Origin of the sequence: Primorskyibacter flagellatus, assembly GCF_014638275.1 — a bacterium.
Lineage (GTDB): Bacteria > Pseudomonadota > Alphaproteobacteria > Rhodobacterales > Rhodobacteraceae > Pseudooceanicola > Pseudooceanicola flagellatus_A.
Window position 1 is genome coordinate 558,159 of the sequence record NZ_BMFJ01000002.1, and the last position, 109,982, is coordinate 668,140.

The 109,982-nt window shown below is 66.2% G+C and carries 116 protein-coding genes (2 of these 116 cut by a window edge); 45 read left to right on the forward strand and 71 right to left on the reverse strand.

Annotated elements, in window-relative coordinates:
• A protein-coding gene (locus tag IEV87_RS17005; RefSeq protein WP_188479008.1) for a Pr6Pr family membrane protein crosses the window boundary here: on the forward strand, positions 1-349 show its 3' portion. Its footprint begins 266 nt before the window's first position; 349 of the gene's 615 nt are visible here — the last part of the coding sequence; its start codon lies off the left edge, out of view; it ends in the stop codon at positions 347-349.
• On the opposite strand, the gene IEV87_RS17010 is transcribed toward IEV87_RS17005, so the two are convergent.
• The 6 genes from IEV87_RS17010 to IEV87_RS17035 form a co-directional block, all read right to left on the reverse strand.
• Entirely contained in the window at positions 346-675 is a 330-nt protein-coding gene (locus IEV87_RS17010; protein ID WP_188479009.1) for a DUF1491 family protein, read from the reverse strand. The two genes, IEV87_RS17005 and IEV87_RS17010, sit on opposite strands and share 4 nt — an antisense overlap.
• Before the next feature lie 3 nt (positions 676-678).
• Positions 679-1,584 (reverse strand): GTPase Era, encoded by a 906-nt coding sequence (era, locus tag IEV87_RS17015; protein ID WP_188479507.1) that lies wholly within the window; start codon positions 1,582-1,584, stop codon positions 679-681.
• A gap of 58 nt (positions 1,585-1,642) precedes the next feature.
• Positions 1,643-2,443, reverse strand: a complete 801-nt coding sequence (locus tag IEV87_RS17020; RefSeq protein ID WP_188479010.1) for an endonuclease/exonuclease/phosphatase family protein — start codon at positions 2,441-2,443, stop codon at positions 1,643-1,645.
• Complete coding sequence (gene rnc / locus IEV87_RS17025) at positions 2,440-3,120, reverse strand: ribonuclease III (RefSeq protein ID WP_188479011.1); 681 nt, start codon at positions 3,118-3,120, stop codon at positions 2,440-2,442. The genes IEV87_RS17020 and rnc overlap by 4 nt, the downstream gene beginning before the upstream one ends.
• A gap of 6 nt (positions 3,121-3,126) precedes the next feature.
• Complete coding sequence (gene lepB, locus IEV87_RS17030; RefSeq protein WP_188479012.1) at positions 3,127-3,969, reverse strand: signal peptidase I; 843 nt, start codon at positions 3,967-3,969, stop codon at positions 3,127-3,129.
• Between the two features lie 93 nt (positions 3,970-4,062).
• On the reverse strand, positions 4,063-4,734 hold the full coding sequence (locus IEV87_RS17035) for a helix-turn-helix transcriptional regulator (RefSeq protein ID WP_188479013.1): 672 nt from the start codon (positions 4,732-4,734) through the stop codon (positions 4,063-4,065).
• Between the two features lie 118 nt (positions 4,735-4,852).
• Between IEV87_RS17035 and IEV87_RS17040 the strand changes: the two genes are divergently transcribed.
• Positions 4,853-5,473: a LysE family translocator gene (locus IEV87_RS17040; RefSeq protein ID WP_188479014.1), complete on the forward strand. Its 621-nt coding sequence runs from the start codon at positions 4,853-4,855 to the stop codon at positions 5,471-5,473.
• Here the strand turns inward: IEV87_RS17040 and IEV87_RS17045 are convergent.
• Together IEV87_RS17045 and acpS are read right to left on the reverse strand one after the other, a co-directional pair.
• Positions 5,465-5,917, reverse strand: coding sequence for a GFA family protein (locus tag IEV87_RS17045; RefSeq protein WP_188479015.1), 453 nt, complete (start codon positions 5,915-5,917; stop codon positions 5,465-5,467). The genes IEV87_RS17040 and IEV87_RS17045 overlap by 9 nt on opposite strands.
• Positions 5,917-6,318, reverse strand: coding sequence for a holo-ACP synthase (acpS, locus tag IEV87_RS17050; RefSeq protein ID WP_188479016.1), 402 nt, complete (start codon positions 6,316-6,318; stop codon positions 5,917-5,919). The genes IEV87_RS17045 and acpS overlap by 1 nt, the downstream gene beginning before the upstream one ends.
• 355 nt (positions 6,319-6,673) lie before the next feature.
• Between acpS and IEV87_RS17055 the strand changes: the two genes are divergently transcribed.
• Positions 6,674-7,585, forward strand: coding sequence for a LysR substrate-binding domain-containing protein (locus tag IEV87_RS17055; protein ID WP_188479017.1), 912 nt, complete (start codon positions 6,674-6,676; stop codon positions 7,583-7,585).
• On the opposite strand, the gene IEV87_RS17060 is transcribed toward IEV87_RS17055, so the two are convergent.
• From IEV87_RS17060 to folK, 6 genes are all read right to left on the reverse strand, one after another.
• Positions 7,575-8,015, reverse strand: a complete 441-nt coding sequence (locus IEV87_RS17060) for a hypothetical protein (protein ID WP_188479018.1) — start codon at positions 8,013-8,015, stop codon at positions 7,575-7,577. The two genes, IEV87_RS17055 and IEV87_RS17060, sit on opposite strands and share 11 nt — an antisense overlap.
• 242 nt (positions 8,016-8,257) lie before the next feature.
• Positions 8,258-9,004 (reverse strand): pyridoxine 5'-phosphate synthase, encoded by a 747-nt coding sequence (locus IEV87_RS17065; protein ID WP_188479019.1) that lies wholly within the window; start codon positions 9,002-9,004, stop codon positions 8,258-8,260.
• Positions 9,001-9,645: a DUF2062 domain-containing protein gene (locus tag IEV87_RS17070; protein WP_229737680.1), complete on the reverse strand. Its 645-nt coding sequence runs from the start codon at positions 9,643-9,645 to the stop codon at positions 9,001-9,003. Before IEV87_RS17070 ends, IEV87_RS17065 begins: the two co-directional genes overlap by 4 nt.
• A 16-nt stretch (positions 9,646-9,661) precedes the next feature.
• Positions 9,662-11,839, reverse strand: a complete 2,178-nt coding sequence (locus IEV87_RS17075) for a RelA/SpoT family protein (RefSeq protein WP_188479508.1) — start codon at positions 11,837-11,839, stop codon at positions 9,662-9,664.
• A gap of 42 nt (positions 11,840-11,881) precedes the next feature.
• Positions 11,882-12,238 (reverse strand): DNA-directed RNA polymerase subunit omega, encoded by a 357-nt coding sequence (rpoZ, locus tag IEV87_RS17080; protein ID WP_188479021.1) that lies wholly within the window; start codon positions 12,236-12,238, stop codon positions 11,882-11,884.
• Positions 12,239-12,290: 52 nt separating this feature from the next.
• Complete coding sequence (gene folK, locus IEV87_RS17085; protein ID WP_188479022.1) at positions 12,291-12,863, reverse strand: 2-amino-4-hydroxy-6-hydroxymethyldihydropteridine diphosphokinase; 573 nt, start codon at positions 12,861-12,863, stop codon at positions 12,291-12,293.
• Between the two features lie 144 nt (positions 12,864-13,007).
• On the opposite strand from folK, the gene IEV87_RS17090 reads away from it, so the two are divergent.
• The 4 genes from IEV87_RS17090 to rnhA all read left to right on the forward strand — a co-directional run bounded on the left by IEV87_RS17090 (position 13,008) and on the right by rnhA (position 15,886).
• The gene (locus IEV87_RS17090; RefSeq protein WP_188479023.1) at positions 13,008-13,589 is read left to right on the forward strand and encodes a LabA-like NYN domain-containing protein; all 582 of its coding nucleotides are present in this window, start codon (positions 13,008-13,010) and stop codon (positions 13,587-13,589) included.
• A 117-nt stretch (positions 13,590-13,706) separates the two neighbouring features.
• Complete coding sequence (gene ispH / locus IEV87_RS17095; protein ID WP_188479024.1) at positions 13,707-14,657, forward strand: 4-hydroxy-3-methylbut-2-enyl diphosphate reductase; 951 nt, start codon at positions 13,707-13,709, stop codon at positions 14,655-14,657.
• A 136-nt stretch (positions 14,658-14,793) separates the two neighbouring features.
• Complete coding sequence (locus IEV87_RS17100; RefSeq protein WP_188479025.1) at positions 14,794-15,405, forward strand: LysE family translocator; 612 nt, start codon at positions 14,794-14,796, stop codon at positions 15,403-15,405.
• Between the two features lie 31 nt (positions 15,406-15,436).
• Positions 15,437-15,886 carry a ribonuclease HI gene (gene rnhA, locus IEV87_RS17105; RefSeq protein WP_188479026.1) on the forward strand — a complete coding sequence of 150 codons (450 nt, stop codon included), beginning with the start codon at positions 15,437-15,439 and terminating at the stop codon, positions 15,884-15,886.
• On the opposite strand, the gene IEV87_RS17110 is transcribed toward rnhA, so the two are convergent.
• The 6 genes from IEV87_RS17110 to def (IEV87_RS17135) all read right to left on the reverse strand — a co-directional run bounded on the left by IEV87_RS17110 (position 15,887) and on the right by def (IEV87_RS17135) (position 19,144).
• Positions 15,887-16,690 carry a DUF6635 family protein gene (locus tag IEV87_RS17110; RefSeq protein WP_188479027.1) on the reverse strand — a complete coding sequence of 268 codons (804 nt, stop codon included), beginning with the start codon at positions 16,688-16,690 and terminating at the stop codon, positions 15,887-15,889.
• A complete protein-coding gene (locus tag IEV87_RS17115) occupies positions 16,666-16,902 on the reverse strand; it encodes a GlsB/YeaQ/YmgE family stress response membrane protein (protein ID WP_188479028.1) in 237 nt (78 codons plus the stop codon). The genes IEV87_RS17110 and IEV87_RS17115 overlap by 25 nt, the downstream gene beginning before the upstream one ends.
• Positions 16,903-16,910: 8 nt before the next feature.
• Positions 16,911-17,150: a hypothetical protein gene (locus IEV87_RS17120; protein WP_188479029.1), complete on the reverse strand. Its 240-nt coding sequence runs from the start codon at positions 17,148-17,150 to the stop codon at positions 16,911-16,913.
• A gap of 9 nt (positions 17,151-17,159) precedes the next feature.
• Positions 17,160-18,065 carry a methionyl-tRNA formyltransferase gene (gene fmt / locus IEV87_RS17125; RefSeq protein WP_188479030.1) on the reverse strand — a complete coding sequence of 302 codons (906 nt, stop codon included), beginning with the start codon at positions 18,063-18,065 and terminating at the stop codon, positions 17,160-17,162.
• Positions 18,066-18,137: 72 nt separating this feature from the next.
• The gene (def, locus tag IEV87_RS17130) at positions 18,138-18,626 is read right to left on the reverse strand and encodes a peptide deformylase (RefSeq protein WP_188479031.1); all 489 of its coding nucleotides are present in this window, start codon (positions 18,624-18,626) and stop codon (positions 18,138-18,140) included.
• The gene (def, locus tag IEV87_RS17135) at positions 18,626-19,144 is read right to left on the reverse strand and encodes a peptide deformylase (protein ID WP_188479032.1); all 519 of its coding nucleotides are present in this window, start codon (positions 19,142-19,144) and stop codon (positions 18,626-18,628) included. Before def (IEV87_RS17135) ends, def (IEV87_RS17130) begins: the two co-directional genes overlap by 1 nt.
• A 147-nt stretch (positions 19,145-19,291) precedes the next feature.
• On the opposite strand from def (IEV87_RS17135), the gene IEV87_RS17140 reads away from it, so the two are divergent.
• Positions 19,292-20,470, forward strand: coding sequence for a MalY/PatB family protein (locus IEV87_RS17140; protein WP_188479033.1), 1,179 nt, complete (start codon positions 19,292-19,294; stop codon positions 20,468-20,470).
• Here IEV87_RS17140 and IEV87_RS17145 read toward each other — a convergent pair whose 3' ends face one another.
• Together IEV87_RS17145 and IEV87_RS17150 are read right to left on the reverse strand one after the other, a co-directional pair.
• Complete coding sequence (locus IEV87_RS17145; protein WP_188479034.1) at positions 20,471-21,334, reverse strand: DMT family transporter; 864 nt, start codon at positions 21,332-21,334, stop codon at positions 20,471-20,473.
• Positions 21,335-21,624: 290 nt separating this feature from the next.
• On the reverse strand, positions 21,625-22,311 hold the full coding sequence (locus IEV87_RS17150) for a response regulator transcription factor (RefSeq protein ID WP_188479035.1): 687 nt from the start codon (positions 22,309-22,311) through the stop codon (positions 21,625-21,627).
• A 172-nt stretch (positions 22,312-22,483) separates the two neighbouring features.
• Here IEV87_RS17150 and ribA point away from each other — a divergent pair, with 172 nt between their 5' ends.
• Positions 22,484-23,560, forward strand: coding sequence for a GTP cyclohydrolase II (gene ribA, locus IEV87_RS17155; protein ID WP_188479036.1), 1,077 nt, complete (start codon positions 22,484-22,486; stop codon positions 23,558-23,560).
• Positions 23,560-24,036: a L,D-transpeptidase family protein gene (locus IEV87_RS17160; RefSeq protein WP_188479037.1), complete on the forward strand. Its 477-nt coding sequence runs from the start codon at positions 23,560-23,562 to the stop codon at positions 24,034-24,036. Before ribA ends, IEV87_RS17160 begins: the two co-directional genes overlap by 1 nt.
• Positions 24,037-24,039: 3 nt before the next feature.
• Here IEV87_RS17160 and IEV87_RS17165 read toward each other — a convergent pair whose 3' ends face one another.
• The 3 genes from IEV87_RS17165 to IEV87_RS17175 all read right to left on the reverse strand — a co-directional run bounded on the left by IEV87_RS17165 (position 24,040) and on the right by IEV87_RS17175 (position 26,124).
• Positions 24,040-24,432 (reverse strand): YbhB/YbcL family Raf kinase inhibitor-like protein, encoded by a 393-nt coding sequence (locus tag IEV87_RS17165; RefSeq protein WP_229737681.1) that lies wholly within the window; start codon positions 24,430-24,432, stop codon positions 24,040-24,042.
• Positions 24,433-24,493: 61 nt separating this feature from the next.
• Positions 24,494-25,141: a YggS family pyridoxal phosphate-dependent enzyme gene (locus IEV87_RS17170; RefSeq protein ID WP_188479038.1), complete on the reverse strand. Its 648-nt coding sequence runs from the start codon at positions 25,139-25,141 to the stop codon at positions 24,494-24,496.
• 92 nt (positions 25,142-25,233) lie between these two features.
• Positions 25,234-26,124: a porin gene (locus tag IEV87_RS17175; protein ID WP_188479039.1), complete on the reverse strand. Its 891-nt coding sequence runs from the start codon at positions 26,122-26,124 to the stop codon at positions 25,234-25,236.
• A gap of 287 nt (positions 26,125-26,411) precedes the next feature.
• Here IEV87_RS17175 and IEV87_RS17180 point away from each other — a divergent pair, with 287 nt between their 5' ends.
• The gene (locus IEV87_RS17180) at positions 26,412-26,930 is read left to right on the forward strand and encodes a DUF3576 domain-containing protein (protein ID WP_188479040.1); all 519 of its coding nucleotides are present in this window, start codon (positions 26,412-26,414) and stop codon (positions 26,928-26,930) included.
• Between the two features lie 4 nt (positions 26,931-26,934).
• On the opposite strand, the gene IEV87_RS17185 is transcribed toward IEV87_RS17180, so the two are convergent.
• Positions 26,935-28,179, reverse strand: coding sequence for a glycosyltransferase (locus IEV87_RS17185; protein ID WP_188479041.1), 1,245 nt, complete (start codon positions 28,177-28,179; stop codon positions 26,935-26,937).
• Positions 28,180-28,343: 164 nt separating this feature from the next.
• Between IEV87_RS17185 and leuS the strand changes: the two genes are divergently transcribed.
• The 5 genes from leuS to IEV87_RS17210 are packed head-to-tail and all read left to right on the forward strand — an operon-like array spanning position 28,344 to position 33,816.
• Positions 28,344-30,896: a leucine--tRNA ligase gene (gene leuS / locus IEV87_RS17190; RefSeq protein ID WP_188479042.1), complete on the forward strand. Its 2,553-nt coding sequence runs from the start codon at positions 28,344-28,346 to the stop codon at positions 30,894-30,896.
• On the forward strand, positions 30,886-31,368 hold the full coding sequence (gene lptE, locus IEV87_RS17195; RefSeq protein ID WP_188479043.1) for an LPS assembly lipoprotein LptE: 483 nt from the start codon (positions 30,886-30,888) through the stop codon (positions 31,366-31,368). Before leuS ends, lptE begins: the two co-directional genes overlap by 11 nt.
• Positions 31,365-32,369: a DNA polymerase III subunit delta gene (gene holA / locus IEV87_RS17200; RefSeq protein ID WP_188479044.1), complete on the forward strand. Its 1,005-nt coding sequence runs from the start codon at positions 31,365-31,367 to the stop codon at positions 32,367-32,369. The genes lptE and holA overlap by 4 nt, the downstream gene beginning before the upstream one ends.
• The gene (locus IEV87_RS17205) at positions 32,366-33,193 is read left to right on the forward strand and encodes a hypothetical protein (RefSeq protein WP_188479045.1); all 828 of its coding nucleotides are present in this window, start codon (positions 32,366-32,368) and stop codon (positions 33,191-33,193) included. Before holA ends, IEV87_RS17205 begins: the two co-directional genes overlap by 4 nt.
• 29 nt (positions 33,194-33,222) lie before the next feature.
• Positions 33,223-33,816: a glutathione S-transferase family protein gene (locus IEV87_RS17210; RefSeq protein WP_188479046.1), complete on the forward strand. Its 594-nt coding sequence runs from the start codon at positions 33,223-33,225 to the stop codon at positions 33,814-33,816.
• Here IEV87_RS17210 and IEV87_RS17215 read toward each other — a convergent pair.
• The gene (locus IEV87_RS17215) at positions 33,783-34,955 is read right to left on the reverse strand and encodes a TIGR03862 family flavoprotein (RefSeq protein WP_188479047.1); all 1,173 of its coding nucleotides are present in this window, start codon (positions 34,953-34,955) and stop codon (positions 33,783-33,785) included. The two genes, IEV87_RS17210 and IEV87_RS17215, sit on opposite strands and share 34 nt — an antisense overlap.
• 177 nt (positions 34,956-35,132) lie before the next feature.
• Between IEV87_RS17215 and IEV87_RS17220 the strand changes: the two genes are divergently transcribed.
• Positions 35,133-35,426: an HNH endonuclease gene (locus IEV87_RS17220; RefSeq protein ID WP_188479048.1), complete on the forward strand. Its 294-nt coding sequence runs from the start codon at positions 35,133-35,135 to the stop codon at positions 35,424-35,426.
• Here IEV87_RS17220 and IEV87_RS17225 read toward each other — a convergent pair.
• Positions 35,423-36,031 (reverse strand): enoyl-CoA hydratase/isomerase family protein, encoded by a 609-nt coding sequence (locus IEV87_RS17225; RefSeq protein WP_188479049.1) that lies wholly within the window; start codon positions 36,029-36,031, stop codon positions 35,423-35,425. The two genes, IEV87_RS17220 and IEV87_RS17225, sit on opposite strands and share 4 nt — an antisense overlap.
• Positions 36,028-36,783, reverse strand: coding sequence for an SDR family oxidoreductase (locus IEV87_RS17230; protein ID WP_188479050.1), 756 nt, complete (start codon positions 36,781-36,783; stop codon positions 36,028-36,030). Before IEV87_RS17230 ends, IEV87_RS17225 begins: the two co-directional genes overlap by 4 nt.
• A 133-nt stretch (positions 36,784-36,916) precedes the next feature.
• On the opposite strand from IEV87_RS17230, the gene IEV87_RS17235 reads away from it, so the two are divergent.
• The 9 genes from IEV87_RS17235 to IEV87_RS17275 all read left to right on the forward strand — a co-directional run bounded on the left by IEV87_RS17235 (position 36,917) and on the right by IEV87_RS17275 (position 45,933).
• On the forward strand, positions 36,917-38,485 hold the full coding sequence (locus tag IEV87_RS17235) for a hypothetical protein (RefSeq protein ID WP_188479051.1): 1,569 nt from the start codon (positions 36,917-36,919) through the stop codon (positions 38,483-38,485).
• A gap of 84 nt (positions 38,486-38,569) precedes the next feature.
• Complete coding sequence (locus IEV87_RS17240) at positions 38,570-39,916, forward strand: TldD/PmbA family protein (RefSeq protein ID WP_188479052.1); 1,347 nt, start codon at positions 38,570-38,572, stop codon at positions 39,914-39,916.
• Complete coding sequence (locus IEV87_RS17245; RefSeq protein WP_188479053.1) at positions 39,903-40,736, forward strand: inositol monophosphatase family protein; 834 nt, start codon at positions 39,903-39,905, stop codon at positions 40,734-40,736. The genes IEV87_RS17240 and IEV87_RS17245 overlap by 14 nt, the downstream gene beginning before the upstream one ends.
• Positions 40,737-40,809: 73 nt before the next feature.
• Positions 40,810-41,055 (forward strand): DUF4170 domain-containing protein, encoded by a 246-nt coding sequence (locus tag IEV87_RS17250; protein WP_188479054.1) that lies wholly within the window; start codon positions 40,810-40,812, stop codon positions 41,053-41,055.
• Positions 41,056-41,058: 3 nt separating this feature from the next.
• Positions 41,059-42,273: a 3-deoxy-D-manno-octulosonic acid transferase gene (locus IEV87_RS17255; RefSeq protein ID WP_188479055.1), complete on the forward strand. Its 1,215-nt coding sequence runs from the start codon at positions 41,059-41,061 to the stop codon at positions 42,271-42,273.
• Positions 42,260-43,252: a tetraacyldisaccharide 4'-kinase gene (lpxK, locus tag IEV87_RS17260; protein WP_188479056.1), complete on the forward strand. Its 993-nt coding sequence runs from the start codon at positions 42,260-42,262 to the stop codon at positions 43,250-43,252. Before IEV87_RS17255 ends, lpxK begins: the two co-directional genes overlap by 14 nt.
• A 30-nt stretch (positions 43,253-43,282) precedes the next feature.
• Positions 43,283-44,140, forward strand: coding sequence for an SDR family oxidoreductase (locus IEV87_RS17265; protein WP_188479057.1), 858 nt, complete (start codon positions 43,283-43,285; stop codon positions 44,138-44,140).
• Between the two features lie 62 nt (positions 44,141-44,202).
• The gene (locus tag IEV87_RS17270) at positions 44,203-44,817 is read left to right on the forward strand and encodes an exopolysaccharide biosynthesis protein (RefSeq protein WP_188479058.1); all 615 of its coding nucleotides are present in this window, start codon (positions 44,203-44,205) and stop codon (positions 44,815-44,817) included.
• Positions 44,818-45,009: 192 nt separating this feature from the next.
• On the forward strand, positions 45,010-45,933 hold the full coding sequence (locus tag IEV87_RS17275) for an HNH endonuclease (RefSeq protein WP_188479059.1): 924 nt from the start codon (positions 45,010-45,012) through the stop codon (positions 45,931-45,933).
• A gap of 163 nt (positions 45,934-46,096) precedes the next feature.
• Here the strand turns inward: IEV87_RS17275 and dxs are convergent, their stop codons facing one another.
• The 6 genes from dxs to IEV87_RS17305 all read right to left on the reverse strand — a co-directional run bounded on the left by dxs (position 46,097) and on the right by IEV87_RS17305 (position 51,358).
• On the reverse strand, positions 46,097-48,022 hold the full coding sequence (gene dxs / locus IEV87_RS17280) for a 1-deoxy-D-xylulose-5-phosphate synthase (protein ID WP_188479060.1): 1,926 nt from the start codon (positions 48,020-48,022) through the stop codon (positions 46,097-46,099).
• A 19-nt stretch (positions 48,023-48,041) separates the two neighbouring features.
• Positions 48,042-48,902 (reverse strand): polyprenyl synthetase family protein, encoded by an 861-nt coding sequence (locus IEV87_RS17285; protein WP_188479061.1) that lies wholly within the window; start codon positions 48,900-48,902, stop codon positions 48,042-48,044.
• A gap of 1 nt (position 48,903) precedes the next feature.
• The gene (locus IEV87_RS17290; protein ID WP_188479062.1) at positions 48,904-49,149 is read right to left on the reverse strand and encodes an exodeoxyribonuclease VII small subunit; all 246 of its coding nucleotides are present in this window, start codon (positions 49,147-49,149) and stop codon (positions 48,904-48,906) included.
• 67 nt (positions 49,150-49,216) lie between these two features.
• Positions 49,217-50,146: a histone deacetylase family protein gene (locus IEV87_RS17295; RefSeq protein WP_188479063.1), complete on the reverse strand. Its 930-nt coding sequence runs from the start codon at positions 50,144-50,146 to the stop codon at positions 49,217-49,219.
• A 12-nt stretch (positions 50,147-50,158) separates the two neighbouring features.
• Entirely contained in the window at positions 50,159-50,863 is a 705-nt protein-coding gene (locus tag IEV87_RS17300) for a response regulator (RefSeq protein ID WP_188479064.1), read from the reverse strand.
• 3 nt (positions 50,864-50,866) lie between these two features.
• Complete coding sequence (locus IEV87_RS17305; RefSeq protein ID WP_188479065.1) at positions 50,867-51,358, reverse strand: MarR family winged helix-turn-helix transcriptional regulator; 492 nt, start codon at positions 51,356-51,358, stop codon at positions 50,867-50,869.
• Positions 51,359-51,511: 153 nt separating this feature from the next.
• Between IEV87_RS17305 and IEV87_RS17310 the strand changes: the two genes are divergently transcribed.
• The gene (locus tag IEV87_RS17310) at positions 51,512-52,381 is read left to right on the forward strand and encodes a branched-chain amino acid aminotransferase (RefSeq protein WP_188479510.1); all 870 of its coding nucleotides are present in this window, start codon (positions 51,512-51,514) and stop codon (positions 52,379-52,381) included.
• 111 nt (positions 52,382-52,492) lie between these two features.
• On the opposite strand, the gene IEV87_RS17315 is transcribed toward IEV87_RS17310, so the two are convergent.
• From IEV87_RS17315 to IEV87_RS17340, 6 genes are all read right to left on the reverse strand, one after another.
• Positions 52,493-53,707, reverse strand: a complete 1,215-nt coding sequence (locus IEV87_RS17315; RefSeq protein ID WP_373284065.1) for an ABC transporter permease — start codon at positions 53,705-53,707, stop codon at positions 52,493-52,495.
• 5 nt (positions 53,708-53,712) lie between these two features.
• A complete protein-coding gene (locus IEV87_RS17320) occupies positions 53,713-55,317 on the reverse strand; it encodes an ABC transporter permease (RefSeq protein ID WP_188479066.1) in 1,605 nt (534 codons plus the stop codon).
• A gap of 1 nt (position 55,318) precedes the next feature.
• The gene (locus IEV87_RS17325; RefSeq protein WP_188479067.1) at positions 55,319-55,606 is read right to left on the reverse strand and encodes a DUF1330 domain-containing protein; all 288 of its coding nucleotides are present in this window, start codon (positions 55,604-55,606) and stop codon (positions 55,319-55,321) included.
• A gap of 114 nt (positions 55,607-55,720) precedes the next feature.
• Positions 55,721-56,818, reverse strand: a complete 1,098-nt coding sequence (locus IEV87_RS17330; RefSeq protein ID WP_188479068.1) for an extracellular solute-binding protein — start codon at positions 56,816-56,818, stop codon at positions 55,721-55,723.
• 66 nt (positions 56,819-56,884) lie between these two features.
• Entirely contained in the window at positions 56,885-57,991 is a 1,107-nt protein-coding gene (locus IEV87_RS17335) for an extracellular solute-binding protein (protein ID WP_188479069.1), read from the reverse strand.
• A gap of 129 nt (positions 57,992-58,120) precedes the next feature.
• Positions 58,121-59,221, reverse strand: coding sequence for an ABC transporter ATP-binding protein (locus IEV87_RS17340; protein ID WP_188479070.1), 1,101 nt, complete (start codon positions 59,219-59,221; stop codon positions 58,121-58,123).
• A gap of 407 nt (positions 59,222-59,628) precedes the next feature.
• On the opposite strand from IEV87_RS17340, the gene IEV87_RS17345 reads away from it, so the two are divergent.
• The 3 genes from IEV87_RS17345 to IEV87_RS17355 are packed head-to-tail and all read left to right on the forward strand — an operon-like array spanning position 59,629 to position 62,633.
• A complete protein-coding gene (locus tag IEV87_RS17345; protein ID WP_188479071.1) occupies positions 59,629-60,813 on the forward strand; it encodes a M24 family metallopeptidase in 1,185 nt (394 codons plus the stop codon).
• The gene (gene argE / locus IEV87_RS17350; protein WP_188479072.1) at positions 60,810-61,970 is read left to right on the forward strand and encodes an acetylornithine deacetylase; all 1,161 of its coding nucleotides are present in this window, start codon (positions 60,810-60,812) and stop codon (positions 61,968-61,970) included. The genes IEV87_RS17345 and argE overlap by 4 nt, the downstream gene beginning before the upstream one ends.
• Positions 61,971-62,633 carry a GntR family transcriptional regulator gene (locus tag IEV87_RS17355; protein WP_188479073.1) on the forward strand — a complete coding sequence of 221 codons (663 nt, stop codon included), beginning with the start codon at positions 61,971-61,973 and terminating at the stop codon, positions 62,631-62,633. It abuts the gene before it with no gap.
• Positions 62,634-62,647: 14 nt separating this feature from the next.
• On the opposite strand, the gene IEV87_RS17360 is transcribed toward IEV87_RS17355, so the two are convergent.
• From IEV87_RS17360 to IEV87_RS17380, 5 genes are read right to left on the reverse strand one after another with little or no spacing between them, the layout of a single operon-like run.
• Entirely contained in the window at positions 62,648-63,976 is a 1,329-nt protein-coding gene (locus tag IEV87_RS17360; protein ID WP_188479074.1) for an NAD(P)/FAD-dependent oxidoreductase, read from the reverse strand.
• Positions 63,973-64,788 carry an ABC transporter permease gene (locus IEV87_RS17365; RefSeq protein ID WP_188479075.1) on the reverse strand — a complete coding sequence of 272 codons (816 nt, stop codon included), beginning with the start codon at positions 64,786-64,788 and terminating at the stop codon, positions 63,973-63,975. Before IEV87_RS17365 ends, IEV87_RS17360 begins: the two co-directional genes overlap by 4 nt.
• On the reverse strand, positions 64,785-65,675 hold the full coding sequence (locus IEV87_RS17370) for an ABC transporter permease subunit (RefSeq protein WP_188479076.1): 891 nt from the start codon (positions 65,673-65,675) through the stop codon (positions 64,785-64,787). Before IEV87_RS17370 ends, IEV87_RS17365 begins: the two co-directional genes overlap by 4 nt.
• A 15-nt stretch (positions 65,676-65,690) precedes the next feature.
• Complete coding sequence (locus IEV87_RS17375) at positions 65,691-66,812, reverse strand: ABC transporter ATP-binding protein (protein ID WP_188479077.1); 1,122 nt, start codon at positions 66,810-66,812, stop codon at positions 65,691-65,693.
• Positions 66,813-66,868: 56 nt separating this feature from the next.
• Positions 66,869-67,957, reverse strand: a complete 1,089-nt coding sequence (locus IEV87_RS17380; RefSeq protein ID WP_188479078.1) for a polyamine ABC transporter substrate-binding protein — start codon at positions 67,955-67,957, stop codon at positions 66,869-66,871.
• Between the two features lie 136 nt (positions 67,958-68,093).
• Between IEV87_RS17380 and IEV87_RS17385 the strand changes: the two genes are divergently transcribed.
• Both IEV87_RS17385 and IEV87_RS17390 read left to right on the forward strand, forming a co-directional pair.
• Entirely contained in the window at positions 68,094-69,488 is a 1,395-nt protein-coding gene (locus IEV87_RS17385; RefSeq protein ID WP_188479079.1) for an aspartate aminotransferase family protein, read from the forward strand.
• A gap of 148 nt (positions 69,489-69,636) precedes the next feature.
• Positions 69,637-70,560 carry a DMT family transporter gene (locus tag IEV87_RS17390; protein WP_188479080.1) on the forward strand — a complete coding sequence of 308 codons (924 nt, stop codon included), beginning with the start codon at positions 69,637-69,639 and terminating at the stop codon, positions 70,558-70,560.
• Between the two features lie 69 nt (positions 70,561-70,629).
• Here IEV87_RS17390 and radC read toward each other — a convergent pair whose 3' ends face one another.
• From radC to IEV87_RS17410, 4 genes are all read right to left on the reverse strand, one after another.
• On the reverse strand, positions 70,630-71,379 hold the full coding sequence (radC, locus tag IEV87_RS17395; protein ID WP_188479081.1) for a RadC family protein: 750 nt from the start codon (positions 71,377-71,379) through the stop codon (positions 70,630-70,632).
• 283 nt (positions 71,380-71,662) lie between these two features.
• Positions 71,663-72,808: a molecular chaperone DnaJ gene (dnaJ, locus tag IEV87_RS17400; RefSeq protein ID WP_188479082.1), complete on the reverse strand. Its 1,146-nt coding sequence runs from the start codon at positions 72,806-72,808 to the stop codon at positions 71,663-71,665.
• A 76-nt stretch (positions 72,809-72,884) separates the two neighbouring features.
• A complete protein-coding gene (gene dnaK / locus IEV87_RS17405) occupies positions 72,885-74,792 on the reverse strand; it encodes a molecular chaperone DnaK (RefSeq protein WP_188479083.1) in 1,908 nt (635 codons plus the stop codon).
• Positions 74,793-75,372: 580 nt separating this feature from the next.
• Positions 75,373-76,359 (reverse strand): SDR family NAD(P)-dependent oxidoreductase, encoded by a 987-nt coding sequence (locus IEV87_RS17410; RefSeq protein WP_188479084.1) that lies wholly within the window; start codon positions 76,357-76,359, stop codon positions 75,373-75,375.
• Between the two features lie 102 nt (positions 76,360-76,461).
• Here IEV87_RS17410 and IEV87_RS17415 point away from each other — a divergent pair, with 102 nt between their 5' ends.
• Positions 76,462-77,025 (forward strand): TetR/AcrR family transcriptional regulator, encoded by a 564-nt coding sequence (locus tag IEV87_RS17415; RefSeq protein ID WP_188479085.1) that lies wholly within the window; start codon positions 76,462-76,464, stop codon positions 77,023-77,025.
• A 12-nt stretch (positions 77,026-77,037) separates the two neighbouring features.
• A complete protein-coding gene (locus IEV87_RS17420) occupies positions 77,038-77,649 on the forward strand; it encodes an alpha-ketoglutarate-dependent dioxygenase AlkB family protein (protein WP_188479086.1) in 612 nt (203 codons plus the stop codon).
• Here the strand turns inward: IEV87_RS17420 and IEV87_RS17425 are convergent.
• A complete protein-coding gene (locus IEV87_RS17425) occupies positions 77,646-78,260 on the reverse strand; it encodes an SH3 domain-containing protein (RefSeq protein WP_188479087.1) in 615 nt (204 codons plus the stop codon). The two genes, IEV87_RS17420 and IEV87_RS17425, sit on opposite strands and share 4 nt — an antisense overlap.
• On the reverse strand, positions 78,257-79,078 hold the full coding sequence (locus IEV87_RS17430) for an ABC transporter permease (protein ID WP_188479512.1): 822 nt from the start codon (positions 79,076-79,078) through the stop codon (positions 78,257-78,259). Before IEV87_RS17430 ends, IEV87_RS17425 begins: the two co-directional genes overlap by 4 nt.
• Before the next feature lie 159 nt (positions 79,079-79,237).
• Here IEV87_RS17430 and cysQ point away from each other — a divergent pair, with 159 nt between their 5' ends.
• The 8 genes from cysQ to IEV87_RS17470 all read left to right on the forward strand — a co-directional run bounded on the left by cysQ (position 79,238) and on the right by IEV87_RS17470 (position 88,726).
• The gene (gene cysQ, locus IEV87_RS17435; protein WP_188479513.1) at positions 79,238-80,008 is read left to right on the forward strand and encodes a 3'(2'),5'-bisphosphate nucleotidase CysQ; all 771 of its coding nucleotides are present in this window, start codon (positions 79,238-79,240) and stop codon (positions 80,006-80,008) included.
• An 8-nt stretch (positions 80,009-80,016) separates the two neighbouring features.
• Positions 80,017-81,255 (forward strand): glycosyltransferase family 2 protein, encoded by a 1,239-nt coding sequence (locus IEV87_RS17440; protein ID WP_188479088.1) that lies wholly within the window; start codon positions 80,017-80,019, stop codon positions 81,253-81,255.
• A 145-nt stretch (positions 81,256-81,400) separates the two neighbouring features.
• The gene (gene galU, locus IEV87_RS17445; protein WP_188479089.1) at positions 81,401-82,294 is read left to right on the forward strand and encodes a UTP--glucose-1-phosphate uridylyltransferase GalU; all 894 of its coding nucleotides are present in this window, start codon (positions 81,401-81,403) and stop codon (positions 82,292-82,294) included.
• 12 nt (positions 82,295-82,306) lie between these two features.
• A complete protein-coding gene (gene galE, locus IEV87_RS17450) occupies positions 82,307-83,290 on the forward strand; it encodes a UDP-glucose 4-epimerase GalE (RefSeq protein ID WP_188479090.1) in 984 nt (327 codons plus the stop codon).
• The gene (locus IEV87_RS17455) at positions 83,250-84,533 is read left to right on the forward strand and encodes a glycosyltransferase family 4 protein (protein WP_188479091.1); all 1,284 of its coding nucleotides are present in this window, start codon (positions 83,250-83,252) and stop codon (positions 84,531-84,533) included. Before galE ends, IEV87_RS17455 begins: the two co-directional genes overlap by 41 nt.
• A 51-nt stretch (positions 84,534-84,584) precedes the next feature.
• The gene (locus tag IEV87_RS17460) at positions 84,585-85,595 is read left to right on the forward strand and encodes a glycosyltransferase family 2 protein (protein WP_188479092.1); all 1,011 of its coding nucleotides are present in this window, start codon (positions 84,585-84,587) and stop codon (positions 85,593-85,595) included.
• Complete coding sequence (locus IEV87_RS17465; RefSeq protein WP_188479093.1) at positions 85,592-87,298, forward strand: DUF5927 domain-containing protein; 1,707 nt, start codon at positions 85,592-85,594, stop codon at positions 87,296-87,298. Before IEV87_RS17460 ends, IEV87_RS17465 begins: the two co-directional genes overlap by 4 nt.
• Positions 87,299-88,726: a sulfotransferase family 2 domain-containing protein gene (locus tag IEV87_RS17470; RefSeq protein ID WP_188479094.1), complete on the forward strand. Its 1,428-nt coding sequence runs from the start codon at positions 87,299-87,301 to the stop codon at positions 88,724-88,726.
• A 42-nt stretch (positions 88,727-88,768) separates the two neighbouring features.
• On the opposite strand, the gene IEV87_RS17475 is transcribed toward IEV87_RS17470, so the two are convergent.
• From IEV87_RS17475 to IEV87_RS17500, 6 genes are all read right to left on the reverse strand, one after another.
• Complete coding sequence (locus IEV87_RS17475) at positions 88,769-89,233, reverse strand: PTS sugar transporter subunit IIA (RefSeq protein WP_188479095.1); 465 nt, start codon at positions 89,231-89,233, stop codon at positions 88,769-88,771.
• Between the two features lie 36 nt (positions 89,234-89,269).
• Positions 89,270-89,839: a ribosome hibernation-promoting factor, HPF/YfiA family gene (hpf, locus tag IEV87_RS17480; RefSeq protein WP_188479096.1), complete on the reverse strand. Its 570-nt coding sequence runs from the start codon at positions 89,837-89,839 to the stop codon at positions 89,270-89,272.
• A 244-nt stretch (positions 89,840-90,083) separates the two neighbouring features.
• Positions 90,084-90,851 carry an LPS export ABC transporter ATP-binding protein gene (gene lptB / locus IEV87_RS17485; RefSeq protein WP_188479097.1) on the reverse strand — a complete coding sequence of 256 codons (768 nt, stop codon included), beginning with the start codon at positions 90,849-90,851 and terminating at the stop codon, positions 90,084-90,086.
• 3 nt (positions 90,852-90,854) lie between these two features.
• Positions 90,855-91,337, reverse strand: coding sequence for a lipopolysaccharide transport periplasmic protein LptA (lptA, locus tag IEV87_RS17490; RefSeq protein ID WP_188479098.1), 483 nt, complete (start codon positions 91,335-91,337; stop codon positions 90,855-90,857).
• A 10-nt stretch (positions 91,338-91,347) separates the two neighbouring features.
• The gene (locus tag IEV87_RS17495) at positions 91,348-91,956 is read right to left on the reverse strand and encodes a hypothetical protein (RefSeq protein ID WP_188479099.1); all 609 of its coding nucleotides are present in this window, start codon (positions 91,954-91,956) and stop codon (positions 91,348-91,350) included.
• 39 nt (positions 91,957-91,995) lie between these two features.
• The gene (locus tag IEV87_RS17500) at positions 91,996-92,610 is read right to left on the reverse strand and encodes a ribonuclease D (RefSeq protein ID WP_188479100.1); all 615 of its coding nucleotides are present in this window, start codon (positions 92,608-92,610) and stop codon (positions 91,996-91,998) included.
• A gap of 221 nt (positions 92,611-92,831) precedes the next feature.
• Here IEV87_RS17500 and katG point away from each other — a divergent pair, with 221 nt between their 5' ends.
• Together katG and IEV87_RS17510 are read left to right on the forward strand one after the other, a co-directional pair.
• The gene (gene katG, locus IEV87_RS17505; protein ID WP_188479101.1) at positions 92,832-95,021 is read left to right on the forward strand and encodes a catalase/peroxidase HPI; all 2,190 of its coding nucleotides are present in this window, start codon (positions 92,832-92,834) and stop codon (positions 95,019-95,021) included.
• A 146-nt stretch (positions 95,022-95,167) separates the two neighbouring features.
• Entirely contained in the window at positions 95,168-96,826 is a 1,659-nt protein-coding gene (locus tag IEV87_RS17510; protein ID WP_188479102.1) for an ATP-binding protein, read from the forward strand.
• A 45-nt stretch (positions 96,827-96,871) separates the two neighbouring features.
• On the opposite strand, the gene IEV87_RS17515 is transcribed toward IEV87_RS17510, so the two are convergent.
• The 7 genes from IEV87_RS17515 to IEV87_RS17545 are packed head-to-tail and all read right to left on the reverse strand — an operon-like array spanning position 96,872 to position 103,496.
• A complete protein-coding gene (locus IEV87_RS17515) occupies positions 96,872-97,891 on the reverse strand; it encodes a TRAP transporter substrate-binding protein (RefSeq protein WP_188479103.1) in 1,020 nt (339 codons plus the stop codon).
• Between the two features lie 34 nt (positions 97,892-97,925).
• Positions 97,926-99,212 (reverse strand): TRAP transporter large permease, encoded by a 1,287-nt coding sequence (locus tag IEV87_RS17520; RefSeq protein WP_188479104.1) that lies wholly within the window; start codon positions 99,210-99,212, stop codon positions 97,926-97,928.
• Positions 99,209-99,796, reverse strand: coding sequence for a TRAP transporter small permease (locus tag IEV87_RS17525; RefSeq protein ID WP_188479105.1), 588 nt, complete (start codon positions 99,794-99,796; stop codon positions 99,209-99,211). The genes IEV87_RS17520 and IEV87_RS17525 overlap by 4 nt, the downstream gene beginning before the upstream one ends.
• Position 99,797: 1 nt before the next feature.
• Positions 99,798-100,655 carry an HpcH/HpaI aldolase/citrate lyase family protein gene (locus IEV87_RS17530; RefSeq protein ID WP_188479106.1) on the reverse strand — a complete coding sequence of 286 codons (858 nt, stop codon included), beginning with the start codon at positions 100,653-100,655 and terminating at the stop codon, positions 99,798-99,800.
• Complete coding sequence (locus IEV87_RS17535) at positions 100,655-101,113, reverse strand: MaoC family dehydratase (protein ID WP_188479107.1); 459 nt, start codon at positions 101,111-101,113, stop codon at positions 100,655-100,657. Before IEV87_RS17535 ends, IEV87_RS17530 begins: the two co-directional genes overlap by 1 nt.
• Before the next feature lie 10 nt (positions 101,114-101,123).
• Entirely contained in the window at positions 101,124-102,290 is a 1,167-nt protein-coding gene (locus IEV87_RS17540; protein WP_188479108.1) for an acyl-CoA dehydrogenase family protein, read from the reverse strand.
• 3 nt (positions 102,291-102,293) lie between these two features.
• Entirely contained in the window at positions 102,294-103,496 is a 1,203-nt protein-coding gene (locus IEV87_RS17545) for a CaiB/BaiF CoA transferase family protein (RefSeq protein ID WP_188479109.1), read from the reverse strand.
• Positions 103,497-103,625: 129 nt separating this feature from the next.
• On the opposite strand from IEV87_RS17545, the gene IEV87_RS17550 reads away from it, so the two are divergent.
• Entirely contained in the window at positions 103,626-104,405 is a 780-nt protein-coding gene (locus IEV87_RS17550; protein WP_188479110.1) for an IclR family transcriptional regulator, read from the forward strand.
• On the opposite strand, the gene IEV87_RS17555 is transcribed toward IEV87_RS17550, so the two are convergent.
• From IEV87_RS17555 to IEV87_RS17580, 6 genes are all read right to left on the reverse strand, one after another.
• Positions 104,402-104,944, reverse strand: a complete 543-nt coding sequence (locus IEV87_RS17555) for a helix-turn-helix transcriptional regulator (protein WP_188479111.1) — start codon at positions 104,942-104,944, stop codon at positions 104,402-104,404. The genes IEV87_RS17550 and IEV87_RS17555 overlap by 4 nt on opposite strands.
• 106 nt (positions 104,945-105,050) lie before the next feature.
• Entirely contained in the window at positions 105,051-106,190 is a 1,140-nt protein-coding gene (locus tag IEV87_RS17560) for an FAS1-like dehydratase domain-containing protein (protein ID WP_188479112.1), read from the reverse strand.
• 27 nt (positions 106,191-106,217) lie between these two features.
• Positions 106,218-107,768, reverse strand: a complete 1,551-nt coding sequence (locus IEV87_RS17565) for an acyl-CoA synthetase (RefSeq protein WP_188479113.1) — start codon at positions 107,766-107,768, stop codon at positions 106,218-106,220.
• 231 nt (positions 107,769-107,999) lie between these two features.
• Positions 108,000-108,782, reverse strand: a complete 783-nt coding sequence (locus IEV87_RS17570; RefSeq protein WP_188479114.1) for an IclR family transcriptional regulator — start codon at positions 108,780-108,782, stop codon at positions 108,000-108,002.
• A gap of 68 nt (positions 108,783-108,850) precedes the next feature.
• The gene (locus IEV87_RS17575; RefSeq protein WP_188479115.1) at positions 108,851-109,639 is read right to left on the reverse strand and encodes a citryl-CoA lyase; all 789 of its coding nucleotides are present in this window, start codon (positions 109,637-109,639) and stop codon (positions 108,851-108,853) included.
• On the reverse strand, positions 109,639-109,982 hold the end of the coding sequence (locus IEV87_RS17580; protein ID WP_188479116.1) for an SDR family NAD(P)-dependent oxidoreductase. Its footprint extends 571 nt past the window's final position; the window shows 344 of its 915 coding nt (coding positions 572-915); its start codon lies beyond the right edge, outside the window; the stop codon is at positions 109,639-109,641. The genes IEV87_RS17575 and IEV87_RS17580 overlap by 1 nt, the downstream gene beginning before the upstream one ends.

The following is a 109,982-nucleotide window of genomic DNA, read 5'->3' on the forward strand; positions in this document are numbered from 1 at the left end:
TCACCTGCTGCTGGCCGGGACAGACGGGCCGAAGACCGGGCTGGACTGGTGGGCCGATTTCGGCGTGCACAGCGCCACTCCTGTTGCCGTCACGCTCTGGTGGCTGGCCTTTGGGCCGCGCGCGGAGCTGCGGGCGGGGGCGGCGGTGCTGTGGATGCTCTGGCCGCTGATCTACGTGGGATACGCGCTGACACGGGGGCATTTTGACGGCACCTACCCCTATTTCTTCACCAACCCGGACCGGATCGGCTGGACCGGGGTGGCGGAATGGACCGTGATCCTTGCCGTGGCCTTCCTGATCGCCGGTCTGCTGCTGATCGCCCTGGCCCGGCTGATCCGCAACCGCTAGTCGGCCAGTCCCGGTTCGTCGAGCAAATGCCGGCCCTGCCGGTCCTCGACCTCGACCACCCAGAGATCGGGGTCGAAGCCGCGCTGGCGGGAAATGGACTGGTCGACCTGCGATTCCGGCCCCTCCGATAGGACCATCCACTTGCGCGCGCCCGTCACGATGTCGAAGCTGCGCTGAAACGCGACCGCCTGCCCGTCGAGCGTGTTGAGCTTCACCAGAACGGCCCCGCCCGTGTCATCGCCATGCGCCACCACGAACCCCGGTATGTCCGCCAGCCGCAACCGCGTGAGGTAAGCGTCGATCCAGGTCCGTGCGGTCAGCCGCATCCCCTAGTTCCCGTCGCGGAAGTCGAGCCCCATCTCGCGATAGCGCGCCGCCTCTTCCAGCCAGTTTTCGCGCACCTTCACCTGCAGGAAGAGGTGCACCTTCCGGCCAAGGAACTCTTCCAGTTCCTCCCGCGCGGCCTTGCTGACGGCCTTGATCGTCTCGCCCTTGTTGCCCAGCACGATCCCCTTGTGACCGTCCCGCATGACATAGACGATCTGGTCGATCCGCGCCGTGCCATCGTCGCGCTCCACCCAGCTCTCCGTCTCTACCGTCAGCTGGTAGGGCAGTTCCTGATGCAGGCGCAGGGTCAGCTTTTCCCGCGTCATCTCGGCCGCGATCATGCGCATCGGCAGGTCGGCGATCTGGTCTTCGGGGTAGAGCCAGGGCCCCTCCGGCATCTGCTCCGCCAGCCACTTGCGCAGCGCCTCGACCCCGTGCCCCCGCTCGGCCGAGATCATGAAGGTCTGCTCGAAATCATAGCGCGCATTCAGCGCCTCGGTCAGCGCAAGCAGGTCCGGCGCCTCCACCCGGTCGATCTTGTTGATGGCCAGCGCCACGCGCCGCCCCTTCGCCGTCTCGGCCAGCCCGTCGAGGATGGCCGAGACCCCGTCCGTGATCCCGCGATGCGCCTCCACCAGCAGGACGGTGAGATCCGCATCCGCCACCCCGCCCCAGGCCGCCGCGACCATCGCCCGGTCAAGCCTGCGACGCGGCTTGAACAGCCCCGGCGTGTCCACCAGCACGATCTGGCTCTCGCCCTCGATGGTCACCCCCCGGATCCGCGCCCGCGTGGTCTGCACCTTGTGCGTGACGATCGACACCTTCGCCCCCACCATCCGGTTGGTGAGCGTGGACTTGCCCGCATTGGGCTCTCCGATCAGGGCGACGAAACCGGCGCGGGTGGTCATGATGTCTCTTTCCATGGTTGGCGCCTGTCCCTCATAGCACGGGACAGGCATCCGCGCCTCATGCCGTGTAAAGCACCAGAGGGCAATGGTCCGAGAGCTCGGGCTCCCGTACCACGTCGAAACGGGCGTCGCGCAGGGGGCCGTTGACCAGCATGTAGTCGGCGAATTTCTCGGGCTTCTCGTAGAAGGACGTGCGCGTCCCCGGATGGCCCCGTGTCGTCACGAGGTTATAAGGCGCAACGCGGGCAAGGACGCGGAAGGTTTCGGACACCGGCAACACGTTGAAATCGCCGCAGACCACCACCGGATCGCCCGGCATCAGAACGCTCTGCACCAGCGTTGCGAATTTGCGGGCCTGTTCGCCGCGCACAGGCGTGTCCATCTTTCCGTTCGGATCGCGCAGCCCGTGCATGTGGGCGACGGTGACGCCGCCCTCTTCCGGATGCCAGACCCGCACCGCGTGTCCGGTGCGCGCGCGGGGATGCGCGCCGAACCCGCCGGGCGAGAATTCCCCATGCACGAACCCCTGCGCTTGCCCGACCAGCGTCAGGTCGGGCGAGAGGTAGGTCGCGATCCCCCAGAGCGTCGGCACCGGACGGTCGCCAAGCCAGAGATTGCCAAGCGCCGCAGGACAGAAGGTCAGCCCGTGGTTCGGCAGCGCGCGCGACACGTCGCGCAGCACATCCGCCCGCTGCGGCAGGGCCATGCCGTCGTCGCGATATTCCAGCCAGGCCGAGGGGCTGCCGGGCGCATAGACGACCTCCTGCAGGCAAAGCACGTCGGGCTGTTCCTGCGCCAGCCAGTCGGTCATTTCCTCGAACAGACGTCCGCCCCAGGCGTTGAGACTGACGACCTTCATGACGACACCCTGTCCAGCAGCGCCCGCGCCGCCGCCTGTTCCGCCGCGCGCTTGGACCCGGCCACCGCTTCGGCCGTTTCGCCATTGCCGAGCCGCGCCTCGATCCGGAACTGCGGGGCGTGATCCGGTCCCTCGCGTCCTGTCTCCACATAGGCGGGCGGGGTGAGGCCGCGCGCCTGCGCCCATTCCTGCAGCGCGGTCTTTGCGTCGGTCGCGTCCTCCGCCACCTTCGCCACCCGGTCGCCCCAGAGCCGCAGCACCACATCGCGCGCCGCAGGGAACCCGGCGTCGAGATAGATCGCGCCGATCACCGCCTCCATCGCATCGCCCAGTAGGGTCATCTTGCGCCGCCCGCCGGTGCGCTGTTCAGAGCGGCCGAGCTTCAGCACCGCGCCAAGGTCGATCCCGGCGGCCACCTCGGCGCAGGTTTCCTTGCGGATCAGGGCGTTGTAGCGCGGCGCAAGCTGGCCTTCGCTGGCATCCTGATCCTCCTCGTACAGCGCCTCGGCAATCACCAGGTTCAGCACCCGGTCGCCGAGGAATTCCAATCGCTGGTTGTGCTGCCGGGTCGGAGAGGACACGGAGGGATGCGTCACGGCCCGAACCAGCAGGTCGGGCCGGGCGAAGTCATGGCCGATGCGGGTGGCGAAGGATTGGAGCTCTCCGGACAGCTTCATGCCACCTCAGTCGATTGCCTTGAAGAAGCGGTCGCCCCGCCACGTCCAGAAGAACAGCATGGACCGCCCGGCAGAGGAGAACATGATCCGGTCCGCGCGGCCGATCAGGTTTTCGAACGGCACCATCCCGACCCCGAATGAGGTCTGCGAAACGCGGCTGTCGGTGGAATTGTCGCGGTTGTCGCCCATGAAGAAGAAATGTCCCTCGGGCACGGTAAAGACCTTGGTATCGTCGAGGTCCAGCCCGTCCTGGATGTTCAGCATGGAATGGCGAACACCACCGGGCAGCGTTTCGATCAGGCGCTCTTTCTCGCAGACCCCGCCTTCGCCGACCGGATCGTTGGAACAGCGTGGATAGCGTCCCTCGGGTCCCTGCGGTTCCTTGGTTTCGGAGAACACGCCGCCATCTTCGACCTGCACCGGTTCCCCGTTGATGTGAAGCAACCCGGCCTTCATCTGAACCGTGTCGCCCGGCAGGCCGATCAGCCGCTTGATATAGTCCTGATGGCTGACGGGATGGCGGAAAACCACGACATCGCCCCGCTCCGGCTGATCGCCGATAAGGCGGCTGTTGTCCCCGTCGAGAAACCCGCAGATGTCCGCCGCGTCGATGTCGATGCCGAACTGTCCCAGCTTGATCGACGGGCACGAGGCGTAGGAATAGCCGTAGGCCATCTTGTTCACGAACAGGAAATCCCCGACCAGCAGAGTGTCCTTCATGGAAGACGACGGAATCCAGAAGGGCTGGAACAGCAGCGTCCGGAACACCCCGGCGATGATCAGCGCCCAGAAGATCGTCTTGATCGTTTCCCAGATCGCCCCGAGGAAGCCCTGGTTCTCGTCTGCCATGGAATTCGTCCTTCTGCCCGGCGCACCGTGGCTACATGAGCCGCAGGGGTTTGGGTGTCAAGGTTGCCGGGGCCGGCCGTCACGCAGGCGCGATCACCAGCCTTCGGTCCAGAGCCGGCGGAGCCGGTCGCCCTCTCCGCGGAAATGCCCGCCCTCAAAGCCTGCGCGCACCACACGGTCGGGGCGGAAATGCCGGATATCGCCGCGCAGCTCGCACCAGCCGACGATATTGGCAGTTTCCGAATAGTAGATCAGGGCGATCGGGCGGATGATCCGCTCCGACTCCTCTCCCTGCGCGTCGCGGTAGAACAGGGCGAGTTTCCGCTCCTCCCGGATCGCCTGCCGCACCAGGGCCAGGTCCAACCCCTCCGCCATCGCCGGACCGCCCCAGACCCTGAGCGCGCCATTGCCGATCCGGTCCCGCAGCGGCGGCGGCAGGCTCGCCGTCACCTTCTCTCCGACCCGCCGGGCTGCATTGCGCAGCGCAGCGTCGCCCCGCCGGTCCAGCAGGCCAAGCGCGACGACCAGCGACTCGATCTCCTCAAGCGTGAACATCAGCGGCGGCAGGGTGAACCCGTCGCGCAAGACGTAGCCGATGCCGCGCTCCCCCTCCACCGGGACGCGCATCGCCTGCAGGGCGGCGATGTCGCGATAGATCGTACGCGGCGCGACCTCCAGCCTCTCCGCCAGATCCGCGCCGGTCAACGGGGCGCGGGCGGCACCTAGCATCTGAACGATCTCGAAAAGGCGGGACATCTTGCGCATGGGACTCTCGCAACTGACAGGGCGGTGGCAGTTCGGTGCGGGTATCTGGTCAGCCGGACCGCACTGATTCAAGGGGGAATCGGAGGACGGCACCGATCTGAGCGCAAAGGCTACTGACATGACATACCTGCAATCCCTCGGCATCTTCTGGGTCCTGATCTTCGGCATCATCGTCATTCCCGGCATGGACATGCTGCTGGTGCTGTCGAACACGATGGCGCGCGGGTTGAAATCAGGTTTCGCCGCGCTCTCCGGCATCATTGCGGGCGGCGCGGTGCACACGATCTGGGGCCTGCTGTCGGTCGCACTGATCCTCCGCCTGCCACCCATGCTGATTCCGGTCATGCTTACAGCCGGGGCGCTCTACCTCGCCTGGATCGGGTGGACCCTGCTCAACAGTGCGATCACGGTTGGCGAAGACGCGCCAGACCCCTCCCGCCGCGCTTTCCGGCAGGGGCTGGTCACCTGCCTGCTGAACCCGAAAGCCTGGGTCTTTGTCGTGTCCGTCTTTCCGCAGTTTGTCCGGCCGGAATTCGGCCCGCTCTGGCGGCAGGGCCTGATCGTCGGCCTGTTGGTCGCCCTGACCCAGCTGGCGGTCTATGGCGGAATCGCACTGGCTGCAGGCCGGGTGCGCCGCTGGCTGATCCGTTCCCCGAAAGCGACGATCTGGACGGGGCGGATAACCGGTGCGGCCTTCCTCATCGCGGCGGCTCTGACGCTCTGGGCCGCGCTAGGGTAGAATCGGCAGTTCCGGCCAGTCGATCAGGCGCGCGGGCATCCATCCGGCCCGCCGCCGCGCCAGCCGCTCCGCGACGGTCTCCGCGTCATAATCGCTCGGGTTGCCCGGATGGGTGAAGGCGGAGCGGTCGGCGAGGGTCGAGATATTCATCACCGACAGCAGCCCCGCACCGTCGCGCATCAGCATGGCCACATAGACCCCGCAGCGCCCGCAGATCACCTGCGTCGACACGCCGAGGCCGAAGCTGTAGTGCCGCACCTGCTCCGGCTCATGTGCCGTGAGCGTCAGGTGCGACGCCGGATCCCGGAAGGCCCGCGCATTGTGCGACCGGCAGAACCCGCACTGGCAAAGGCCGATCACCTGATGGTCCGGCGCGCGCGGCGTTTCCAGCAGCACCCCGATGGCCCCGCAGTGGCATCCGCCCTCGTGCCGGTACGCGCTCATCACGTCACCGGACGCGCCTCGATCACCACGAAAGCCTGCGCCCAGGGGTGATCGTCGGTCAGCGTCACATGGATGATGGCCTCATGACCGGGAGGGGTCATCTGCGCCAGCCGCTCCGCCGCCCAGCCCGTGACATGCATGACCGGCTGGCCCGTGCGCAGGTTGCTGACGGCCATGTCCTTCCAGGAAATTCCCATGCGCAGCCCGGTGCCAAGCGCCTTGGAACAGGCCTCTTTCGCCGCCCATCTCTTGGCATAGGTCCCGGCGGTGTCGGCGCGGCGTTCGGCCTTGCGCTGTTCAACCTCCGTGAAGACACGGTTGCGGAACCGATCGCCAAAGCGGTCGAGCGTGCCCTGGATCCGGTCGATATTCGCCAGATCGGTGCCGATGCCGAGGATCATGTGGCCGTCCGTCACTGCGTCAGGCCAGAGGTCTAGCCGGTTTGCACAGGGAAGTCAGCGCCCTTCAGACAGACGCGCAGGGCGCAGGCCGGAACGCGACCGCCCTGTCGCGCCGGGCAGCGGGCGCCGGCGGCGGGACGAGTGGCAGGTCCGCAAGTTCGCGCGGGGACATCCGGGCGACATCGGGATGCGCAAAGGGGTCGCCCGGCGCCGGGTTGACAGGGGCCCGGGCGGCGAAAAGGGTTTTGAACCAGTTTGTCATGGTTTTCTCCTTGGTTTCAGATATCGGGAATATGGGATCGGCCCCGCGCTTTTTGAATTGCACGCTTTCTGCACCTGCCTTTAGAATTTCTGAATGGACAACCTCAGCCGCATCCCCCTGAACGGCCTGCGCGCCGCCGAAGCCGTGCACCGGCTCGGCTCCCTCTCCGCCGCGGGGAAGGAACTGGGCGTATCCCCCGGTGCCGTCAGCCAGCAGGTTGCACGGCTTGAAGAGACGCTTGGCCTGCGCCTCTTCCTCCGCCGCCCCGGCGGCATGATCGCGGCAGAGGGGACCGCGGACCTCTTCCGCCTGCTCGGTCAGGGGTTCGACCGGCTGTCCGCCGCTGTCGATCTGACCCGCAAAGACCGGCAGAGCATGCTCACCGTCTCCTGCGCGCCGATCTTCGCAGCCCGCTGGTTGATCTGGCGGCTGCGCGGCTTCACCCGCGCCAACCCCGACATCCGCATCCGCATCGACAGCGACACCGCCCTGATCGACCCGAACGACGGCACCGCCGACTTCGCCATCCGCATCGGCAACGGCCCTTACGAGGGGGTCGAGGTCGAACGACTGTTCCCGCAGCGCATCGTTCCGGTCTGCCACGCCGACATCGCCGCCACGCTGCACAGCCCGGCGGACTTGCTGAATGTGCCGATCATCCGCGACACCCGGTCGAACTATGGCTGGCAGCACTGGCTTCGCCCCGGCGACCCGCCTGCCGACCGCCTGCCCGAGGGGCCCGAGTTCAGCGAGGGCACGCTCTGCCTCGATTCCGCGATGACCGGGGCCGGGGTCTTCCTGTCCTTTGAAACCCTCTGCGTCGATTCGCTGAAACGCGGCCAGATCGTCGCCCCCTTCCCGGTCTGGCGGAATACCGGCGCGTCCTACTGGCTGATTTCGGCACAGGACCGGTCGCTGACCCTGCCGCAGCGCAGGTTCCGCCAGTGGCTGAAAGCGGCGATCGAGGAAGAGGGGATGGGCGTCGCCCCGGTTCCTACGGGCTGAGCGCTGGACCGATCTCGCCCGAGGACTGGTTGAGCGTGAAAGTCAGCGTCCGGTCCAGCATGGCGCCGGTCGGTTCATCCACGACTCTGACCGGCAGACGGAACCGGAGGCCCTGCGCCGGGTCGTAATCAGCAGTGAGGTCTTTGAAAGTGACGCGGCCGAACCCGTAGCTCTTGTAGCTCACGATCCGGCACTGCCGGTCGCCCAGTTCCCCGCGCGGCGGTGAGAGGACGAGAATGTAGTAACCCCCGATCGCGGGCTCACCCGCATCCAGCAGCGCAAGGCGGACGTCACCGTTGGCAAAGCTGCGGGAGTTGTTTTCCCACGGTTCGGCGATGACGCCGGCAGAAGCGCGCCAGTCGCAGTCCTCCACCTGTTGCGCAACGGCCGGCGTTGCGAGGAGGAGGAGGGAGAGGAGATAGCGGATCATGGAAGTGGAACGCGGGGGACTGGGGTGTGGTTCAAACGTGCGGCGCAGGGCGGCGGACGTCCGCGGACTGCGGGGTGGCGGCATGGTGAAAGCCCGAAGTCGTTCCGAAGAATCTTGCCACCATCGCAACCGTCATCCTCGGACTTGATCCGAGGATCTCCCTGTCTACGGGCGCGCGAAACATGAAGAGATCCTCGAATCGAGTCCGAGGATGACCCCTTCCCTTCGACCGAAGCGGCGCCCTACGCCCGCGCCTCGTCCATCAGCCGCCGCATCTCGCGGATCGCGGGGTCGAGCCCAAGGAAGATCGACTCCCCGATCAGGAAGTGCCCGATGTTCAGCTCCCGCACCTCCGGCAGGGCGGCGACCGGCTGCACCGTGTCATAGGTCAGCCCGTGGCCCGCGTGCACTTCCAGCCCGAGAGAATGGCCGAACGTCGCCATCTCCGTCAGCCGGGCAAGTTCCGCGTCGCGGGCGTCGAAATGCCCCTCCGCATGGGCGTCGCAATAGGCGCCGGTGTGCAACTCGATAACCTCCGCCCCGATCCGGTGCGCCGCCTCGATCTGACGCTTGTCGGCGGCGATGAAGATCGACACCCGGCACCCCGCATCGCGCAGCGGCGCGATGAAATGGGCCAGCTTGTTTTCTTCCCGCGCGACCTCCAGCCCGCCTTCGGTCGTCCGTTCTTCCCGCTTCTCGGGGACGATGCAGACGGCGTGCGGCTTGTGACGCAGGGCAATCGCCTGCATTTCGTCCGTCGCGGCCATCTCGAAGTTCAGCGGAACCGTCAGCACCTCCATCAGCCCCTCGATATCCGCGTCCGAGATATGCCGGCGGTCCTCCCGCAGATGCGCGGTGATGCCGTCTGCCCCGGCAGCCTCGGCGATCCGGGCAGCACGCAGCGGATCCGGGTAGGCCCCGCCCCGCGCGTTCCGCACCGTCGCCACGTGGTCGATGTTCACCCCAAGTCGCAATGCCTGCCCGCTCATGTCCTTGTCTCCTTCGCCTGTTCGGCCTTCTCCGCCTTGGCGCGCTTCGCCACCTCGGCCTTGGCCCGGATCGCCGCCAGCTTCGCCTTCAGTGCCCCGCGCCGCCGCGCCTGATAGGCCCGGATCACCGGAACCGAGACATAGTAGGCCACCAGCCCGAACAGCACGCCCGGAATGATCCCGCCGATCATGTAGGGGTAGAAAATGTCATGGTAAAAGATCCGGAGGGAGGTCCAGTTCGCATCCATATCGGTGAACAGCGCGACGACATTCTCCCGCAGGTCGTTGGCGGCATAGAAGAACTTCTGCGCGAAATTCTCTCCGTTCCCGGCCTCGTCCGGATGCCGGCCCGTCAGGAAAAGCCCGACCTGCACCGACAGAAGCGCGATCGGCACGTAGGTCAGCGGGTTGCCGACAAAGGTGGCAAGGATCGCCGCGAGGATGTTTCCGCGCACGACGAAGGCGATCAGCGCGGCGGTGAAGAAATGCAGTCCGTAGAACGGGGTGAAACAGGTCACGATCCCGGCAAAGATCCCGCGGGCGATCTTTTCCGGCGTGTCGGGCAGCCGCCGCATGCGGTGCTTGACGTAGTGAAAGGCCCGGCCCCAACCGCCACGGGGCCAGAAGAATTCGAAAACCATCAGCCAGAGAGGACGTCTATCCCGACGTTTGAAGACCAACGGTCTCTCCCATCTCTGCCGGCGCGGGCGCGGGGGGGCGCGCCGCCGACGGGTTGCGATTGCGCGACAGGGCCGCCACGTCCGACTCGGCCTCGAGCGCCGATGTCACGTTGTGAAGATGCTCCGCGTCGCGCAGTTCCAGATCGACCAGCAGGTTGTAGAAATCGGGCTTCCGGTCGACAAATCTGAGGTCCGAGATATTGGCCTTCTGCTCTCCGATCAATGTGCAAATTCGTCCCAGCACCCCCGCGTCGTTGCCGACGGTCAGAAGGAAGGAGACCGGGTTGACCGCCGCATGCTTGCCAGAATGCCAGTGCAAGTCCAGCCAGCGCGCAGGCTGGTCTTCGTAATCGCCGAGCACCGGGCAGTCGATGGCATGCACCACCACCCCGCGCCCCTTCCAGGTGATGCCGACGATGCGTTCGCCCGGCAGGGGCTGACAGCAGGCCGCGCGTTCGAACTTCTGCCCCGGGGACAGACCGATCACCGCCCGGTCCTGCCGAATCCCCTCCCCGTCATCGGGCACCAGCGCGGGATAGAGCACCTGAACCACCTGCGTCGCGCTCAGTTCAGCCGAGCCGAGCCGCGCCAGCAGCGAATCCCGCCCGTTCAGCCGCAGCTTCTCTGCCGCCGTCTCAAGCGCCTTGTCGGTTGCCTTCTTGCCCACATGTTCGAAGGCCGACCGCGCCAGTTCCCAGCCAAGCCGGATGAACCGTTCCCGGTCCACCTCGCGCAGGGCCCGCCGGATCGCCGTTTTCGCCTTGCCGGTCGTCGCGATGTCGAGCCAGGTCGCCTGCGGCTCCTGCCCCTCCGCCGTGATGATCTCAATGCTCTGCCCGTTCTTCACCCGGGTCCAGAGCGGCACGCGCATCCCGTCAATCTTGGCCCCGACGCAGGCCGACCCGATCCGGGTGTGGATCGCATAGGCAAAATCGATCGGCGTGGCCCCCTTGGGCAGCTTCACCACGTCGCCCTTGGGCGTGAAACAGAAGACCTTGTCCGAATACATCTCCAGCTTCACGGCCTCGAGGAAATCCTCGTGATCATCCTCGTTCTGGAACTGTTCGGACAGCGTCATGATCCAGCGCGCGGGATCGACGGCAAAGGGATTCTCCGCCGGAACCCCGTCGCGATAGGACCAGTGCGCGGCCACCCCGGCCTCTGCCACCTCGTCCATTTCCTGCGTGCGGATCTGCACCTCTACCCGCTTGCCGTCGCGCCCCGACACGGTGGTGTGGATCGACCGGTAGCCGTTCGACTTGGGCTGGCTGATGTAGTCCTTGAACCGCCCCGGAACCGACCTCCAGCGGCGGTGTATCACGCCGAGGATGCGATAACAGTCGTCTTCCGTCCCCGTGATGATCCGGAACCCGTAGATGTCCGACAGGCGCGAAAAGCTCTGGTCCTTCTCCTCCATCTTCCGCCAGATAGAATAGGGCCGCTTGGCCCGGCCGGAGACCTTGCCTTCGATCCCCGCCTTCTTCAGCTCAGACCGCATGTCGCCGGTGATCCGTTCGATCACGTCGCCGGTTTCCGACTGCAGCACCACATAGCGCCGCATGATCGATGCCCGCGCATCCGGGTTCAGCACCTTGAAGGACAGGTCCTCAAGCTCCTCCCGCATCCACTGCATGCCCATGCGACCGGCCAGCGGGGCGAAGATGTCCATCGTCTCCCGCGCCTTCTGCACCTGCTTTTCCATGCGCATCGACTTGATCGTGCGCATGTTGTGCAGCCGGTCCGCCAGCTTCACCAGCAGCACGCGCAGGTCGCGCGACATGGCCATGAACAGCTTGCGGAAATTCTCCGCCTGCTTGGTCTCGGTCGAGGTCAGTTGCAGGTTGGTCAGCTTGGTGACGCCGTTGACCAGTTCGGCGATCTCAGGCCCGAAGCGGTCCGACACGATCTTGTAAGAGGCCTTGGTGTCCTCGATCGTGTCATGCAGCAGGGCGGTGACGATGGTGGCGTCGTCCAGGTGCTGCTGCGCGAGGATCGAAGCGACCTCGATCGGATGTGAGAAATAGGGCTCCCCGGATTTCCGGAACTGCCCTTCATGCATCTCGCGCCCGAAGTCGTAGGCGTCGCGGATAAGCGCTTCGTTTGTCCGGGGGTTGTAGGCGCGGACCAGCGTGACAAGATCGTCGGCAGGCTTCAGGTCCACAGTGTCGCGCCTTTCCGGGCTCCCGTCAGCCCCGACTTAACCCTGGCCCTGCGCCTCCATCAGCGCGCGGAGGAGTTTCTCTTCGCTCATGTCATCCTCGACCGGTTTGTCGGCCGTTTCCGAACCCATGAGCAGTGCCATGCTGTCTTCTTCCGGCTCGTCGACCTCGATCTGGGACTGGTTCGCCTCGATCAGGCGCTCGCGCAGTTCGTCGGCGGACTGGGTCTCTTCCGCGATTTCGCGCAGGGACACGACCGGGTTCTTGTCGTTGTCGCGATCCACGGTGATCGCCGCCCCGGCCGAGATTTCGCGCGCACGATGCGCGGCGAGCATGACCAGCTCGAAACGGTTCGGGACTTTGTCAACGCAATCTTCAACGGTCACACGGGCCATGGGGCACTCCGGCTTTCTCGGGGATGAAACGCCCTCATACGCTCCACGCGGCCTATTGACAACCCGGATCGCCCAACAAAACCACGGATCGGCGGTCCTCCTCGGTCAAATCCGCGTGCATCTCCGCCACGGTCCGGCCAAGGACCGGGTGCCGCCACTCCGGCGCGATCTCCATCAAGGGCACAAGAACGAAGCTCCGGTCCTGCAAACGCGGGTGTGGCAAAATCAGGCTTTCGGGCCGCTCGGCGGTTTGCCGCTCAGGCGGCAGCTCATACCAGCGGATCCAGGTGGCGCGGTCCGGCGTCACGATTGACCCTGCCGCGATCAGGTCCAGGTCCACCGAACGTGCGCCCCATCTTTCGCGACGGACACGACCGTGTGAAGCCTCTGTTTTGTGCATCTCTGCCAAGAGATCGGCGGCATCCAGGCTGGAATCCAGCATCAACGCACCATTCCGGTAGTCCGGCCCCGCCCCCGGGGGAAAGGCCGGCGACCGGTATACTCCCGAGCGGGCGATGATTCTCCCGGCATTTCTCTCCAGCTCAGCAACCGCAGATTGCAGATTTCCGCCGACACTCTTCCCCAAAACAGGAAGATTTCCACCGAAGGCAATCAGGTAACGCATCGTCACTTCCCCCTGAACCTACCCTTATGGACAGGCGCAACTGCTTGATACACAGACGGTTTGCACGTATCTTCCGCAAACATTGCGTCCCATGCATTACACTCACTCACGGACCGGGTCGCAAAGATTTTGGAAAGGTATTGGATGTTTTACAAAGACGAACGGCTGGCGCTGTTCATCGACGGCTCCAATCTGTACGCGGCGGCCAAGGCACTCGGTTTCGACATCGACTACAAGCTGCTGAGGCAGGAGTTCATGCGTCGTGGCAAGCTGCTGCGCGCGTTCTACTACACTGCGCTGCTTGAGAATGACGAGTATTCGCCGATCCGCCCGCTGGTCGACTGGCTGCATTACAACGGTTTCTCCATGGTGACCAAACCCGCCAAGGAATACACCGACAGTCAGGGCCGCCGGAAGGTCAAGGGGAACATGGACATCGAACTCACCGTCGATGCCATGGAACTTGCGCCGCGCGTCGACCATATCGTGCTCTTCTCCGGTGACGGGGATTTCCGGCCGCTGGTGGAAAGCCTTCAGCGCCAGGGGGTCCGGGTGTCGGTCGTCTCGACGATCCGCAGCCAGCCGCCGATGATTGCCGACGAACTGCGCCGCCAGGCCGACAACTTCATCGAACTGGACGACCTGCGCGATGTGATCGGTCGTCCGCCGCGCGACAATTCCGACGAAGGCGCGGCGCGTACCCGCGCCATGGCGTCGGAAGACTGACAAGCACGGGCGCCGGTTTCCGGCGCCCGCGCCCCTCCTGCGCATTGCAGCCGGGGGAACGCCCCGGACTGGACGCCGCGCCCCTGCCCCGCTAGATCGGGCCGGAAGGAGACGCCAATGTCCAAGCCCCCCCTCACGCTCTACCTCGCCGCCCCGCGCGGCTTCTGCGCAGGTGTCGACCGCGCAATCAAGATCGTGGAAATGGCACTGCAGAAATGGGGCGCCCCGGTCTACGTCCGCCACGAGATCGTGCACAACAAGTTCGTCGTGGATGCCCTGCGCGACCAGGGCGCCGTCTTTGTTGAGGAACTGGACGACTGCCCGGAAGACCGCCCCGTCATCTTCTCCGCCCATGGCGTCCCCAAGGCCGTCCCGGCCGAAGCCGCGCGCCGCGAAATGGTCTATGTCGATGCCACCTGCCCGCTGGTCTCCAAGGTCCATATCGAGGCGGAGCGGCATCATGAGAACGGCCTCCAGATCGTCATGATCGGCCACGCAGGCCACCCCGAGACGATCGGCACCATGGGTCAGCTCCCCGACGGAGAGGTCCTGCTCGTCGAAACCGAGGCCGACGTCGCCACCCTTTCGGTCCGCGATCCCGCGCGGCTTGCCTTCGTCACCCAGACCACCCTTTCGGTCGATGACACGAAGGGCATTGTCGCCGCGCTGCAGGCGCGCTTCCCCGCCATCATCGGCCCCCACAAGGAAGACATCTGCTACGCCACCACCAACCGGCAGGAAGCCGTGAAGGCCATGGCCGGAAAGATCGACGCCATGCTGGTCGTCGGTGCGCCCAACTCCTCCAACTCCCGCCGTCTGGTCGAGGTCGCGGCCAAGAACGGCTGTGCCTATGCCCAGCTTGTCCAGCGTGCCACCGATATCGACTGGCGCGCGCTGGAAGGCATCCGCGCCATCGGCATCACCGCCGGCGCCTCCGCCCCGGAGGTGCTGGTGAACGAGGTCATCGATGCCCTGAAAGCCCGCTACGACGTCACGGTTGAACAGGTCGAAACCGCCACCGAAAACGTCGAATTCAAGGTGCCCCGCATCCTTCGCGTCCCGGCCTGACATTCACGTTGCCGCAAATATCCTCGGGGGAATTGGCCGTAAGGCCAAGGGGGGCGGACAGCCCCCGCGCCCGCTCCGCCCTTGGCGAACGCCCGAACTCGTGCCACTCTCCGCCCGACCCTGACGGAGCATGTCCATGTCCCCCGAATTCCTCATCGCCAACCTGATCGTCTGCCTCGCCCCCGGTCTCGGGGTGATCTATACCCTGTCGGTCTCGCTCGGGTCCGGCCTGCGCGCGGGGGCCTGGGCCGCGCTTGGCTGCACCCTTGCGACCGTCTTCCACCTTGGCGTGGCGCTGGCGGGGCTGGCGGCGATCCTGCACACCTCCGCCCTGCTCTTCCAGGCGATCAAGCTCGCCGGGGCCGTCTACCTCCTCTGGATGGCCTGGACCACGCTCAAGGGCACCGGAGCGCTCGCGATCTCCCCCGATACCTGCGCCGCATCACCTCTCCGCATCGTCCGGCGAGGCGTCCTGCTGAACCTGCTGAACCCCAAACTGCCGCTCTTCTTCCTCGCCTTCCTGCCGCAGTTCCTGCCCGCCGCCTCCGCCACGCCGAACCGTGACCTCTTCGCGCTTGGCCTCGTCTTCGTCGCCACCACCGGCGCGGTCATGCTGACCTACGCGCTCGCCGCCGGGACCATGCGCCGCTATCTGGTGGAATCCGAACGCGCCATGGCCTGGCTCCGCCGCATCTTCGCCGCCGGGTTCGCGGCGCTTGGCCTGCGCCTCGCCCTCGAACGGGCTTGACCCCGCGGGCCGGGCATGGTCCATCGCGCCCATGCCCGACTACTACGCCTTCACCGACGGAGCCTGCTCCGGCAACCCCGGCCCGGGAGGCTGGGGCGTCCTGCTTCAGGCCAGGGAGGGCGACACAGTCCTCAAGGAACGCGACCTGTCAGGCGGGGAGGCCGACACCACCAACAACCGCATGGAGCTGCTGGCCGCGATCAACGCGCTGGAAAGCCTCGGCCGCGCGACCGCGATCACGGTCGTGACCGACAGCGCCTACGTCAAGAACGGCGTGACCAGCTGGATCCACGGCTGGAAGCGCAACGGCTGGAAGACCGCCGACCGGAAGCCGGTCAAGAACGCCGACCTCTGGCAGCGCCTCGACGAGGCCCAGAAACGCCACACGGTCACCTGGAAATGGGTCAAGGGCCACGCCGGTCATCCGGAAAACGAACGCGCCGACGAACTCGCCCGTGCGGGCATGGCGCCCTTCAAGTAATCAGCCCCGCAGCATCCGCCACAGGCTCAGCGCCATGTCCGACAGGTCCCCGGCGCGCGCGATCACATGTTCCCGCGCCAGCCCCTCGCCGGCCCCCGCCTGCACCCGCGCGATCAACCGCATCAGCCGCCGCCGGTGAACGCCTGTCGCCACCTGCACCGGGTCCGCGATGACCCCGGCAAAGGTCGTCACCACCGATCCCGCCATCGCCAGCCCCACCCCCGTCAGCGCCACCTGCCAGACCGGCAGATGCACCGGGAACACCCCGTAGTAGAGCCGCCCGGCCCCCTGCCCCAGCCAGAACCCCTCTGCCGCGCGCCGCGCCGCCTGCGCCTCTGCCAGAGGCCCGGCGAGGGAGATCACCCCCGGCGTCACCGCATGGAACAGAACCACCCCGGCCAGCAGCACCACCAGCGTCGTGACGATTTCCGCCACAGCATTGCGCGTCGCCGCATACTCGCCGACGGCCCGCGCCACCCGGTCTTCCGGTGCATCCGTTACGCCAAGGACGAACGCCGTCACCTCTGCCCGAACCGCACGCGACACCGCCGTTGTCAGGAACACCTCGCGCCGCGCCAGCCAGCCCGCCATGCGGGGCAACTGGACCAGCCGCGCGACCCGGGCCAGGACCTTCACCAACAGGAACACCGGCGCCAGAACCACGTTGACCGGCGCCCGCAGCAGGTCCGCCCCGATTGCCGCGCGGTGCAGCCTCAGCGTCCCCCGCAGCCCGAACCGTCGCCGGACGAAGGCCCGCACCTGCCGCTCCATGCCAGAGGTTATTTCGGCCCGTAGGTCTGCCATAGCCAGATCAGCAGAAGCGCGCCCAGAACCGCACCGACCAGCCCCGCGAACAGGCCCATCACCGACAGCAGCGCGCGCACGATCAGCCCGCCGATCACCGCACCGCCCATGCCGATCGCGACGGTGACGGGAACCGAGGCCTCGACCCGCATGATCCGCGTGGCGAAGAACCCCGCCGCGGCCCCCACGATCAGCAACCAGATGACACCCATGCCGCCCCCTATTTCCGCCGGTAATGAGTCGGCACGATCACCAGCGCCCCGACCGAGGCCAGTATCGCATCGATCCCCGGCGAAAACAGCCGGAGCCCGAACATGATCGCGACGAAATAGAACAGGAAGGCCCCGCCGATGCAGATGATGACCGACGGCACGACGCCGTTGCGCGTGAACCCGCTGCGTTCGGAAACATAGCCGACGATGCCCGCGATCACGACGGTGCCGATCAGGGTCGGAAACATCCGGTCCTCCTACAGACGGCTGCCGGCGGGCACAGGCCGGCCGCGCAGGAACTCCGCCGCATCCTGCGGGCCCTTGCCCGCCCGTTGCAACCGCAAAAGCCGCACCGCCCCCTCCCCGCAGGCCACGGTCAGCGCATCGTCCAGCGCCTCGCCCGGCGCCCCTGCCCCGGTGGCGATACGGGACCCGAGCAGCTTCACCCGCTCCCCCCCGATCTCGCACCAGGCGCCGGGAAAGACCGACAGCCCGCGGATCAGCCGGTCAACTTCTTCCACGGGCTTGCTCCAGTCCACCCGCGCCTCTGCCTTGTCGATCTTGGCGGCATAGGTCACGCCCTCGTCCGGCTGCACCTCGGCCACCAGCCCGTCCAACTCCGCCAGTGCTTCCACGATCAGCCGCGCGCCCAGCACGGACAGCCGGTCATGCAGCTCCGCCGTGGTCTCCTCCGCCCCGATCTCCAGCGCCTCGCGCAGCAGCACCGGCCCGGTGTCGAGCCCGGCCTCCATCTGCATGATGCAGACCCCGCTCTCCGCGTCGCCCGCCATAATAGCACGATGGATCGGCGCCGCCCCCCGCCAGCGCGGCAGAAGCGAGGCATGGATGTTCAGGCACCCTCGTTCCGGCGCGTCCAGCACAGCCTGCGGCAGGATCAGACCATAGGCCACGACAACCGCAACCTCCGCCCCGAGCGCGGCAAACTCCGCCTGCGCCTCCGCCCCCTTCAGCGACACCGGATGCCGCACCATGAGCCCAAGCGCCTCAGCCCGCGCCTGCACGGGCGATGGCCTGTCCTTCTTCCCCCGCCCCGCAGGCCGCGGCGGCTGGCAGTACACGCAGGCAATCTCATGCCCGGCATCGACCAGCGCCTCCAGCACCGGTACCGAAAATTCCGGCGTTCCCATGAAGACGATCCGCATGTCCTGCTCCTTCATCTTGCCCAAAATACTCCGGGGAGCCCGAGGGGCAGCGCTCCTCGGCCCCGCACTCTCCTACCGGCGCGCCTTGCGCAGCAGCATGTCCCGTTTCACCCTGCTCAGCCGGTCGAAATACATCCGCCCCGCCAGATGGTCGATCTGGTGCTGCACCGATGTCGCCCAGAGCCCGACGAAATCCCGCTCCTCCACTGCGCCCTCCGCGTTGAGAAACCGCACCGTCACCGCCCGCGGCCGTACGACCTTTGCCGACACGCCGGGCAGACAGGGCGAGGCCTCCTCGTGCTCGCGCGGCTCCACGCTCGCATGCAGCACCTCCGGATTGGCCATGCGCACCGCCTGCCCCCGGTCCGAGGACGCATCGACCACCGCCAGCCGCAGCATCACCCCGATCTGTACCGCCGCGAGACCGACGCCCGGCATCGCCTCCATCGTCGCGACCATGTCGTCCCAGTGGGCGCGGACGTCTTCCGTCACCTCCGGCACATCCGCCGCGACGGTCTTCAGACGCCGGTCGGGCCAACGCAGGATCGGGCGGATGGCCATCAGGCGCGGGCCCGGTCGCGCTTCAGCTTCTGCATCTTCCGGGTGATGATCTGCCGCTTGATCGGGCTGATGTAGTCGATGAAGAGCTTGCCATCGAGATGGTCGATCTCGTGCTGCACGCAGGTCGCCCAGAGCTTGTCGAAGGTCTCTTCCTGCGCCTTGCCGTCCCGGTCCATCCAGCGCACCGTCACCTCCGCCGGGCGCTCCACCTCGGCATATTGTTCGGGGATCGACAGGCAGCCTTCCTCGTAAACCGATTTTTCATCCGAGGAAGCGATGATCTCCGGGTTGAACATGATCAGCGGACGGGGCGCGGCGGCTTCGTCCTTTTCGCAGTCCAGCACGATCAGACGGGCCATCAGCCCGATCTGCGGCCCGGCCAGCCCGATGCCTGGCGCGTCATACATGGTGGCCAGCATGTCGTCGGCCGTCCGACGCAGGTCGTCGGTGATGTCGGCAACCGGATCGACGACCTTTTTCAGGCGCGGATCCGGGTGGATGAGGATGGGTCTGATCATGCGCCTCATGTAAGCGAAGGGACCGCGCCGCGCAATCCGTCCCCGGTCCTGCGTTGTGGCGCACAGCGCCGGGGGGCGCACCCCCTTGCCGCCACCTGTCAAAGGAGTAGTTTTCCCGGAAATTCCGAAAGTTGTGAAAGGCCTCACGTGACCGCCCCCGATTTCGACGAACTGATCGAACGCCGCAACACCCACTCCGCCAAATGGGACAAGATGGAGACGTTTTCGGGCGTGTCCCCCGACGACGGCATTCCGATGTGGGTCGCTGACATGGACTTCCGCCCCCCGCACAGCGTCACCGACGCCCTGCGCGCCTATCTCGATCACGGTGTCTTCGGCTATTTCGGCGATGACGAGGCCTATCTGAACGCGATTTGCTGGTGGATGCAGACCCGCCACGACTGGACCGTCGACCCCGGCCACGTCTTCTCCACCCACGGCCTCGTCAACGGCACCGGCCTCTGCGTGGAGGGCTTCACGAAACCCGGCGATGCGGTGGTCATGTTCACTCCGATCTACCATGCCTTCTTCCGCGTGATCCGCGCCGCCGGCCGCACCGTCACCGAATGCCCGATGGCACTGACGGATGGCCGCTACACGCTCGACTTCGACGCCTACGACGCGCAGATGACCGGGAAAGAGAAGATGATCGTCTTCTGCTCCCCCCACAACCCCGGCGGCCGCGTCTGGACTCGGGCGGAACTCGAAGGCCTGCTGGCGTTCGCACAGCGCCACGACCTCCTCATCGTGTCCGATGAAATCCACCACGACCTCATCATGCCCGGCGAAAAGCACATCCCGCTGGCCCTGATACCGGGCGCGGCGGAGCGGCTGGTCATGATGTCCGCGACGACCAAGACCTTCAACCTCGCCGGGATGCACACCGGCAACGTCATCATCTCCGACCCCGATCTGCGGCAGAAATTCGATGCGGTGATGACCGCCTTCGGCATTTCCCCGAACGCCTTCGGCAAGCACATGGTGCCCGCCGCCTATTCACCGGAAGGGGCGGACTGGGTCGATGCGCTGATGACCTATCTCGACGGCAACCGCCGCATCTTCGACGACGGCATGGCGGCGATCCCCGGCCTGCACAGCATGCCGCTCGAAGGCACCTACCTCGCCTGGGTCGACTTCTCCGGCACGGGGATGGAGTCGACGGAGGTGCAGCGCCGCATCCAGAAGGACGCGAAGATCGCCGTGAACCTTGGCGAGACCTTCGGCGCGGGCGGCGCGCCCTTCCAGCGGTTCAATCTCGCGACGCCCCGCACCCGCGTGGTGGAGGCGGTGGAACGCATGCAACACGCCTTCCGCGACCTCCAGTAATCAGCCGAGGATCACCGCGACCACCCCCGCCACCGACACGGCAGAGCCGATGAAGCCGCGCGCGCCCATGCTGCGGTCGCGGTGGATCAACCGGTTGAACAGGATGGTGAACAGCGGATAGGTCGCCACCACCGGCGACACCTGCACCACCTCTCCCCGCCCGAGGGCGGAGTAGAGGAACACCACCGCCAGCCCGTTGCAAAGCCCGATGACCATGAACCACAGGATGCCCGCGCGCGCGCCTTCGGGCCGGTGCTGCCCGGCGGTCATGCAGGCCCCCCAGACCACGAGGCTCGACATCAGGTAGGCGATCAGTCCGGCGGCGAAGGGCGCGTGCCAGTAGTCGTAGCCCAGCTTCACGACCGGCTGCACCGCGCCGCGCAGGAACGCACCGAGCAGCGGCAGGGCCAGCACCATCAGCCGCACCGATGGATGGCTGCGCACCTTGTCCAGCGCCAGCAGCACCAGCCCGGCGCAGACCCCGAGTATCCCCAGCCCCTGCACCGCAGAGGGCACCTCGCCAAGCAGGAGGATCGCCAACCCGATGGCGAAGATCGGCGATGTGTTGCCCAGCCCCCCGGTCAGGTTCGGCCCGATCGCCCGGTTCGACACGAAGTTCACCAGCGACACCACCGCCGGGTAGAACACCCCCGCCCCGGCAAAGATCGCAACTGCCCGCCAGTCCGCCCCGCTCCAGTCGATGGTAAGCGGTGCAAGGCAGAGGAACAGCACCAGCGATGTCGGCACCGAATAGGTCGCCCCGACCAGCGGCGACAGGGTCCGCAGCCCGAAGGTGGTGAACACCAGCCCGAGCGCCAGGCAGACCGAGGCCGCCAGCGAGAGCAGAAAAATCCAATGGTCCAAGAAATCCCCCCGGAATCCACCGGTGAGAGTACCGATTCTTCCCGGAACGGCGAGGGGGAAAGCGCGGTCGCAACGCCGCCGGTGCCAGGATAAGAGACCCTGCACGCCCTTGATATCAGACAAAAAGAAACCCGGGCACTAGGCCCGGGCAAGTCCAACAGGGAGGTACATATCAAACCCGGATATGTGCGGGTTGGTTCCCGAAGGTTCCGAAAAACATGTTATCATCATTCAACGGGCAAGAATAAGGCTGGTATTCCTTACCTCGATTCTCCCGCAGGTTGTGGCTTTTATGCCACCAGACGGTACCCGCCGCTCTCCGTCACCAGAAGCCGCGCATTCGACGGATCGGGTTCGATCTTCTGCCGCAGTCGGTAGATATGGGTTTCCAGCGTGTGGGTCGTCACGCCCGCGTTGTAGCCCCACACCTCGTGCAGCAGCACGTCGCGCGCCACCACGCCGTCGGTCGAACGGTAGAGGAACTTGAGGATGTTCGTCTCCTTCTCCGTCAGGCGGATCTTCTTCTCGTCCTCGGTCAGCAGCATCTTCATGCTGGGACGGAAGGTATACGGCCCAAGCTGGAACACCGCATCCTCGGACTGTTCGTGCTGGCGCAGCTGCGCGCGGATGCGGGCCAGCAGGACCGGAAACTTGAACGGCTTTGTGATGTAGTCATTCGCCCCGGCGTCAAGCCCGAGGATCGTGTCCGCGTCACTGTCATGCCCGGTGAGCATCAGGATCGGGGCCTTCACGCCCTGCTTGCGCATCAGCCGGCAAAGCTCCCGTCCGTCCGTGTCGGGCAGACCGACGTCCAGGATCACCAGGTCGAACAGCGATTCCTTCACCTTCTGCATCGCGCAGGCGCCGTTGTCGGCCTCGAGGACATCGAAATCCTCGGTCATCACAAGCTGTTCGCTAAGGGCTTCGCGCAGGTCGTCCTCGTCATCGACCAGCAGGATACGTTTCAACTGTGCCATATCGGGCCTCCGTCATTCGGCAGGGATATGCCGTTGCGCACCAGATGCGCGCGGCTCACGGGTCCGGCAAGATTTGCTACTGTGCTCTCACGCCGACGTGTCCCTGCGCAGGGATTTGTTTCAACTTTGCAATTTACCGGTTTAAACAGGATCAAGTTTCGAAAGCATCCGCATGTCCTTGATCCCCGACGCCACCGAACAGCTTGCCCGCGCCCGCGCCGACCTGCGCATGGGCCTGCCGATCGTGCTGCGCGACGGGTCCCGTCGGATGCTGGTGCTGGCGGTCGAAACGCTGTCCGCCGACCGCCTGGCGGCGCTGGCCGCGCTTGGCGGCACGCCGCATCTGGCGATCACGGCGCGCCGGGCCGAAACCCTGAAGGCCCGCGCCTATGATGGCGATCTGGCCCGGCTGACCCTGCCGAAGGACGCCGACCTTACGTGGCTGAACGCCGTCGCGGACCCGGCCGACGACCTCCGATCCCCCATGAAGGGGCCCTTCGTCGCCCTGCGGGAAGGTCCCGCCGACCTCGACCGGCTGGCGCTGCGCATCCTGAAATCCGCCCGCATCCTGCCCGCCGCGCTCAACCTCTCCGTCCCCACCGCGCCCGAGGGGCTGACGACGCTCGACGCGACCGCGACGCGCCACCTTCTCGACACTGCCAGCCCGCTGCACCCGGTGATCCACGCCCGCGTCCCGCTCGCCGCCGCTGAAAACTCCCGTCTGCATGTCTTCCGCCCCGAGGACGGCGGAGAGGAGCATTACGCCATAGAGATCGGCCGCCCCCCGCGCGACACCCCAGTGCTCGCCCGCCTGCATTCCGCCTGCTTCACCGGCGACCTGCTCGGTTCGCTCAAATGCGACTGCGGCCCGCAGCTGCACGGCGCCCTGACCCAGATGGGCGACGAAGGGGCGGGTATCCTGCTCTATCTCAACCAGGAGGGGCGCGGGATCGGGCTGGCCAACAAGATGCGCGCCTATTCGCTGCAGGATCAGGGTTTCGACACGGTGGAGGCCAACCACCGGCTTGGCTTCGAGGATGACGAGCGCGACTTCCGCATCGGCGCGGCCCTGCTGAAACAGATGGGATTCGCCTCTGTCCGGTTGCTGACCAACAATCCCGCCAAGATCGCGATGATGGAGAAGAACGGCATTGCCGTGACCGAACGGGTGCCGCTGAAGGTCGGGGAAAATCCGCACAACACGAAATACCTCGCCACCAAGGCGAAGAAATCGGGGCACCTCCTGTGATGCGCCTGTCGCCTGCGGGCCTGCACTTCGCCGGGCGCACCCTGCCCTGTACCATCGGGCGCGGCGGCCTGTCCGACGCCAAACGCGAAGGCGACGGGGCCACGCCACGCGGGCTGCACCGGATCGTCGGGTGTCTCTACCGCCCCGACCGCGTGCCGGCCCCCGCCCCCTGGGCCCTGCCGATCCTGCCCGGGATGCTCTGGTCCGACGCGCCGAAGGATGCCGCCTACAACCAGCTGGTCCGCGCCCCCTATGGGCCAAGCCACGAAAAGCTCCGCCGCGCCGACCCGCTCTACGACATCGTGCTGCTCACCGACTGGAACTGGCCAGAGGCCGTGCCCGGTGCCGGGTCCGCCATCTTCCTGCACCAGCAGCGCCGTCCCGGCTACCCGACCGAGGGCTGTCTGGCCTTCCGCCGCGACCACATCCGCTGGATCGCCGAACGGGCCGTGCCGGGCACGCGGCTGCTGGTCTAGGCGTCAGGGATAGTTCCGCATCGCCGTCGCGGTGCCAAGCGTCTTGCTTCCGTTCTTCGCGACCGCCTTCCACTGGTAGCGGTGCGATCCGGACGGCGGACAGGGGCTCTTGTACTTGAAGATACCGCCGGGCAGGGTCGCCGACCCGCTGACCTCTGCCTTCACCTTCCCGCCGCCGTGGTTGTAGGAGGGCACGTCCAGGTCCTTGAGGGTGAAGTCGATCCGGTTGGTCCCCGCCGGAACCCCCGTGAGCGTGAACTCGGGACTTCCGACCGTGTTCGGATTGCCCGACGTACACAGCGGAATATTCCCCCATTTGAAGTCGAGCGTCATGTCGGCAGATGCCGCACCCGCGGACAGGAGGGGCGCGATGACCAGCGGCAGAATGTATTTCATGAAATCCTCATTGATGAATGAGGCCAGCATCGCACCGCCCCGCGGCCCGGCGCAATCGGATTTACGGCCGCGTCCCGAAGATCGCGGACCCGACCCGGACATGGGTCGCGCCAAGCGCAATCGCTTCTTCGAAGTCGCCCGACATGCCCATGGATAGCCCCGCCAGCCCGTTGCGGTCCGCGAACTTGGCCAGCAGCGCGAAATGGAGCGAGGGCGTCTCGTCCACCGGCGGAATGCACATCAGCCCTTTGAGAGGCAGGCCAAGCCCGCGCACCTCGGCCACGAAGGAATCGACTTCCGACGGCAGGATCCCGGCCTTCTGCGGCTCCTCCCCCGTGTTCACCTGGATGAACAGGTCGGGGCAGGTCCCGATTTCATCCGCCAGCCGCGCCAGCGTCGTCGCCAGCTTGGGCCGGTCGAGCGAATGGATCGCCTGCGCCAGCTCCATCGCCTGCCGCGCCTTGTTGGTCTGCAGCGGGCCGATGATATGCAGCTCCACCGCGCCGAAGTCTTCGCGAAAGCCCGGCCATTTGCCCGCAGCCTCCTGGACCCGGTTCTCGCCAAAGACGCGCTGGCCTTCTTCCAACACCGCACGGACGCGGTGGTCCGGCTGCATCTTGGATACGGCGATCAGCGTAACCTCGCCGGGGTCGCGACCGGCGGCGTCACAGGCTTTGGCGATACGGGAACGGATTTCGGTCAGGGACATGCGCAAGGGATGTCACGAAGACATGCGGAGGTCCAGAATCGAAATGGGCAGGCCCGAAGGCCTGCCCACGAAGATCAGCTCAGGTGAGCGGATCAGAAGTTGAAGCGAACACCGAGGTCGGCCTGGGTTGCGCCGGTGAAGATTTTTTCCACACCGCCGCGGAACGAAGCGCCGCCGCCGAGATCGTAGTTGAAGTCGATACCGTAGGAGTCTTCGTCAGCGAACGCCGTGTTGGTGTCGTTGGCGTAGTAGGCTTCGATGTTCAGAGCGTCGGAGACGTCGTAGGAACCGGCAAGGGTCCAGCGCTCAAAACCGTTGTACGCCTGGGCGTAGCCGATGTTGAAGCCGAACTGGGCGATCTTGCCGCCGAAGGTTGCGGTCCACTCGGTGTCGGTCAGGGCGGTGGAGTCCTGGTAGCCGATCGCTGCGGTGTAGCCGTTGAAGGAGTAGGCGAAGGCGCCTGCAACGCGGCTGTTGGTGTCCGAAGCGGAGATGTGCGCTTTGAAGTCGCCGACGGTGTAGATGACTTCAACACCGTTGGTCAGGGACGCACCGGCACCGGCGGAGGAGTAGGCGTCTGCGCCACCCACACCGTAGGCGGTGTAGTTGTAGGACAGACCGGTCAGGCCGAGGTCGATCGGGTACTGGCCGTCCATGCCTTCGAAGGCACCGATGATGTTGCCGACGCCGACTTCCAGGCCGCCTGCTTTTGCGTAGAAGCGAACACCGTTGATGCCGGTGCCTGCGCCGCCGTTGGTCTGCTGGATACGAGCACGCGCACCGAAGGTGACGCCAGCGTCAGACTCGGTGGTTGCATCGATCTGCAGGCGGAGACGGCTGGTGATGTTGGTCTTGGACACGCCAGCTGCCGGCATGTCGTTGTACATCAGGCCGAAACGGCCGTAGCCCGAGAAGGCGACTTCAGCGGACGCAGCGCCAGCGGCCATAACCAGAGCCGTCGTCGCGAAGAGAATCTTTTTCATGGGTTTTCCCTCGATTTCACAAGTCAGCCCAGCCCGGTGTCCCGTCTGGGTATGACAGTCGTTTCGCTCTTTTCGGGTCGTCATTGCAAGCGGACCGACGGCCCCTCAAAGTTTCGACGTTCAAATGGTGCAACTCTGCCACAGTCGATTTCCCCGGCGGCAGGGCCTTTCCGGTATGGCGGCAGTTGCTTACCGCCCGCACCCGCACCCCGCCGCCATTAATTCTTGCCCCTATTGCGGCCCTTCATTAGGAGTAACCGGGACGAACGACTTTGGAACGACCGGACATGACACCCAGGGCCTACCTCAAACTTGCCACCGCCGCCGTTTCGCTTGCGGCGCTGACGGCCTGCGGGGGTCTGGGGTCGGGCGGGTCCGGCGGCAGCGGCCTGTTCCGGTCGGGCGGAGGCGGCGGCACGCTGGTCACCCCGGCGGAACCCGATCTGGAACGCAACGGCCGCCCGCGCACGACGATCTGGGACGCCCTGCGCGACCGCGACGACGGGCGCAAGGTCGGGGTGAACCGCTATCTCTGGAACGCCTCGCTCGAGGTGCTGGATTTCCTTCCCGTTCAGACGGTTGACCCCTTTACCGGCGTCATCGTCACCGGCTATGGCACGCCCCCGGGCGGCGGCCGCGCCTATCGCGCGACGGTCTACATCAAGGATCCCGCGCTGGACGCCCGGTCGCTGAACGTCGCGATCCAGACGCGCGGCGGCCCGGTGGCCGTCGGGACTCAGCGCGCGGTGGAGGATGCGATCCTGACCCGCGCCCGCCAGCTGCGGACCGCCGACCGCCGCTACTGACCGGTCAAAGCGGCGCCTCGGCCAGCCGCGTCACCCAGTCCATCTGCTGCGGCAGGCACACCCGCCGCAGGTCGTAATTCGCCACGATACTGTCCCGCGCCGCCCGGCCAAGCCGCGCCCGTGCCTCCGCGTCCTCCAGCAGGTCGACGGTCTGATCCACAAGCGCATCGCCGTCGAAGAAATCGACCAGCCGCGCGGTTTCGTCATGTTCGACCGACTCAAGCACCGGCTCCGTGGACGACGCGACGATCGCCGCCTCGCAGGCCATCGCCTCGAACAGCGACCAGGACAGGACGAAGGGATAGGTCAGGTACAGGTGCACCCGGCTGACCTGCAGCAGCGCAACGAACCGGTCGTAGGGAATCCGCCCAAGGAAATGCACCCGCGCCCAGTCCGCATCCGGAATCGCGCCGCGCACCTCGTCGATGTAGATCTGCTTCCAGGTCTTTCCGGCCGGTGGCTTCGCGCCATAGCTCACCCCCTCCCCGCCCACGATCAGCACCTGGGCGTCGGGCCGTTCCCGCAGCAGCCGCGGCAGCGCGCGCATGAAGACGTGATACCCGCGATAAGGTTCGAGGTTGCGGTTCACGAAGGTCACCACCTCGTCCTCGCGGCTCAGCGCCCGCCCGTCCTCCAGCACGAACCGCGCCCCCGGGTTGGCCACCAGCGCCCGCGTGTCGATGCCGTCGTGGATCACGCTGATCCGGTCGCGGAAAGGCTGCGGAAAGGTGTCCGCCTGAAAGCGTGTCGGGCTGATCCCGGCCTGCGCGATGTCGAAATGCAGGTGGTTGTTGATGTTCTTCAGACGGATCCGCATCGGATCGGTCTCCGCATCCCGCACCGGGAATTCCGGATCGAAGCCCGCATGCGGATACCCCGGCAGATGGTACAGCTCGCAGAACAGCCCCATCCGGGCCGAGGGCCAGAGATCGCGCAGGAACAGCGACTCGCCCCAGCCATGGTGCGAAATGATGACATCCGGGGTGTAGCTCCCCGCCTTCATCTCGCGCGCGGCGAGATAGCAGGATTCGGCCCGCGTCACCTTGCTGTCGAGGTCCAGCATCCAGGGATGCGTCTTCTGCTCTCCGCGCGGCCGGATCGCATAGGGCAGGATCTCCACCCCGTTCCAGGTCGCCCGCTGCTTGACCCGCAGCGTCAGCGCCTTCACCTCATGTCCGCGCAGGGCGAGAACCGAGGCCAGGTGTTTGAACTGGCCGGGAAAATTCTGATGGATGAAGAGAACCTTCATAGGATCCGCCCGCGCCGCCCCCGCCTGTCATGCCTGCCTGTTTTGGCGCACTATAACCACGCGACATCGCCCCGGCCAAGCGGGCGCGCAGCAAATCGCTGGACCCTCGGGCGGCGCGCGCATATCACCCGCAGCCAAGGAAACCGACCGCAAGGAAAGCCCGCATGTCGCGCTACGCAGCCGCCGAGATCGAACCGAAATGGCAGAAGGCCTGGGACGACGCCGGAGTCTTCCTGGCCCGGCGCGACGCGGACAAGCCGAAGTATTACGTGCTTGAGATGTTCCCCTACCCCTCGGGCCGCATCCACATAGGGCATGTTCGAAACTACACTATGGGCGACGTGATCGCCCGATACAAACGCGCCACCGGCCACAACGTTCTGCACCCCATGGGCTTCGACGCTTTCGGCATGCCCGCCGAGAACGCCGCGATGGCCAACGGCGGCCACCCCAAGGACTGGACCTATTCCAACATCGACACGATGGTCGCGCAGATGAAGCCGCTTGGCTTCTCGCTCGACTGGACGCGGATGTTCGCGACCTGCGACCCGGAATACTACGGCCAGCAGCAGGCGCTGTTCCTCGACTTCCTCGAGGCCGGGCTGGTCTACCGCAAGAACGCCGTGGTGAACTGGGATCCGGTCGACATGACCGTGCTTGCCAACGAACAGGTCGAGGACGGGCGCGGCTGGCGCTCCGGCGCGCTGGTCGAACGGCGCGAACTGACGCAGTGGTTCTTCAAGATCTCCGACTATTCGGCAGAGCTTCTGGACGCGCTCGACACGCTCGACGACTGGCCCGCCAAGGTGAAACTGATGCAGGCCAACTGGATCGGCCGGTCACGCGGGCTGCAATTCGCCTTCTCCCTGATCGACGGCCCGCGCGGGTTCGACCGGGTGGAAGTCTACACGACCCGTCCCGACACGCTCATGGGTGCGTCCTTCGTCGGAATCTCGCCCGATCACCCGCTCGCGAAAGAGCTTGAGAAATCCGACCCAAAAGTCGCCGCCTTCTGCAAAGAGGCGCGGCAGGGCGGCACCACCGAAGAGGCGATGGAAAAGGCCGAGAAGCTGGGCTTCGACACCGGCCTCAAGGTCCGCCATCCCTTTGACACGGCCTGGGAACTGCCTGTCTACATCGCCAACTTCATCCTGATGGACTACGGCACCGGCGCGATCTTCGGCTGCCCCGGCCATGACGAACGCGACCACGAATTCGCGCGCAAGTACGACCTGCCGATCATCGACACCTTCCTCCCGGTCGAGGGTGGCCATGACATCCAGTCCGCTCCCTTCGTACCCGCGAAAACCGAAAAGGTCCGCTTCACCCGTCTTGTCGCGGGCGAAGAAATCCAGACCGGCGAGGAGGCGATCAACGCCACCATCGATTTCTGCGAGGCCAACGGCGTCGGCCATGGCGTGACCAAGTTCCGCCTGCGGGACTGGGGCCTTTCCCGTCAGCGCTACTGGGGCTGCCCGATCCCCGTCGTGCATTGCGACGACTGCGGCGTCGTGCCCGAGAAGAAGGAAAACCTGCCCGTCACCCTGCCCGACGACGTCAGCTTCGACATCCCCGGCAACCCGCTGGACCGTCACCCGACCTGGCGCGACTGCGCCTGCCCCGCCTGCGGCAAGCCGGCGAAGCGGGAAACCGACACGATGGACACCTTCGTCGATTCGTCCTGGTACCAGGCCCGCTTCACCTCTCCGCGTGCCACCACCCCGACGGACATGGAGGAAGCCGACTACTGGATGAACGTAGACCAGTATATTGGCGGCATCGAACACGCGATCCTTCACCTGCTCTACGCCCGCTTCTTCTGCCGCGGCATGGTCAAGACCGGCCACCTGCCCGAGAAATCGAAGGAGCCCTTCGACGCGCTGTTCACGCAAGGGATGGTGACGCACGCGATCTACCAGACCAAGGGCGACAACGGCCGTCCGGTCTATCACTACCCCGAGGATGTGACACTGAAGGACGGCCAGGGCTTCCTGAAGGACGGGCAGGAGGTGGAGATCATCCCCTCCGCCAAGATGTCCAAGTCCAAGAACAACGTCGTCGACCCGGTCCAGATCATCGCCGACTACGGCGCCGACACCGCCCGCTGGTTCGTCCTGTCGGACTCCCCGCCCGAGCGTGACGTCGAATGGACCGCCGCCGGGGCCGAGGCCGCGTCCAAGCACCTCGCCCGCGTCTACCGTCTGGCCGCCGAACTCGACAACGCCCCCGCGAATGCGGAAGAAGACACCGCCCTCCTGCGAGAGATGCACAAGGCGATCCGCGACGTGACGCTTGGCGTGGACAGCTTCGGCTTCAACGCCTCCATCGCCAAGCTCTACGGTTTCACCAACGCCATCGCGAAATCAAAGGCCGGGGCCGACACCAAGCGCACCGCGATCAAGACCCTCGCCCAGCTCATGTCGCCCATGACTCCGCACCTCGCGGAAGAGGTCTGGTCCCTCCTCGGCGGAGAGGGGCTGATCGCCCGCGCCCCCTGGCCGAAGGAGGACGAGGCCATGCTGGTTGATGACTCCGTCACCCTTCCGATCCAGGTCAACGGCAAGCGGCGCGGCGAAATCACCGTTCCGAAGGATCTCGACAAGGCAGAGGTTGAAAAGCTTGCGCTGGCCCATGAGAATGTCGCCAGAACGCTGGACGGGGCCCAGCCGAAGAAAGTCATCGTCGTCCCCGGTCGGATCGTGAACGTTGTCATGTGACCGCCGCCTGCTGCTGACCCTGCTGGCCGCCCTTCCGCTGGCGGCCTGCGGATTCACCCCCGCCTATGCGCCGCAGGGAGGGGCCGACACCCTGTCCCGCGCGGTGCAGGTCCGCGCCCCGGTGACCCGCAACGACTACATGCTGACCCGCCAGCTGGAAACACGGCTCGGCCGGGCGGTCGCGGCGGATTACTTGCTCGACTACACGCTGACGGTGCAGGACGAACGCATCGCCATCACCGCCAACAACATCACCCGCCGCTTCAACCTTGTCGGCCGCGCCTCCTACACCCTGACGACAATGGACGGCACGACCGTCACCAGGGGCACCGTCGACAGTTTTACCGGCTACTCCGCCACCGGATCGACCGTCGCCACCCGTGCCGCACGCGCGGATGCGGAGGAACGGCTCACCACCATCCTTGCCGACCAGATTGTCACCCGCCTGATCGCGGCGGCCTCCGCGACATGAAGCTGTCCACCAAAGACGCCTCAGCCTATTTCGCGAAACCCGAACCGGGCCGCACCGGCCTGCTGATCTACGGCACCGACGCGATGCGCGTGGCCCTGAAACGGCAGGAGGTCATCGCCGCCCTCATCGGCCCGAAGGGGGAGGAGGAAATGCGCCTCACCCGCCTGCCCGCCGCCGACGTGCGCCGCGATCCGGCCAGCTTGACGGATGCGGTCAAGGCGGTCGGCTTCTTCCCCGGCCCCCGCGCGGTGTTCGTGGAGGACGCCAACGACAGCCACACCGACGCCATCCTGCCCGCGCTGGAGGACTGGCGCGACGGCGACGCGCAGGTGATCGTGACCGGCGGCAACCTCAAGAAGACGTCCAAGCTGCTGAAGTTCTTCGAATCCCACAGGAACGCCTATGCCGCCGCGATCTACGACAACCCGCCGACCCGGGCTGAGATCGAAGCAGAGCTGAAACGCGCCGGCCTGAAGGACCTGGGGCAGGAGGCGCTGCAGGATCTCTCCGCCCTCGCCCTCGCCCTCGACCCCGGCGACTTCCGCCAGACGCTGGAAAAGCTCGCGCTCTACAAGCACGGCGATCCCTCCCCCGCGGCGCCCGCAGATGTGGCCGCCGTCGCCCCCGTCTCGACCGAGGCCGAGATCGACGACATCCTCGACATCGTGGCCGAGGCGAAGACGAGCCAGATCGGCCCGCTCATGCAGCGCCTGCGCGGGCAGGGGGTTACGCCGGTCACGCTCTGCATCGGGCTGATGCGCCATTTCCGCACGCTCTACGCCATCGCCGCCACCCCGGCGGGCGCGCGTCCGCCCGCCTTTGGCCCGCGCCGTGACCGGATCATCCGGCAGGCACAGACCTGGGGCGCGATCAAGCTGCAGCAGGCCCTGACCGTCATCACGGAGACCGACCTCACACTGCGCTCGGCGGGGCAGACCGCGCCGCAGATGGCACTGGTGGAACGCGCGATGATCCGGCTGGCCATGATGGGGCGGCGATGATCCGCCTCGCGGCCCTCCTCCTCTGGCTCCTCGCCCTGCCCGCACTGGCGCAGGATCAGCTGACGATCCCCCGCGCCGACGGGGCCAGCGTGCCGGTGCTGCACTGGACCGCCCCGCCCGGCGCGCCGCTTCTGATCCTGTCCCACGGACTGGGCGGCAGCGAGGATGGCCTGTCCGACCTCGCCCGGGCCGCCAATGCCGACGGATTCGACGTCTGGGCCATGGGCCACCGCGAATCCGGCCGTCCCGCGCTCGCCGCTGTCCTCACAGCCGAGGATCGCCGCGCCATGCTGATCCGCACCGTCACCGACCCCGCGCTGAACGCCGCCCGCCGCGCCGATCTCGACGCGCTTCTGGCCCGGATCGGCCCGGCCTTCGAACAGGCCCCGCTGCGGGTCTACGGCGGCCACTCCATGGGCGCCCAGTCGGTGGAGGCCGAGGCAGGCGCCGCCAACAGCTTCGGCGTCACCGGCGCCGACCGTTTCGACGCCTATGTCGCCCTGTCCTTCCACGGCCCCGGACCGAACTTCCCGGACGGCGACTGGGAGAAGCTGACCAAGCCGATCCTCATGGTCACCGGCACCGCCGACAACGCGATCACCGGCACCTGGGAAACCCGCCTGCCGACCTTCGCCGACCTGCCGCAGGGGGCCGCCACGCTGGCCATCATCGAAGGCGCGACGCATGGCCAGGTCAGTGGCTCCGGCCCTTCGGACCTCGCCAGCCTGTCCCGCACCATCGTGATGGATTTCTTGACCGGCCTCATGTCCAGCCCGCGCACCCGGCCCCAGGCCCGGCAGGGCGCGGTCATCACCAACAAATAATACCGCATCACACAGGGGGAGGAGACCCGATGTACACCGTCATAGGCGCACCCAAGAACCGCACGTTCCGCGTCATCTGGATGCTGGAGGAACTGGGCGAACCCTATGAACGGGTCAAGGTCAAGCAGCACACGCCCGAGGTGCTGGCCCATTCCGTCATCGGCAAGCTGCCGGTGCTGGTCGACGACGGCGAAGGCGTGTCCGACAGCGCCGCAATCCTCACTTATCTCGCCGACAAGCATGGGAAATTCACCGCCCCCGCCGGGACCATGGCGCGGGCCAAGCAGGATGCCGTGACCTTCCAGGTGCTCGACGATCTGGAAAGCGTGATCTGGATCGCCACCCGCCACGGCTTCATCCTGCCCGAGGAACACCGCTGCGCCGACCTGAAGGGTTCGGCCAAATGGGAATGGGGCCGGAACCTCAAGCTGGTGGAAAAGCGTTTCAGGGGGCCCTTCGTGATGGGCGATGACTTCACCCTGACCGACATCCTGCTGACCCACACGCTCGGCTGGGCCTTCGGTGCCAAGTTCCCCTTCGAAAGCGACGTCCTGCTCGACTACATGAAACGCATGGGTGAACGGGACGCTTACAAGCGCGCGGTCGACTCGGAAAAGGCGTAACCCGCCGCCGCCCGCCCGGCCCACAGGCCCGTCGCAAGGCAGGCGGTCAGCAGGTAGCCGCCCGTCGGCGCCTCCCAGTCCAGCATCTCCCCGGCGGCAAACACGCCGGGGCGGTCCCGCAGCATCAGTTGCGCATCCAGCCCGGCGAACCGCAGCCCCCCGGCGGTAGAGATCGCCTGATCCATCGGCAGAACCCCCGCATACCGCACCGGCAGTGCCTTCATCAGCGGAGCGAGGTCCTCGGGCAGCGGCCGCCCGAATTCCATCAGCAGCGACCGCTTGGCCGGGTCCAGCCGCACCGCCCGGCGCAGATGCGACGACAGGCTGTCCCCGCGCCGCCTGCGCCCCAGCTTTTCCCGCAGCCTCTCGACCGTCAGATCGGGCATCAGGTCCACCGTCAGCGGCGCCCCGTCCCGCAGTGCACGCGATATGGCATAGACCCCCGCGCCCTCCAGCCCGCGCGCGGTGATGACGCATTCGCCCCGGGACATGCGCCCGCCCGCCGACAGGGCCACCGCCTTGACCGGCGCGCCGAACTGCTCTGCCATCCGCTCCGACCAGTTGACGGCGATCCCGACATTCGCCGCAAGGAACGGCGCGGTGTCGAACTGCCCGGCCCAGCCCCCGTCAGAGCCGAGGCGCGCCCAGCTTGCCCCGCCCATGGCCAGCACCGTGACATCCGCCGCGACGACCTGCTCCCCCTCCGGCGTGGCAAACACCGCCGCCCCGTCGCGCCACCCGGTCCAGCGCCAGCGGGTGCGTACCGTGACGCCCAGCCCGTCCAGCCGAGCCATCCACGCGCGCAGCAGCGGCGACGCCTTCATGACCTTCGGAAAGACCCGCCCGGTGGAGCCGGTGAAGACCTCCTGCCCCAGCCCCTCCGCCCATGCGCGGGCCTCAGCCGGACCGAAGGCGGCAAGCATTGGGGCCAGAACCGGTGCGGCCTCCTCAAAGGCGGCAAGGAAGTCCCCCGCCGCCTCGTCCTTGGTCAGGTTCAGCCCTGATTTCCCGGCCATCAGCAGCTTGCGCCCGACACTTGGTTTTGCCTCAGCCACGATCACGGAGACCCCGGCCGAAGCCATCGCCTCCGCCGCCATAAGCCCCGCCGGGCCCCCGCCGATCACCAGTCCCGTCGCCATGCCGCCCTGATTGCGATGAGGGGGAAGGAATGGCAAGGCCCCGCCCGCGCCAACCCGCCAGTGCCGCCGTCATCCTCGGGCTTGACCCGAGGATCTCTCCGGCGAAAGATCCTCGGGTCAAGCCCGAGGATGGCGCGCGCCCACAGGTGACGCTCCGCAACAAGACACCGCTCCGATATGCCCGACGACCCGACCTGCCCGCTCTGCCTGCGCCCCATCCCCGAAGGCGCAAAGGCCTCGCGTCACCACCTCGTGCCGAAACTCCGCGGCGGCAAGGGCGGCCCGACCGTCCTGCTGCACCACATCTGCCACCGCGAAATCCACGCCACGCTGAGCGAGACGGAACTCGCCCGCGATTACGACACGCCCGAAAAGCTCCGCCAGCATCCGCGCCTGGCGAAGTTCATCGCCTGGGTCGCGAAACGTCCGCCGGGGTTCCAGTCGAAGATCCCCGGCCCGCGCCGGCGTTAGCGGCACATCCCCTTGATCGCCGCCGCGATCTCCGGTTTCGCCGCCAGCGTGTCGGCACAGATTTCCCGCGCCGCATCCATCAAGGCCTCCGGCGCCACGATCCGGTCGATCAGGCCGAAGGTCAGCGCCTCCTCCGTGGTGATTTTCTGACCGCCCATGAGGACCATCCGTGTCCGCGCCGGGCCGATCAGCGCCGCCATGCGTCCGGGGTCCGAAGGCTGCGGCAGGAACCCCAGCTTCATCACCGGATAGAAAAACTTCGCCCCCGGCACCGCGATCCGTATGTCGCAGGCCAGCGCCATGCCCATGGAGCCGCCCGCCAGCGTCCCGTTCAGCGCCGCTACCGACAGACCCGGCAGCGCCGCGACCGCCGTCGACAGCCGTTCCCACAGCGGCGACACGGCCAGCCCGGCCCGCGCCGCCTCAAGATCCGCTCCGGCAGAGAACACCTTGCCTGTCCCGGTCAGGATCACCGCCCGCGCCTCCTGCGCCGATTCAAAGACCTCCGCCAGGTCCTCCAGCATCACCTCGGTCAGCGAATTCGCCTTGTCCGGCCGGTCGATGGTGACGGTCCAGAGCCCGCCGTCGCGATCGACCCGGATCACGCGATCAGCCCCGCGGCCCGGCGCACGCCCTCTTCGCGCAGGGAAATCTCCTGTCCCAGATGCCCGTCCGCGCCTGCGCCGCACATCCACAGCAGCGTCTTCGCGGGCCATTCCGGGGGAATGTGATCCTCCCACGCCAGTTCGCTGACCGGGTTCATGCCCGACGCCTTGATGTCGCGCTGCATCTGCGTCGCGACCGTGCCCGGGGACAGGCCCATGACGCGCAGCCCCCGCGCCGCGCCTTCCAGATGCGCCGACTTGGTCAGCATCGCCGCACCGGCCTTGGAGGTGCAGTAGGCGCTCCACCCCTCCAGCGCGTTGTGCGCCGCGCCCGAGGACACGGTGATGATCGTCCCGCCACCCTGCGCCATCATCACCGGCATCGCCGCACGCATCCCGTTGAAGACGCCCTTGATGTTGACGTCGATCACCTGGCCCCAGGCCTCCGGATCGGCGTCGGCCAGATGCACGATCGGTTGCAGCACCCCGGCATTCCCGATCAGGATGTCGAGCCGCCCGAAGGTCTGGATCGTCGCATTCACCGCCGCCTCGACCTCCCAGAAGCGCGAGATGTCGCAGGGCACCGCCATGGCGTCCGGCCCGATCTCTCCGGCGATACCCGCAATCGCGTCCTCGCTCCGCGCCAGCAGGACGACCTTCGCCCCGGCCTCGGCAAAGACCCGGGCCGCCGCCGCGCCGATGCCGCGGCTCGCGCCCGTGATCATCGCCACCTTTCCGCTCAGATCCGTCATGTCTCACCCTTTCCTAAGTCTTCGGGACCGTTGGTAATCCGGCTCATAAGCACAGGTAAAGACCGCCCCGCCTTGACGCGCGGAACCTTACGTCAGATTCTGCGGCAAAACGAGACGCCGGAAGGACCCCGACATGACCACCCGACTTCGCACCGGAGGTGCGGCAACCGGCAGCGCCCTTGCCCTGATGCTGTCCCTGACCGGCCCGGCCCGGGCGGATGTGACGCCGCAGGACGTCTGGACCCAGTTCCGCGACTACCTCGAGACCTTCGGCTACACCGTCACCACCACGCCCGACAGCAGCGGCGCGGACCTGAGCATGGACAGCCTGACCATGACCATGGCGCTTCCGCCCGAACCCGGCTCCGACCTGCCCGGCACGGTGACGGTGACCCTTGGCGGCATGTCCCTGCGCGGCCTGGGCGACGGTACGGTGTCGGTCGAAATGCCCGCCTCCGTCCCGCTCGAGGTCTTCATGGACGGGCCCGAGGACAAGGACCTGACCGTCAAGTCGACCCTCGACAGCACCGGCTTCAGCATGATCGCCTCGGGCAACCCGGACGACATCACCTACACCTTCACCGCCGCCCGGATGGCCTGGGACGTCAGCGAATTCGAAGGCCAGCCCGGCAAGGTGGTCTCGCCCGAGGCGCTCAGCCTCGTGATGGAGGGGATGCGCGGCACGACGCAACTGTCGAAGGACGGCGCGCTGACCCGCGTGCAGCAGGAGATGACGCTCGCCTCGATGAGCTACGACATCGACATCTCCAACCCCGAACCCGGCAAAAGCGAACGTGTCACCCTCGCCGGCACGCTCAGCGGTCTGACCTCCACCGCCGACGGGACGCTGCCGCAGGTCGATGACCCTTCTGACCTCTCCGCCGCGATTGCCGATGGCTATGCCATCGACGCCGGGATCCGTTACGCCGCGGGCAACAGCAACTTCGACTTCAAGGACGAGAAGTCGCAGATGCAGGGCACCTCGAAAAGCCAGGGCGGCAGCTTCGACGTCACGCTTTCTGCCGACGGGCTGGCCTATGACGCCACCGCGACGGGGGTGGAGCTGTCCCTGCAGGGCAGCCAGTTCCCCTTCCCCGTGACCTCAACCCTCGCCGGACTGGGTTTCGGCCTGAAGATGCCGGTCGTGGCATCCGAGGACGATCAGCCCTTCGGCGCGTCGTTCAAGGTCACCGAACTGGTCGTTCCCGAACCGCTCTGGTCGATGATCGACCCGACCAACGCCTTCCCGCACGACCCCATCACCGCCGAGGTCGAACTCGACGGCTCCGGCCGTTTCCTGCTCAGCTTCCTGTCGGACTCCGACATGGCAGAGCTCCAGCGGGGTGAACGGGAAATCGGCACGCTCAGCGGGATGGCGATCCGCAGCCTGCTGCTCAAGGGCGCGGGGGCAACGGTGGCCGCCACGGCGGACATGACCTTCCGGGACTTCCCCCTGCCGCCGCGCAAGGACGTCAAGCCCGACATGGTCGGCACCGCGGACGTGCGCATGACCGGCGTGACCGGCCTGCTGAACAAGCTGGCCCAGATGGGACTGATCCCCGCCGCGCAGGCGATGATGGCTGCCGGGATGATCCAGCAGATCGGCAAACCCGAGGGCGGGGCGGACGACTTCTCCGCGAAGATCGAGATGACCCCGAACGGCAACATGCTCATCAACGGGATGCCGATGCCCTTCAACTAGGGCATCGCGGGCACCCGTCCCGTTCGCCCCCTTGTTTCCCGGTCCGTTCGCGGCTACCTCCGTAGGGCGCGACAAGGACCCATGATGACCCAGAGCCTGCCCGACCTGACCGCCCGCCTGCTTGAGGCCGCCAGACGGGCCGGGGCCGACCAGGCCGACGCCATGGCCCGCGACGGCTCTTCCGTCTCCATCGGCGTGCGCGCCGGCAAGCTGGAAGAGGCCGAACGCTCGGAAGGCGCGGAAATCGGTCTGCGCGTGATCCTCGGACAGCGGCAGGCCTGCGTCTCCTCCTCGGACCTGCGCGATGCGGCGATGGACGAAATGGCCGCCCGCGCCGTCGCCATGGCGCGCGAGGCACCCGAGGACCCGACCGTCGGCCTGGCCTCCTCCGACCAGCTTTCCGCCCTGCGCGACGCCACGGCCCTGGAACTGTTCGACCCCTCCGACGCCCCCTCCCCCGACGCGCTGATGCAGACCGCGCTGGCGGCCGAGGCCGCCGCGCTGGCCGTCGACGGCGTCACCCAGGTATCAGGCGCGGGCGCGTCCTACGGCACCTCCCACGTGCATATCGCCGCCACCAACGGCTTTTCCGGCGGTTACAGCCGTTCGCACCGCCAGACCTACTGCACCGCCATCGCCGGCACCGGCACGAAGATGGAACGCGACAGCGACGGCGACATGCGCCTCTTCCAGTCCGACCTGCGACCGGCGGAAGAAATCGGCACCCGTGCCGGCGAACGCGCCGTGTCGCGCCTCGGCGCGGTGCAGCCGAAAACCGGCAAATACCCCGTTCTGTTCGACGAACGCATCAGCGGCAGCCTGATCGGCCACCTGCTTGGCGCGGTGAACGGCGTGGCCATCGCGCGTGGCGGGTCCTTCCTGCGCGGCCACCTCGGCCAGCGGGTCCTGCCCGCGGGCCTGTCCCTGACCGAGGACCCGCATCGCCCCCGCACCTCCGGCTCCCGCCCCTTCGACGCGGAGGGCCTGCCGACCGCCCGCCGTGCCATCGTCGACGACGGCATCCTCACCGGCTGGACGCTCGATCTCGCCACCGCGCGCAAGCTGAACATGGCCCCGACCGGCAACGCCGCGCGCGGGCTCAGCGCGCCGCCCTCCCCGTCCAACTGGAACGTGGAACTGACCCAGGGCACCGCCACGCGCGACGACCTGATCGCCCGGATGGGGACCGGCTTCCTCGTCACCTCCCTGATCGGCTCCACGATTAACGCCAATACTGGCGACTATTCCCGCGGCGCCTCCGGCTTCTGGGTCGAAAACGGCCGGATCTCGCACCCGGTGGCCGAGGGCACGATCGCAGGCAACCTGCTCGACATGCTGGCGCGGATGATCCCGGCCAACGACGCCCGCCCGCACCTCAGTCACGTCGTCCCGTCGATTCTGATCGAGGACATGTCGATTGCCGGACAGTAGCCCCGCCGACGACCTCGCCCTTCTCACCGAAGCGGCACGACGGGCAGGGCGCACCGCGCTGACCTTTTCCGGCACCACCGCGCAGAGATGGGAAAAGCCCGACGACCTCGGCCCCGTGACCGAAGCCGACCTCGCCGTGGACGACATGCTCCGCACCACGCTGACGCAGGCACGCCCGACCTATGGCTGGCTCAGCGAGGAAAGCGAGGATACCGCCGATCGCCTGACCCGAGACCGCGTCTTCATCGTCGACCCGATCGACGGCACCCGCAGCTTCATCGAGGGCAGCGACACCTGGGCCCACTCTCTCGCCATCGCCGAATACGGGGAAATCGTCGCCGCCGCCGTCTACCTGCCGGTGAAGGGCAAGCTCTACGCCGCTGCGAAAGGGCGCGGGGCCTTCCTGAACGACCGCCCGATCCGCGTCTCTCCGCGCGACGCGCTGACCGGGGCCCGCGTGCTGGCCGCCAAGCCGAACTACGACACCCGCCACTGGCCCGGCGGGGTCCCCGACGTGCGCCGCCACTACCGCCCCTCGCTCGCCTACCGCCTGTCGCTGGTGGCCGAGGGGAGGTTCGACGCCATGCTCACGTTCCGCGACAGCTGGGAATGGGACATCGCCGCCGGCGATCTGATCCTGCGCGAGGCCGGGGCCGTCACCTCCTCCCGCACCGGTGCGCCGCTGCGCTTCAACAACCCCCGCCCGCAGGTCGACGGGGTGATCGCCGCCTGCCCCGGACTGCACGCGGAAATCCTGACCGCCCTCGGCCCCGCCAGGTCCTCCCGCCGCGACCCGACGCAACACCCCTCCGGATCTTGACGCGCGCGCCCGGATTCCGCAGGTTGCAGACGACCCCGCCCGACCCGGTCAACCCGTTTCAAGGAGTGTTCCCATGACGCAGCGCCTGCATCTTGTCTTCGGCGGAGAACTGGTCGACCCCACGAAGAACGTGTTCAAGAACGTCGACGACATCGACATCGTCGGCATCTACCCCAACTACGCCGCCGCCTTCGACGCCTGGAAGGGCGCGGCGCAGCGGACGGTGGACAATGCCCACATGCGCTACTACATCGCGCATCTCCACCGCCTGCGGGACGAGGAAACGCAGGCCTCGTCGACCGAAGAACTGGGACACTGACACGTGCCATCCTCTTCGCGCCGCGCCTCCGGGTCCGAGCGCGCCTTTCCTGACCGCCCGGACGGCCCGCTGCTGTGGGCCCATGCCGCCGACCCCGACCGTATCCCGGCCCTCATCCAGATCGCCGAACGCGCCGCCGCGCAGCGCCCCGGCCTGTCGATGCTGCTGACCCAGTCCCCCGGCGCGCCCTGCCCAGACCGGATCGCCAGCTGCGTGCTGCTACAGACCGTGCCCGACGAAAGCACCTCCGACTGCCGGACCTTCCTCGCCCACTGGCGCCCCGACATCTGCATCTGGCACACCGGGCACCTGCGCCCGACGCTGCTGGCGACCGCGCGGCAGGACCGCATCCCGATGATCCTCGTCGACGCGGCGGAAGACGCGCTGCAGGACAGCCGCATGCCCTGGGCCCGCCGCTCCGAACGCGCCGCCCTTCTGGGGTTCGAGAAGATCTTCGCCCAGACCGCCAACACCGGACGCCGCCTTGCCCGCATGGGTGTTCCGCCCGACCAGATCTCCGTCACCGGATCGCTTCAGGAAGGCGGCGCGGCGCTCGGCTATAACGAAAGCGATCACGAGGACCTGTCCGAGGTGCTCGTCTCCCGCCCCGTCTGGCTCGCCGCGATGATCCAGCCCGACGAATTCCCGATCGTGGCCGAAGCGCACCGCCAGGCCATCCGTGCCGCGCACCGGCTGATGATGATCCTCGTTCCCGACCGCCCCGAACATGGCGACGGCATGGTGGCCTCGCTCGACGATCAGGGCCTGCGCTATGTCCGCTGGTCCGAAGGCGGCATTCCCGGGGAAACCACGCAGGTCCTTGTCGCCGACACGCACGGTGAGATGGGGCTCTGGTATCGCCTCGCCCCCGTCACCTTCATGGGATCGTCGCTGACCGCCGGACATGGCGGGCGCGACCCCTACGAACCCGCTGCGCTCGGCTCCGCCATCCTTTACGGGCCGAACGTGTCCCACCACGCCGCGGCCTATGCCCGGTTCTCCCGCGCCGGGGCCGCCCGCCCGGTTCGCGACGCCGCGACCCTGTCCGCCGGGGTGCTGCGCCTGAACGCCCCGGACCAGGCCGCCGCCATGGCGCAGGCCGCGTGGGAGGTCGCGACCGAGGGCGCGGAGGTCACCGACAAGGTTCTTGAAACCGTCGAGGAGATCCTCGACCGCAGGCCCCGTTCCGGCAGGACCCCGTCCGATGCGCGCGCCTGAGTTCTGGTCCAACCCGCCGGACCGCCCCGGCCCTGTCGCGCGCCTGCTCTCCCCGCTCGGCTGGCTCTACGCGCGGGCCACGGCCCGGCGGCTGGCCACCGGCACGCCCGAACGGGTCGGCGTGCCGGTGATCTGCGTCGGAAACCTGAACGCCGGAGGCACCGGAAAGACGCCAACCGTCATCGCCCTGCGCCAGATGCTCGCCGACCGGGGCATCACCGCGCACACCGTCTCCCGCGGACATGGCGGCCGGATCGAAGGCCCGGTACAGGTGGACCCGGCCAACCATACGGCAGCGGATGTTGGCGACGAGCCGCTGCTCCTTGCCGCCTTCGGCCCCGCCTGGGTCGCCCGCGACAGGCTCGCCGGATGCCGAGCGGCCACGCGGGCCGGGGCCGGGGCGATCATCCTCGACGACGGCTTCCAGAACCCCGCCGTGGCCAAGGACCTCTCCCTCGTCGTGGTCGACGCCGCGCGGGGCTTCGGCAACGGCCTCTGCCTCCCCGCCGGTCCCCTGCGCGAACCCGTCGCCACCGGCCTCGCCCGCGCCGACCTCCTGCTTTCCATCGGGGACGCAGCTGCCCAGACCCGCTTTGCGACCACAAATCCCGACCTGCCCCTGCCCCACCTCCGCGGCGTCCTGGAGCCTTTGGAAACCGGTATGGAGTGGAGCGAAATCCCCTTCCTCGCCTTCGCCGGAATCGGCCATCCGGAAAAGTTCTTTGCCACCCTCCGCGGCCTCGGCGCGACGCTTGTGCATGCCGAACCGCTCTCCGACCACCAGCCGCTGACCCCCGCGCTGCTCGCCCGGCTCGAATCCGACGCCGCCCGCCTCGGCGCGCAGCTCGTCACGACAGAGAAGGACGCCGTGCGTCTGCCGCAGAGTTTCCGCCACAAGGTGCTGACGCTCCCCGTACGCCTACGTATGGAAAACCCCGCCGGGCTGGAACAGGCGCTTGCCCGCATCTTCCCCGCTTGACCTCGCCCACCCGATCCACGACCAAGACCCATGACCGGAACACTGCTCTCCCTCGGCCACGGCTATTCGGCCCGCGCCCTCGCCCGCCTGCTGATTCCGCAGGGCTGGTCCATCCACGGCACCACCCGCTCCGCCGACAAGGCCGCGGAGCTGGAGGCCGAGGGCACCGTCCCCCACCTCTTCCCCGGCGACCTCTCCGCGCCGCTGGAACACGCGACCCACCTCCTGATCTCTGCCGGCCCGGACGAGGACGGCGACCCGATGCTGCGCCACCTCCGCGACCGGATCACCGCCATCGCTCCCCGCCTCCGATGGGCGGGTTACCTCTCCACCACCGGCGTCTACGGCGATCACGGCGGGGCTTGGGTGGATGAGGAAACACCCCTCACCCCCTCCACCCGCCGCGGCAAGTGGCGCGTCGCGGCCGAAGCCGAATGGCAGGCGATCCCAGGCCTCCCCCTCCACATCTTCCGCCTCGCGGGCATCTACGGCCCCGGTCGCGGCCCCTTCGCCAAGGTGCGGGCCGGAACCGCCCGGCGGATCGTGAAGCCCGGACAGGTTTTCTCCCGCATCCATGTCGACGACATCGCGCAGACCCTCGCCGCCTCCATCGCGCGCCCCGATCCCGGCGCGGTCTACAACCTCTGCGACGACGACCCCGCCCCGCCGGAGGAGGTGATCGCCCACGCCGCCCACCTCCTGAACCGCCCGCTTCCCCCGGAGGAACCGTTCGAAACCGCCGAAATGACCCCCATGGCCCGGAGCTTTTATGCCGAAAGCAAGCGGGTCCGGAACGACCGCATCAAGCGGGACCTCGACGTCCGGCTGATCTACCCCACATACCGCGAGGGACTGGCCGCGCTGCTTGCGCTGGAGACCGGCAAATAAACCCGAACCGGGACCGAACCGAACGCATCCCCGCGCGTTGCCCCGGTATGAGCATGGCGACGATGACCCCGACAGACATCCCGGACAGGGCGAGACTGCGCAGCCTGACCGACATCCTCGACGCGCTCGACCACAGCGCGACGGGGGAGAGCGTCGCCGTCCGCGACATCCTGTCCGAAATCGGGGTACGCAGCTTCGCTCCGGTGATCCTCGTCCCCGCACTGATCCTCGTCTCGCCGCTCTCGGGCATCTTCGGCCTGCCCACCATCGGCGCGATCTTCATGTTCATCGTGACGCTTCAGAAGCTGATCGGCCGCGACCACGTCTGGCTGCCCGAGATCCTGAAACGCCGCCGCGTCCCCTCGCGCCGCCTGAAGAAGGCCGTCGAATGGCTGCGCCGCCCCTGCGAATGGATCGACGCCCGCACGCACCGCCGGATGAGCATGCTTGTCTCCCGCCCCGCCAATATCGTCACCCTGCTCGGCATTCTCGCCATCTGCATGGTCATGCCCCTGCTCGAGGTGCTGCCGATGGTGACCTCGATCTTCGCGCTGGCGATCTCGCTCTTCTCCATCGGACTGCTGGCGCGGGACGGGCTGTTTACCTTCCTCGGCTACACGCAGGTCGCGCTCAGCACCGGGCTTGTCTGGTGGCTGATGACGGGTGCGGGCGGGTAGGTCGGAAGGGGCACTGCCCTGCCGCCTCATGGCGACAATTGGAAGGGGGAGGGGGCGCTGCCCAGCCGATATTTGAACTGCTCGGTGGCGGTATTCTGCCGTGAGCAATGATATGTGTCTGCATCGCCTCGACCGGTAGCGAAGGCCGCTGAAAAATCTTGCTTTTGCCCGCGGTACTGGTTTCCTGGCGCCATGGTCAAGCTGGTTCTGCTGCACAAGGCGGACTCGATCTACGAGGACGAGCCCGACGTCGTCTACGACTTCCCCAGGTCGTACCTGAAGGCGGTAGAGGAGGCCGTCGGCGACTGGGTCGTCTACTACGAGCCGGTGAAGGCGGGGCCGCGCGGGTACTTCGGCGTCGCCAAGATCTCGCGGGTCATCCCCAAGCCGGGTGTCGAGGGCCGCTTCCTCGCGCTGATCGAGCCGGGGAGCTTCCTGCCCTTCGACAGCGAGGTCCCGCGCCTTGCGGACGGGCGCCCCCTGGAGGCTTCGCTGACCGAGCCGGACGGCACACCCAAGAAGGGCGGGTCCGTGCAGCTTGCCGTGCGCCGACTGCCGGAGGCGGACTTCGCGCGGATCGTGAACCTCGGCTTGCCGCAGGAGCTGGAGCGGATCGAGGCGACCCGCTATGACCCGCAGCTGGCGGAGCTTGCCGAGGGTGCGGAGCTTTTCGAGCGCCCCGTTCTAGAACGCCTGACGCGCCGGCCTTACCGCGAGGTCGCTTTCCGCCGGAAGGTCCGCGAGGCCTACGGTTACCGCTGTGCCATGTCGGGCCTGCACCTGCGCAACGGCGGTGGCCGGCCCGAAGTTCAGGCAGCCCATATCCGGCCGGTCGAGCGGCAGGGGAGCGACTCCGTCCGCAATGGCCTCGCCCTGTCGGGAACGCTGCACTGGATGTTCGACCGTGGCCTGATCTCCGTCGCCGACGACTGCGAGACCATCCTCGTCTCGCGCAACAAGGTCCCGGGCGATGTGGTCGGCCGGCTGCTGGCGCCGGATGGCAAGCTGCTGAAGCCCGAGGACCCGCGCAACGCACCCCACCCGGAGAACCTGCGCTGGCACAGGGAGAACGTCTTCGGGCAGGTTGTAAGCGGCGAGACCCTGGACTGGGGCTGAGGCAGCAAGGGGCCGCCCCCCTGCACCTCGTTTCGTCAAACGAAGAAGGGGCGCGACCTCTCGGTCACGCCCCATGTCAGACGTCCGCAGCGCCATCACACCCGCGCTCAGCCCCCGTCGCGTGCCGCGACTCCCCCGGAGTATTTCCGGCAAGATGAAGGATTCAGGCCTTGCGCTTGACCTGCGCCACCCCGAGCACCTCGAGCACCTTCGCCTCGATATCAGGCGCGTTCATCGCCGCCGTCGCATACATGTCCTCGGGTGTGGACTGGTCAATGAACACGTCCGGCAGCACCATGGAACGGTACTTGAGCCCGTGGTCGAACACGCCCTCCTCCGCCAGCAGCTGCGCAACGTGAGAGCCGAAGCCGCCGACCGCACCCTCCTCGATCGTGATGAGCGCCTCGTGATCGCGGGCAAGCCGCAGGATCAGGTCGCGGTCCAGCGGCTTGGCGAAACGGGCGTCCGCCACCGTCGGCGTGATCCCCCGCGCGTCCAGCGCCTCGCAGGCCGTCATGACCTCTGACAGGCGCGTCCCGAACGAGAGGATGGCGACGCGCGCCCCCTCCCGGATCAGGCGGCCGCGGCCGATTTCAAGAACCTCGCCCTTCGCGGGCAGTTCCACGCCCACACCCTCTCCGCGCGGATAGCGGAAAGCGATCGGGCCGGAGTCATGGGCGGCGGCGGTGGCGACCATGTGCTTGAGCTCCGCCTCGTCGGCGGCGGCCATCACCACGAAGCCCGGCAGGTTGGCAAGGTAGGCGACGTCGAAGCTGCCCGCATGGGTCGCCCCGTCCGCCCCGACCAGCCCGGCGCGGTCCACCGCGAAGCGCACCGGCAGGCGCTGGATGGCCACGTCATGCACCACCTGATCGTAGCCGCGCTGCAGGAAGGTCGAATACATCGCGCAGAACGGTTTCATCCCGCCCGCCGCCAGCCCGGCAGCGAAGGTCACGCCGTGCTGCTCGGCGATGCCGACGTCGAAACAGCGCGACGGATAGCGTTCCGCCATCAGGTTCAGCCCGGTCCCGTCCGGCATTGCGGCGGTCACGGCGACGATCTTCGGATCCTCCGCCGCCAGCCGCACCAGTTCCTTCCCGAAGACGGAGGTGTAGGACGGCGCGTTGGACGGCGCTTTCTTCTGCTCCCCCGACACCACGTCGAACTTGCCCGTCGCATGGCCCCGGTCGATGGCCCGTTCGGCGGGGGCATAGCCCTTGCCCTTCTTGGTCACCACATGGATCAGCACCGGACCCTGCGCGCGGGCCTTCACGGTGCGCAGCACCGGCAGAAGCTGGCTCATGTCGTGTCCGTCCAGCGGACCGATATAGGAAAACCCAAGTTCCTCGAACAGCGTCCCGCCGACGGCGAGGCTCTTGAGCATGTCCTTGGCCCGCTTCGCCCCCTCCTGGAACGGCGGAGGCAGCAGGCTCGCCATGCCCTTGGCCGCCGCCTTCAGCTCCTGGAACGGCGCCCCGGCGTACAGCCGCGAGAGGTAGGACGACAGCGCCCCGACCGGCGGCGCGATGGACATGTCGTTGTCGTTCAGGATGACGATCAGCCGCTTCTTCAGCGCGCCGGCGTTGTTCATCGCCTCGAATGCCATGCCCGCGCTCATCGCGCCATCCCCGATCACCGCGATGGCATCGCCGATCCCGTGTTCGGGTGCACCGCCAAGGTCGCGCGCCACGGCGAACCCGAGCGCCGCCGAGATCGAGGTCGAGGAATGCGCCGCGCCGAACGGGTCATAGGGCGACTCCGACCGCTTGGTAAAGCCCGACAGCCCGCCCTTCTGGCGCAGGGTGCGGATGCGGTCGCGCCGCCCGGTGAGGATCTTGTGCGGATAGGTCTGGTGCGACACATCCCAGACGATCCGGTCCTTCGGCGCGTCCCAGATCGCATGCAGCGCCACGGTCAGTTCCACGACCCCCAGCCCCGCGCCCAGATGCCCGCCGGTTTCCGACACCGCCGAAATCGTCTCCGCCCGCAGTTCATGCGCGACCTGCCGGAGTTCGGCATCCGAGAACCGTTTCAGGTCGGCGGGCTCCGTCACGCGGTCCAGCAGCGGGGTGTCGGGTCTCTGGCTCATCCTGCCCTCCTCGGGGCGACTAGCTTTGGCGCGAGATAACGAAGCGCGCGGCCTGCCGCAAGCAATCCGCCTCCGCACCATGGCCCGAAAGAGCTTCACAGGCGGTTTCCACCAGGCGCGCGGCCTCTTTCCGTGCACCGTCGAGACCAAGCAGCGACACGAAGGTCGCCTTGCCGGCCTCTCCGTCCTTGCGCAGCCGCTTGCCGGTCTGCGCCTCGTCTCCCTCAACGTCCAAGATGTCGTCCGCGATCTGGAAGGCAAGGCCAAGCGCGCGGGCATAGGCCCCCATGGCCCCCGTCTCAGCCCCCGCCATCACCGGCCCGGCCTGCGCCGACCATTCGATCAGCGCGCCGGTCTTCTTGGCCTGCAGTTCGGTGATCTCCGCCAGGGTCAGCGGCACCGCGGCGGTTTCCGCGGCGATGTCGAGAGCCTGCCCCTGCACCATCCCCCGCCCCCCGGCAGCCCGTGCCAGCCCGGCGGTCAGCGTCACCACCCTCTCGGCGGGCAGCGCCATATGCGCGACCAGATCGAACGCCAGCGACTGCAGCGCATCCCCGACCAGAACCGCCGTCGCCTCGTCCCACTTCACATGCACCGTCGGAAGTCCCCGCCGCAGGTCGTCGTCGTCCATCGCGGGAAGGTCGTCATGCACAAGCGAATAGGCATGCATCGCCTCGATCGCCGCCGCCGCGTCCAGCGCCGGGGCCGACTCCACGCCGTGCAACGCCGCCCCCTCGCAGACAAGGAATGCCCTCAGCCGCTTTCCCCCGCCGCAGGCATGGCGCATCGCCGCGCCGATTTCTCCGGGCATCGGGGCCAGAGCGGCGTCCAGCCGGGCAGAGACCGCCGCCGCGACCTCGGCGATCCGCCGGTCGAACATGTCAGAGCCCCGTCGCGGGCCGTGTCCCCGTGGCATTGCCCTCGGCATCGGCGGTGATCGCCTCGACCTTCTCTTCCGCCGCCTTCAGCCGGTCCTCGCAGCGCTTCTTCAACGCCGCCCCGCGCTCGTAAAGCGCGATGGAATCCTCCAGCGGCACGTCGCCCCGCTCAAGCTTGCCGACGACCTGCTCAAGTTCCCGCATGGCTTCCTCGAAGGTCATCTCCTCGACGGGTTTCGCATCACTCATGGCTCGCTCCTCGGGCTTCGGGTCGCGCGGACCATAGGCGGAGTCCGGTCGGGGTTCAACGCGCGGTTCACCGCGCCCCCGCGGCGATCAGCGCATCCACATGCGCGGCCGCAGACGCGGCAAGCGCCGGCAGGTTGTACCCGCCCTCGAGGCAGGAGACGACCCGCCCCCCGCAGACCCGCCCCGCCAGCGCGGCAAGCTCCTGCGTGATCCAACCGAAATCCTCGGTCGACAGGTCGATCGACGCCAGCGGGTCATCCTTGTGCGCGTCGAATCCGGCGGACAGAAACAGCATCTCCGGCTCGAACGCCTCGATCAGCGGGATGATCCGGTTGGTCAGGATCTTGCGGTAAAGCCCGCCATCCGTGCCCGCCGACAAGGGAATGTTGGTGATCTGCCCGTGTGCCCCGCGCTCGTGCTGCGCCCCGGTCCCGGGATACAGCGGCATCTGGTGGGTCGAGATGAACAGCGCGCGCCCCTCGTCCCACAGCAGGTCCTGCGTGCCGTTGCCGTGATGCACGTCGAAATCCACGATGGCGACCCGTTTCAGCCCGTGCACCTCCAGCGCATGCCGGGCCGCGACGGCGACGTTGCCGAACAGGCAGAACCCCATGGGCCGCTCCGTCTCCGCGTGATGGCCCGGCGGACGGCAGGCGACGAAGACATTCGCGGCCTCCCCGCCCATCACCATGTCCACCGCCCGGACAGCCCCGCCCGCCGCGCGATAGGCGGCCGTCAGCGACCCCGGCGTCATGTAGGTATCCGCATCCAGCTGCAACGTCCCGGTGTCCGGCGCGGCGGCGTTCAGCGCATCCAGATGCGCCTGCGGATGACACAGCAGCAGCGACGCGTCATCGGCCAGCGGAGCCTCCTTCCGCAGCAGGTCCTTGCCGTGGAGCGCCTTCAACACCTCGTGCAGGCGGGCGACCTGTTCGGGATGCCCCTCGGGGTTGATATGGCCGTGGCAGTCGGGATGGGTGAGCAGCGCGGTCGTCATGAAACCTCCGGGTCAGTCATGCACCAGCATATAGCCCTCGCCCCGCACCGTCTGCAAATAGCGCGGCTGCTTCGGATCCGCCTCGATCTTCCGCCGCAGCCGGGTGATCTGCACGTCCACCGCCCGCTCCTGCGCCTGCCCGTCCGCGCCGCGCCCCAGTTCCTCGACCAGTCGCGTGCGGCTCATCGGCTCTCCGGGCCGGGCAGAGAAGATGCGCATCAGCTGCACCTCCGTCCCCGTCAGGCGCACCGGATCGGACCCGTGCCACATCTCTCCCCGGTCGATGTCATAGCGCACCTGCCCCATGGTCAGAACCTTGGGCGCAACCTTCACCGCCTCGGGCTCCGGCATTCGCCGCAGGATGGCGTTGATCCGCAGCAGCAGCTCCTTCGGCTCGAACGGCTTGGCGAGGTAGTCGTCCGCCCCCGCCTCCAGCCCCGCGATCCGGTCCTTCGTCTCGTCCCGCGCGGTCAGGAGGAGGATCGGCGTCTGCATCTCTCCCCGCAGCGATTTCGTCAGGCTCACCCCGTCCTCGCCCGGCATCATGATGTCCAGCACGATCAGGTCGAACTCCAGCCCGCTCAGCAGCCGCCGCGCATGGCCCGCGTCCCGCGCGGCCGAGATCAGGAATCCGTTCTTCTTCAGGTACCGCGCCAGCAGGTCGCGGATCCTCTCGTCATCGTCGACGATCAGCAGATGCGGCGTCGGTTCGGCCATGGTTCAGCCCTCCCGCAGACCTGCATACAGACGGCGCAGCTCAGGATCCATCATCGCCTCAAGGACCTGCCGGAACCCCGTGACCGCATCCGGCCCCGCCTTGCGGTAGGCTGCGCGCATCCAGGCCCGCTGCGCTTCCGACAGCCGCCCCTCAAGCGCCGCGCCCTCCTCCGTCAGGTAAAGATGCCGCTCCCGCTTGTCCGCCCGTCCGACCCGGCTTTCCACCAGCCCGTCCTCGATCAGCGTGCGCAGTACCCGGTTCAGCGACTGTTTCGTCACCCCGAGGATCGCCAGCAGGCGGTTCACGTTCATCCCCGGCGCCCGCGCGATGAAATGGATCGCCCGGTGATGCGCCCGGCCATAGGCCATGCCTTCAAGGATCTGGTCGGGGGCCGAGGTAAACCCGCGATAGGCGAAGAAAACCGCCTCGATCCCCTGCCGCAGCTGTTCGTCGGTCAGGAACAGCAGGCTTTCCCCGGTATGGACCTCGCTCATCGGACACCCGTTCACAAAACGCCTTGGATTTCGTCACATTACGTCAGCCTTGTTGACATTCCAAGGACCAACTGTTAGCGAGTCGCGGATTTTGGCGCAATTTTATGTCCGATACGGACCAGACACGCGCAACAAATGGAAAAGGTGAAGACGATGGAAGGCGCTTACGACGATCGCGACGGCAAGATCTGGATGGACGGCAAGCTGGTGGAATGGCGCGATGCCAACGTCCACCTGCTGACCCACGGCCTGCACTACGCCTCCTCGGTGTTCGAGGGTGAGCGGTGCTACAACGGCAAGATCTTCAAGGGCGTGCAGCACTCCGAGCGTCTGAAGAAATCCGCCCAGTGGCTCGACTTCGAAATCCCCTACACGGTGGAAGAGATCGAGAAGGCCAAGTACGACATGCTCGCCGCCAACGGCTGGAAGGACGCCTATGTCCGCGCCGTAGCATGGCGCGGTTCGGGCGAGGACATGGGCGTCTCCGCCCGCCGCAACCCCGTCCGCCTCGCCATCGCGGGCTGGGAGTGGGGCAACTACTACGGCGACGCCAAGATGAAGGGCGCCAAGCTCGACATCGCCAAGTGGAAACGCCCCTCCCCGGAAACCATCCCCGTGCACGCCAAGGCCGCCGGTCTCTACATGATCTGCACCATGTCCAAGCACGAGGCCGAGGCCAAGGGCTGCTCCGACGCGCTGTTCATGGACTACCGCGGCTACGTGGCCGAGGCGACCGGCGCCAACATCTTCTTCGTCAAGGACGGAGAGGTGCACACCCCCAAGCCCGACTGCTTCCTCAACGGCCTGACCCGCCAGACGGTGATCGGCATGCTTGAAGACAAGCAGATCAAGGTGAACGAGCGTCACATCATGCCGGAAGAACTGGAAAGCTTCGAACAGTGCTGGCTCACCGGCACCGCCGCCGAGGTCACCCCGGTCGGCCAGATCGGAACCTACAACTTCGAGGTCGGCGCGCTGGCGAAGGACATGGTGGAAAGCTACGAGAAACTCGTTCGCGCATAACCCTCGTCCGCCAGCAGGAAAACGGCCGCGTCCCCATGGATCGCGGCCGTTACCGTCTTCATCTTGCCGGAAATACTCCGGGGGCCCGGGGGCAGCGCCCCCGCCCGGGCGTCAGCCCGGCGACATCCCCCTCAGCCGCTCCGACCGCCGCCGCAGGATCTCCAGCGTCGCCAGCAGCGCGATGGAAATACACACCAGGATCGTCGCCACGGCGAGGATCGTCGGTGAGATCTGCTCCCTCAGCCCGATGAACATCTGCCACGGCAGCGTCTTCTGAGCGGCCGATCCGACGAACAGCACCACCACCACCTCGTCGAACGACGTGATGAAGGCGAACAGCCCGCCCGAGATCACGCCGGGCAGGATCAGTGGCATCTGCACCCGGAAGAAGGTCGTCACCGGATCCGCCCCCATGTTCGCCGCCGCCCGCGTCAGCGACCGGTCGAACCCGACCAGCGTGGCCGTCACCGTGATGATGACGAAGGGAATGCCCAGAACCGCATGGGCCAGGATCACCTTCACATATCCGACAAAGCTCTTGGACAGCCCGACCGAATCCTCGAGGAAATTCCCGAGCGTGGAGTAGAAGAAGAACATCCCCGTGGCCGAGATGATGAGCGGCACGATCATCGGGGAAATCAGCACCGCCATGATCGGCCGCTTGAACGGCACGTGGCTCTGGCTCAGCCCGATGGCCGCCAGCGTGCCGAGCGAGACCGAGATCACCGTCGCGATCGGCGCGATGATGAGGGAGTTTTTCAGCGCCAGCTGCCAGTCCGAGGTCTGGAAGAAGTCGCGGTAGTGCTTCAGCGAATAGCCCTCCGGATCCAGCCGCAGCATCTCCGGGGTGAAGGTGAAGAAATCCTCCGCGTTGAAGGACAGCGGCAGCACCACGAGGATCGGCGTGATGAGGAAGACGAAGATCGCCCCGCAGATAAACAGGAAGCTGTTCCACCACAGCGTCTGCCCCGGCGTGTAGTACAGCGGTACCCCGTCGCGGTAGCGCCCCCGCCCGACCCAGTAGGCGAACCAGCCGAGCACCGCGCCGATCAGCGCCCCCCCGACCGCGCCGCCGAACCCGCCGAAGACCAGCCCGACCAGTGCGAAGGCTCCGATCACCGCCCATCTCCCGACGGCCTTCTTCGGCACCATGGTGTTGAGCACATAGCCCAGCCCCGCCCCGACCGCCGCGCCCAGCACCAGCCCGATCAGCGGCGCACCGACCACGTTGCCGGTCAGGAACCCGAGGATCAGACCGAAACCCCCGACCATCAGCAGCGTGAAGTTCATCGGCGGACGGCCCGTCTTGATCACAAGTTCGCTCATGTCCCTTACCCCAGCTTCACGTTATCGATGCCGACGATCTTGTCGTAGGCCCAGTAGAGCACCAGCACCACCGCCAGCAGGATCGTGCCAAGCGCGGCCGCGAGACCCCAGTTGAGCGACGACGAGATGTGGTAGGCGATCCGGTTGGAAATGAACGTCCCCGTGTTCCCGCCCACGATTTCCGGTGTGATGTAGTAGCCGATGGCGAGGATGAAGACGAGGATGCTCCCCGCCCCGATCCCCGGCACGGACTGCGGAAAGTAGACCCGCCAGAACGCCGTCCAGTTGGTCGCGCCAAGGGATTTCGCCGCGCGCAGGTAGCTGGGCGGGATCGTCGACATCACCGAATACATCGGCAGGATCATGAACGGCAGCAGGATATGCGTCATCGCCACGATGGTGCCGAACTGGTTGTTGATCATCGTCAGTCGCGCGTCATCCGCGACCAGACCCAGCCAGACAAGAACGTCGTTGATCACCCCCTGCTGTTGCAGCATCACCTTCCACGCGCTCGTCCGCACCAGAAGCGAGGTCCAGAAAGGCAGCAGCACCAGGATCATCAGCAGGTTCGCCGTGCGCATCGGCAGGTTCGACAGCAGCCAGGCCACCGGATAGGCCAGCAGGATGCAGGACCCGGTGATGACCAGCGACATGAACAGCGTGCGCTTGAACAGGATGCCGTAGATCTGCTGGTTCTCCGGCCGCGCCTCGATCCCGTCGGGGGTCAGCTGCATGTCGACGGAGTTGGCGAAATAGCCCGAAGTCACGCGCGGCGAATAAAGCTGCAGCGTCTTCCAGACGTCGATGTTCCCCAAGTCCTCGTCCGCATCGGCGAACTGCGCCGACAGGTCCACCGGTTCGAACTCCGCCGCCGCCGCCTTCGCGGCGCTCAGCCTGTCAGAGACCCCCTCGACCTCCGCCCCGTGGGTCAGGTCGTGGTACAGCGCGGTAAAGAGGAAATCCGGGATGTCCTCCTCCAGCACCTTGTCGCCCTCTTCGGCGTTGAAATCCTTCCACCGCTCCCACGTCCGCGCGGTCAGCGGCAGGGCGTCGGCGGCGGGACCGTCCAGCATGGCGGCCCAGCTCTGCGGCTGGCCCCAGCTCGGGTCCAGCGCGACGAACTGCTCGCCGTAGACATCGGTGTCGAACCGGTCGACCTGCCGCCCGGTCTTGCGGAACATCGACGACATGCCCGTCAGCTCATAGTTCAGCCGGGTGCCGAGCCGCGTGTGCTCCTTGCGTTCCACGGCGAACCACATGTCGATGTAGAACGCCGTCCAGACGTCGTCGCCCGGCAGCGCGGTGCCGTCGTGATCCCAGTCGGACAGGGTCTCGACCGTTTCAGGCAGGGTGTCCGCGACGATCCCGTTCTGGACCGACCGCAGCAGCATGTCCCCGATCGGCACCACAAAGGTGACCAGCACGAAGATCAGCAGCGGCGCGATCAGCGCCAGCGCACGCAGCTTCTGCCGGCGTAGCGCGCGGGCGAGGGATTTCTTCAGCGGCGTGCCGTCGGCCGCCAGCATCGGCCCGGTATGCGCGGCATCGGCGCGGCGGGCTTCGTCGGGGGACAGCCCGGCGGGGGCGGTTCCTGCGGTCTGGTCGGTCATGTCACACGCCCTCCACGAGGATGATGTCGCTTTCGGCGGTGGCGTGACGGATCTTCACCACCTCCTGGTATTCGGGGGAATGGTAGGCGCGTTTCGCGTCCTCGAAGCTCGGGAACTCGATCACCACGTGGCGGTCCTTCATCGGACCTTCCGGCGCTTCCGAGGCTCCGCCTCGGACGACGAACCGCCCGCCGTAGCCTTCCAGGATCGGCGTGTCCCGGACCACGTATTCCTTGTAGGCCTCAGGGTCTTTCACCGTGATATGGCCAATGATGTAGCCTTTCGGCATGTCCGTCCCCGTTGGTTGTCGCCGTGGTGGCGGGTCGAAGCCCGCCCTACGATCTTGGGTTGGTCCGGGACATGTGCCCCGGACCGCAGGATGGGTTTCACCCCACCAATGGCATTACTGCGCCAGCCACGCCTGGAACTTGGCGTCGATGTCGTCGCGGTAGTCAGCCCAGAACTCGTAGTTGTAGAGGAACGTGTTCCCGGCGTTCGCCGGATCGGTCGGCATGTGCATCTTCATGTCCTCCGGCACCTTCGGAGCGGACGACGCCCGCGCCGGACCGTAGGAGATGTACTTGGCCTGATCCGCCAGACGCTGCGTGTCGGTCGCGAACTTCACAAAGTCCATCACCCGCGCCAGACGCTCTTCGGAGAGGCCGGTCGGGATGATCCAGCCATCAAGGTCGAAGACCTGCGCGTCCCACATCATGGCGACGGGCTGGTTCTGCTCTTCGATCACCGAATAGAGACGCCCGTTGTAGGTGGAGCCCATGAAGATCTCGCCATCCGCCAGCAGCTGCGGGGTATCCGCACCGGCCGACCACCAGATCACCTGATCCTTGATGGTGTCGAGCTTGGCGAGCGCCTTGTCCTGCCCCTCGGGGGTGGCGAGGACGTCGTAGACCTCTTCCTTGGCCACGCCGTCACACAGCAGCGCCCACTCCATGTTGTTGATCGGACGCTTTTCCAGCGCGCGCTTGCCCGGATAGGTTTCCAGGTCGAAGACGTCGCAGATCTCGTCCGGCGCGTCGGCACCTTCGGGCACCATGTCGGTGCGGTAGCCGAAGGTCGTGGAATAGACGATCTGCGGGATGTAGCAGTCGCTCACCAGCATGTCGCCGAAATCGTCGGATGCCTTGGAGCCGTCGTCGCCGTCGGCCAGCATCTCGTCAAAGTCGATTTCCATCGCCAGACCCTCGTCGCAGAGACGGATCGCATCCGCCGCCACCACATCGACAAGGTCCCAGGTGATGTTGTCCGCCTCGTTCATGGCGCGCAGCTTTGCCACCGCCTCGGCCGAGGATTCGTCCCAGACGACATTCACGCCCGGGTTGTTCGCCTGATACGGCTCAACATAGGCCTTCTGCTGGCTGTTCTGGTAGGCGCCGCCCCACGAAACAAGCGTCATGTCGCTTGCCATGTGGCTTTCCGCCGAGGCCATGCCGGCCGTCGCGACAAGCGCCGCGCTGGCCAGAAGGGTTGCTCTGTTGGTCATTCTAGTCTCCCTAGTTTGGGGGCGGAGGGGCTTCCTCCGCCCTTGAGCCAGGCTCGCCTTGCCGCGTTACTGCGCCAGCCAGGCCTGGAATTTCGCGTCGATATCGTCGCGGTAGTCGGCCCAGAATTCATACTGGGTCACGAACACGTTCTTCGCATTGGCCGGATCGGTCGGCATATGCGGAGCCATCTCGATCCCGAGATCGGCATGGGTGCTGACCAGCGAGGCCGAGGACGCACGCGCCGGGCCATAGCTGATCCATTTCGCCTGATCGGCCAGACGCTGGCTGTCGGTGGCGAACTTGAGGAAGTCCATCACGCGGGCCAGACGCGGCGCATCGAGCCCCTCGGGCACGATCCAGCCGTCGAAGTCCAGCATCTGGGCGTCCCAGAGCATACCGATCGGCTGGTTTTGTTCCGCGATGGCCGAGAAGAGACGCCCGTTGTAGGTCGACCCCATGACGACTTCACCGTCAGCAAGAAGCTGCGGCGTGTCGGCCCCGGCGGTCCACCAGACCACCTGGTCCTTGATGGTACCCAGCTTGGCCAGCGCCTGATCCTGCCCCTCGGGGGTGGCGAGAACCTCGTAGATGTCCTCTTTCGCCACGCCGTCGCAGAGCAGCGCCCATTCGACATTGGCCAGCGGGCGCTTGTTCAGCGAACGCTTGCCCGGATATTTCTCAAGATCGAAGATCGCGCAGATGTCGGACGGAGGCGTGTCGCCGACCAGGTCGGTGCGGTAGCCCACGGTGGTGGAGAACACGATCTGCGGAATGAAGCAGTCGGACACGATGGACTCGCCGAAATCGTCCGTGGCCGAGGATCCGTCGTCCCCCGCCGCCAGTTCGCCGTCGAAGTCGATTTCCTTCGCCAGCCCTTCGTCGCACAGACGGATGGCATCGGCGGCTTCGACATCGACCAGGTCCCAGGTGATGTTGTTGGCTTCGTTCATGGCCCGGAGCTTTGCCACGGCTTCGGCAGAGCTTTCGTCCCAGACCACTTTCACTTCGGGATGTGCGGCCACGTAGGGTTCCACATAGGCCTTCAACTGCGACTTCTGATATGCGCCACCCCAGCTGACGATCGTCATCTCGTTGGCCATGTCCTGGGCCGAGGCCGCGACGCCCGTGAAGGCGACGGCGGCAAGCGCCAGGACAGAAGCAGTGGTTTTCATCCGATGGTTTTCCTTCTCACCGAAACCCGTGGTTGGGATACCTGACACCTCGCGTCACGGGCAGGACGGTCGGGGCAGCAGGGTCCGCGCCAACCCCCTGCGGGGGGCGCACGAATGGAAACTTGTGGCTCACGCGTCCAGCGCGCGGCAGTCCTCGGCCAGCCAGCCGATCTCGATCTGTTCGCCCTTCTGCAGACGCCGCTGGTCCGGCGCGTTCCGGGTCTTGATGACGAAGTCGTCCACCCCGGCGACCCGCAGGCGGGTGCGGAAGATGTCGCCCATGTAGATGAATTCCAGCACCTCGGCCTTCAGCGTATGTGCATCGGGAGACAGGCGTTCCTTGTTCATCTCGACCCGCTCGGGCCGGATCGACACGAGGGTCTTGTCACCGACCGCGGACACGTTCACCGGCTTGGCGTCGATCACCGACCCGTCGGCAAGCTGCACGGTGCAGGTGTCGCCGCTGATCTCCTTGACCGTGCCCTCGAGCGTGTTGTTCTCACCGATGAACTGCGCGACGAAGCTGTTCTGCGGGCTCTCGTACAGCTCGTCCGGCGGGGCGAGCTGCTGGATCCGCCCGTCGTCGAACACTGCGACGCGGTCGGACATGGTCAGCGCCTCGGTCTGGTCGTGGGTGACGTAGACCGTCGTGATGCCGAGGTTGTGCGCGATCGAGGTAATCTCGAACTGCATGTGTTCGCGCAGCTGCTTGTCGAGCGCGCCGAGCGGTTCGTCCATCAGCACCAGCTCCGGTTCGAACACCAGCGCGCGGGCCAGCGCGATGCGCTGCTGCTGGCCGCCCGAAAGCTGCGCCGGACGGCGCCCTCCGAAGGCCCCCATCTGCACCATGTCGAGCGCGCGCTTCACCTTCGCCTCGCGGTCCGACTTGCCCATCCGCCGCACTTCCAGCGGGAAGGACAGGTTCTCGGCCACCGTCATGTGCGGGAACAGCGCGTAGTTCTGGAACACCATCCCGATACCCCGCTTGTGCGGCGGGATGTTGTTGATCGGCTTGCCCGCCAGCTTGATTTCGCCATGGGTCGCGGTTTCGAACCCGGCCAGCATCATCAGGCAGGTGGTTTTCCCGGACCCCGAGGGACCGAGCATTGTCAGGAATTCGCCCTTCGGCAGGGACAGGTTCAGGTCTTTGACGACGAGAGTCTCGCCATCATAGCTTTTCTGGACGCGTTCGAACTCCACGAACGCATCGCCGTTGGTCATGTCAGCCACGAAGGGCTCCCCGTTGTATTGCCGCGGCTTTTGCCGCTGTTCTGTCTTCAGTAAACCCCACGCAAGCACGGGGTTGCAACCGGAAGGCGGCAGATTCTTGATCAGTTGCGACCATTTTCCGCGCCGATGGCTGTCCAAATAGGCCGCGGAGAACGGATTTCACGTTTTAAGTGTGAAAGGTTAACGAAACGTAAGCGCATCGTGCGGAGCCTTCATGCCGCCTTCGACCCGAGTCGCGACGCCCCGTTGCCGGGCCAGTTGTACACGATCTGGGCATCCGCACGCCCCGTCCCGGCAAAAAATTACATGTTTCCGAAAAACGACTGGTCGGGTTCGCTTTTGGACCGGCAGAGTTGTGCACAACTTGCCATGCAGGACCAGAGACCCCAGGACCGGACGGACCCGCCATGATTCACAAATCCCTGCCCTTCACAGCCGCCGAATACGACCGCCGCCTGGCCAAGACCCGCGCCGCCATGGAGGCGAAGGGGATCGAGGTGCTCTGCGTGACCGACCCGTCCAACATGGCCTGGCTGACCGGCTATGACGGGTGGAGCTTTTACGTCCATCAGGGGGTTGTCGTGTTCCTTGACCGCGACCCGTGGTGGTGGGGCCGCAGCCAGGACCGCAACGGGGCGGTCAGAACGGTCTGGATGGAGGACAGCCGCTGCTATGGCTATGCAGACCATTTCGTCCAGTCCACCGAACGCCACCCGATGCAGGACCTTGCCGCGCAGCTGCGCGCCATGGGGGTTGCGACCGCGCGGATCGGGGTGGAGATGGAGAACTACTATTATTCCGCCAAGGCCCACGCCGTCCTGCGCCACGAACTGCCCGACGCCTATTTCCACGACGCCACCGCGCTGGTGAACTGGTGCCGGACCGTCAAGTCGGGCGAGGAACTGGCCTTCATGCGCAAGGCCGCGCGGATCAGCGAGAAGATCGTCGACGGCTGGCTTGAGAGGGTCGAGCCGGGCGTGCCGAAGAACGTCGTCGTGGCCGAGATCATGCGCGACGCGATCCTCGGCGTGGACGATGCCTGGGGCGACTATGCCGCGATCGTGCCGCTGCTGCCCTCGGGCACCGACGCCGCCGCGCCGCACCTGACCTGGGACGGTCGGGCGTTTCAGGAGAACGAGGCGACGTTCTTTGAAATATCGGGCTGTTATCGCCGCTATCACGTCCCCTTCTGCCGCACCGTCTTCCTTGGCGAACCGCCCGACCTGTTTAAACACGCCGAGGCCGCGCTGGTCGAAGGGCTGGAAGCGGGGCTTGAGATGGCCCGCCCCGGCAACCGCGCCTGCGACGTGGCGAATGCTCTGGCCGCCCCGCTCGAGGCCGCCGGGATCACCCGCGGCGCGCGCTGCGGCTATCCGATCGGGCTGAGCTATCCGCCGGACTGGGGCGAGCGGACGATTTCCCTGCGGGCCGAGGATGAGACGGTGCTGGAACCCGACATGACCTTCCACTTCATGCCCGGCCTCTGGATGTCGAACTGGGGGCTCGAGATCACCGAGTCGATCCGGATCACCGAAAACGGCCCCGCCGAATGCTTCTGCAACCGCCCGCGCGAGATGTTCATCAAGAAATGACCGACCTGACTGCCACCAAAGACCTGCTGGGAGAGCTGATCGCCCTGCCGACCGTCTCCGCCGACAGCAATCTCGAGATGATCGCGCTGCTGGCCAACCGTCTCTCCGACCTGGGGGCGGAGGTGGAGGTGCAGGCGGACGAGACCGGGACCAAGGCCAACCTGCTCGCCCGGATCGGGCCGGAGGAGCCGGGGGGCATCATGCTGTCGGGTCATTCCGACGTGGTGCCGGTTGAAGATCAGGATTGGACCTCGGACCCCTTCGTGATGCGCGAGGACGGGGGCAGGCTGTTCGGGCGTGGCACCTGCGACATGAAGGGTTTCATCGCGGCCTGTGTCGCCATGGCGCCGCGTTTCGCCGCCACCCCGCTGCGCCGCCCCGTCACCTTTGCCTTCACCCATGACGAGGAGGTCGGCTGCCTTGGCGCACGCAACCTGTCCGACATCCTGAAGGACCACGCCACCCGCCCCGCGCTGGCGATCATCGGCGAACCGACGGAGATGCGGATCATCGAAGGCCACAAGGGCTGCTGCGAATACACCACGCGCTTCACCGGGCTAGAGGGACATGGCAGCCGCCCCGAACTGGGGGTCAACGCGGTGGAATATGCGGTGCGCTATGTCTCGCGCCTGCTGGAACTGCGCGACCACCTGCGACACCGCGCCCCGCCGGGGTCGGCCTTTGAACCGCCGTGGAGCACGATCAACATCGGCCGCCTGACCGGCGGGCATGTGCACAACGTCATCCCCGGCGTCGCCGAGGTGGACTGGGAAATGCGGCCCGTTCAGGACAGCGACCGCGACTTCGTGAAGGGCGAGATCGAGGCGTATATCGCACGCGACCTGCTGCCCGCCATGCGGCGCGTCCACCCCGGTGCGGATGTGGTGACGCAGGTGATCGGAGAGGTCGCGGGGCTGGAGCCGATGGACGACAACGCCGCCCGCGACCTCGTCGCCCGGCTGACCGGCGCCAACGGCACAGATCTGGTGAGCTTTGGTACAGAAGCGGGGCTGTTCCAGCAGATCGGCATGTCCGCCGTGATCTGCGGCCCAGGCTCCATCGCGCAGGCGCATCGCCCGGACGAGTTCATAGAGCTGGACCAGCTGTCCCAGTGCCTGAAGATGCTGCACGGTCTTGCCGACCAGATCGCCGCCTGAATGTACGATACGCTGCGCGACCGGATCTGCCTGCTCGACTACCCGCCCGGCACACGGCTGTCAGAGGTGGAGCTGGCCGCCGAATTCGGAACCTCCCGCACCCCGCTTCGCCGCGTGCTGGCGCGGCTGGAGGACGAGGGGCTGCTGACCTCCCGCCACGGCGTCGGCACCATCGTCACCGACCTCGACATGGAGGAGATGGCGCGCACCTACGCCCTGCGCGAGGAACTGGCCGACCTTGTCGGACGGCTCGACCCGGTTCCGCCGGGGGCGAAGGATCTGGCGGATCTCGACACGTTCCTGTCGCGGGGAGAGGCGCTGCGCAGAGCGCCGGAGGCAAGGACCTTTGCCCGGCTGAACATGGACTTCTTCGCGTTCGGCCTTCGGTTCACCGCGAACGCCCCCCTGCGCGACGTGTCCGAGCGGCTGTATTACCGCACCGCCCGCATCTGGCTGCACCGGGTGCCGGAGCTGGACCTGTCCGAGGAAATCGCGATCTTCCTGTCCGAAATGACCGAATCCGCCCGCGCCCTGCGCGCCGGCGACACCCGCGCGGCGGCGCTGATCCGGCGGGCGCATATCTCCATGTGCCGGCAGAGGCTGCTGACCGGGGACGGGGGGCTTTGCCCCCCGGCGCTGCGCGCCTCCCCCCAGGATACTTAGCGCAAGGCGAAAGATCAGGCGGCGCGGTCGGTCAGACGGGCCCAGCCATATTCGGCTGCCAGCCAGGCGCGGCGCAGCGGGCCGAGGGGGAAGCGCGGGGGTTCGCGGCGGAAGGCCTCCGGCAGGGGCGCGCGGAGCGGCTTGCCCTGCGAGAGATCGGCGAGCAGCATGCCCAGGTAGCTGCCCATGGCCACACCGTTGCCATGGTAGCCGAAGGCGGCGAAGGCGCCGGGGATCGTCGGAATGGGCCCGCAGTAGGGGGTGAGAGACGCGGTCAGGCAGACAAACCCCGACCAGTGCGACGGCGTCCCCACATGGGCCCAGTGCGGGAAAGCGCGGGCGAAGTCGTGTTTCATCCGGGTCAGCGCGCGGGTATCGTTCCCCACCGAGGCGATCAGCCCGCCGCGCTGGCCGAAGACCATCACGTTGTCCGGCGTCAGGTGAAAGTAGTGCAGCAGGCGGCGGTCCTCGTAAGCCATCTGGTGCGTGGTCCAGCCCTGCGCCGCCAGTTCTTCCGGGGTCAGGGGCCGGGTGGCGAGCACGGAGCTTTGCGCCGGAAGGGTGCGGCCGCGAATCCATGCGGGGATGTCTTCGGCGGTATAGCCGTTGGTGGCGAGGATCAGGCGGTCGGCCTCGACCACCGCGTCGGGGGTGGTGACGCGGATGCGGGTGCTGTGGTCGATCCGCAGGGCGGGAGAGAGGCCGTGGACCTTTGCGCCCGCCGAAACAGCGGCCCTGAGCAGACCAATCGCGTATTTCCGGGGATGCAGCGAAAAGCCGAGCGGCACCGACAGCGCGCCGTGCCAGTGCCCCGCCATGCCATGCGCGGCCATATCGGCGCCGTTGATGACAGTCGGTTCGGTGTCGTAGTCGCGACCCATCTCCTCGGCCATCGCGGGCAGGTGCCGGGCCATGGCAAGGGAATGGGCGACGATGGATTCGCCGTGGTCCTGCCGGTCGGCGTCGATCTCCAGCCGGCTCAGCAACGCGGAGACATGGTCGATGGCGGCCCGTTCGGCGCGACGGACCTCTTTCGCGCCGCCCCTGCGGTCAAGCTCCGCATCCGTTGCGCGGGTGCCGCCGAGACAGCAGAAGCCGCCATTCCGCCCCGAGGCACCGAAGGCCGGAAACTGGGCGTCCAGCAGGGTGACGTCCACCCCGTCCTCGGCAAGGTGCAGCGCGGCGTTCAGCCCGGTGAAGCCCGCGCCGACGATGACGGTATCGGTGCGGATCGTGCCCTTGGCCGACGGGCATTCCAGAGCTGAGTCCGGCACAGCACCGGCCCAGTGGCACGCGGCGATCGGGTCGCGCGTGTAGGCGTAGTCGGCGTAGATGTGCTTCATGATCGTTCGGCGGTCTGCTCTTCCTTCAGCCGCTGCACGGCCGCCCGTTTTGACATGAGCGAGGCGGTGATGACGCCGACCGTGACGATGCCGATCATGATGGTCGACAGCGCGTTGATCTCGGGCGAGACGCCAAGCCGCACGGCGGAGAAGATCTTCATCGGCAGGGTGGTGGAGGACGGCCCGGCGGTGAAGGATGCGATCACCAGATCGTCGAGCGACAGGGTGAAGGCCAGCAGCCAGCCCGAGATCACGGCAGGCGCGATGATCGGCAGGGTGACAAGGCGGAAGGTCTGGAACGGGGTTGCGCCGAGGTCGAGCGCGGCCTCTTCCAGCGACTGGTCGAAGGCGACGAGGCGGGAGGAAACCACGACCGACACGTAGCACATGGCGAAGGTCGTATGCGCCAGCACGATGGTCAGGATGCCCCGGTCGATGTTCACCCCGATGAACAGCAGCAGCAGCGACAGGCCGAGGATCACGTCGGGCATGACCAGCGGCGCGTAGATCATGCCGGAGAAGAGCGTGCGCCCCGGGAAGCGGTGGATGCGCACCAGCACATAGGCCGCGCAGGTGCCGAGCACCGTGGCGAGAGTGGAGGTCATGACCGCCACCTTCAGCGTCACCAGCGCGGCGTCGAGGAAGGCCTCGTTCCTCATCAGTTCGCCGTACCACTTGGTTGAGAAGCCCGCCCAGACCGTCACCAGCTTGGACGCGTTGAAGGAGTAGATCACCAGAATGATCATCGGCAGGTAGAGGAAGGCGAAGCCAAGCGTGAGCGAGACCACGTTGAAGGCGGAGAAACGTCTCATCCCTCGGCCTCCCGCTGCTTCTGCTCGTTCCGCTGGAACAGCACGATCGGGATCACGAGGATCAGCAGCAGCACCACGGCGACGGCGGAGGCCACCGGCCAGTCGCGGTTGGAGAAGAACTCCTCGTACAGCACCTTGCCGATCATCAGGGTTTGCGATCCGCCGAGAAGCGAGGGGATCACGAATTCGCCCATGGCCGGGATGAAGACGAGGAAGCAGCCCGCGATCACCCCCTGTTTCGACAGTGGCAGCGTCACCAGCCAGAAGGCGGAGGTGCGCGAGCAGCCGAGATCCTCGGCCGCTTCGAGCAGGGATCCGTCAAGTTTTTCCAGCGCGGCGTAGACCGGCAGGATCATGAAGGGCAGGTAGGTGTAGGTGATGCCGATATAGACCGCGATGTCGGTGTTCAGGATGATGAGCGGTTCGCTGATGATCCCGAGGCTCAGCAGCAGGCTGTTCAGCAGCCCGCCCTGCGACAGGATACCCATCCAGGAATAGACCCGGATCAGGAACGAGGTCCAGAACGGCAGGATCACCAGCATCATCAGCGTCGGGCGCCATTCCTCGGGCGCGCGGGCCATGCCGTAGGCGATCGGGAAGCCGACCAGCAGCGTCAATAGGGTGGAGATGACCGCGATCTTGACGGAGGAGAGATAGGCCTTCCAGTAGAGGCTGTCCGTGGTGAGGAAGACGAAGTTCTCGAAATCCAGTTCGCGGAAGAAGTCCTTTATCCCCTGCCAGCCAAGCGACCAGTCCCATTGCGGGAAATAGGGCGGACGGGCCAGCGCCGTGTCCGAGAGCGAGATCTTGATGACGATCACGAAGGGGATCAGGAACAGGACCAGCAGCCAGACATAGGGAATGGCGATGAGGATGGCGCGGCGCATGTCAGGCTTCGCCCCTCATTTGTCCAGCACCACGCCCGCCGTTTCCGACCAGCTGACCCAGACGTCGTCTTCCCAGGTGAATTCCCGTCGCGAGATCCGCCGCGTGTTCGCCTGCTGCGCCTTCACCACATGGCCCGTCGGCAGCTGCACGTGATAGGTGGAGAGGTTGCCGAGATAGGCGATGTCCAGCACCTTGCCCTGCAGCACGTTCGCCCCCTGTGGGCGTTCGGCCGAAATCGCCACCTTCTCGGGCCGGATCGCGATGTAGCAGGTCTGGCCCATATCGAAGTTCTTGTCGGTCTGGGCAAACAGCGCCGGCTGTCCTTCCGCCCAGTCGATCTGCAGCTTGTCGCCGGCCTGATGCGCGCGGCCTTCGATGATGTTCACGTCGCCGATGAAATCCGCGACATAGACGGAATTCGGGGCTTCGTAGATCCGGTCGGGGGTGGCGACCTGCATCAGTTCGCCCTCGTCCATCACGGCGACGCGGGAGGCGACGGTCATCGCCTCTTCCTGATCGTGGGTGACGATGACGAAGGTGGTGCCGGTCTTCTCCTGGATGTCCATCAGTTCGAACTGCGTCTCTTCCCGCAGTTTCTTGTCGAGCGCGCCGAGCGGTTCATCCAGAAGCAGCAGCTTCGGCGCCTTGGCGAGCGACCGCGCCAGCGCCACCCGCTGACGCTGGCCGCCGGAAATCTGGTGCGGCTTGCGGCGGGCGAATTTCTCAAGCCGCGTGAGCTTGAGCATCTCGTGCACCCGGGTCTCGATCGTCGCCTTGTCCTTGCCCTCGCGCTTCAGGCCGAAGGCGATGTTTTCCCAGACCGACAGGTGCGGGAACAGCGCGTAGCTCTGGAACATCATGTTGACTGCGCGCTGGTTCGGCGGCACCGGGCCGATGTCCTGACCCGACAGCAGGATCGTGCCCTCCGTCGGGGTCTCGAACCCCGCGAGCATCCGCATCAGCGTGGTCTTGCCGCAGCCCGAGGGGCCGAGCAGGGCAAAGAATTCCCGCGTGTAGATGTCGAGGTTGATATTGTCGATGGCGGTAAAATCGCCGAACCGCTTGGTGACGTTCCGGAACTGGATCAACGGCTTTTCAGCCGGATCGTCCCAGGGGGCAAAGACTTTCTGAGGCATGCGAACTCGGGCAATGAAGGAGGCCCGCGCGGGGTGTCGCGCGGGCCGGTATCAGATCAGGTGCCGGACTTGATCTTGGTCCAGAGCCGTGTGAGCGAGCGTTGCTCTCCGCCTTCGAACGGCGTCACGGTGTAGAGGTTCTCGAGCGTGGCCTCGTCCGGATAGATCGCGGTGTCGCCGATCACGTCCTCGTTCAGGAACTCCTGCGACGCCTTGTTGCCGTTGGCGTAGTAGACGTAGTTCGACGCCGCCGCCATGTTCTCGGGGTCCATGATGAAGTTCAGGAACTTGTGCGCCGCGTCCGGGTTCGGGGCGTCGACGGGGATCGCCATCTGGTCGAACCACATCAGCGCGCCTTCCTTCGGCACCTCGTAGGTCACCTCGACCCCGTTGGCGGCCTCGGCGGCGCGGTCGCGGGCCTGGAGGATGTCACCCGACCAGCCGAGAGCCAGGCAGATGTCGCCATTCGCCAGCGCGTTGATCAGTTCGGACGAATGGAACTTCTGGATGTAGGGACGGATGGCCATGATGACCTCTTCCGCCTTGGCCAGCGCCGCGTCGGAATGATCGTCCGGGCCGCCTTCCCAGCCGGCGTAGGTCAGCGCGGCGGGGATCACCTCCGTCGGCGCGTCCAGCAGGTGGATGCCGCAGGCGGACAGCTTCTGGGCCTTCTCGGGATCGAAGATCAGGGAGAGCGAGTTCAGCTCCGCATCCTCGCCGAGGATCTCCTTCACCTTGCCGACGTTCGCGCCGATCCCGGTGGTGCCCCACATGTAGTTGATCGAATACTCGCCCGCGGGATCGTAGACGTCGGTCCGCTTCTGGATCACGTCCCAGAGGTTGCCCGCGTTCGGCAGCTTGGACATGTCGAGCTTCTGGAACGACCCGGCGATGATCTGGCGCTGCAGGAAGGTGCCGGTCGGCACCACCACGTCATAGCCGGACCCGCCGGCGAGCATCTTGGTTTCCAGCAGTTCGTTGGAGTCGAAGACGTCGTAGATCAGGTCGATCCCGGTCTCTTCTTCGAACTTGGCGAGCAGTTCCTCGTCGATGTAGTCGGACCAGTTGTAGACATGGACCTCCTCGGCGACGGCGGCCGAACCGAGTGCCATCACGGCGGTCATGGAAATGAGTGTCTTCTTCATGAGTGTCTCCCGATGGACAACTTTCAGTTAGCGTCCTTGGCCTTTGATCCAAGCAACAAATTCGCCGCGTTGCAATATGGCGTTTTCCGCGGCGCGGGCGTAGCGTCGCCACAAATCCGCGAAACGGGAGAATTTCATGCAGCAGATCACCAACCACCTGCCCACGGCCGAGCTTCAGGCGCTGGACGCGGCCCATCACATGCACCCGTTTTCCACTCAGTCGGATCTGGCGAAGGTCGGGGCGCGGGTCATTACCTCGGCCTCCGGCGTGCGTCTGAAGGACAGCGAAGGGCAGGAGATTCTCGACGCGATGGCGGGGCTGTGGTGCGTGAACATCGGCTACGGGCGCGAAGAGCTCGCCCAGGTCGCCGCCCGCCAGATCCGCGAATTGCCCTATTACAACACCTTCTTTCAGACCACCCACGTGCCCGCCATCGCCCTGTCGGCCAAGCTGGCCGAACTGGCGCCGGGCGACCTGAACCACGTCTTCTATGCCGGGTCCGGGTCCGAGGCGAACGACACCAACCTCCGCATGGTGCGCACCTACTGGGAACAGATGGGCAAGCCCGAGAAGTCCATCGTGATCTCGCGCTGGAACGCCTACCACGGGTCTTCGGTCGGGTCCGGATCGCTTGGCGGGATGAAGGGCATCCATTCCCAGGGCGGCCTGCCGATTCCCGGCATCGAACATATCGACCAGCCGCACTGGTGGGCCGAGGGCGGGGATCTCTCGCCCGAGGAATTCGGCCTCGAACGCGCCCGCCAGCTTGAAGCCAAGATCGACGAACTGGGCGAGGACCGCGTCGCCGCCTTCATCGCCGAACCCGTGCAGGGCGCGGGCGGGGTCATCATCGCGCCGGATACCTACTGGCCCGAGGTCATGCGCATCTGCCGCGAACGCGACATCCTGTTCATCGCGGACGAGGTGATCTGCGGCTTCGGACGCACCGGCAACTGGTTCGGATCGCAGACGCTGAACCTGACGCCGGACATCATGACCGTGGCCAAGGGCCTGTCGTCGGGCTACGTGCCGATCGGCGGATCCATAGTGTCGGACAAGGTGGCCGAGGTGATCGGCGCGACCGAATTCAACCACGGCTACACCTATTCCGGCCACCCGGTCGCCTGCGCCGTGGCGCTGGAGAACCTCCGCATCCTCGAAGAGGAGAAGATCGTCGAGAAGGTGCGCGAGGACACCGGCCCCTACCTGCAGGAAAAATTCGCCACGCTCGCCGATCATCCGATGGTCGGCGAAGCGAAGATGATCGGCATGATGGGATCCATCGCCCTGACGCCCGACAAATCCGCCCGCGCCCCCTTCGCGGCAGATGCGGGCACGGTCGGTTACATGACGCGGGAACGCTGCTTCGCGAACAACCTCATCATGCGCCACGTCTACGACCGGATGATCGTGTCGCCGCCGCTGGTGATCTCGAAACCCGACATCGACCTGCTGATCGAACGCGCCTGGCAGTCGCTGGACGAGGGCATGAAGGCGGTGAAGGACGCCGGTCTCTGGGTGGCGGGTTAACCCGCCTGCCAACCCGCAATACTGCACCCGACGTCAGGGTGCCGCCTGCTGCGGTCCGGGGCGGCCCCGCGCCCGCGCAACGCCGCCCCCGCGATTGACCTCACCCGCCCGGACCGCCATCGTCGCCCGGACCAGGACAGGACCCCCCATGCAACCGCTCCGCGGCATCTTCTTCAAGCTGATCGCGGTGATGTGCTTCATCACCATGACCTCGCTCATCAAGGCGGTGTCTGGCGAGGTACCGCCCGGCGAAGCGGTGTTTTTCCGTTCTTTCTGCGCGCTGCCGATCATCCTCGCCTGGCTGGCGGTGCGCGGCGATCTCCGCACCGGGCTCAGGGTCGAGAACCCGATGGATCACGTCTGGCGCGGCTTCATCGGGACCATGGCCATGGGCTCCATGTTCGCCGGGCTCGCCTTCCTGCCGCTGCCCGAGGTCACGGCGCTTGGATACGCGATGCCGCTGCTGGTGGTGGTCTTCGCCGCCATGTTCCTGAACGAACGCGTCGGCGTCTTCCGCATCGGCGCGGTGGCGCTTGGCCTGATCGGGGTGCTGATCGTGCTTGCCCCCCGCGTCACCTCGCTTGGCGGCGATACGGTCAGGACGATGGAGGCCGTCGGCGCGCTCATCGTCATCCTCGGCGCGGTCTGCGGGGCGCTCGCGCAGATCTTCATCCGCAAGATGGTGCAGACGGAGCAGGTCTCGGCCATCGTCTTCTGGTTCTCCTGCACCTCCACCGGCATGGCGCTGCTGACCCTGCCTTTCGGATGGGTCCTGCCCACCCCCGCGCAGGCTGCGATGCTGGTCTGCGCCGGGCTGATCGGCGGGGTCGGGCAGATTTTCCTGACCTCCAGCTACCGCTTTGCCGATGCGAGCCTCGTGGCGCCGTTCGACTATGCCTCCATGCTCTTCGCGATCCTGATCGGCTATTTCATCTTCGAAGAGGTGCCGACCCTGCAGATGCTGCTTGGCGCGACGCTGATCGTCTTTGCCGGGCTCATCATCATCCTGCGCGAACGCCAGCTTGGCATCCAGCGCGACAAGGCCCGGCAGGCGAAACTGCCGCACGGATGAAGGGGGGCGCTGCCCCCCGCCCTTCGGGCACCCCCCGGGATATTTCCGGCAAGATGAAGCCGGGATGGATCAGAACAGCCCGTTGGAGCGGAAACTGAAGCTGTCGCCCTTCCCGATCACGAGGTGGTCGTGCACGGTGACGCCCATGACCTCCGCCGCCTCGACGATCTGGCGGGTCATCGTGATGTCGGACTCCGACGGGGTCGGGTCGCCCGAGGGATGATTATGCACGAGGATGATGGCGGAAGCGTTCAGTTCCAGTGCCCGCTTCACCACTTCGCGCGGGTAGACGGGGACGTGATCGACCGTTCCCTGCGCCTGCGGTTCGTCCGCGACCAGCAGGTTCTTCCGGTCGAGGAACAGGATGCGGAACTGCTCCGTATCCCGGTGCGCCATCGCGGTCTGGCAATAGTCCAGCAGCGCCTGCCAGGAGCTGAGCACCGGCTTGTTGATGACCCGGTTCCGCAGCATTCGCTGCGCCGCGGCCTCTATCAGCTTGAGTTCGGTCACGAGGGAGAGGCCGACGCCATCGACCCTGAGCAGATCGGCCCGTGACGCGGTGATGACGCCATTGAAGGACCCGAAGGTGTCCAGCAGCTTGCGCCCCAGGGGTTTCATGTCGCGCCGGGCATTGGCGCGGAACAGGACCATTTCCAGCAGTTCGTAATCCGGCATCGCATCCGCCCCGCCGGACAGGAACCGCTCCCGCAGGCGGGCACGGTGATCGCCGATGTAGGACGGAACCTTCGTCGCCGCCGCGACAGGCGCCCCGTTGAACAGCGGAAGTGGGGATTCGGAGAGCTGGGACGGACGCGGCATGCGCCGAGTTTGGCCGTGGAGAGGTTAAGGTCGGGTTAAGGCGCGACTGTCGTGCGACGATGCGCGTCAATGGAATGTCTCGGCCGGTGCGATTCTCATCCTCAGATTTGATCCGAGGATCTCGCAGTCGAAGGCTGCGTGGTCGGGGAGATCCTCCGGTCAAGCCGGAGGATGACGGGGGGCGGAGAGGACGGTGACGGTTCACCAATTCCGGGGCTCCGCCCGTGATCCGACCGGACCTTCCACCGGAAGGTCCGCCGGCCCCAGGGGCCGGTTCATCAGATCACCCCTTCATCGAATCCCAGAAGTTGCGGACGGACTTCAGGAAATCCTTGTTCTCGGGGCTGTTGTTCTCGCTCAGCGCCTCGAACTCCCGCAGAAGCTCCTTCTGGCGTGCGGTCAGGTTCACTGGGGTTTCCACCGCAAGCTCGATCATCATGTCGCCCGCCGGACCGCCGCGCAGCGCCGGCATGCCCTTGCCACGCAGGCGCATCTGGCGACCAGATTGCGAACCCTCTGGGATCTTCACGCGCGAACGACCGCCGTCGATCGTTGGCACCTCGATATCCCCGCCCATGGCGGCCGTCGTCATCGACACCGGGACGCGGCAGTAAAGGTTGGAGGCGTCACGCTCGAAGATCTTGTGCGGCTCTACCTCGATAAAGATGTAGAGATCGCCCGCCGGACCCCCGCGCATCCCGGCCTCGCCCTCGCCACCAAGGCGGATACGGGTGCCGGTTTCGACCCCCGCCGGGATGTTGACCGACAGCGACTTGTCCCGTTCGACCCGGCCCTGACCACCGCAGGCCTTGCAGGGATTCTTGATGATCTGACCAGCGCCCGAACAGGTCGGACAGGTGCGTTCGACGGTGAAGAAGCCCTGCTGTGCCCGGACCTTGCCCATGCCGGAACAGGTCGGGCAGGTCACGGGTTCGGACCCGCCCTCGGCGCCGGAGCCGTTGCATTCGCCGCACATCACGGAGGTCGGAACCTGGATGGTCTTCTGCAGCCCCTCGTAGGCCTCTTCCAGGGTCACGCGCAGGTTGTAGCGCAGGTCGGACCCGCGGGTCGCCCGCCGCCGTCCGCCGCCACCACCGCGCTGGCCCATGAAATCGCCGAACAGGTCATCGAACACGTCCGAGAAGGCCGAGGCGAAATCGCCCTGCTGGCCGCCGGGACGTGGCCCGCCACCGCCCATGCCGCCGTCGAAGGCCGCATGGCCGAACCGGTCATAGGCCGCCTTGCGGTCGGCGTCCTTGAGCACGTCGTAGGCTTCGTTCACTTCCTTGAACTGCTCCTCCGCATTCGGATTGTCCGAATTCCGGTCGGGGTGCAGTTCCTTGGCCTTCTGACGATAGGCCTTCTTGATCTCTTCCGGGCTGGCGCCCTTCTTCAGCCCCAGCAGGTCGTAATAGTCACGCTTTGCCATGTTTGGGTGGTCTCCCCTGGGAACGGGTAGGGCCGGCCCTGTCGCGGACCGGCCCCAGAGGTTCCCTTACGCGCGATCAGGCACGCTTGTTGTCATCCAGGTCCTCGAAGTCGGCGTCGACGATGTCGTCATCGTCGGAACCGGGGCCGTCGGAGGCCATCGGTTCATCGGCCTCGTCCTGCTGCGCCTTGTAGATCGCCTCGCCCAGCTTCATGGCCGCTTCGGTCACGTTCTGGATGCCGGACTTGATCTTGTCAGCATTGTCGTTCTCGAGTTCGTCCTTGAGAGCGGCAACGGCCAGTTCGATCGCCTCTACGGTCGAGGGATCGACCTTGTCGCCATGCTCCTCGATCGACTTCTCGGTCGAGTGGATGAGGCTTTCGGCCTGGTTGCGGGCCTCCACCAGTTCGCGACGCGCCTTGTCGGCGTCCGCGTTCTCCTCGGCTTCCTTGACCATCTTCTCGATGTCGTCGTCGGACAGACCGCCGGAAGCCTGGATCGTGATCTTCTGCTCCTTGTTCGTGCCCTTGTCCTTGGCGGACACGGAGACGATGCCGTTGGCGTCGATGTCGAAGGTCACCTCGATCTGAGGCATGCCGCGCGGGGCCGGCGGGATGTCTTCGAGGTTGAACTGGCCGAGCATCTTGTTGTCGGCCGCCATCTCGCGTTCACCCTGGAAGACCCGGATGGTCACGGCATTCTGGTTGTCCTCGGCGGTCGAGAAGACCTGGGATTTCTTGGTCGGGATCGTCGTGTTGCGGTCGATCAACCGGGTGAACACGCCACCAAGCGTTTCGATGCCAAGCGACAGCGGCGTCACGTCCAGCAGCACCACGTCCTTCACGTCGCCCTGCAGAACACCGGCCTGGATCGCCGCGCCAAGCGCCACCACTTCGTCCGGGTTCACGCCCTTGTGCGGCTCTTTCCCGAAGAACTTCGTCACCTCTTCGATGACCTTCGGCATGCGGGTCATACCGCCGACCAGAACCACCTCGTCGATATCGGACGTCGTCAGCCCGGCGTCTTTCAGCGCGGCCTGGCACGGCTTCATCGACGACTTGATCAGGTCGCCGACCAGCGATTCCAGCTTGGCACGGGTCAGCTTCATGACCATGTGCAGCGGCTGACCGTTGGAACCCATGGAGATGAACGGCTGGTTGATCTCCGTCGACTGGCTCGACGACAGTTCGATCTTCGCCTTCTCCGCCGCCTCTTTCAGGCGCTGGAGGGCCATCTTGTCCTTGGTCAGGTCGACCTGGTGCTCTTTCTTGAACTCGTCGGCGAGGTAGTTGACGATCCGCATGTCGAAGTCCTCACCGCCGAGGAACGTGTCCCCGTTGGTCGATTTCACTTCGAACAGGCCGTCGTCGATTTCCAGGATCGTGACGTCGAAGGTACCGCCGCCGAGGTCATAGACCGCGATCGTCTGGCTGTCCTTCTTGTCGAGCCCGTAGGCCAGCGCGGCGGCGGTCGGTTCGTTGATGATCCGCAGCACTTCGAGACCGGCGATCTTGCCGGCGTCCTTGGTGGCCTGACGCTGAGCGTCGTTGAAATACGCCGGGACGGTGATGACCGCCTGCGTGACGTCTTCGCCAAGATAGCTCTCGGCGGTTTCCTTCATCTTGCCGAGAATGAAGGCGGAAATCTGCGAGGGCGAGTATTTCTCGTCCTTGGCTTCCACCCATGCATCGCCGTTGCCGCCGTCGATGACGTTGAACGGCAGGTTCTTCTTGTCCTTGGCGAGGTCGGCGTCGTCGAAGCGGCGGCCGATCAGGCGCTTGACGCCGAAGATGGTATTGGAGGCGTTGGTGACCGCCTGGCGTTTGGCGGACTGGCCGACGAGGCGTTCCTCGTCGGTGAAGGCCACGATCGACGGGGTCGTACGCGCGCCTTCGGAGTTTTCGATGACCTTGGGCTGCGACCCGTCCATGATGGCGACGCAGGAGTTCGTGGTGCCGAGGTCGATCCCGATGACTTTGGACATGTGTTCATCCCTTTCACTTAAGGCGATAGTTCCGGTAACGGACCCGAGTACGGCATCCGCCACCGCCCGATTGGCGGCGCCCGGAAACCGGTCCGCCGCGCTTCGGACGCTATATAAGGAGGGGTCATTGGCCCTGCAAGTCGCGGTTGCCGGGGTGAATGGCAAATTTGACGGATTGGTGCGGGGCTGCCGACGGGAGGGGCAATGATCTTTCGCGCAAACAGTCTTCGCCCGCCCCGATGCGACCGCAAGCCGGTCCGGACAGCGCGTGACGGAGGGCGGCGCATGAACGTGGAGGGGCGCTGTGTCACCCGTGGTCGCCACTTTATCGTGCCACGGAAGCGTTCAGTCCAATCGCCGCGCAAACGATGACGCAGCGCCCGTCCGGGGGGCGGACGTGCGCAGCCCGGACCGCTGCGCTGTCGTTTCGGGCGGGGCGTCCGAAAAACTTGGCGGACCGGCGCGTGCCCTCACCCCGTCATCCTCGGGCTCGCCCCGAGGATCTCCCCGCCAGGCGCGCCCCTGGGCCAAAGATCCTCGGATCAAGTCCGAGGATGACGACGCATCAGGAGTGGACGCCCTACTCCCCGAAGAAGTCCTTCACCCCTGTCGCCTTCAGGCTCGCCTCCCACAGCATTGCCTCCGCCTCCGGGTTCCGTTCCTCCGGCAAGAGTTCAGCCGGACCGGTCCGTTTCACCGCATCCGGACCGTAGAACTGACCCCCGACAACCCCCGGCTCAAACGCAGCCCGCGCCAGCCCGCAGGTCCCGTCCTGCAGGCTCTGCGCCTCGTTGAGAGTGCGTCGCAGGATGTAGCGGTCAAGCACCGTCGTCCCCGCCGTCTTGGCCTGCAACCCGCTGTCGCAGGGACCCGGATGCGCGCAGAGCACCTTGACCCGGTTCCCCTTCCGCGCCTCCGCCCTGTTCTGCAGGGCATAGGTGAACAGCAGGTTGGCCAGCTTGGACTGCTGGTAACGCACCCATTTCCCCATGCCCGGCCAGCGATCGCCGCCCAGATCGCCACCCTTCGGCTCCAGAAACCGACGCTCCAGCGCCCGCTTCGGCGCATTGCGTGCGCCGGAGGAATGGTTGACCACTCGCGCCTCTCCGCGCAGGGACGCCGCGCGATCCAGCAGGGGCCAGACCTCGCTCACCAGCAGGAAATGGCCCAGGTGGTTCGCCTGCATCTGCACGTCGAACCCGTCCTCCGTGGCGCGGTCCGGCAGGCCCATGAGCCCTGCGTTGTTCACCAGCACGTCGAGCCCGGTCTCGCCCAGCATCCCGCGCAGCGCCTGCCCCGCCGCCCGGACCGAAGCGAAGGAGGTCAGGTCGCAGGCCACGAACTGCGCCTCCCCCAGCATCCGGACCCTGGCGAGCGCGGCCTCCGCCCGGTCGGACGGACGGTTCAGCATGATCACGGACGCACCCCTCCCCGCCGCCGTTTCCGCCAGCACCAGACCCATGCCGGACGTGCAGCCGGTGATCGCCACAACCTTACCCGACAGGTCGGGGAGCGAGGCGGCAAGTGTATCGTAGTACAGAACATGGGGGGCGGTGCGTTTGACCATCGGGTCTCTCCTCGGGCAAATGTTTACGGTGGAAATATTGCGCGGCGGGCAAGTCGTCAAGAAGATATTTACACCGGAAACATAAAGCGGGATAAGACACTCATGACCGCGACCCGCAGCTATCACCATGGCAACCTGAAACCGGCCCTGATCGCCGCGGGGCTGGAGATCCTCGAATCCGAAGGGCTGGACCGGCTGTCCCTGCGCGCCTGCGCCGAACGGGTCGGGGTCAGCCATACCGCGCCGAAGAACCACTTCGGCAACGTCACCGGCCTGCTGACCGCCATCGCCGCCGAGGGCCAGACCTGCCTGCACGCCGCCATGACCGACGGGCTGAACCCGGACGCGCCCCGCGCCGAGCGCCGGCGCGCCGCGGCGGAGGGCTATGTCGCCTTTGCCCGCGCCCATCCCGCGTTGTTCGAACTGATGTGGGCGCGCGGGCGCGTCGATTTCTCCGACCCCGTGCTCGCCGCCGCGATGAGCGCCAGTTTCGCCGTCCTGCGCGACGTTGCCGGGGCCTCCGGGGATCCCGCCGCTGCCAGCGTCCGCGACTGGTGCACGGTGCACGGATTCGCACTGCTGTCGCTACAAGGGGTTTTCGACAAGGACGGAATGCGGCATCTCGGGGTGCAGGACATCCTGCCGGACCCCCCCTCCGGTGCATGAACGGGCCGCGCGATGCCAGCATCCCCCACGCTCCGGATCCGGGGCTTTGACATTCACAAGGGCTATCTGGACGAGCCCGCCCAGTATGATCTGATCGACGCCCTGCGCGGGGTGCTGAAGGCCGCGCCGCTGTTCTCGCCCACCACCCGGTTCGGCAAGCAGATGTCGGTGCGCATGACCAGTGCGGGAAAATACGGCTGGTATTCCGATCCCAGGGGCTACCGCTATGAACCCCGGCACCCGAATGGCACGCCCTGGCCGCCGATCCCGGAACAGGTGCTGCGGATCTGGCGGGACACGACCGGACTTTCCCGCGACCCGGATTGCTGCCTGATCAATTACTACGGCGATTCAGCCAAGATGGGCATGCATCAGGACCGGGACGAGGCAGATTTCACCTTTCCGGTGCTTTCCGTCTCGCTTGGCGACGACGGGTTGTTCCGCATCGGCAACGAGGAGCGGGGCGGCAAGACGGAGTCGATCTGGCTGGAATCGGGGGACGTGGTCCTCATGGGCGGTCCGGCGCGGCTGACACATCATGGTATCGACCGCATCCGCTTCGGGTCCTCGCGACTCATGCCGAAGGGCGGACGCATAAACCTCACCTGCCGGGTGGTCGACTAGCGGGTCAGCGTGCAGCAGCCCGACAGCATTGCCGGACCCGTCGCGCCGTCGAGCAGCAGATCCACCGTGATCCCGTAGGCCCGGTCCGACATGCCGTCCGAACAGGCCGCCAGACCGAAGACCGCCGTACCGGGCACACCGCCGGCGCCGAACCGCATCGCCCATCTGTCGATCCGCCCGGATGCGGTCAGAAGGAGCGAGGGCGACAGGCTTTCGCCCGGCCCGTCCGGGCTTTCATAGACCCAGTGATCCGCCCCCGCGTCGCGGGTCATCGACCAGAACGGCTCCGTCCCCGAACAGGCGGTGACGGGCGGAAACTGCCCATAGTCCTGGCCTGCCTGCCGCTGCAGAAACCGCAGGGCGACCCAGCCCGCACCCTCCGCCGCATTCACCAGCCCCCACTTGAGGTCATCGCTCCGCTCCACGACCTCGACCCCGGTGGCGTCCGGTGCAAGCGCGCCGATCACGCCGGACCCCGCATCTGGCCCGCTGCGAATGTTGAGAACGTCATCCGCCGCCACCCCCTGCACGTCATGCAGTGCGGGCAGCGGCAGCATCTGCGCGAAAGCCAGCGTCGGCAGCAGCGCCAGCACCGCCGCCAGACCCCTCACCGTTTCGCGTCCCAGCTGACGGAGGCGTGGCGGCGCGTGTAGAATTCGCCCATGAGCCCGACCATGATCAGCGCAATGCCCACATAGAGCGGATATTCGATGCTGGTGTTGTGCGGCGTGTAGTTCAGGAACACGAAGCCCCGGCACTGGTCGATCGCGTGGAACAGCGGGTTCCAGTCGAACATCGCCACCATGTAGGCCGGAAGCGAATTCGCCACGAACATCTTGCCCGAGGCGATCATGTTGGCCCGCTGGTAGACCTGGCTGAACACGCTCACGAACTGGGGTGCCCAGGGTTTCAGCGCCAGGAAGACCAGCCCGATGCCGATCCCGGTGAACCAGGCCATCAGCAGCATGCCGAAGGCATAGACCGGCTGGTCGATGGTGATCGGCTGGAACACCACGTCATAGATGAACAGGATCAGGGTCAGCGACAGCACCTGGATATACAGCGTCGACAGCGCCGCCGCCCCGATGGTGACGGCCGTGTTCATCGGCGCATGCTTCATCATGGCCGAGGTTGCGCCTTCGGCCCCCGAAATGGCGCCGATGGTCTTCACGTGGGTCATGAAGAGGAAAATCCCCGACATGATATAAAGCAGGAAGTCGCCGCGGATGGTGTTCCGCCGCAGCCCGAGGATTTCGAACATCGCATAGAAAGACAGCACGAAGATGATCGCCTGAAGCATGTTCAACCCGATCGACATCAGCGCGTTGCGATGCGATTTCCGGATCGAATGCACGGAGGCATGGTAGACCAGCTCCGCGATCGCGATGGCCGATCCGAGACGCGACCTGTTCAACCGCTGTTCAAACATTCCGGTGCCTTCGTGAAGTTTGCCCGACAATGGCAGGGAATTCTTGCCGATCCCTTCATGTGTCATCATAACGGGCACCGCCGATCATGGCAATTCGCCCCATGGCCCCCGCGCCGGATCAGGAGAAGATATTTGGACTACGTAAAACTTGAAACAGTCATGCGCCGCCTTGCCCTCGAAGCGGGCGACAAGATCATGGAGATCTACAATTCCGACGATTTCGAGGTGAAGTCCAAGTCCGACTCCAGCCCCGTCACCGAAGCCGACGAAGCCGCCGACGCCCTGATCTCTGCCGGTCTGCGCGCCGCCTTCCCCGATGTCGCCCTTGTGACAGAGGAACAGGCCGCGACCCATGGCGAGAGCGCGATGGACTTCCTGATCGTGGACCCGCTGGACGGCACCAAGGAATTCGTGAACCGTCGCGGCGATTTCACCGTCAACATCGCCTGGGTCGAAAACGGCGTACCCGTGCGCGGCGTGGTCTACGCCCCGGCCAAGGACCGCATGTTCTACACCCTGGCCGACGGATCCTCGGTCGAGGAGACTGCGCCCTTCGACAAGGACAAGCCCGGCGCGCTGACGCCGATCCGCGTGGCTGAGGCCGACAATGCCGCGCTGATGGTCGTCGCGTCCAAGTCGCACCGTGACCAGGCCACTGACGACTATATCGGGAAATACGCCACCAAGGACATGAAGAGCGCCGGGTCCTCCCTGAAGTTCTGCCTCGTCGCGACCGGGGAGGCCGACCTCTACCCCCGGCTCGGGCGCACGATGGAATGGGACACCGCCGCCGGTCATGCCGTCGTCACCGGCGCGGGCGGCAAGGTCCTGAACTTCGACACGATGGAGCCGCTGGCCTACGGCAAGGACGGCTTCGCCAACCCGTTCTTCATCGTCTGCTCGCCCTCGGTCGAGCTGAAATCGGCCTGACCGCCACCGTGGCCTCCCTGCCGGTCAGCGTCATCGTCGTCAGCCGGGGGCGCGGCGACAGCCTGCTGCGCACCCTGACCGGCCTGACCCGGCTGTTCCACGACAGCTACGAGATCGTCGTCGTCACCGACGGCGAGGGGCAGGAGGCCGTGCGTCGCCTGCGCCTGACCGAGGAGATCAAGGTCGTGCCCTTTGCCGACCCCAACATCTCGGCCGCGCGCAATGCCGGGATCGGGGTCGCCGCCGGAGAGATCGTCGCCTTCATCGACGACGACGCCGTGCCAGAACCGACATGGCTGACCCATCTCACCGCGCCCTTCGCCGATCCGCAGGTCGCGGCGACGGGCGGCTTCGTGATCGGGCGCAACGGCATCAGTTTCCAGTGGAAGGCACACAGCGTCGACCGCGCCGGCGTCTCCACGCCCCTGCGGGTTGACGAGACCCGCGCAACCGCCCTGACCCCGCCGCCGGGCCGCGCGATCAAGACCGAGGGCACCAACATGGCCTTTCGCCGGTCGGTCCTTGCCGGTCTGGGCGGGTTCGACCCGGCCTATCGCTTCTACCTCGACGACACCGATCTGAACATGCGGCTGGCGCGGGCCGCACATACCACTGCCATTGCCCCGCTGGCGCAGGTGCATCACGCCTTCGCGCCCTCGGCCCGCCGGTCCGCCTCCCGCGCGCCGCGCGACCTGTTCGAGATCGGCGCCAGCCTCTCCGTCTACATGCGCCGCCACTGCCCGGAGGAGGACCACGCCGCGGTCATCGCGCGTTTTCGCGCCGAACGGGACGCCGCGCTGATCGACCACCTGACCGCCGGCCGGCTGGAGCCGCGCGACGTCCTCCGCCTGCGCCGCCGCCTGGACGAGGGGCTGGAGGCCGGGCGCACGCGCGACCTTGCCCCGCTGCCCGCCCTGCCCCATTCGTCGCGCCCCTTCGAACCCTTCGCCAGCCGCGCCGCCGCCCCCGGCGTCGTCCTTGCCGGACGCTTCCGCCAGCGCCGCGCCCTGCGTGCCCGCGCCGCCGCGCGCACGGCCGAAGGTGCCTCTGTCTCGCTTTTCCTTTTCTCGCCCACGATGCTGTTCCACCGGGTCCGCATGACTCGCGAGGGATTCTGGGAACAGAGCGGCGGGCTCTGGGGCCGCAGCGACAGAAGCGGTTTCCTGCTACAATTGACCACGTTCCGGAAACGCCTAGATCGTGAGATGCGTCGCATTGCGGTGCCGCGCGGCCTCACCGGTCGTTAAATGGTAAAAAAATGGTAAAAATTGGGAATTTGCCGCCGCCGGCGGGGCATTTCCGCCTATGCAGGGTGAAACCGTCGCAAAGCTCTGACATAGTCCGGGCAAAGCGGTTAGGACTGCCGACAACCAGATCTGAGCGAGTTTGAGCATGAAGAACAAGATTACCAAAGCCATTTTCCCGGTTGCAGGCATGGGGACCCGTTTTCTCCCGGCAACCAAATCCATTCCCAAGGAAATCATGTCGCTGGTCGACCGCCCGCTGATCCAGTACGCGATCGACGAGGCCCGCGCAGCCGGCATCAAGGAGTTCATCTTCGTCACCTCGCGCGGAAAAGCCGCGCTGGAGGATTACTTCGACCATGCGCCGCAGCTTGAGGCCGAACTCAAGCGCAAGGGCAAGAAGGACCTGCTCGAGCAGGTCAAGAACACCAACATGGACAGCGGCGCGATCGCCTACATCCGCCAGCACAAGGCGCTTGGCCTCGGCCACGCCGTCTGGTGCGCCCGCCGTCTGGTCGGCAACGAACCCTTCGCGGTGATCCTGCCCGACGACATCATCGCCGCCGAAAAGCCCTGCCTGCAGCAGATGGTCGAGGCGTTCGAAAAGAACCCCGGCAACATGGTCGCGGCAATGGAGGTCGCGCCCGACCGCGCCTCCGCCTACGGGATTCTCGACGTGCAGGAAGACCACGGCTCGCTCGTCTCGGTCAAAGGCATGGTGGAAAAGCCCGCGCCCGGCACCCAGCCCTCCAACCTCGCCGTGATCGGGCGCTACCTCCTCACCCCTCAGATTTTCAAGAACCTGAACGCCAAGCAGGAAGGTGCCGGCGGAGAGATCCAGCTGACCGACGCCATCGCGCAGGAAATCACCGAAGGCCGGCCGGTCTACGGCTACCGCTTTAACGGCCAGCGCTTCGACTGCGGCTCCAAGTCCGGCTACCTGCAGGCCACCGTGTCCTTCGCCCTGTCCCGCCCGGATCTGCGCGACGACCTGATGGGTTTCCTGCGGGAAGTCGTGAACATCGACCAGGCGGCGCAGTAAGAGCATCCGGGAATGGACAAGGTACTTGTGACCGGCGGCGCGGGCTACATCGGCTCGCACGCCTGCAAGGCCCTGCGCGCGGCAGGGTTTGAACCCGTCACCTACGACAGTCTCGTCACGGGCTGGGAAGAGGCGGTGAAGTTCGGCCCCTTCGAGAAGGGCGATCTGCTGGACCGCGCCCGGCTGGACGAGGTGTTCAACACGCACCAGCCCGTCGCGGTGATGCATTTCGCCGCCCTCTCCCAGGTCGGGGAGAGCATGGCCAAGCCGGGTCTCTACTGGAAGAACAACGTCGACGGTTCGCTCAACCTGATCGAGGCCGCGACGGACGCGGGCTGCATGAACTTCGTCTTCTCCTCGACCTGCGCGACCTATGGCGATCAGGACAACGTGGTGCTGGACGAGAACTCCGCGCAGATGCCGATCAACGCCTACGGCGCCTCCAAGCGCGCGATCGAGGACATGCTGCGCGACTTCGGCGCCGCCACCAACCTGCGCCATGTGATCTTCCGATATTTCAACGTCGCCGGCGCCGACCCGGAGTCGGAGGTCGGGGAATTCCACACCCCGGAAACCCACCTCATTCCGCTGATGCTGGACGCGATCGACGGTCGGCGGGACGCCCTGACGATCCACGGCACGGACTACGACACGCCAGATGGCACCTGCATCCGCGACTACGTGCACGTCTGCGATCTGGTGGATGCGCATGTGCTTGGCCTGAAATGGCTGATGGACGGCAAGCCGAGCCGTGTGTTTAATCTCGGCACCGGATCGGGGTTCTCGGTCCGGGAGGTTATCGATCATTCCCGCGCGGTCACCAACAGGGCCGTGCCGTTCAAGGAGGGGCCGCGCAGACCCGGCGATTGCACCAAACTGGTCTCGGGTTCGACCCGCGCCGTGACCGAACTGGGCTGGAGCCCGGACCGGTCGACGCTGGACCAGATGATCGCCGATGCCTGGCGGTGGCATCAGACTGGCCACTACGACAAATAAACCCGAACCCGTCCGCCTGCTGGACCTGACCCGGCTGATCAGCCGCCCCGGCCGTCAGCCGACCGGCATAGACCGCGTCGAATACGCCTACCTGCGCGAACTGCTGGACCGCGATGTCCCGCTCATGGGGCTGCTGCGCGTCGCGGTCGGCTACGTCCTGCTGGATCGCGGCGGCCTGACCTCGCTGCTGCACCGGGTACAGGGGCGCACCCCCTGGGGTCCGACCCGCCTGCTGTTCCGCTGTGCCCTGCGCCTGACCCCGATGCAGCGCCAGGTTCAGAGCGATGTCTGGCGGCTCGCCTCCGCGAAGGTCTACGGAAAGAAGCTCGACCGGCTCCTGGCTGACCTGCCGCCCAACACGATCTACCTGAACGTCGGCCATTCCGACATGACGGACACGACGCTGAGTGCGGTGTCTGATCTGCCGAACGCCCGGATCACCGTGATGATCCACGACACGATCCCGCTGGATTTTCCCGACTACAACCGGCCCGAAGCGGTGGAGCGGTTTGCCGGGATGTTGCGGCGCACGCTGAATTTTGCAGACACGATCCTCTGCCCCAGCATGAAGACCCGCGACGATATCCTCCGCCATATCGACCGGATGAAGGAGGAAGAAGCGCTGCCCGGGGACCTGACCCCGCCCCGTATCGTCGTCGCCCACCTCGGCACCGACGTGGCGCGGCCGGACGCAATCGCCCTGCCCGCCGACCTGCCCGCCAACCGCCCGCTGTTCCTGATGGTGGGCACGATCGAGCCGCGCAAGAACCACGCCCTGATGCTCGACGTCTGGGAAGAATGGGACGAGGAGACTGACGGCCCCCGCCCGGTGCTTGGCATCGTTGGCAGCCGCGGCTGGCGCAACGAGGACCTGTTCCGCAGGCTTGACGCCAGCCCGATGCGCAACCGCGACATATTCGAATGGTCCGACCTGTCGGACAAGGCGGTCACCGCCCTGATGGTACGCGCCGACGCCCTGCTGTTCCCCAGCTTTGCCGAAGGCTACGGCCTGCCCCCGATCGAGGCCGCGTCGCTGCAGACGCCGGTGATCTCCTCCGACCTGCCCTCGGTCCGGGAAATGCTAGGAGAATTGCCAGTTTACCTGCCGCCCGACGACAGGTATCCTTGGACAACGGCCATAAAGAGCCGGATAGAGGAAAAACGGTCAGGCACCACGGGCACAGGGGGCTACACGGCCCCGACCTGGGACGAGCATTTCAAGGTGGTCTTAAGGATCACCTGATACAGCAACGCCCTTTGGGAACCCGGCGCCAAGGATCAAGAAGGGCGGGCGTTGAGCATCGTTTCGTCATATCGCCTTCGGCTCCAGCGCCGCCGCTGGCTGATCCGCGCCGTCCGCAAGCGGCGCGAACTGACCCCCGTTGCCAACCGCACCCGCCAGATCCGCCGGTCCGACGTTCTGCTGTTCTGCACCCTGCGCAACGAACGCATCCGCCTGCCCTATTTCCTGGACTACTACCGCCGGCTCGGCATCGGGCACTTCTTCTTTGTCGACAATGACAGCACCGACGGCAGCGCCGCCTGGCTCGCCGACCAGCCCGACTGTTCCGTCTGGACCGCGCGCCGCAGCTACAAGCGCGCCCGCTTCGGGATGGACTGGATCAACTGGCTGCTGCTGCGCTACGCGCATGGCCACTGGGCGCTGACCGTCGATCCCGACGAATTCTTCATCTACCCCTTCTGCGACACCCGGCCCATTCAGGCTCTGACCGACTGGCTCGACGCGTCCTCGATCAAGTCCTTCTCGGCCATGCTGCTGGACATGTACCCCAAGGGCCGTGTCGACGCGCAGCCCTACCGCGAAGGGCAGGACCCGCTGGAAATCGCGTCATGGTTCGACAGCGGCAACTACGTCATCCAGCGCAACGCCCGCTATGGCAACCTCTGGATACAGGGCGGGCCGCGTCAGCGCGTGTTCTTCCCCGACGCGCCCGAACTGGCCCCCGCGCTGAACAAGATCCCGCTGGTGAAGTGGGAGAGGAAGAACACCTACGTCTCCTCCACCCACATGCTGCTGCCGCGCGGCCTGAACCTCGTGTATGACGAATGGGGCGGGGAAAAGGCCTCCGGGCTGCTGCTGCACACGAAGTTCCTCGACACCTTCACCCACAAGGCGAAAGAGGAACTGGACCGCCGCCAGCATTACAACGCCTCTGTCGAATACCGCGCCTATGCCGACCTGATGCGCGACGACCCGGAGCTCTGGTGCAAATGGTCCGAGAAATACATCAACTGGCGCCAGCTTGAGATCCTCGGCCTCATGTCCAAGGGCAACTGGGCATGAGCGGGGTCGGCATCGTCATGCTGGTGCACACCGCGCTGGACCGGGCCGAACAGGTGGCGCGGCACTGGGCGGCCTCGGGCTGCCCGGTTGTGATCCACGCCGACACCAACGTTCCGCGCCGGAAATACGACCGGTTCCGCAAGGCGCTGAAGGACGTGGACATCATCCGGTTTTCCGATCGCCACCGCTGCGAATGGGGCACCTGGGGGATCGTCGCCGCCACCCAGTCCGCTTCGGAAAAGATGCTGCGGGAGTTTCCCGAGGTGCGCCATGTCTACCTCGCTTCCGGCTCCTGCCTGCCCCTGCGCCCGGTGCAGGAGCTGATCGACTACCTCGCCGACCGGCCCCGCACCGACTTCATCGAAAGCGCGACGACCGCCGATGTTCCCTGGACCGTCGGCGGGCTGGACAGCGAACGGTTCACCCTGCGCTTCCCCTTCGCCTGGAAACGCCACCGCCTGCTGTTTGACGGCTATGTCCGCCTGCAGCGACGTCTGCGCATGAAACGCCGGATGCCGAACGGGATCATCCCGCACATGGGGTCGCAATGGTGGTGCCTGACCCGGCAGACCCTGTCCGCGATCCTTCAGGACCCGGAGCGCGCCACCTACGACCGGTTCTTCCGCCGGGTCTGGATCCCGGACGAGAGCTATTTCCAGACCCTGACCCGGCTTTATTCCCAGCATGTCGAAAGCCGGTCGCTGACCCTGTCGAAGTTCGATTTTCAGGGCAAGCCGCACATCTTCTACGACGACCACCTGCAGCTGCTCCGCCGGTCGGACTGCTTTGTCGCGCGCAAGATCTGGCACCGGGCCGACCGGCTTTACGAAGCCTTCCTGACCGACGAGGCCCACGCCATGAAGCGGACGGAGCCCAACCCCGGCAAGATCGACCGGATCTTTTCCCGCGCCGTGGAACGCCGCACGCGGGGGCGGCCGGGCCTGTACATGCAAAGCCGCTACCCCCGCAAAAGCTGGGAAAACGGGCTGACCGGGGCGAAGTATTCCGTCTTTCAGGGCTTTTCCGAAATTTTCGAAGATTTCGAAACCTGGTTGGCACGCACAACCGGTTGCAAGGTCCACGGCCATGTCTACGCGCCGGATCGCGTGCACTATTCAGGCGACCAGTCCGTCATCAACGGCGCGCTGTCCGACAGCGCCGCGATCCGCGACTACCGGCCGCGCGACTTCCTCACCAACCTGATCTGGAACACCCGTGGGGAACGCCAGTGCCTGCAGTTCGGCCCGCATGACGAACAGGGCGCGGCGCTGTCCATGTCGCGCGACCCGAACGCCCAGATCTCTGTCATCTCCGGGGCCTGGGCAGTCCCGTTGTTCCAGTCCAACCGCAACTTCGCCGACCTCAGGGCCGAGGCCGCCGCGCTCCAGAAGATCGAGAACGACTTCCTCGACATGCTCCGTGCCCCACAGGCCAAGGCCCGCGTGCGCATCTGGTCCATGGCGGAATTCGTGGAAAATCCGATGGAGCCGCTGCAGACCGTCATCGACGAGCTTGGCGCACGCAACGCGCGCCGCCTGACCGAAGCGCCCAAGATGGTGAACCTGACCGGCTTTGGCCAGTTTCTCCAGAACCTCAAGAACCAGGGGATGCACCCCTATCTCATGGGCGATTTCCCCGTCGACCCGCCCGCCAGCCGTCCGCAGCCCGGACGCCCGCGCAAACCCTATCTGGTGAAGAAATAGATGTCCGGTTTCGATTACTTCGTTGTCTTTGCCGAAATGCGCACCGGCTCCAATTTTCTCGAGGCGAACCTGAACGCCTTTCCCGGCCTGTCCTGCGTGGGTGAGGCATTCAACCCGACCTTTCCCGGCTACCCGAACAGGACCGACTGCCTCGGCATCACGATGGAACAGCGCGACGCCGACCCGCAGAGCCTCATCGAAACGGTGAAGGCGCAGCCGCAGCTGACCGGGTTCCGCTTCTTCCACGACCACGACCCGCGCGTTCTGGACACGATCCTGCCTGACCCGCGCTGCGCCAAGATCGTGCTGACCCGCAATCCCGTGGACAGCTATGTCAGCTGGAAGATCGCCCGCGCCACTGGCCAGTGGAAGCTGACCGACGTCCGCCGCCGCAAGGAGGTCGAGGCGGTGGAATTCGACGCCGACGAATTCGCCCGCCATGTGGAGGCGCTTCAGACCTTCCAGGTGTTCCTGCTGAACGCGCTGCAGACGACCGGGCAGACCGCCTTCTACCTGGCGTATGAGGACCTGCAGGACGTCGCCGTAATGAACGGCCTCGCCCGCTGGCTCGGGCAGGCGGACCGGCTGGACAGGCTTGACGACAAGCTCAAGCGGCAGAATCCCGCGCCGGTGTCGGAGAAGGTCGCGAATTTCGACGAGATGCAGCAGGCGCTGTCGCAATTCGACCGTTTCGACCTGACCCGGACGCCGAACTTCGAACCCCGCCGCGGCGCCAATGTCCCGGCCTATCAGGCGGCGGCGAAGACCCCCCTGCTCTACATGCCGGTGAGGGGAGAGCTGGACGCCCAGGTGTCTGCCTGGCTGGCGGCTCTGGACGGGGCGGATCCGGCCGGTCTGCCGGGCAAATTCACCCAGAAAACCCTTCGCCAGTGGATGCGCCGCAACCCCGGCCACCGCAGCTTTGCCGTGATCCGCCACCCCGTCGCGCGGGCCCATGCGGTGTTCTGCCGGCGCATCGTGCAGACCGGCAAGGGAAGTTTCGGAGAGATCCGGCAGATCCTGCGCCAGAAGTACAAGCTGCCCCTCTCGGGCCGCAACGACGACAGCCCGGTGCCGGTCGATCAGCACCGCGAGGCGTTTTCGATGTTCCTAGATTTCCTGAAGGCCAACCTCGCCGGCCAGACCTCCGTCCGCATCGACCAGACATGGGCCACGCAGAGCGCGGTGATCGAGGGCATGGCGAGCTTTGCCCTGCCCGACATGATCGTCCGGGAAGAAGAGATTCAGGCCTGGCTCCCCGCCCTGGCGGAACAGGTAGGACATCCCGACCCGGCCCTGCCCGCCCCGGTGCCGGAGGACACGCCGCACCCGCTCTCCGCAATCTACGATGCGGAGATCGAGGCGAAGGTGGCAGAGGTCTACCAGCGGGATTACCTGATGTTCGGATACGGGGCGTGGCGAAGGTAGTGGCGCGTGGCGGGCTGAAGCCCGCCACACCTGCACGACTGGCTACGCTGCCTGCGTGTTCTGATCCGACGTCAGCAGCGCATAGAGGGTTGCCGGGTCATGGTTCGCCCGCAGCTTCTTGCACAGGTCGGCGTTGCGCAGCGTCCGCGACACAAGCGCCAGCGCCTTGAGGTGTTCGACCCCGGCCTCTTCGGGTGCGAAGAGCGCCATCACGATGTCGACCGGCTGGCGATCGACGGAGTCGAAGTTTACCGGCTTTTCCAGCAGGATGAAGGCGGCGGACATGTCCTTGACCGCCGCCAGCCGGGCATGCGGCAGGGCCACGCCGTGCCCCACGCCCGTCGGGCCGAGCGACTCGCGCTCCATCAGCGCCTCGATCACCGCACCGGAATCGTAGCCGTAGACGCTTTCCGCAAGGTCTCCGATGTCATGCAACAGCCGCTTCTTCGACGACGCGGAGGCAATCACCTTGATTGCCCCCGGTTTGAGGATCTCGGTCAGGTTCATGACGTCCTTGTGCCCGGCACGGGGTGACCCGGCGCCTCAGTTTCTGGGATCGATCCAGCCGATGTTCCCGTCCTCGCGGCGGTACACGACATTCAGACCATCCTTGCCCTCGTTCCGGAAGATCAGGACCGGTGCGCCCGCCAGCTCCATCTGCATCACCGCTTCCCCGACCGAGAGCGACGGAATCTTGGTTTCCATCTCGGCCACGATGATCGGCTGAAGCGTTTCGCTTTCCGATTCCACGTCTTCCTGTTCAGCGGCGAGGATATACGAGGAGGCTCCGAAAAGTTCAACCGGCTCGGGCCGTTGTTTGTGATGATCCTTCAGCCGCCGCTTGTAGCGCCGCAGCTGCTTGTCCATCTTCTCGCCCGCAGCGTCGAAAGCGGCATAGATTTCATTGGCATGCGCCTTCGCGGACGCATTCAGGCCGGAGCTGAGGTGCACCGTGGCCTCGCAGACATATTCATGGCCGGAACGGGAAAAGATCACGGTCGCATCCGTTGGCCGTTGCGAATACTTCTCCATGACCACACCCAGCTCCTGCTTGACGTGGGATTGAAGAGCCTCGCCGACATCGATCTGCTTGCCGCTGACTTCGTAACGCATTCCGTATCCTTTCATGACAATCCGAGCGTGAACCGGCGGCGCGGATGCGCCGGCGGGTCAGGGTCGGATGCTGCGGAAAGACAGTCGAAGCTCCTTGCTCTTGCGCAGGGTCCGCAAGGGATTTGCCGGGCAGAACAGGAGTCTGTGGACTGTCATACCAATATATGAAAGGACGGCGGGCCCGCCTGTCAATGGTCACGCGGGGACGTGATTAAGCAGATCGCCGCCCCCGGCGCCGCTTTGCTCAGGAAATGCGGAAACTGTCGCCTAGGTAAACACGGCGCACGTTTTCGTTCTCGACCACCTCTTCGGGGGTACCCGACATCAGCACCTTGCCGTCGTGCAGGATGTAGGCGCGGTCCACGATTTCCAGCGTCTCGCGCACGTTGTGGTCGGTGATGAGCACGCCGATCCCGCGCATCTTGAGATCGCCGACAAGGTGCCGGATGTCCGAGACGGAGATCGGATCGACCCCGGCAAAGGGTTCGTCCAGCAGCAGGTATTTCGGATCGGCGGCAAGGCAGCGCGCGATCTCCACCCGCCGCCGTTCCCCGCCCGACAGCGCCATGGCGGGGGCCCGGCGCAGGTGTTCGATTGAGAATTCCGACAGCAGTTCCTCCAGCCGTTCCCGCCGCTTGTGCCGGTCCGAATGGGTGATGTCGAGAATGGCGGAGATGTTGTCTTCGACCGACAGTCCGCGGAAGATCGACATTTCCTGCGGCAGGTAGCCGATGCCAAGCCGCGCGCGCCGGTACATGGGCATCGCGGTGACGTTGCGCCCGTCGATCTTCACCGTGCCGCCTTCGGGCACCACGAGCCCGGCAACCGCATAGAAGGTTGTCGTCTTTCCCGACCCGTTCGGCCCGAGAAGCGCGGCCACCTCGCCCTGGTCGACCTTCATGGTCACGTCGCGGATCACCACGCGCTTCTTGTAGGACTTGCGCAGGTTGTCGATACGCAGCCCGCGCTGGTCCGGGTCCCCGTCGTGGATCTGGAGCGTCGGCTTCGCCAAGGGTCAGTCCTTCTTCTGGTTGAGGATCGTGCGCACGCGGCCTTCCATCTGGGCCGTGCCGCCGTTCAGATCAACCACCATGCGCTGCGACTCCAGCGTCGACTTGCCCTGAACCAGCAGGACGTCGCCGGTCATCACCACCTGACCGCCGTCGATGTCGTAATCCGCGCGCTGCGCCTCTGCCGCGTCCTCTCCGCTGACAAGCGTCACGCCGCCGGTGGCCTCCAGCCGCTTGATACGCTCGCCTTCCTCGTCATAGACGACCAGCACGCGCGGGGCCGCCAGCCGCATCTCGCCCTGCACGATCACCACATTGCCGAGGAATTCCGCCGTTCCGTCAGTCTCGCTGACCTTGAGTTCGTCGCTTTCGACCTCGACCGGCTGATCGGGATCGACCTGGCCGCTGCCAAAGGCGGTCTGCTGCGCGAACGCCAGCGACGGCAGGATAAGAAGAAGCCCGAGACCGATCAGGCGGGAAATGGACATCAAGAATTCCTCACTGAGATTGCGGGAGATATACCAGCTTCACGCCATCCGTGAACAGCATTTGAACGGTCTCCCCGTCCTCTTCCGCCGTCAGCCGCATCCGCCCGGCAACGAACCGCCCGAGCGGACCCTCCGCGTGGATCTGCCCGTCGGTTTCCGCGAACAGGTCGCGCAGCCCGGCCCGCAGCGTCTCTGTCTCTGCCGTGTAGCCCGAGGAGGACACGATCACCACCCCGCCCTGCAGTTCCGCCAGCCCCTCGGGCTGGTCCATCACCGCAGTGTCGGAGCGGAAGGTGATCGTTCCGCCGGTCCGCAGATCAATACGCGCCCGTACGTCATCGGCGCTCAGCTTGCCCAGCCCCTCTCCCACGGGCCGCGCGGTTTCCGCGACAAAGGCAATCAGATCGCCGTCCTTCGTCGCCCCGGCAAAGCTGGGCCGCAGCACCCGTTCGACCAGTCCGTCCTTGCCGACGTCGATCTCCGCATAAGGAAGGTCGGTCGACGCATCCTGACCGCGCGACAGCAGGAACACCGTCGACAGGAGCGCAAGCGCAGTCAGCGGCAGCGCGACCTTCAGCCAGCCGATCAGGCGGGAATATCTGTCCTCCGCCCAGGCCATTTCAGGCCGCCCCGGCCCGCGGATATGCGCGCGCGCGGGTCATGTATGCGCGAAGATGTCCGTTTCGGGCCAGCCCATCAGATCAAGCCGCGCCCGCATCGGCAGGAAATCGAAACAGGCCTTCGCCACCTCTGTCCGCCCTTCGCGCGCAAGACGCAAATCCAGTTCCTCGCGCAGCCGGTGCAGGTAAAGCACGTCGGACGCCGCATATTCCAGCTGCGCCTCGGTCAGGTCCTCCGCCCCCCAGTCTGAGGACTGCTGCACCTTCGACAGGTCCACACCGATCAGTTCCTGCGTTAGGTTCTTGAGCCCGTGGCGGTCGGTATAGGTGCGCACCAGCCTGGACGCGATCTTGGTGCAGTACACCGGCGCGGCCAGCGCCCCGAAGGCATTGAACAGCGCGGCGATGTCAAACCGGCCGAAGTGAAACAGCTTCAGCACCTTAGGATCGGTCAGCATCCGGCACAGGTTCGGCGCCTCGCTCTGTCCGATCGCGACCTGAACGATATGGCTGTCCCCGTCGCCGCCCGACATCTGCACGACGCAAAGCCTGTCGCGATGCGGGTTCAGCCCCATGGTCTCGCAGTCGATGGCGACCACCGGGCCAAGGTCCAGCCCGTCGGGCAGATCGCCCCGGTAAAGATGATTGGTCACGGGGTGCTCCCTTCCGGCCTACCGGGGCGGATCTAGCCCCATCCCTGCCCAAGCGCAATTGACATGCCGCGAAGTTGCGGGGCGCCGCACGCTTATGGCATAACTCCGCCTTATCGAAAGCATCAGACAACTGCGGGTTATGCTGATGGATGACCCCTGCTACCTTCCCCGCGACGGCCGAGTCGTTCGGCCCCATTCTCAGCCAGACGGGAGAGAGAACCATGGACGGAAACGATCTCGCAGCCGGAAAATGCCCGGTGCTTCACACTTCGCGGCAGCGGTCGAACAGGGACTGGTGGCCGAACCAGCTGAACCTGAAGATCCTGCACCAGAACGGCGTCGCGTCGAACCCGATGGACCCGGATTTCAACTACGCGGAGGCGTTCAAGGCGCTCGACCTCGATGCGGTGAAGGCCGACATCGCCAAGGTCATGACCGACAGCCAGGACTGGTGGCCCGCGGACTGGGGCCACTACGGGCCGTTCATGATCCGCATGGCCTGGCACTCCGCCGGGACCTACCGGACGGGTGACGGGCGCGGTGGCTCCTCCTCCGGTGCGCAGCGGTTCGCGCCGCTGAACTCCTGGCCGGACAACGCCAACCTCGACAAGGCCCGCCGCCTGCTCTGGCCGGTCAAGGCAAAATACGGCAACGCCCTGTCCTGGGCCGACCTGATGATCCTGACCGGCAACGTCGCGCTGGAAACCATGGGCTTCAAGACCTTCGGTTTCGGCGGCGGTCGCGAAGACGTCTGGGAACCCGGTGAGGACATCTACTGGGGCACCGAGGAGGAATGGCTGCAGACCTCCGAAAAGCCGAACGGCCGCTACTCCGAAGGCCGCGCGCTGGAAAACCCGCTGGCTGCCGTCCAGATGGGCCTGATCTACGTGAACCCCGAAGGTCCCGACGGCACGCCCGATCCGCTGGCCGCCGCCAAGGACATTCGCGAAACCTTCGGTCGCATGGCCATGAACGACGAGGAAACCGTTGCGCTGATCGCGGGCGGCCACACCTTCGGCAAGACTCACGGCATGGGTGACGCCGCCGCCATCGGCAAGGAGCCGGAGGGCGCGGACATCGCCGAACAGGGCTTCGGCTGGACCTCCGGCGACGGGCGGGGCGGGGCGAACGCCTTTACCTCCGGGCTTGAGGTTATCTGGACCACCACCCCGACCCAGTGGGGTCACGGCTTCTTTCACAACCTCTTCGAGTACGAGTGGGAGCTGACAAAATCCCCCGCCGGCGCGCATCAGTGGAAGCCCAAGAACGCCGAGGCCGAAGGCACGGTCGCAGACCCGCATGATCCGTCCAAGAAGCGGACCCCGAACATGCTGACCACCGACCTCGCCCTGCGCCTGGACCCGGTCTACGAACCGATCTCCCGCCGCTTCTACGAGAACCCGGACCAGTTCGCCGACGCTTTCGCCCGCGCCTGGTTCAAGCTGACGCACCGCGACATGGGGCCCAAGGTCCGCTACCTTGGCAAGGAAGTACCCGAAGAGGACCTGATCTGGCAGGACCCGGTCCCCGCCGCCACGGGCGCGCCGCTTGACCCGGCCAACGTCGCCGCGCTGAAGGACAAGATCGCGGCGTCGGGCCTGTCGGTGCGCGATCTCGTCTACACCGCATGGTCTTCGGCCGGGACATTCCGTAATTCCGACAAGCGCGGCGGGGCCAACGGTGCACGCATCCGGCTTGCGCCGCAATCGGACTGGGAAGTCAACGAACCCGACAACCTGTCCAGGGTCCTGAAGGTCTACGAAGACATCAAGGCGGGCTTCGACACCGGCTCCAAGACCGTCTCCCTCGCCGATCTGATCGTGCTGGGCGGCGTCGTCGGGGTCGAGAAGGCCGCGAAGGACGGCGGTTTCCCGATCGAAGTGCCGTTCACCCCGGGCCGTACCGACGCGACGGCGGAACAGACCGATGCAGAAAGCTTTGAGCCGCTGGAGCCGTTTGCCGACGCCTTCCGCAACTACCTGAAAGCCGACTACACGGTGCCTTCCGAACAGCTGATGATCGACCGGGCGCATCTGCTCGCGCTCACCGCGCCCGAGATGACGGCGCTGGTCGGCGGCCTGCGGGTCATGGGTGCGACCCATGGCAACACCAATCACGGCGTGTTCACCGAAAAGCCGGGCACGCTGAGCAACGACTTCTTCGTCAACCTTCTCGACATGGGAACGGCGTGGAAGGCGACCTCGGACAAGCAGGACCTGTTCGAAGGCACCGATCGCGCCAGCGGAGAGCAGAAGTGGACCGCCACCCGCGCGGACCTTGTCTTCGGCTCCAATTCCCAGCTGAGGGCGCTGGCCGAGGTCTATGCCCAGTCCGACAACGGCGAAAAGTTCGTGAAGGACTTCGTCGCCGCCTGGACCAAGGTGATGAACGCCGACCGCTTCGACGTCTGAGCCGCGCCAGAGATGAGAGGGACGCCGCGCATGTCGCGGCGTCCTTTCCTATTGGACACATCAAAGTTGTGGCGTTGGCCGTGGCCGGGACTAGGATCGCACGATACGACCAGGGTCCCCCGCATCGAATCATGTATCCTAAAATCATGTTACGCCCGTCCGCCTGTGCGATGCTTGCAGCGTTCTGGACCGCAACTCCGGCCCTTGCTCAGCCCGCCGAAACCACGACCCGGACCGGGGCGGGCACCATTGGCCTGCTCCTCCTCATTGCCGCCATCGCGATTGCTGCCGCCTTCGACGCCCGGCGCCGGAACGCCGACTCACGCCGCGCGCAGGACACCGCCGAGGCCCGGCTCACCGCGCTTCTCGAAGCCCAGGACGCCGGTCTTGTCGGTCTTGACCGCGACGCCCGCATCCTCTTCGCCAACACAGAGGCGCGGGACCTGCTGTCCCTGACCGCGCTGCCCGCCCCCTGGCCCGAGGATCGCATCCTGTCCGACCGCGCCCCGGACAGCCGGGCCACCCTGTCGCTGTCGACCCTCACCGGCGGAGAGCTCTCCGAAACCCGCGCCTGGCTGGACCCCGGCACCGGCACGCCGCGTGTGCAGATCCTTGTGTCCGCAACGCCGGTCACCGGCTCCTCGGGCCTGGCCGCGCTGGTGCGCCTGCGCCGGATGACCGAAAGCGACCGCCACCATCAGCAGAACGAACGCGCCGCGCGGCTCGAGGCGCTCGGCCAGCTGACCGGCGGCGTGGCGCACGACTTCAACAACATCCTCGCCACCATCGAGAAGTCCGTCGAACTCGCCCTGCCCGACACGGCCGAGGAGGCGGAACCCTATCTCGACACCGCGCTGGTATCGGTCCGCCGGGGGGCCGAACTGACCTCCCGCCTGCTGGGTTTCGCGCGCCAGCTTCCCGACACCGACACGACGGTCGAGGTCGGCCAGCTGTTCACCGACTTCGCAACCCTCGCCGCCCCCGCTGTCGGCAGGAAGATCAGCCTCATCTTCACCCCGCCCGAGGACCCGCTCACCATCCGCTGCGATGTCGCCCAGCTTGAAAACGTCCTGCTGAACCTCGTGCTGAACAGCCGCGATGCCATCCGCGACTCCGGCGTCGGCACAGCGATCACGATCGCCGCACGGCCCCGCCCCGATACCGCACTGATCGACATCACCGTCACCGACGACGGCCCCGGCATGCCCGCCGCGACCCTGAGCCGGGCCACCGACCCCTTCTTCACGACCAAGCAGGACACCACCGGCACCGGCCTTGGCCTGTCCATGGCCCATGGTTTCGCGGAACAGAGCGGCGGGTACCTCGACATCACCTCCGAAACCGGCTTCGGCACGACGGTCACCCTGTCCCTGCCCCGTGGCAGTGCGGCGGCGCGTGAAACCGACATTCCCCGCGGCAAGGGCGAGACGCTGTTGCTGGTCGATGACGAACCGCCGCTGCTGGCGATCACGGCCAGGGCGGTCGAACAGCTTGGCTACGTGGTACTGACCGCCGGATCTGCGGAGGAGGCGCTGCGCCTGCACGGCGAAGGCGCGGCCTTTGACCTGTTGCTCACCGATGTGGTGATGCCCGGCAGCCTGCGGGGCCAGGACCTTGTCCGGCAGCTCCGTGCGGCGGGTTTTGGCGGACCGGTCATCTACATGTCGGGCTACGGCGCTCCTCCGGGCGAAGACACCGGCCCCGACGGTGATCCGGTGCTGAAGAAACCCTACGCGCTGCCCGACCTGGCCCGACTGTTGCAAGACGCGCTGAACCGCCGCGATTCACCGGCGCAGAACAGCTGAGGGGCGCCCCGAGGGACGCCCCCGCCACTGTCCGAAACCGTCAGATCATTCGGACTTCAGGCCCGCCCGGAAGGCGTTCAGGATATCGGTGCCCGGTTTCCCACGCCCGTCCAGATCCGCCGCCCATTCATCCCCGACGGAGGACATGACACCCTGCAGCGTGTCCAGATCCGCTGCCGGCAGGTCGACGAACGTGACGCCCTGTTCAGCAACGAACTTGAAGTCCTCCTCGGTTGAGGCATCCGTCGCCTCGCAGCCATTCAGCGTCGCCGCCTCTCCGGCCTCGGTCAGCGCCTTCTGCACATCTTCGGGAAGGCTGTCGTACTTCGCCTGGCTGATCATCCAGGTCGCGACGAAAGACCCGAAGTTCAGCCCCTTGGTCGCCGTCTTGATATGCGGCGCAAGGTCATAGGGCTTGATCGACGCGATCGGGAAGGCGATGGCATCCACCGTGCCGCGCGACAGCGCCTCGCGCGCCTCGGGGCCCGGCACGTTCACCGGCACGCCGCCCAGTTTCTGGATCGCCGCGATCTTGGGTGCCCCGGTGACCCGGACCTTCATCCCGTTCACGTCACCGATCCCCGCCAGGTCGCCATGCACGAACAGCTGATACGGGGACAGCACCAGAACCGCCAGCGCGCGCACACCCTCCGGCTGGTATTCGGCCACGTCAAGCGCACCGCCCGGCTTTGCGACCGACCAGAACGCCTTCGTCCCCTCGCAGGAGTTCGAGAACGCCTCGGGCAGTTCCCCGACCGAGGACAGGGGCAGCTTGTCCGCCGAATAGGACGCGCCGACATAGGCGATGTCCGCCACGCCGGACTGCACCAGCGACAGCATGTCCTTGGCCTTGCCAAGCTGTTCGGCCGGGAAATGTTCGAAGGCAACCTTGTCCCCCGTCATCTCCTTCGTTTTGGCCATCAGCGGGTCGGCCACACCGGTGGTCATGTAGTGGCCGACCGGCAGGCTGTCGGCCAGTCGCAGCGTCACCTCCTGTGCCGCGACCGGTGCGGCAACCGCCGTCATCATGAGGGCCGCTAACAGGCCCGTGGTCTTTCTGGTCATTGTTCGTACCTCCTCTGTCGAACAAGAAACGCGGCTACCGCATCGTTGACGGCAGCCACAGGGTGATCGCCGGAAATGCGGCGAGCAGGGCAATGACGATGAGATGCGCCCAGACATGGGGCGCGACGCCGCGGAACAGCTCTCCGAGCGGGCGGCGCGTGTAGCGGGCGACTACGAAGACGTTCATGCCAAGCGGCGGCGTGACCATCCCGACCTCGGCCGTCACGACGACCAGAACGCCGAACCATACGGGATCGTATCCCATGTCGAGGATCAGCGGCAGGACCACCGGCACCGTCAGGATCAGGATCGCGATCTGGTCCATGAAGAACCCGAGGATCAGGTAGCCAAGCAGGATGACGGCGAGGATCATCCCGTGCGACGCATCCAGCCCGCCGACCCATGTGGTGATGTCGTTTGTGACACGCGTAAGGGTGAAGAAATACCCGAAGATATGCGCGCCCAGGATGATGAACAGCACCATGCACGTGGTCTGCGCCGCGGAGCGCAGTGCGCGCAGCAGGTTCGTCAGGCTCAGCTTGCGTTCCCAGGCGGCGATCAGCATCGCGCAGAACGCCCCGATGCCCGAGGCCTCCGTCGGCGTGGCGATACCGGAATAGATCGTGCCGGTCACCGCGAAGAACAGGATCAGCACCAGCCCGACGCGGTTGAGCGAGGCGAACTTCTCCCGGATCGTGTAGGACTTCCCGACCGGCGCCACGGACGGGTCGCGCCAGACCAGGAAGGCAATGGTCAGGATGATCGTGAAGGTCACGATGATGCCCGGAATGATCCCGCCGATCAGCAGCGCCCCGATCGGGATGTCGGCGATGATGCCGTAGAGGATCAGCGCGATGGACGGCGGGATCAGCATCGCCAGCGTGCCGGAAATCGCCACGACCCCGCAGGCAAGCTTGGGCTCGTAGCCCTCCTTCAGCATCGCCGGGATGGAGGTGGAGGCCAGCGTCGCGGCAGCGGCTGTGGAGGACCCGGAGATCGCCCCGAACCCCGCGCCCGCCAGCGCCGTCGCCATGGCCACCCCGCCGCGCAGCCGCCCGACCCAGACGGTCGCCGCCCGGAACAGGTCGTTGGCCACGCCCGAGATGATGACGAACTCCGCCATCAGCAGGAACATCGGGATCGTGATGATCTCGTAGTCATTGGCGGTCGAAAGCGGCGAGGTCTTGAGGATCCCCTGCAGGATCGGCCAGCCGCCGAACATGTAAAGCCCGGTCGCCCCCGACACCGCCATGGCCAGCGCCACCGGCAGGCCGAAGACCAGCATGGCCACAAGGACGATCAGCGCGACGGTAACGGTCATTCTGCGGACTCCAGCCCTGCGGTTGATGTGACGGGCGGCGGCGGCAGTTCGACCATGTCGCGCCCGGTAACGGCAGACAGGGCGTGGAACAGCGTCCGGTAGGCGCAGCGCAGCACCAGAACGCCCATCCCGAGCGCCAGAACCGCATGCGCGACCCAGGTCTGGAACGGCACGATGCCCGCGATCCGGTTATCCGCGACAAGGGCCTGCACCGCCTGCCCGTATTCCAGCCAGGTGATCGCGGCCAGCAGCAGGGTCGAGGCCGCAAAGCCCGCGCTCTGCGCTGCGTGCCGCAGCCGGAACGGGATCAGCGGCACGAAGACATCCAGCGCGATATGCCCGTGCTGCTGCATCGTGTCCGACAGCGCAAAGAAGAAGACCGCCCCGACCAGGTACAGCCCGATCAGGTCATAGGACCAGACCAGCGGTGCGTGGAACACGTAGCGCAGCACCACGTCCAGCATGACGGTGCACATGATCCCCGCCAGCGCGATGGCCGACAGCGCGACGAGAACGGTTTCCACCCGCGCCAGCCAGGCCGAGGGCGCGTTGAGCGGCAGTTGAGGTTCCCCCGGTGCGGCCATGTCAGACCTCCTGCCCGGCGGCAGCCATGATCTTGCGCGCGGCCCGTTCATGCGGCTTGTCGATCATCTGCCCGTCGATGCGCACCACCCCGGCGTCAGGATTTTCGGCAAAGGCGGCCAGAACCTTGCGCGCCCAGTCCAGTTCCTCTTCCGTCGGGGTAAAGGCGGCATTGACCGGCGCAACATGCTTGGGATGGATCACCGCCTTGGCGCCGAACCCGTCGCGCCGGGCCTCCCGCGCCTCGCGTTCGACCACGGACAGGTCGTCGAGCACCGCGCAGATCGTATCGATCGCGACCACCCCCGCAGCCGCCGCCCCGGCAAGACAGAGGTTCCGCGCCAGCCGGAACGGTTCATGGAACCCCTCTCGCGCGCCGTTTTCCCGTGCGCCGAGCGAGGCGGCCAGATCCTCCGCGCCCCACATCATGCCCCAGAGCCGCTTGTCACATCCCGCGTAGCCGCCGAGGGTGAACAGCGACGCCGCCGTTTCCGTGGCGATGGCGATGATCTTGACCGGGGAGAGCCCGTGCGCCGCCTCGAACGCGGCGAGGTAGTTGGCGACGCGATTCAGATCCTCCGGCCCTTCGCATTTCGGCAGGCAAATCCCGTCCGGAGCGTGGGGCAGGACGGCGGCCAGATCCGCCAGGGTCAGCCCCGTATCCAGCGCGTTGACCCGGACGAACAGCGCTTTGCCGCCCCTGTCGCCGCGCAGCATGTCGCCGACCGTCCCGCGCGCCGCGTCCTTGGCAGAGGCCGCGACGGAATCCTCGAGGTCCAGGATCAGCGCGTCGGCATCCCCGCCGACGGCCTTCTCGAATTTCCGCGCGGAGTCGCCGGGCACAAACAGGAAGGACCGCATCAGGCCGCCTCCGGCCGCTTGCGCATCAGCGCCATGCGCTTGCACTGCGCGACCACCGTGCCGTCCTGCTTCAGACAGCGATGCTCGAACTCGACCAGCCCCTGCGTCGGCCGCGATTTGGATTCGCGCACCGAAAGCACCGTCGTCTCCGCCCGCAGCGTGTCGCCGTGGAATACCGGTGCGGGGAAGGTCACCTCGGAAAACCCGAGATTGCCGATGGTCGTGCCAAGCGTCGTGTCCTGCACCGTCAGCCCCACCATGATCGCAAAGGTGAACATCGAATTGAACAGCGGCTTGCCCCACTCCGTCCCTTTCGCGAAATCGAAGTCGATATGCAGGGGCTGCGGGTTCATCGACATGAGCGAAAACATCATGTTGTCGCTTTCCGTGACAGAGCGCGACAGCTCGTGACGAAACTGCTGTCCCTCGTGGAATTCCTCGAACCAGAGCCCGGCCATACGCGTCTCCTCAGTAAGATTTCGGCAGACCCAGCACCCGCTCCGCGATATAGCAGAGCGCAAGCTGGGGAGAGATCGGGGCGATGCGCGGGATCAGGCTTTCGCGCAGATACCGCTCCACGTGATATTCCTTGGCGTAGCCAAAACCGCCGTGTGTCATGACCGCCTGCTGGCAGGCATTGAACCCCGCCTCGCCCGCCAGGTACTTGGCCATGTTGGCGCTGGCACCGGCGTTCATGCCCTGATCGTATTCCCAGGCAGCTTTCATCGTGACCAGCCAGGCGGCCTCAAGCTCCGACTGGCAGACCGCAAGGGGGTGCTGGATCGCCTGGTTCTGCCCGATCGGCCTGTTGAAGACGACCCGCTCCCTGGCGTAGGCAGTCGCCCGGCGCAGCGCGGCAAAGCCCAGACCGACGGCTTCGGCGGCGATCAGGATACGCTCGGGGTTCATGCCCTGCAGGATCATGCGGAAGCCCTCGCCCTCCGCCCCTATGCGGTCCTCTTCGGGGATTTCGAAATTCTCGAAGAACAGTTCGTTCGAGTCGACCGCCTTGCGGCCCATCTTCTCGATCTCAGACACCTTGATCCGGCTCCGGTCGAACGGCGTGTAGAACAGCGACAGCCCCTGCGTGGGCGACGTCACCTCCTCGAGCGGCGTGGTCCGGGCCAGCAGCAGAATGTTGTCGGCGACCTGCGCGGTCGAGATCCACACTTTCTGCCCGTTCACCACGTAGCGGTCGCCGCGCTTCTCGGCCCGCAGCTTCAGCTGAGTGGTGTTCAGCCCGGTGTTCGGCTCCGTCACGCCGAAGCATGCCTTTTCCCGCCCCTCGGCCATCGGGCGGATCATCCGGTCCTTCTGCGCCTGCGTGCCGAACACATCCACCGGCTTCAGCCCGAAGATGTTGATATGCACCGCCGAGGCCCCCGACAGTCCCGCGCCCGACTCCGCAATCGTGCGCATCATGATCGTCGCCTCGGTGACGCCGAGCCCCGCGCCGCCCTGCGCCTCTGCCGTGCAGATGCCAAGCCAACCCTCGCGTGCCAGCGCATCGTAGAAATCGGTCGGGAACCCGCCCTCCCGGTCCTTCTTCAGCCAGTAGTCATCACCGAACCCGGCGCAGATGCGTTCGATCGCGTCCTGTATCGCCCGCTGGTCTTCGGTCAGTGAAAAATCCATGTCTCAGCCCTTCTCCGGCAGGGTGACGGCGCCGGTCTGCACCAGTGCAGCGACCTCCTCGCCCGTGAAACCCATACGATCCAGTATGGACGCGCCGTTGGCCCCCATGGCCGGAGCCGGCCTTTCGGGGCGCGCAGGGGTGCGCGAAAAGCTGGCCGGGACCGCCATCTGCCGGATCCGCCCCTCGGTCGGATGATCGACCTCTTCGAAGAAGCCGACGGCGGCAAGATGCGGGTCCTCGAGCGCGCTGGCGAAACTGTGCATTGGCAGGGCGGGCACGTCGGCGCGATCGAACAGGTCCATCCATTCCGCAGTGGTGCGGGTCTTCATAAGCTCGCCCAGTTCCGCATAAACCTCGTCGATATGGGCCATACGGGCGGCGAAGGTGGCATAGCGCGGATCGGCTTTCGGCATCTCGGGCCGGCCGAGTTCGCGGAAGAACCGCTCCCAGTGGCCATCGTTGTAGATCAACGCGCAGACATAGCCGTCCTGCGTTTCGTAGGGCTTCCGGTCCGGAGACAGGTGCCGCCGGTATCCGCCCTGGTCCAGAGGCGGCACGAAGGTCAGCCCGCCGAGGTGATCGGCGAGGATCATCGCCAGCATCGTTTCGTACATCGGCACCTCGACCTTCTGCCCCTGACCGGAGCGGTCGCGCTCGATCACCGCCGCGAGGATCGCGTTCACCGCCGACATCCCCACGATCCGGTCGCAGATCGCCGCCGGAACATAGGCCGGTTTCTGGCCTGCCTTCTGGAACAGGTAGGGGATGCAGGCACCGCCCTGGATCAGGTCGTCATAGGCCGGACGCCCCGCATAGGGCCCCTGCTGGTCGAACCCGACAAGCGCCGCATAGATTACCTTGGGATTGGTCTGCTGCAGCACGTCCCAGCTTAGCCCGAGCCGGTCCATTTTGCGCGGACGCACATTGGTCACCACCACGTCGCTCTGCGCCACCATGCGCAGGACGGCCGCGCGGCCCTCCTCCTTCTTCAGGTTCAGGACGATGCTTTCCTTGGACCGGTTGGTGTTGAGATACATCGCCCCCATGCCGGGGGTCCGGGCCGGAGTGATCTCCCGCACCAGATCGCCCGCGGGCGCTTCGACCTTGATGACCTCGGCGCCGTAGTCGCCAAGGATCTGTGTCGCATATGGCCCCATAAGAACGGAGCTGAGGTCAAGGACGCGAAGTCCTGCCAGCGGTCCCATCTTGCCGTCTCCTCCCATTTGTCCATATATGTGGACAAATACAGCAATATATGGAACAAGTTAGGCAGAGCCCGTGGCACTTGTCAACGGACTCTGGATCAGATCGTCAAAATCGGGGCAGATAGGGACATGGCCGTTAAACAGATCGAAAACCTCCTTGCCCTGCTAGAGTTTTTTGCTGACCGCAAGGAACCGGCGACGCTCGCCGACGTGGTGCGCCACTTCGGTTGGCCACGGTCGAGCGCGCATCACATCCTCTCGACGCTGGTGGATTCGGGCTACCTCTACGAACCCCGTCCCCGCGCGGGTTTCTATCCGTCCTCCCGCTGGCAGCGCCTGTCCCAGGCCTTCACCGAAGCGGAACCCGTACCCGAGGCCCTGCACCGCATCATCACCGAACTGGGCCGCGAGACCGGAGAGACGATCTGGATCTCCGCGCCAAGCGGGCTTTACGCCGTGTTCCTCGAGGTCGTGGAATCCTCTGCCGCCGTGCGCTATGCCGCGCAGCTTGGAAACCGGGTGCCGATCCATGTCACCGCCTCTGGCCAGACCCTGCTGTCACAGATGAGCGAGCGCGACCGCGATGTCATCCTGCGCAAGACCGAATACGGATGCTGGGGTGTGAATGCCGCGAAATCGGTGGCAGAGGTGCACGAACAGATGGACGCGGCCCGCCGGCGCGGCTGGTTCTACTCTGCCTCGAACTACTCTCCCGACCTCGGCGGGGTTGCCGTTCCGGTCGTCCTCGGCGACCGCATCTATTCGATCACCGTCGCCGGTCCGCTCTACCGCGTCGCCGACAAGTTCGAGGAGAACGCGCGCCGTATATACGCCGCCATCGCCCGCGAACTCGGGCCCGACCACTGCGCCCGCACGCTCAAGGACATCACCGTCCCGGACTGGAGCTAACGCGGCAGCGAGGTCAGGCAGCGCACCAGTTCCAGCGAATTGCGCACCCCGAACCGGGTCATCAGCCGGTCCTTGTGCGCATGCACTGTGCGCGGGGAAATTTCCAGCCGCCGCGCGATCTCCTTCGCGGTCAGCCCTTCGACCAGCAGCATGCCGACCTGCCTCTCGCGGCGGGTCAGCGGCACCACCTGCCGTTCCCCTGACAGGTCGGAAAAGCTCCAGACCGCGCGCGCCAGCGGGTCGCCGGCATCCAGCGACTGCCCCCGCACCCGGCACCAGAACAGCGTTCCGTCCTGACGCCGCATCACCCGTTCGTCGGCATAGGCCCCGTGCGCGCGCAGTTCCCGGACCCAGTGCTGCCCCGTGTTGTCGAATTCGTCGCGTGAGGGATAGAACATCTCCAGCGACTTGCCCTCCAGCGCCCCGGCCTCGTAACCGAACATGGCGGCGAACCGCAGGTTGCAGCGGCGGATCACCCGGTTTTCGGAATAGATCAGCCCGACCGGGGCATGTTCAAAGATCTCGGTATCGGGCGTCATCGGGTCAGGCGGCAAGAAAACGGGGCGCACCACGGGAAGGATGCGCCCCATGCAATCACGGATCGCCGCCCGGCTCCAGACGGAAACCGGACGGCCCCGTTGCGGACTACTTCTTCGGCAGTTCCACGATGCAGGATCCGACGGCCGAAAGCTCTCCGTCCTGCTGTTCGGCGCGCTGGCTGATTTCGACGAAGTACTTGCCGTCCTTGTCGAACTTTCGCGTCACCTCGCCATGGATCAGGATGATGTCGCCTTCGGGGTTGTGACGGCGCACCTGGCACTTGGCCTGGCTGAGGAAGCCATCGTCCCCGGCCCAGTTGGTGACGTGATGCGTCAGCCAGGACGCCCGCTCCGGCCCGTAATCGTAGGCACCGGGCGCGCCGACCTCCAGCGCGAACTCCTCTTCCCAATGCACCCGCTCCGGGCAGTCGGGGATGCCGAAGCGGTTCTTGATCCCCGCGCCGGGATGCTTCTGCTGCAGCTTCCACGCCATCTTGTTGGCCCGGATGTACAGCCCGCCCCAGCCCTGCGCATAGGCGATGAAGCCGGTGACGGTCATCGGACCCTTCACCATGGTCGGCAGCGCCTCTCCCACGGTGACATCGTCCCAGTACCGCGTCCTGGCGCCGCGGACCTCTTCCTGTTCGTAATACTTGGTGTAGGAATCCAGCTCCTCCTGCGTGTAGACCCGCGGCTGGCGGCTCTTCACGTCGGTGTACTTGGTCCCCTTCTCCGCTGCATGGTTCCGCTCGGTCCGGAAGCACCACGAATCCGCCGCCGCCAGCTGGTCACCGGTCTTCGCATCGTAGAAATCGACATGGTAGATCTGCTGCACCGCGCGCCCCGCAAAGCGGGTGTCATGTTCGATCAGGTCCTTCAGATAGGCCTCCGTCCGCAGTTCCGTGTTCCGCGCGATCGGCCGCATCCAGGTCCAGTCCGACCCCGACCACATCGCATGAACCCCCGGCAGACCGCCGACGTAACCCGAGATGATGCGCGAGGTGGAAAACAGGAAGGACGGCAAAGCGATCACATCGCCGAACTTCGTCCCCTTCGCATAGTCGGGGTCGCACCACAGCGGGTTGTCGTCGCCGATGCCATGCGCGTAATGGCGGATGTTGTCGCGGGTCGCCTCATAGCACCACGGCTCCACCGTGTTCTCGATCTTCACGCCGATCCGCTTGGAAAGATCGTCGAGCCCCTCCTGCGTGATCTTCGGAAACTGTCTCTGGGTCATGTCGTTCATGGGATACTCCTCCGGTATGTGATGGGCTCAGGCGGCGGCCTGCGCCTCGTTGTCTCTCAGGATCTTGCGGTTGACCTTTCCCGCGGGCGTCTTCGGCAGGTCGGGCACAAAGGCGACGTGGCGGGGATATTCGTGGCGCGACAGGTTCTGCCGGACGAGGTCCTGAATCTCCTCCGTCAGCCCGTCGGTCGCATCGCCCTTGAGCACGACAAAGGCCTTCACCACCTGCCCGCGCACAGGGTCCGGCACGCCGATCGCGGCGGCCTCGGCCACTTTGGGATGGCGCAGGATCGCGTCCTCGATCTCCACCGCGCTCATCGTCCACCCGGCCGAGATGATGACATCGTCCGCCCGGCCCGCGTGATAGAAATACCCGTCCTCGTCGATCCGGCCGAGGTCCTTGGTCGGGAACCATTCGCCCTTGCGCATGACCATCAGCTCACCGATCTCGCCGGGCTTCGCGCGCTTGCCGGTCGCGTCATGCACCTCGACCACGTTGCCCGGAACGGCCTTGCCGAGCGACCCGTCCTTGACCGCGAAATCCCCAGCACCCGGGTAGTTCGCAAGGATGACACCGATCTCCGTCGTGCCGTACATCGACCGGACGGTGGTGCCGAACAGACCTTCCACATAGGCGGCGGTCTCGCTGTCGATCGGCTCTCCGGTGAAGGTCAGCTTGTCGAAGTGATAGGTGAAATCCTCGGCCCTGCCGCAGTTGCGCATCATCCGGTAATGCGTTGCCGCCGCCGAAAGGTTGGTGATCCTGAAATCGGACAACGCCTTGCACAGCCGGACCGGATCGAACCGGCCCGAAAAAGTGCCAGTCGACACGCCAAGCGCCAGCGGGGCCAAGGTCCCGTGCCACAGCCCGTGACCCCATGCGGGCGAGGAGGGGCAGAAGAACCGGTCGCCCGGGCGGATGCCCGTCGCATAAAGGGCAGCCACCATCAACGTCACGATGGACCGGTGGTTGTGCTTTACCGCCGCTGGAAGCGCCCGCGTGGTGCCTGAGGTGTATTGCAGGACGGCGAGGTCGCTCCCCGCAGTATTCACCGCAAAACCCGCCGGTAACCCGTCGAGCGCGGCGAGGAAGGCGTCGTCCACGACGACAACCTCCGTCCCGCCGGCGGCGCGCGCTTCCTCCGCCTTGTCGGCGCTTGTGAACAGGAGCTTTGGGGTGCAATCGTCCGTACGCAACCGTATGCCTTCCGGCCCGAACAGTGTGAACATGGGCACCGCGACCGCCCCCAGCTTGATCGCGCCGAACATCGCGCCGTAGAAGGCGGCGGTCGGTTCCAGCATGACGGCCACGCGGTCGCCCCGGGCCACCCCCTGACTGGCGAGCCAGTGCGCAATACGTGACGACAGCGCGGAGAGTTCGTCGAAAGTCACGATCTCGTCCCGTCCGTCCGCGTGCGCGATGCGCAGGGCGACCGCATCCGTCCCTGCATGCCGGTCGACACATTCATGCGCGATGTTCAGCTGGTCGCGATCCCCGTCGAACAGGTCCCAGAGCGCCTGCGGGCTGAACTGCGCCTGTGCATTGGCGTAGGACGTGTAGTCCGTGAGCTTGGCCATATCCTCTCCTCCTCCGGTCCGGGCCGGCAGCACCCGGACCCGTTTCCACAAGGGTGAGAGTCGCCCGAATTATTGTCAATTCGCGCAATCTATTGTATATGTACAACAAGCAGTTTTCAGATATGCGAAAACCCCTGCATTCGGTACAGTTGCGCAATCCCCTCCACTCCGGCGGCCTGCGCGCCACCGTGTCATTGTCCATAGGCAATGAAATTTACCGACTCGCCGGGATCAGCCCTGACCGCCAACCGCAAGCGTGTCGAGTTCGTCCCGCGCCGCGATCATCGCCCCGGCCAGCCGGTCGATGCCTTGCGCCGCCATACGCTCCGTGATGCCGATGGCAACGAGGCTGCGGGTCATGCGCCCGGCGGAATTCAGGAACGGCACCGCAACCACTGTCACCCCGGACATGTAGGCCCCGCTGTCCACCGCGTAACCCTGCCGCCGCACCTCCGCGACCTCTTCGAGCCAGGCGTCGAACCTCGGCGGGTTGTCCCACTGAAGGCGGGCGAAACCGTTGCGAAGCTCCGCCTCTCCGAGAGTTCCGAACGCCGCGTAGCAGCGGCCCGTGGCCGAGATCAGCGCGGGAAACCGGCTGCCGAGATCGACCTGCAACCGGAACCGCTGTTCGACCTGACTGATCGCAACGACGACCATCTGCCCGGCCTCGGTGACCTGCGTCGCCAGCACGGTCGCCCCGAAATCCTGCGACAGGCTGTCGAGATGCGGTTGCACCATCGGAATGAAGGCATTGCGCTGGATCGCGGTGCGGGCGATCGGCAGGATGCCGACGCCGATGGAATAGCGCCGGGTCTCCGGGTCCATCTGCACCAGTCCCTCGTCGGCCAGTACGCGCAGGATGTGCAGGCAGGTGCTGGGTACCAGCCCGAGGTCGCGGGCCATGGCATTGACCCCGACCGGCGCATCCGCCCGGCCGAGGTGACGCAGGATCGCCACCGCGCGCGTGACGGCGGGCACTGCACGCTTGACTGGCTCTCCCCCGCGTTCCACCATCTGGCCATTTCCTCCGGACAACACCGTCCGGCATCGGACAATGGCCAGCCGCGCCTGTCAACGGGGGACTACCCCCGTCCCGGTCCGCTGGTTTCGAGGATCTCCTCCTCCGCCCGCTGCCAGATCTCGAACGCCATTGGGTCGCGCGTTTCCTCGAGGATATGCCCGACCAGACCGATGGCGCGGGACATCACGCCGAAACCGCGGATGATTTCCTCCGGGAATCCGAATTCGCAGCAGATCGCCCCGATCGCCCCGGTCGCGTTGATCGGCAGGGCCTTGCCCGATGCAGCCTCCGCTTCCTGCTGGATCAGCTGGATCAGGGCCACATAGTCGCCGGACATGCCGTTCTCCGCCGCGATCTCGAACAGCCGGGGCGCGCGCGGATCGACCGGCTTGTGCACCGGGTGACCCAAACCCGACACGATCTTTCCAGCCGCCCTGTGATCGGCCACCACCTGTTTCGCGATAGCCGGCAGGTCCGCCCCATCCGTCCCTTTCGGAAGCGCGGCGTAAAGCATCTTCGCCGCCCCCTCCATCGACCCGACGAACACCGTGCCCAGACCGCATAGCCCCGCCGCCACCGCCGCCTGAAGCGACTCCGGCGCGCCCATGTAGGTCAGCCGCGCCACCAGCGCCGATGGCGTGATCCCGTGTTCCACAAGCGTCACTGCGATGGCGTTGAACACGACCGATTCCCGCGCGTCCGGCTTTCGGCCCGTCACCTGCATGAACGCCATGTCGCCCAGGTTCACATGCCCCAGCACCTCTGACGGGAGGTCGAGCCCGTGGACATTGATCCGGTCCGGCGTGCTCCACCCGATGGCAGAGGTGAGTTTGTCCTTCCGCTTCGGCATCAGATCGGGTCCCAGCTGAACACGTCGCCCGACACCTCAAGCGGCACGAACCCGGCCCGCAGGGCGGGCATGGCGTGATCGGCCACCGTCTCCGGCGTCCAGCCCTCTCCGCGATGCACCGACCGTACGGGGCGCGGCTGGCTCATCACGAAGATCTCGTTGTTGCGCGAAGCAAAAATCTGACCGCTCACATCCTTCGCCCGGTCCGAGGCGAGGTAGACCGCCAGAGGCGCGATCTTGGCCGGCTTCATCTCCTGCAGTTTCTTGACCCGCGCCTCCTGCTCCGGGCTGTCGACCTTGATCGACGATGTCATCCGGCTCCACGCAAACGGCGCGATGCAGT

Coding starts and splice junctions, on each gene's coding strand:
- katG (WP_188479101.1), top strand. CDS start 92,832: ATGGACGGAAACGATCTCGCAGCCGGAAAATGCCCGGTGCTTCACACT.
- IEV87_RS17415 (WP_188479085.1), top strand. CDS start 76,462: ATGACCGCGACCCGCAGCTATCACCATGGCAACCTGAAACCGGCCCTG.
- era (WP_188479507.1), bottom strand. CDS start 1,584: ATGACCACCCGCGCCGGTTTCGTCGCCCTGATCGGAGAGCCCAATGCG.
- IEV87_RS17240 (WP_188479052.1), top strand. CDS start 38,570: ATGACCCAGAGCCTGCCCGACCTGACCGCCCGCCTGCTTGAGGCCGCC.
- IEV87_RS17305 (WP_188479065.1), bottom strand. CDS start 51,358: ATGAGCGAGGTCCATACCGGGGAAAGCCTGCTGTTCCTGACCGACGAA.
- IEV87_RS17540 (WP_188479108.1), bottom strand. CDS start 102,290: ATGGATTTTTCACTGACCGAAGACCAGCGGGCGATACAGGACGCGATC.
- lpxK (WP_188479056.1), top strand. CDS start 42,260: ATGCGCGCGCCTGAGTTCTGGTCCAACCCGCCGGACCGCCCCGGCCCT.
- IEV87_RS17380 (WP_188479078.1), bottom strand. CDS start 67,957: ATGAAGAAGACACTCATTTCCATGACCGCCGTGATGGCACTCGGTTCG.
- def (WP_188479032.1), bottom strand. CDS start 19,144: ATGATCAGACCCATCCTCATCCACCCGGATCCGCGCCTGAAAAAGGTC.
- IEV87_RS17175 (WP_188479039.1), bottom strand. CDS start 26,124: ATGAAAAAGATTCTCTTCGCGACGACGGCTCTGGTTATGGCCGCTGGC.
- IEV87_RS17550 (WP_188479110.1), top strand. CDS start 103,626: ATGGCCGTTAAACAGATCGAAAACCTCCTTGCCCTGCTAGAGTTTTTT.
- radC (WP_188479081.1), bottom strand. CDS start 71,379: ATGCCGCGTCCGTCCCAGCTCTCCGAATCCCCACTTCCGCTGTTCAAC.
- IEV87_RS17300 (WP_188479064.1), bottom strand. CDS start 50,863: ATGGCCGAACCGACGCCGCATCTGCTGATCGTCGACGATGACGAGAGG.
- IEV87_RS17180 (WP_188479040.1), top strand. CDS start 26,412: ATGACACCCAGGGCCTACCTCAAACTTGCCACCGCCGCCGTTTCGCTT.
- IEV87_RS17160 (WP_188479037.1), top strand. CDS start 23,560: ATGCGCCTGTCGCCTGCGGGCCTGCACTTCGCCGGGCGCACCCTGCCC.
- ribA (WP_188479036.1), top strand. CDS start 22,484: ATGTCCTTGATCCCCGACGCCACCGAACAGCTTGCCCGCGCCCGCGCC.
- IEV87_RS17295 (WP_188479063.1), bottom strand. CDS start 50,146: ATGACGACCGCGCTGCTCACCCATCCCGACTGCCACGGCCATATCAAC.
- IEV87_RS17040 (WP_188479014.1), top strand. CDS start 4,853: ATGACATACCTGCAATCCCTCGGCATCTTCTGGGTCCTGATCTTCGGC.
- IEV87_RS17285 (WP_188479061.1), bottom strand. CDS start 48,902: ATGTTCGACCGGCGGATCGCCGAGGTCGCGGCGGCGGTCTCTGCCCGG.
- folK (WP_188479022.1), bottom strand. CDS start 12,863: ATGCGTTACCTGATTGCCTTCGGTGGAAATCTTCCTGTTTTGGGGAAG.
- galU (WP_188479089.1), top strand. CDS start 81,401: ATGAAGAACAAGATTACCAAAGCCATTTTCCCGGTTGCAGGCATGGGG.
- IEV87_RS17065 (WP_188479019.1), bottom strand. CDS start 9,004: ATGAGCGGGCAGGCATTGCGACTTGGGGTGAACATCGACCACGTGGCG.
- dnaJ (WP_188479082.1), bottom strand. CDS start 72,808: ATGGCAAAGCGTGACTATTACGACCTGCTGGGGCTGAAGAAGGGCGCC.
- IEV87_RS17315 (WP_373284065.1), bottom strand. CDS start 53,707: ATGAGCGAACTTGTGATCAAGACGGGCCGTCCGCCGATGAACTTCACG.
- fmt (WP_188479030.1), bottom strand. CDS start 18,065: ATGCGGATCGTCTTCATGGGAACGCCGGAATTTTCGGTACCGGTGCTG.
- IEV87_RS17565 (WP_188479113.1), bottom strand. CDS start 107,768: ATGGCCAAGCTCACGGACTACACGTCCTACGCCAATGCACAGGCGCAG.
- IEV87_RS17495 (WP_188479099.1), bottom strand. CDS start 91,956: ATGGCCTGGGCGGAGGACAGATATTCCCGCCTGATCGGCTGGCTGAAG.
- IEV87_RS17515 (WP_188479103.1), bottom strand. CDS start 97,891: ATGACCAGAAAGACCACGGGCCTGTTAGCGGCCCTCATGATGACGGCG.
- IEV87_RS17210 (WP_188479046.1), top strand. CDS start 33,223: ATGTACACCGTCATAGGCGCACCCAAGAACCGCACGTTCCGCGTCATC.
- IEV87_RS17370 (WP_188479076.1), bottom strand. CDS start 65,675: ATGCGCCGCGCCATCCTCATCGCCATTCCCTATGTCTGGCTGCTGGTC.
- IEV87_RS17035 (WP_188479013.1), bottom strand. CDS start 4,734: ATGCGCAAGATGTCCCGCCTTTTCGAGATCGTTCAGATGCTAGGTGCC.
- IEV87_RS17475 (WP_188479095.1), bottom strand. CDS start 89,233: ATGAACCTGACCGAGATCCTCAAACCGGGGGCAATCAAGGTGATTGCC.
- IEV87_RS17220 (WP_188479048.1), top strand. CDS start 35,133: ATGCCCGACGACCCGACCTGCCCGCTCTGCCTGCGCCCCATCCCCGAA.
- IEV87_RS17235 (WP_188479051.1), top strand. CDS start 36,917: ATGACCACCCGACTTCGCACCGGAGGTGCGGCAACCGGCAGCGCCCTT.
- IEV87_RS17275 (WP_188479059.1), top strand. CDS start 45,010: ATGGTCAAGCTGGTTCTGCTGCACAAGGCGGACTCGATCTACGAGGAC.
- IEV87_RS17230 (WP_188479050.1), bottom strand. CDS start 36,783: ATGACGGATCTGAGCGGAAAGGTGGCGATGATCACGGGCGCGAGCCGC.
- IEV87_RS17215 (WP_188479047.1), bottom strand. CDS start 34,955: ATGGCGACGGGACTGGTGATCGGCGGGGGCCCGGCGGGGCTTATGGCG.
- IEV87_RS17385 (WP_188479079.1), top strand. CDS start 68,094: ATGCAGCAGATCACCAACCACCTGCCCACGGCCGAGCTTCAGGCGCTG.
- IEV87_RS17560 (WP_188479112.1), bottom strand. CDS start 106,190: ATGAACGACATGACCCAGAGACAGTTTCCGAAGATCACGCAGGAGGGG.
- IEV87_RS17345 (WP_188479071.1), top strand. CDS start 59,629: ATGATTCACAAATCCCTGCCCTTCACAGCCGCCGAATACGACCGCCGC.
- IEV87_RS17365 (WP_188479075.1), bottom strand. CDS start 64,788: ATGAGACGTTTCTCCGCCTTCAACGTGGTCTCGCTCACGCTTGGCTTC.
- IEV87_RS17470 (WP_188479094.1), top strand. CDS start 87,299: ATGTCCGGTTTCGATTACTTCGTTGTCTTTGCCGAAATGCGCACCGGC.
- lepB (WP_188479012.1), bottom strand. CDS start 3,969: ATGGCAGACGAGAACCAGGGCTTCCTCGGGGCGATCTGGGAAACGATC.
- IEV87_RS17265 (WP_188479057.1), top strand. CDS start 43,283: ATGACCGGAACACTGCTCTCCCTCGGCCACGGCTATTCGGCCCGCGCC.
- holA (WP_188479044.1), top strand. CDS start 31,365: ATGAAGCTGTCCACCAAAGACGCCTCAGCCTATTTCGCGAAACCCGAA.
- IEV87_RS17545 (WP_188479109.1), bottom strand. CDS start 103,496: ATGGGACCGCTGGCAGGACTTCGCGTCCTTGACCTCAGCTCCGTTCTT.
- IEV87_RS17555 (WP_188479111.1), bottom strand. CDS start 104,944: ATGACGCCCGATACCGAGATCTTTGAACATGCCCCGGTCGGGCTGATC.
- rpoZ (WP_188479021.1), bottom strand. CDS start 12,238: ATGGCCCGTGTGACCGTTGAAGATTGCGTTGACAAAGTCCCGAACCGT.
- IEV87_RS17100 (WP_188479025.1), top strand. CDS start 14,794: ATGTCCCCCGAATTCCTCATCGCCAACCTGATCGTCTGCCTCGCCCCC.
- IEV87_RS17165 (WP_229737681.1), bottom strand. CDS start 24,432: ATGAAATACATTCTGCCGCTGGTCATCGCGCCCCTCCTGTCCGCGGGT.
- IEV87_RS17010 (WP_188479009.1), bottom strand. CDS start 675: ATGCGGCTGACCGCACGGACCTGGATCGACGCTTACCTCACGCGGTTG.
- IEV87_RS17270 (WP_188479058.1), top strand. CDS start 44,203: ATGACCCCGACAGACATCCCGGACAGGGCGAGACTGCGCAGCCTGACC.
- def (WP_188479031.1), bottom strand. CDS start 18,626: ATGGCCATCCGCCCGATCCTGCGTTGGCCCGACCGGCGTCTGAAGACC.
- IEV87_RS17465 (WP_188479093.1), top strand. CDS start 85,592: ATGAGCGGGGTCGGCATCGTCATGCTGGTGCACACCGCGCTGGACCGG.
- IEV87_RS17330 (WP_188479068.1), bottom strand. CDS start 56,818: ATGACCAACAGAGCAACCCTTCTGGCCAGCGCGGCGCTTGTCGCGACG.
- ispH (WP_188479024.1), top strand. CDS start 13,707: ATGTCCAAGCCCCCCCTCACGCTCTACCTCGCCGCCCCGCGCGGCTTC.
- galE (WP_188479090.1), top strand. CDS start 82,307: ATGGACAAGGTACTTGTGACCGGCGGCGCGGGCTACATCGGCTCGCAC.
- IEV87_RS17310 (WP_188479510.1), top strand. CDS start 51,512: ATGGAAGGCGCTTACGACGATCGCGACGGCAAGATCTGGATGGACGGC.
- IEV87_RS17510 (WP_188479102.1), top strand. CDS start 95,168: ATGTTACGCCCGTCCGCCTGTGCGATGCTTGCAGCGTTCTGGACCGCA.
- IEV87_RS17090 (WP_188479023.1), top strand. CDS start 13,008: ATGTTTTACAAAGACGAACGGCTGGCGCTGTTCATCGACGGCTCCAAT.
- IEV87_RS17430 (WP_188479512.1), bottom strand. CDS start 79,078: ATGTTTGAACAGCGGTTGAACAGGTCGCGTCTCGGATCGGCCATCGCG.
- acpS (WP_188479016.1), bottom strand. CDS start 6,318: ATGATCCTCGGCATCGGCACCGATCTGGCGAATATCGACCGGATCCAG.
- IEV87_RS17520 (WP_188479104.1), bottom strand. CDS start 99,212: ATGACCGTTACCGTCGCGCTGATCGTCCTTGTGGCCATGCTGGTCTTC.
- IEV87_RS17335 (WP_188479069.1), bottom strand. CDS start 57,991: ATGAAAACCACTGCTTCTGTCCTGGCGCTTGCCGCCGTCGCCTTCACG.
- dxs (WP_188479060.1), bottom strand. CDS start 48,022: ATGAGCCAGAGACCCGACACCCCGCTGCTGGACCGCGTGACGGAGCCC.
- IEV87_RS17055 (WP_188479017.1), top strand. CDS start 6,674: ATGGACAACCTCAGCCGCATCCCCCTGAACGGCCTGCGCGCCGCCGAA.
- argE (WP_188479072.1), top strand. CDS start 60,810: ATGACCGACCTGACTGCCACCAAAGACCTGCTGGGAGAGCTGATCGCC.
- IEV87_RS17455 (WP_188479091.1), top strand. CDS start 83,250: ATGCCTGGCGGTGGCATCAGACTGGCCACTACGACAAATAAACCCGAA.
- IEV87_RS17360 (WP_188479074.1), bottom strand. CDS start 63,976: ATGAAGCACATCTACGCCGACTACGCCTACACGCGCGACCCGATCGCC.
- IEV87_RS17120 (WP_188479029.1), bottom strand. CDS start 17,150: ATGTTTCCGACCCTGATCGGCACCGTCGTGATCGCGGGCATCGTCGGC.
- IEV87_RS17320 (WP_188479066.1), bottom strand. CDS start 55,317: ATGACCGACCAGACCGCAGGAACCGCCCCCGCCGGGCTGTCCCCCGAC.
- IEV87_RS17420 (WP_188479086.1), top strand. CDS start 77,038: ATGCCAGCATCCCCCACGCTCCGGATCCGGGGCTTTGACATTCACAAG.
- IEV87_RS17150 (WP_188479035.1), bottom strand. CDS start 22,311: ATGGCACAGTTGAAACGTATCCTGCTGGTCGATGACGAGGACGACCTG.
- IEV87_RS17020 (WP_188479010.1), bottom strand. CDS start 2,443: ATGAAGGTCGTCAGTCTCAACGCCTGGGGCGGACGTCTGTTCGAGGAA.
- IEV87_RS17070 (WP_229737680.1), bottom strand. CDS start 9,645: ATGGTTTTCGAATTCTTCTGGCCCCGTGGCGGTTGGGGCCGGGCCTTT.
- IEV87_RS17535 (WP_188479107.1), bottom strand. CDS start 101,113: ATGGCCGGGCTCTGGTTCGAGGAATTCCACGAGGGACAGCAGTTTCGT.
- lptA (WP_188479098.1), bottom strand. CDS start 91,337: ATGTCCATTTCCCGCCTGATCGGTCTCGGGCTTCTTCTTATCCTGCCG.
- IEV87_RS17575 (WP_188479115.1), bottom strand. CDS start 109,639: ATGCCGAAGCGGAAGGACAAACTCACCTCTGCCATCGGGTGGAGCACG.
- IEV87_RS17170 (WP_188479038.1), bottom strand. CDS start 25,141: ATGTCCCTGACCGAAATCCGTTCCCGTATCGCCAAAGCCTGTGACGCC.
- IEV87_RS17250 (WP_188479054.1), top strand. CDS start 40,810: ATGACGCAGCGCCTGCATCTTGTCTTCGGCGGAGAACTGGTCGACCCC.
- cysQ (WP_188479513.1), top strand. CDS start 79,238: ATGCGCCGCCTTGCCCTCGAAGCGGGCGACAAGATCATGGAGATCTAC.
- IEV87_RS17355 (WP_188479073.1), top strand. CDS start 61,971: ATGTACGATACGCTGCGCGACCGGATCTGCCTGCTCGACTACCCGCCC.
- IEV87_RS17115 (WP_188479028.1), bottom strand. CDS start 16,902: ATGGGTGTCATCTGGTTGCTGATCGTGGGGGCCGCGGCGGGGTTCTTC.
- IEV87_RS17045 (WP_188479015.1), bottom strand. CDS start 5,917: ATGAGCGCGTACCGGCACGAGGGCGGATGCCACTGCGGGGCCATCGGG.
- IEV87_RS17325 (WP_188479067.1), bottom strand. CDS start 55,606: ATGCCGAAAGGCTACATCATTGGCCATATCACGGTGAAAGACCCTGAG.
- leuS (WP_188479042.1), top strand. CDS start 28,344: ATGTCGCGCTACGCAGCCGCCGAGATCGAACCGAAATGGCAGAAGGCC.
- IEV87_RS17205 (WP_188479045.1), top strand. CDS start 32,366: ATGATCCGCCTCGCGGCCCTCCTCCTCTGGCTCCTCGCCCTGCCCGCA.
- IEV87_RS17525 (WP_188479105.1), bottom strand. CDS start 99,796: ATGGCCGCACCGGGGGAACCTCAACTGCCGCTCAACGCGCCCTCGGCC.
- IEV87_RS17410 (WP_188479084.1), bottom strand. CDS start 76,359: ATGGTCAAACGCACCGCCCCCCATGTTCTGTACTACGATACACTTGCC.
- IEV87_RS17185 (WP_188479041.1), bottom strand. CDS start 28,179: ATGAAGGTTCTCTTCATCCATCAGAATTTTCCCGGCCAGTTCAAACAC.
- IEV87_RS17060 (WP_188479018.1), bottom strand. CDS start 8,015: ATGATCCGCTATCTCCTCTCCCTCCTCCTCCTCGCAACGCCGGCCGTT.
- IEV87_RS17570 (WP_188479114.1), bottom strand. CDS start 108,782: ATGGTGGAACGCGGGGGAGAGCCAGTCAAGCGTGCAGTGCCCGCCGTC.
- IEV87_RS17390 (WP_188479080.1), top strand. CDS start 69,637: ATGCAACCGCTCCGCGGCATCTTCTTCAAGCTGATCGCGGTGATGTGC.
- IEV87_RS17375 (WP_188479077.1), bottom strand. CDS start 66,812: ATGCCTCAGAAAGTCTTTGCCCCCTGGGACGATCCGGCTGAAAAGCCG.
- dnaK (WP_188479083.1), bottom strand. CDS start 74,792: ATGTCCAAAGTCATCGGGATCGACCTCGGCACCACGAACTCCTGCGTC.
- hpf (WP_188479096.1), bottom strand. CDS start 89,839: ATGCGTTACGAAGTCAGCGGCAAGCAGATCGATGTCGGCGAGGCTCTT.
- IEV87_RS17110 (WP_188479027.1), bottom strand. CDS start 16,690: ATGGCAGACCTACGGGCCGAAATAACCTCTGGCATGGAGCGGCAGGTG.
- rnhA (WP_188479026.1), top strand. CDS start 15,437: ATGCCCGACTACTACGCCTTCACCGACGGAGCCTGCTCCGGCAACCCC.
- IEV87_RS17530 (WP_188479106.1), bottom strand. CDS start 100,655: ATGCGGTCCTTCCTGTTTGTGCCCGGCGACTCCGCGCGGAAATTCGAG.
- rnc (WP_188479011.1), bottom strand. CDS start 3,120: ATGAAGCTGTCCGGAGAGCTCCAATCCTTCGCCACCCGCATCGGCCAT.
- IEV87_RS17290 (WP_188479062.1), bottom strand. CDS start 49,149: ATGAGTGATGCGAAACCCGTCGAGGAGATGACCTTCGAGGAAGCCATG.